Source organism: Pseudomonas sp. TSO6 (assembly GCF_056098905.1).
On the sequence record NZ_JBLZWV010000015.1, the window covers coordinates 1 to 113,121 of the forward strand.

The 113,121-nt window shown below is 62.8% G+C and carries 98 protein-coding genes and 1 tRNA gene (1 of these 99 only partly in view); 37 read left to right on the forward strand and 62 right to left on the reverse strand.

Features of this window, described 5'->3' with window-relative positions; translation table 11 throughout:
• Positions 1–111 precede the first annotated feature (111 nt).
• Complete coding sequence (locus ACN6NG_RS04385; protein WP_353456309.1) at positions 112–987, reverse strand: LysR substrate-binding domain-containing protein; 876 nt, start codon at positions 985–987, stop codon at positions 112–114.
• 114 nt (positions 988–1,101) lie between these two features.
• Between ACN6NG_RS04385 and ACN6NG_RS04390 the strand changes: the two genes are divergently transcribed.
• Positions 1,102–2,739 carry a 5-guanidino-2-oxopentanoate decarboxylase gene (locus ACN6NG_RS04390; RefSeq protein ID WP_063422256.1) on the forward strand — a complete coding sequence of 546 codons (1,638 nt, stop codon included), beginning with the start codon at positions 1,102–1,104 and terminating at the stop codon, positions 2,737–2,739.
• A gap of 134 nt (positions 2,740–2,873) precedes the next feature.
• Here the strand turns inward: ACN6NG_RS04390 and ACN6NG_RS04395 are convergent, their stop codons facing one another.
• Complete coding sequence (locus ACN6NG_RS04395; protein ID WP_016498139.1) at positions 2,874–3,794, reverse strand: AraC family transcriptional regulator; 921 nt, start codon at positions 3,792–3,794, stop codon at positions 2,874–2,876.
• A 202-nt stretch (positions 3,795–3,996) separates the two neighbouring features.
• Between ACN6NG_RS04395 and ACN6NG_RS04400 the strand changes: the two genes are divergently transcribed.
• Together ACN6NG_RS04400 and ACN6NG_RS04405 are read left to right on the forward strand one after the other, a co-directional pair.
• Positions 3,997–4,290, forward strand: coding sequence for a putative quinol monooxygenase (locus tag ACN6NG_RS04400; RefSeq protein WP_049278214.1), 294 nt, complete (start codon positions 3,997–3,999; stop codon positions 4,288–4,290).
• A 49-nt stretch (positions 4,291–4,339) separates the two neighbouring features.
• A complete protein-coding gene (locus tag ACN6NG_RS04405; protein WP_041167964.1) occupies positions 4,340–4,573 on the forward strand; it encodes a hypothetical protein in 234 nt (77 codons plus the stop codon).
• Here ACN6NG_RS04405 and ACN6NG_RS04410 read toward each other — a convergent pair whose 3' ends face one another.
• The 7 genes from ACN6NG_RS04410 to bglX form a co-directional block, all read right to left on the reverse strand.
• Positions 4,574–5,179, reverse strand: coding sequence for a flavin reductase family protein (locus ACN6NG_RS04410; protein WP_063422255.1), 606 nt, complete (start codon positions 5,177–5,179; stop codon positions 4,574–4,576). It abuts the gene before it with no gap.
• A gap of 118 nt (positions 5,180–5,297) precedes the next feature.
• Positions 5,298–5,585 (reverse strand): hypothetical protein, encoded by a 288-nt coding sequence (locus tag ACN6NG_RS04415; protein WP_063422254.1) that lies wholly within the window; start codon positions 5,583–5,585, stop codon positions 5,298–5,300.
• Between the two features lie 256 nt (positions 5,586–5,841).
• Entirely contained in the window at positions 5,842–6,981 is a 1,140-nt protein-coding gene (locus ACN6NG_RS04420) for a Fic family protein (protein WP_474313050.1), read from the reverse strand.
• Positions 6,982–7,171: 190 nt separating this feature from the next.
• Complete coding sequence (locus ACN6NG_RS04425; protein ID WP_063422481.1) at positions 7,172–8,491, reverse strand: MFS transporter; 1,320 nt, start codon at positions 8,489–8,491, stop codon at positions 7,172–7,174.
• A gap of 230 nt (positions 8,492–8,721) precedes the next feature.
• Positions 8,722–10,056: a sigma-54-dependent transcriptional regulator gene (locus tag ACN6NG_RS04430; RefSeq protein WP_016498147.1), complete on the reverse strand. Its 1,335-nt coding sequence runs from the start codon at positions 10,054–10,056 to the stop codon at positions 8,722–8,724.
• A complete protein-coding gene (locus tag ACN6NG_RS04435) occupies positions 10,050–11,807 on the reverse strand; it encodes an ATP-binding protein (RefSeq protein WP_063422252.1) in 1,758 nt (585 codons plus the stop codon). The genes ACN6NG_RS04430 and ACN6NG_RS04435 overlap by 7 nt, the downstream gene beginning before the upstream one ends.
• Before the next feature lie 147 nt (positions 11,808–11,954).
• Complete coding sequence (gene bglX / locus ACN6NG_RS04440) at positions 11,955–14,246, reverse strand: beta-glucosidase BglX (RefSeq protein ID WP_474313052.1); 2,292 nt, start codon at positions 14,244–14,246, stop codon at positions 11,955–11,957.
• Positions 14,247–14,432: 186 nt separating this feature from the next.
• Here bglX and ACN6NG_RS04445 point away from each other — a divergent pair, with 186 nt between their 5' ends.
• Together ACN6NG_RS04445 and ACN6NG_RS04450 are read left to right on the forward strand one after the other, a co-directional pair.
• The gene (locus tag ACN6NG_RS04445; RefSeq protein ID WP_474313054.1) at positions 14,433–15,050 is read left to right on the forward strand and encodes a TPM domain-containing protein; all 618 of its coding nucleotides are present in this window, start codon (positions 14,433–14,435) and stop codon (positions 15,048–15,050) included.
• Positions 15,051–15,194: 144 nt separating this feature from the next.
• Positions 15,195–16,409 carry a class I SAM-dependent methyltransferase gene (locus ACN6NG_RS04450; protein ID WP_474313057.1) on the forward strand — a complete coding sequence of 405 codons (1,215 nt, stop codon included), beginning with the start codon at positions 15,195–15,197 and terminating at the stop codon, positions 16,407–16,409.
• A gap of 44 nt (positions 16,410–16,453) precedes the next feature.
• Here the strand turns inward: ACN6NG_RS04450 and ACN6NG_RS04455 are convergent, their stop codons facing one another.
• The 7 genes from ACN6NG_RS04455 to ACN6NG_RS04485 form a co-directional block, all read right to left on the reverse strand.
• The gene (locus tag ACN6NG_RS04455; RefSeq protein ID WP_474313058.1) at positions 16,454–17,464 is read right to left on the reverse strand and encodes a DUF4917 family protein; all 1,011 of its coding nucleotides are present in this window, start codon (positions 17,462–17,464) and stop codon (positions 16,454–16,456) included.
• A 39-nt stretch (positions 17,465–17,503) separates the two neighbouring features.
• Positions 17,504–19,267, reverse strand: coding sequence for a SulP family inorganic anion transporter (locus ACN6NG_RS04460; RefSeq protein WP_474313059.1), 1,764 nt, complete (start codon positions 19,265–19,267; stop codon positions 17,504–17,506).
• A gap of 213 nt (positions 19,268–19,480) precedes the next feature.
• Positions 19,481–19,554: transfer RNA gene (locus tag ACN6NG_RS04465), tRNA-Gly, on the reverse strand.
• A 111-nt stretch (positions 19,555–19,665) separates the two neighbouring features.
• Entirely contained in the window at positions 19,666–20,553 is an 888-nt protein-coding gene (phaG, locus tag ACN6NG_RS04470; protein ID WP_197898586.1) for a (R)-3-hydroxydecanoyl-ACP:CoA transacylase, read from the reverse strand.
• A gap of 448 nt (positions 20,554–21,001) precedes the next feature.
• Positions 21,002–21,694, reverse strand: coding sequence for a 16S rRNA pseudouridine(516) synthase (locus ACN6NG_RS04475; protein ID WP_197898587.1), 693 nt, complete (start codon positions 21,692–21,694; stop codon positions 21,002–21,004).
• Positions 21,695–21,703: 9 nt separating this feature from the next.
• Positions 21,704–21,916: a cysteine-rich CWC family protein gene (locus ACN6NG_RS04480; RefSeq protein ID WP_080889236.1), complete on the reverse strand. Its 213-nt coding sequence runs from the start codon at positions 21,914–21,916 to the stop codon at positions 21,704–21,706.
• Positions 21,909–23,390 carry a sensor domain-containing diguanylate cyclase gene (locus ACN6NG_RS04485; protein WP_197898588.1) on the reverse strand — a complete coding sequence of 494 codons (1,482 nt, stop codon included), beginning with the start codon at positions 23,388–23,390 and terminating at the stop codon, positions 21,909–21,911. Before ACN6NG_RS04485 ends, ACN6NG_RS04480 begins: the two co-directional genes overlap by 8 nt.
• A 212-nt stretch (positions 23,391–23,602) precedes the next feature.
• On the opposite strand from ACN6NG_RS04485, the gene ACN6NG_RS04490 reads away from it, so the two are divergent.
• Positions 23,603–24,052 carry a hypothetical protein gene (locus ACN6NG_RS04490; protein WP_353456303.1) on the forward strand — a complete coding sequence of 150 codons (450 nt, stop codon included), beginning with the start codon at positions 23,603–23,605 and terminating at the stop codon, positions 24,050–24,052.
• 30 nt (positions 24,053–24,082) lie between these two features.
• Here ACN6NG_RS04490 and ACN6NG_RS04495 read toward each other — a convergent pair whose 3' ends face one another.
• Positions 24,083–25,189 (reverse strand): enoyl-CoA hydratase/isomerase family protein, encoded by a 1,107-nt coding sequence (locus tag ACN6NG_RS04495; RefSeq protein WP_197898590.1) that lies wholly within the window; start codon positions 25,187–25,189, stop codon positions 24,083–24,085.
• A 125-nt stretch (positions 25,190–25,314) separates the two neighbouring features.
• Here ACN6NG_RS04495 and ung point away from each other — a divergent pair, with 125 nt between their 5' ends.
• On the forward strand, positions 25,315–26,007 hold the full coding sequence (gene ung / locus ACN6NG_RS04500; protein ID WP_049275302.1) for a uracil-DNA glycosylase: 693 nt from the start codon (positions 25,315–25,317) through the stop codon (positions 26,005–26,007).
• A 120-nt stretch (positions 26,008–26,127) separates the two neighbouring features.
• Here the strand turns inward: ung and ACN6NG_RS04505 are convergent, their stop codons facing one another.
• The 5 genes from ACN6NG_RS04505 to ACN6NG_RS04525 form a co-directional block, all read right to left on the reverse strand.
• Entirely contained in the window at positions 26,128–27,159 is a 1,032-nt protein-coding gene (locus tag ACN6NG_RS04505) for an AbrB family transcriptional regulator (RefSeq protein WP_041167583.1), read from the reverse strand.
• On the reverse strand, positions 27,152–28,666 hold the full coding sequence (locus ACN6NG_RS04510; RefSeq protein WP_063422240.1) for a tripartite tricarboxylate transporter permease: 1,515 nt from the start codon (positions 28,664–28,666) through the stop codon (positions 27,152–27,154). Before ACN6NG_RS04510 ends, ACN6NG_RS04505 begins: the two co-directional genes overlap by 8 nt.
• 3 nt (positions 28,667–28,669) lie before the next feature.
• Complete coding sequence (locus tag ACN6NG_RS04515) at positions 28,670–29,128, reverse strand: tripartite tricarboxylate transporter TctB family protein (protein ID WP_016498162.1); 459 nt, start codon at positions 29,126–29,128, stop codon at positions 28,670–28,672.
• A 199-nt stretch (positions 29,129–29,327) separates the two neighbouring features.
• Positions 29,328–30,308 carry a Bug family tripartite tricarboxylate transporter substrate binding protein gene (locus ACN6NG_RS04520; RefSeq protein WP_063422239.1) on the reverse strand — a complete coding sequence of 327 codons (981 nt, stop codon included), beginning with the start codon at positions 30,306–30,308 and terminating at the stop codon, positions 29,328–29,330.
• A 46-nt stretch (positions 30,309–30,354) separates the two neighbouring features.
• Positions 30,355–31,644 (reverse strand): OprD family porin, encoded by a 1,290-nt coding sequence (locus ACN6NG_RS04525; protein WP_474313068.1) that lies wholly within the window; start codon positions 31,642–31,644, stop codon positions 30,355–30,357.
• Positions 31,645–31,844: 200 nt separating this feature from the next.
• Here ACN6NG_RS04525 and ACN6NG_RS04530 point away from each other — a divergent pair, with 200 nt between their 5' ends.
• Positions 31,845–32,516 (forward strand): response regulator, encoded by a 672-nt coding sequence (locus ACN6NG_RS04530; protein ID WP_016498165.1) that lies wholly within the window; start codon positions 31,845–31,847, stop codon positions 32,514–32,516.
• Complete coding sequence (locus tag ACN6NG_RS04535; protein ID WP_474313070.1) at positions 32,509–33,888, forward strand: sensor histidine kinase; 1,380 nt, start codon at positions 32,509–32,511, stop codon at positions 33,886–33,888. The genes ACN6NG_RS04530 and ACN6NG_RS04535 overlap by 8 nt, the downstream gene beginning before the upstream one ends.
• Positions 33,889–34,014: 126 nt before the next feature.
• Here the strand turns inward: ACN6NG_RS04535 and ACN6NG_RS04540 are convergent, their stop codons facing one another.
• The gene (locus tag ACN6NG_RS04540; protein WP_016498166.1) at positions 34,015–34,821 is read right to left on the reverse strand and encodes an HDOD domain-containing protein; all 807 of its coding nucleotides are present in this window, start codon (positions 34,819–34,821) and stop codon (positions 34,015–34,017) included.
• A 55-nt stretch (positions 34,822–34,876) separates the two neighbouring features.
• A complete protein-coding gene (gene ygfZ, locus ACN6NG_RS04545) occupies positions 34,877–35,818 on the reverse strand; it encodes a CAF17-like 4Fe-4S cluster assembly/insertion protein YgfZ (protein ID WP_474313073.1) in 942 nt (313 codons plus the stop codon).
• Between the two features lie 133 nt (positions 35,819–35,951).
• On the opposite strand from ygfZ, the gene ACN6NG_RS04550 reads away from it, so the two are divergent.
• A complete protein-coding gene (locus ACN6NG_RS04550) occupies positions 35,952–36,206 on the forward strand; it encodes an FAD assembly factor SdhE (RefSeq protein ID WP_016498168.1) in 255 nt (84 codons plus the stop codon).
• Positions 36,190–36,654 carry a protein YgfX gene (locus ACN6NG_RS04555; protein WP_353456301.1) on the forward strand — a complete coding sequence of 155 codons (465 nt, stop codon included), beginning with the start codon at positions 36,190–36,192 and terminating at the stop codon, positions 36,652–36,654. Before ACN6NG_RS04550 ends, ACN6NG_RS04555 begins: the two co-directional genes overlap by 17 nt.
• 82 nt (positions 36,655–36,736) lie before the next feature.
• Here the strand turns inward: ACN6NG_RS04555 and nadB are convergent, their stop codons facing one another.
• A complete protein-coding gene (nadB, locus tag ACN6NG_RS04560; RefSeq protein WP_059395466.1) occupies positions 36,737–38,341 on the reverse strand; it encodes an L-aspartate oxidase in 1,605 nt (534 codons plus the stop codon).
• 444 nt (positions 38,342–38,785) lie between these two features.
• Between nadB and rpoE the strand changes: the two genes are divergently transcribed.
• The 10 genes from rpoE to pdxJ all read left to right on the forward strand — a co-directional run bounded on the left by rpoE (position 38,786) and on the right by pdxJ (position 48,791).
• Positions 38,786–39,367 (forward strand): RNA polymerase sigma factor RpoE/AlgU, encoded by a 582-nt coding sequence (gene rpoE / locus ACN6NG_RS04565; protein ID WP_003252049.1) that lies wholly within the window; start codon positions 38,786–38,788, stop codon positions 39,365–39,367.
• 31 nt (positions 39,368–39,398) lie between these two features.
• Positions 39,399–39,995 (forward strand): sigma-E factor negative regulatory protein, encoded by a 597-nt coding sequence (locus tag ACN6NG_RS04570; protein WP_474313079.1) that lies wholly within the window; start codon positions 39,399–39,401, stop codon positions 39,993–39,995.
• 8 nt (positions 39,996–40,003) lie between these two features.
• On the forward strand, positions 40,004–40,969 hold the full coding sequence (locus tag ACN6NG_RS04575; RefSeq protein ID WP_232861318.1) for a MucB/RseB C-terminal domain-containing protein: 966 nt from the start codon (positions 40,004–40,006) through the stop codon (positions 40,967–40,969).
• 209 nt (positions 40,970–41,178) lie between these two features.
• A complete protein-coding gene (locus ACN6NG_RS04580; protein ID WP_373873688.1) occupies positions 41,179–42,579 on the forward strand; it encodes a DegQ family serine endoprotease in 1,401 nt (466 codons plus the stop codon).
• A 182-nt stretch (positions 42,580–42,761) separates the two neighbouring features.
• The gene (gene lepA / locus ACN6NG_RS04585; RefSeq protein ID WP_016498174.1) at positions 42,762–44,561 is read left to right on the forward strand and encodes a translation elongation factor 4; all 1,800 of its coding nucleotides are present in this window, start codon (positions 42,762–42,764) and stop codon (positions 44,559–44,561) included.
• Positions 44,562–44,566: 5 nt separating this feature from the next.
• Positions 44,567–45,421, forward strand: coding sequence for a signal peptidase I (lepB, locus tag ACN6NG_RS04590; RefSeq protein WP_049276347.1), 855 nt, complete (start codon positions 44,567–44,569; stop codon positions 45,419–45,421).
• Positions 45,422–45,582: 161 nt separating this feature from the next.
• Entirely contained in the window at positions 45,583–46,272 is a 690-nt protein-coding gene (gene rnc, locus ACN6NG_RS04595) for a ribonuclease III (RefSeq protein ID WP_016488825.1), read from the forward strand.
• Entirely contained in the window at positions 46,265–47,167 is a 903-nt protein-coding gene (gene era, locus ACN6NG_RS04600) for a GTPase Era (protein ID WP_016498176.1), read from the forward strand. The genes rnc and era overlap by 8 nt, the downstream gene beginning before the upstream one ends.
• A gap of 156 nt (positions 47,168–47,323) precedes the next feature.
• Entirely contained in the window at positions 47,324–48,007 is a 684-nt protein-coding gene (recO, locus tag ACN6NG_RS04605) for a DNA repair protein RecO (RefSeq protein ID WP_016498177.1), read from the forward strand.
• Between the two features lie 61 nt (positions 48,008–48,068).
• Positions 48,069–48,791: a pyridoxine 5'-phosphate synthase gene (gene pdxJ, locus ACN6NG_RS04610; protein WP_217435896.1), complete on the forward strand. Its 723-nt coding sequence runs from the start codon at positions 48,069–48,071 to the stop codon at positions 48,789–48,791.
• A gap of 128 nt (positions 48,792–48,919) precedes the next feature.
• Here the strand turns inward: pdxJ and ACN6NG_RS04615 are convergent, their stop codons facing one another.
• Together ACN6NG_RS04615 and ACN6NG_RS04620 are read right to left on the reverse strand one after the other, a co-directional pair.
• Positions 48,920–50,302, reverse strand: coding sequence for a heavy metal sensor histidine kinase (locus tag ACN6NG_RS04615; RefSeq protein WP_063422232.1), 1,383 nt, complete (start codon positions 50,300–50,302; stop codon positions 48,920–48,922).
• Positions 50,299–50,973 carry a heavy metal response regulator transcription factor gene (locus ACN6NG_RS04620; protein WP_016498180.1) on the reverse strand — a complete coding sequence of 225 codons (675 nt, stop codon included), beginning with the start codon at positions 50,971–50,973 and terminating at the stop codon, positions 50,299–50,301. The genes ACN6NG_RS04615 and ACN6NG_RS04620 overlap by 4 nt, the downstream gene beginning before the upstream one ends.
• Positions 50,974–51,294: 321 nt before the next feature.
• Between ACN6NG_RS04620 and ACN6NG_RS04625 the strand changes: the two genes are divergently transcribed.
• Entirely contained in the window at positions 51,295–51,498 is a 204-nt protein-coding gene (locus tag ACN6NG_RS04625; protein ID WP_003252072.1) for a hypothetical protein, read from the forward strand.
• A gap of 69 nt (positions 51,499–51,567) precedes the next feature.
• Here the strand turns inward: ACN6NG_RS04625 and cmoB are convergent, their stop codons facing one another.
• Together cmoB and cmoA are read right to left on the reverse strand one after the other, a co-directional pair.
• Positions 51,568–52,524: a tRNA 5-methoxyuridine(34)/uridine 5-oxyacetic acid(34) synthase CmoB gene (cmoB, locus tag ACN6NG_RS04630; RefSeq protein WP_049276343.1), complete on the reverse strand. Its 957-nt coding sequence runs from the start codon at positions 52,522–52,524 to the stop codon at positions 51,568–51,570.
• Positions 52,521–53,264 carry a carboxy-S-adenosyl-L-methionine synthase CmoA gene (gene cmoA / locus ACN6NG_RS04635; RefSeq protein ID WP_063422231.1) on the reverse strand — a complete coding sequence of 248 codons (744 nt, stop codon included), beginning with the start codon at positions 53,262–53,264 and terminating at the stop codon, positions 52,521–52,523. Before cmoA ends, cmoB begins: the two co-directional genes overlap by 4 nt.
• A 201-nt stretch (positions 53,265–53,465) precedes the next feature.
• Here cmoA and ACN6NG_RS04640 point away from each other — a divergent pair, with 201 nt between their 5' ends.
• On the forward strand, positions 53,466–54,656 hold the full coding sequence (locus tag ACN6NG_RS04640) for an alpha-xenorhabdolysin family binary toxin subunit A (protein ID WP_353456298.1): 1,191 nt from the start codon (positions 53,466–53,468) through the stop codon (positions 54,654–54,656).
• Position 54,657: 1 nt separating this feature from the next.
• Entirely contained in the window at positions 54,658–55,593 is a 936-nt protein-coding gene (locus tag ACN6NG_RS04645; protein ID WP_474313084.1) for an alpha-xenorhabdolysin family binary toxin subunit B, read from the forward strand.
• Positions 55,594–55,599: 6 nt separating this feature from the next.
• Here ACN6NG_RS04645 and ACN6NG_RS04650 read toward each other — a convergent pair whose 3' ends face one another.
• The 5 genes from ACN6NG_RS04650 to ACN6NG_RS04670 form a co-directional block, all read right to left on the reverse strand.
• On the reverse strand, positions 55,600–55,992 hold the full coding sequence (locus tag ACN6NG_RS04650; RefSeq protein ID WP_063422228.1) for a protease inhibitor I42 family protein: 393 nt from the start codon (positions 55,990–55,992) through the stop codon (positions 55,600–55,602).
• A gap of 108 nt (positions 55,993–56,100) precedes the next feature.
• Entirely contained in the window at positions 56,101–58,518 is a 2,418-nt protein-coding gene (lon, locus tag ACN6NG_RS04655) for an endopeptidase La (protein ID WP_063422227.1), read from the reverse strand.
• Between the two features lie 240 nt (positions 58,519–58,758).
• Positions 58,759–61,170: a glucose/quinate/shikimate family membrane-bound PQQ-dependent dehydrogenase gene (locus ACN6NG_RS04660; RefSeq protein ID WP_063422226.1), complete on the reverse strand. Its 2,412-nt coding sequence runs from the start codon at positions 61,168–61,170 to the stop codon at positions 58,759–58,761.
• A gap of 30 nt (positions 61,171–61,200) precedes the next feature.
• Positions 61,201–62,535, reverse strand: a complete 1,335-nt coding sequence (locus ACN6NG_RS04665) for a carbohydrate porin (protein WP_197899646.1) — start codon at positions 62,533–62,535, stop codon at positions 61,201–61,203.
• Positions 62,536–62,851: 316 nt separating this feature from the next.
• Entirely contained in the window at positions 62,852–64,900 is a 2,049-nt protein-coding gene (locus ACN6NG_RS04670) for a TonB-dependent receptor (protein WP_474313088.1), read from the reverse strand.
• 164 nt (positions 64,901–65,064) lie between these two features.
• Between ACN6NG_RS04670 and ACN6NG_RS04675 the strand changes: the two genes are divergently transcribed.
• Both ACN6NG_RS04675 and ACN6NG_RS04680 read left to right on the forward strand, forming a co-directional pair.
• Positions 65,065–65,286, forward strand: coding sequence for a VF530 family protein (locus ACN6NG_RS04675; protein WP_016498188.1), 222 nt, complete (start codon positions 65,065–65,067; stop codon positions 65,284–65,286).
• 1 nt (position 65,287) lies between these two features.
• Positions 65,288–65,923 (forward strand): Pr6Pr family membrane protein, encoded by a 636-nt coding sequence (locus tag ACN6NG_RS04680; RefSeq protein WP_063422223.1) that lies wholly within the window; start codon positions 65,288–65,290, stop codon positions 65,921–65,923.
• A gap of 119 nt (positions 65,924–66,042) precedes the next feature.
• Here ACN6NG_RS04680 and ACN6NG_RS04685 read toward each other — a convergent pair whose 3' ends face one another.
• The 3 genes from ACN6NG_RS04685 to ACN6NG_RS04695 form a co-directional block, all read right to left on the reverse strand.
• Entirely contained in the window at positions 66,043–66,804 is a 762-nt protein-coding gene (locus tag ACN6NG_RS04685) for a siderophore-interacting protein (RefSeq protein WP_474313090.1), read from the reverse strand.
• Positions 66,797–67,342 carry a PadR family transcriptional regulator gene (locus tag ACN6NG_RS04690; RefSeq protein ID WP_474313091.1) on the reverse strand — a complete coding sequence of 182 codons (546 nt, stop codon included), beginning with the start codon at positions 67,340–67,342 and terminating at the stop codon, positions 66,797–66,799. Before ACN6NG_RS04690 ends, ACN6NG_RS04685 begins: the two co-directional genes overlap by 8 nt.
• Positions 67,343–67,431: 89 nt before the next feature.
• Entirely contained in the window at positions 67,432–70,581 is a 3,150-nt protein-coding gene (locus ACN6NG_RS04695; protein WP_474313093.1) for a transglycosylase domain-containing protein, read from the reverse strand.
• Between the two features lie 391 nt (positions 70,582–70,972).
• On the opposite strand from ACN6NG_RS04695, the gene ACN6NG_RS04700 reads away from it, so the two are divergent.
• Positions 70,973–72,391, forward strand: a complete 1,419-nt coding sequence (locus ACN6NG_RS04700; RefSeq protein ID WP_474313095.1) for an amino acid permease — start codon at positions 70,973–70,975, stop codon at positions 72,389–72,391.
• A 40-nt stretch (positions 72,392–72,431) separates the two neighbouring features.
• Here ACN6NG_RS04700 and ACN6NG_RS04705 read toward each other — a convergent pair whose 3' ends face one another.
• Together ACN6NG_RS04705 and ACN6NG_RS04710 are read right to left on the reverse strand one after the other, a co-directional pair.
• Positions 72,432–74,051: an FMN-binding glutamate synthase family protein gene (locus ACN6NG_RS04705; RefSeq protein ID WP_059395470.1), complete on the reverse strand. Its 1,620-nt coding sequence runs from the start codon at positions 74,049–74,051 to the stop codon at positions 72,432–72,434.
• Between the two features lie 244 nt (positions 74,052–74,295).
• Positions 74,296–78,576, reverse strand: a complete 4,281-nt coding sequence (locus ACN6NG_RS04710) for a DEAD/DEAH box helicase (RefSeq protein WP_474313097.1) — start codon at positions 78,574–78,576, stop codon at positions 74,296–74,298.
• Between the two features lie 126 nt (positions 78,577–78,702).
• On the opposite strand from ACN6NG_RS04710, the gene ACN6NG_RS04715 reads away from it, so the two are divergent.
• Positions 78,703–79,116, forward strand: coding sequence for an NUDIX hydrolase (locus tag ACN6NG_RS04715; RefSeq protein ID WP_063422217.1), 414 nt, complete (start codon positions 78,703–78,705; stop codon positions 79,114–79,116).
• Here the strand turns inward: ACN6NG_RS04715 and metR are convergent.
• Positions 79,100–80,017, reverse strand: coding sequence for a transcriptional regulator MetR (metR, locus tag ACN6NG_RS04720; RefSeq protein WP_012273904.1), 918 nt, complete (start codon positions 80,015–80,017; stop codon positions 79,100–79,102). The genes ACN6NG_RS04715 and metR overlap by 17 nt on opposite strands.
• 196 nt (positions 80,018–80,213) lie before the next feature.
• Here metR and ACN6NG_RS04725 point away from each other — a divergent pair, with 196 nt between their 5' ends.
• Positions 80,214–81,209, forward strand: a complete 996-nt coding sequence (locus ACN6NG_RS04725; RefSeq protein WP_063422216.1) for an alpha/beta fold hydrolase — start codon at positions 80,214–80,216, stop codon at positions 81,207–81,209.
• A gap of 157 nt (positions 81,210–81,366) precedes the next feature.
• On the opposite strand, the gene ACN6NG_RS04730 is transcribed toward ACN6NG_RS04725, so the two are convergent.
• The 7 genes from ACN6NG_RS04730 to ACN6NG_RS04760 all read right to left on the reverse strand — a co-directional run bounded on the left by ACN6NG_RS04730 (position 81,367) and on the right by ACN6NG_RS04760 (position 88,236).
• The gene (locus ACN6NG_RS04730; protein ID WP_474313098.1) at positions 81,367–81,702 is read right to left on the reverse strand and encodes a GlpM family protein; all 336 of its coding nucleotides are present in this window, start codon (positions 81,700–81,702) and stop codon (positions 81,367–81,369) included.
• 25 nt (positions 81,703–81,727) lie between these two features.
• Positions 81,728–83,056, reverse strand: coding sequence for a two-component response regulator AauR (gene aauR, locus ACN6NG_RS04735; RefSeq protein ID WP_063422215.1), 1,329 nt, complete (start codon positions 83,054–83,056; stop codon positions 81,728–81,730).
• Positions 83,053–84,957 carry a two-component sensor histidine kinase AauS gene (gene aauS / locus ACN6NG_RS04740; protein WP_016498200.1) on the reverse strand — a complete coding sequence of 635 codons (1,905 nt, stop codon included), beginning with the start codon at positions 84,955–84,957 and terminating at the stop codon, positions 83,053–83,055. The genes aauR and aauS overlap by 4 nt, the downstream gene beginning before the upstream one ends.
• A 69-nt stretch (positions 84,958–85,026) precedes the next feature.
• A complete protein-coding gene (locus ACN6NG_RS04745) occupies positions 85,027–85,761 on the reverse strand; it encodes an amino acid ABC transporter ATP-binding protein (RefSeq protein WP_016498201.1) in 735 nt (244 codons plus the stop codon).
• The gene (locus tag ACN6NG_RS04750; RefSeq protein ID WP_016488795.1) at positions 85,758–86,429 is read right to left on the reverse strand and encodes an amino acid ABC transporter permease; all 672 of its coding nucleotides are present in this window, start codon (positions 86,427–86,429) and stop codon (positions 85,758–85,760) included. Before ACN6NG_RS04750 ends, ACN6NG_RS04745 begins: the two co-directional genes overlap by 4 nt.
• Complete coding sequence (locus ACN6NG_RS04755) at positions 86,430–87,176, reverse strand: amino acid ABC transporter permease (RefSeq protein ID WP_016488794.1); 747 nt, start codon at positions 87,174–87,176, stop codon at positions 86,430–86,432.
• 142 nt (positions 87,177–87,318) lie between these two features.
• Positions 87,319–88,236: a glutamate/aspartate ABC transporter substrate-binding protein gene (locus ACN6NG_RS04760; protein ID WP_063422214.1), complete on the reverse strand. Its 918-nt coding sequence runs from the start codon at positions 88,234–88,236 to the stop codon at positions 87,319–87,321.
• Between the two features lie 339 nt (positions 88,237–88,575).
• Here ACN6NG_RS04760 and ACN6NG_RS04765 point away from each other — a divergent pair, with 339 nt between their 5' ends.
• Positions 88,576–92,703 (forward strand): NEL-type E3 ubiquitin ligase domain-containing protein, encoded by a 4,128-nt coding sequence (locus tag ACN6NG_RS04765; protein WP_063422213.1) that lies wholly within the window; start codon positions 88,576–88,578, stop codon positions 92,701–92,703.
• A gap of 35 nt (positions 92,704–92,738) precedes the next feature.
• Here the strand turns inward: ACN6NG_RS04765 and glpD are convergent, their stop codons facing one another.
• The 4 genes from glpD to ACN6NG_RS04785 form a co-directional block, all read right to left on the reverse strand.
• Positions 92,739–94,268 (reverse strand): glycerol-3-phosphate dehydrogenase, encoded by a 1,530-nt coding sequence (gene glpD, locus ACN6NG_RS04770; protein ID WP_169725161.1) that lies wholly within the window; start codon positions 94,266–94,268, stop codon positions 92,739–92,741.
• Positions 94,269–94,467: 199 nt separating this feature from the next.
• Positions 94,468–95,223, reverse strand: a complete 756-nt coding sequence (gene glpR, locus ACN6NG_RS04775) for a DNA-binding transcriptional repressor GlpR (protein ID WP_016498205.1) — start codon at positions 95,221–95,223, stop codon at positions 94,468–94,470.
• A gap of 101 nt (positions 95,224–95,324) precedes the next feature.
• Positions 95,325–96,824, reverse strand: a complete 1,500-nt coding sequence (gene glpK / locus ACN6NG_RS04780) for a glycerol kinase GlpK (protein ID WP_063422211.1) — start codon at positions 96,822–96,824, stop codon at positions 95,325–95,327.
• Positions 96,825–96,875: 51 nt separating this feature from the next.
• Entirely contained in the window at positions 96,876–97,727 is an 852-nt protein-coding gene (locus ACN6NG_RS04785) for an MIP/aquaporin family protein (RefSeq protein ID WP_353456290.1), read from the reverse strand.
• A 302-nt stretch (positions 97,728–98,029) separates the two neighbouring features.
• Here ACN6NG_RS04785 and ybaK point away from each other — a divergent pair, with 302 nt between their 5' ends.
• A complete protein-coding gene (gene ybaK / locus ACN6NG_RS04790) occupies positions 98,030–98,500 on the forward strand; it encodes a Cys-tRNA(Pro) deacylase (protein ID WP_012273891.1) in 471 nt (156 codons plus the stop codon).
• Positions 98,501–98,621: 121 nt separating this feature from the next.
• Here the strand turns inward: ybaK and ACN6NG_RS04795 are convergent, their stop codons facing one another.
• Together ACN6NG_RS04795 and argF are read right to left on the reverse strand one after the other, a co-directional pair.
• Positions 98,622–99,731 carry an ABC transporter ATP-binding protein gene (locus ACN6NG_RS04795; protein ID WP_016498208.1) on the reverse strand — a complete coding sequence of 370 codons (1,110 nt, stop codon included), beginning with the start codon at positions 99,729–99,731 and terminating at the stop codon, positions 98,622–98,624.
• The gene (gene argF / locus ACN6NG_RS04800) at positions 99,728–100,648 is read right to left on the reverse strand and encodes an ornithine carbamoyltransferase (RefSeq protein ID WP_016498209.1); all 921 of its coding nucleotides are present in this window, start codon (positions 100,646–100,648) and stop codon (positions 99,728–99,730) included. Before argF ends, ACN6NG_RS04795 begins: the two co-directional genes overlap by 4 nt.
• Positions 100,649–101,022: 374 nt before the next feature.
• Here argF and ACN6NG_RS04805 point away from each other — a divergent pair, with 374 nt between their 5' ends.
• A complete protein-coding gene (locus ACN6NG_RS04805; RefSeq protein WP_474313120.1) occupies positions 101,023–103,131 on the forward strand; it encodes a molybdopterin-dependent oxidoreductase in 2,109 nt (702 codons plus the stop codon).
• Positions 103,132–103,222: 91 nt separating this feature from the next.
• On the forward strand, positions 103,223–103,558 hold the full coding sequence (gene grxD, locus ACN6NG_RS04810) for a Grx4 family monothiol glutaredoxin (protein WP_016498211.1): 336 nt from the start codon (positions 103,223–103,225) through the stop codon (positions 103,556–103,558).
• 57 nt (positions 103,559–103,615) lie between these two features.
• On the opposite strand, the gene bfr is transcribed toward grxD, so the two are convergent.
• Both bfr and ACN6NG_RS04820 read right to left on the reverse strand, forming a co-directional pair.
• Positions 103,616–104,089: a bacterioferritin gene (gene bfr / locus ACN6NG_RS04815; RefSeq protein WP_063422210.1), complete on the reverse strand. Its 474-nt coding sequence runs from the start codon at positions 104,087–104,089 to the stop codon at positions 103,616–103,618.
• A gap of 201 nt (positions 104,090–104,290) precedes the next feature.
• Positions 104,291–104,509: a bacterioferritin-associated ferredoxin gene (locus ACN6NG_RS04820; RefSeq protein ID WP_063422209.1), complete on the reverse strand. Its 219-nt coding sequence runs from the start codon at positions 104,507–104,509 to the stop codon at positions 104,291–104,293.
• A gap of 224 nt (positions 104,510–104,733) precedes the next feature.
• Here ACN6NG_RS04820 and ACN6NG_RS04825 point away from each other — a divergent pair, with 224 nt between their 5' ends.
• Entirely contained in the window at positions 104,734–105,336 is a 603-nt protein-coding gene (locus ACN6NG_RS04825; RefSeq protein ID WP_012273884.1) for a peroxiredoxin, read from the forward strand.
• A gap of 159 nt (positions 105,337–105,495) precedes the next feature.
• Here the strand turns inward: ACN6NG_RS04825 and rnt are convergent, their stop codons facing one another.
• A complete protein-coding gene (rnt, locus tag ACN6NG_RS04830) occupies positions 105,496–106,143 on the reverse strand; it encodes a ribonuclease T (protein WP_217435874.1) in 648 nt (215 codons plus the stop codon).
• Between the two features lie 23 nt (positions 106,144–106,166).
• Positions 106,167–107,213, reverse strand: a complete 1,047-nt coding sequence (gene pyrC, locus ACN6NG_RS04835) for a dihydroorotase (RefSeq protein ID WP_474313102.1) — start codon at positions 107,211–107,213, stop codon at positions 106,167–106,169.
• A gap of 130 nt (positions 107,214–107,343) precedes the next feature.
• On the opposite strand from pyrC, the gene ACN6NG_RS04840 reads away from it, so the two are divergent.
• Together ACN6NG_RS04840 and ACN6NG_RS04845 are read left to right on the forward strand one after the other, a co-directional pair.
• Complete coding sequence (locus tag ACN6NG_RS04840) at positions 107,344–108,303, forward strand: flagellar protein MotY (protein ID WP_474313105.1); 960 nt, start codon at positions 107,344–107,346, stop codon at positions 108,301–108,303.
• Positions 108,304–108,807: 504 nt separating this feature from the next.
• Entirely contained in the window at positions 108,808–110,025 is a 1,218-nt protein-coding gene (locus ACN6NG_RS04845) for an argininosuccinate synthase (protein WP_016498216.1), read from the forward strand.
• 71 nt (positions 110,026–110,096) lie between these two features.
• Here the strand turns inward: ACN6NG_RS04845 and ACN6NG_RS04850 are convergent, their stop codons facing one another.
• Positions 110,097–110,579, reverse strand: coding sequence for a hypothetical protein (locus ACN6NG_RS04850; protein ID WP_353456288.1), 483 nt, complete (start codon positions 110,577–110,579; stop codon positions 110,097–110,099).
• Positions 110,580–110,950: 371 nt separating this feature from the next.
• On the opposite strand from ACN6NG_RS04850, the gene ACN6NG_RS04855 reads away from it, so the two are divergent.
• A complete protein-coding gene (locus ACN6NG_RS04855; protein WP_016488774.1) occupies positions 110,951–111,574 on the forward strand; it encodes a response regulator transcription factor in 624 nt (207 codons plus the stop codon).
• Between the two features lie 55 nt (positions 111,575–111,629).
• On the opposite strand, the gene ACN6NG_RS04860 is transcribed toward ACN6NG_RS04855, so the two are convergent.
• From ACN6NG_RS04860 to ACN6NG_RS04875, 4 genes are all read right to left on the reverse strand, one after another.
• On the reverse strand, positions 111,630–111,806 hold the full coding sequence (locus ACN6NG_RS04860; RefSeq protein WP_016498218.1) for a PA3496 family putative envelope integrity protein: 177 nt from the start codon (positions 111,804–111,806) through the stop codon (positions 111,630–111,632).
• A 104-nt stretch (positions 111,807–111,910) separates the two neighbouring features.
• Positions 111,911–112,549 carry an endonuclease III gene (gene nth, locus ACN6NG_RS04865; RefSeq protein ID WP_016498219.1) on the reverse strand — a complete coding sequence of 213 codons (639 nt, stop codon included), beginning with the start codon at positions 112,547–112,549 and terminating at the stop codon, positions 111,911–111,913.
• A 4-nt stretch (positions 112,550–112,553) separates the two neighbouring features.
• Positions 112,554–113,078 carry a hypothetical protein gene (locus ACN6NG_RS04870; protein ID WP_063422203.1) on the reverse strand — a complete coding sequence of 175 codons (525 nt, stop codon included), beginning with the start codon at positions 113,076–113,078 and terminating at the stop codon, positions 112,554–112,556.
• A protein-coding gene (locus ACN6NG_RS04875; RefSeq protein WP_474313107.1) for an RnfABCDGE type electron transport complex subunit G crosses the window boundary here: on the reverse strand, positions 113,071–113,121 show its 3' portion. Its footprint extends 552 nt past the window's final position; the window shows 51 of its 603 coding nt (coding positions 553–603); its start codon lies beyond the right edge, outside the window — the gene reads right to left on this strand; the stop codon is at positions 113,071–113,073. Before ACN6NG_RS04875 ends, ACN6NG_RS04870 begins: the two co-directional genes overlap by 8 nt.

Genomic DNA, 113,121 nt, shown 5'->3' on the forward strand with positions numbered 1-113,121 from the left:
CTTGTGTCGCGAAAGGGGCGCAAAGCGCCCCCAGGATTTCAGCGTCGCCGCACAAATTTGGGGGGCCGCTTTGCGGCCCTTTCGCGACACAAGGCCGCTCCCACAAGGCCCTCACTGGCTGGCTTGGCCCTCCAGCCAGTCCAGTAACTCCATTAATCCCGGCGTCAAGCTCTTGGCCTGGCTCACCAGGTAATACCCTTTCCCGGTCACCACCTTCTGCGCAAACGGCATGCACAGCCGCCCCCCGCGCAAGTCATCGCCAATCAGCGACCAGTCGCCGATGGCCACGCCTGTCCCCTGCGAGGCCATGGCCATCGCCATGTCCAGTGTCTCGAAATGCTGCTTCGGCCCATGAGTGGCCAACGTCACCCCTGCCGCCTGCAGCCACAACAGCCAGTCGTGTTCATCCCGCGAGGGGTGCAGCAGCATGTGCCGCGCCAGGTCTTCCACCTGCTGCAACGGTATCGGCCCCTCACGCAGCGAGGGGGCGCACACTGGCGTAAGTTGTTCATCGAACAGCTTGCGCACCTGCAGCCCGTGGTTCGGCGCATCGCCATAGACCACCGCCGCATCGAAGCCCTCGCGACGAAAATCCACCCCATGCTGCACCGTGGTGGTCAATTCCACCGGTACATCCGGGCGCAGTGCCTGCCATTCCATCAGGCGCGGTAGCAGCCAGCGCATCACGCACGTCGGGGCCTTGAGCTGCAAGGTCGTGCTGCGCCCACCCACTTCACGCACGCCTTGCTCGATCAGCGCGAACACCTGCTGCACCCGAGGCAGCCAGTCCTGGCCTTCACGGGTCAGGCTAAGCCCGCGGGCCTGGCGCTGGAACAGGGCATAACCCAGGTGTTCTTCGAGGGCAGCGATCTGGCGGCTGACGGCGCCCTGGGTGATGTGCAGCTGTTGCCCTGCACGGGTGAAGTTGCAGTGATGGGCGGTGACCAGAAAGGTGTGCAGGGCGGGCAGGGGCGGGAGGCGTTTCATCGCACTGAGCCATGATGACAGGACATGGCTAGTATGTGTTTTTTTGCATTGTGGCGATAGCCGTGGCTTGGGTCCAATAAGGGCATACTCCAACAAGATTCATGGTGAAACCCGATGGCAACCTGCGGCGAAGTACTGGTCAATCTTCTTGAAGGCTATGGCGTCGACCATGTCTTCGGCATTCCTGGTGTACATACCGTTGAGCTCTACCGTGGCCTGGCGGGCTCGTCCATTCGCCACATCACCCCGCGCCATGAGCAGGGTGCAGGGTTCATGGCTGACGGCTATGCGCGCACCCGTGGCAAACCTGGGGTTTGCTTCATCATTACCGGCCCTGGCATGACCAATATCACCACTGCCATGGGCCAGGCGTATGCCGACTCGATCCCGATGCTGGTGATTTCCAGTGTGCAGTCCCGTGATCAGCTGGGCGGTGGCCGCGGCAAGCTGCACGAACTGCCCAACCAGTCGGCGCTGGTGTCGGGAGTGGCCGCGTTTTCTCACACCTTGATGAGTGCTGCAGACCTGCCGCAGGTGCTGGCGCGGGCATTTGCCGTGTTCGAGAGCGCCCGGCCACGCCCGGTGCATATCGAAATCCCGCTGGACGTGCTGGTCGAACCGGCCGACTTCCTGCTGCCGGGCCGCCCGGTGCGTGGAAGCCGGGCAGGGGCAGCGCCGCAGGCCGTGGCACAGATGGCCGAGCGCCTGGCAGGTGCCAAGCGGCCGTTGATCCTGGCGGGCGGTGGCGCGTTGGCCGCGGGTGCTGCGCTGGCGCGCCTGGCCGAACACCTTCAGGCCCCGGTGGCGCTGACCATCAATGCCAAGGGTTTGCTGCCGGCCAGCCACCCGCTGCAGATCGGTTCGACCCAGTCACTGCCGGCTACTCGAGAGCTGGTGGCTGAAGCGGACGTGGTGCTGGCGATCGGTACCGAACTGGCTGAAACCGATTATGACGTGACCTTCAAGGGTGGCTTCGAGATCCCGGGTAGCCTGCTGCGCATCGATATCGATCCGGACCAGACCGTGCGTAACTACCTGCCGGAGCTGGCGCTGGTAGCCGATGCCGAGCTGGCCGCCGAGGCATTGCTCGCTGCCTTGCAGGCCCAGCCGCAACCTGTGCGCGAAAGCACCTGGGGTGTGGCTCGCGTGTCCAACTTGCGCCAGGCACTGGCGGCAGGTTGGGACCAGCCAACCCTGAGCCAGACCCGTCTGCTGAGCGCGATCCTGGAGCGACTGCCCAATGCCGTGCTGGTGGGCGATTCGACCCAGCCGGTGTACACCGGCAACCTGACCCTGGACATGGACCAGCCACGTCGCTGGTTCAATGCCTCAACCGGCTACGGCACCCTGGGTTATGCGCTGCCTGCGGCCATGGGCGCGTGGTTGGGTAGTGCGGAGCAAATCGGCCAGCGCGCGCCTGCAGTGTGCCTGATTGGTGACGGCGGTTTGCAGTTCACCCTGCCTGAGCTTGCCAGTGCGGTGGAGGCGCAGGTGCCGCTGATCGTGCTGCTGTGGAATAACCAGGGGTACGAGGAGATCAAGAAGTACATGGTCAACCGGGCGATCGAGCCGGTCGGGGTAGATATCCATACCCCGGACTTCATCGGCGTGGCGCGGGCGCTGGGGGCTGCGGCGGAGCATGTGACAGACGTGAAGCAGCTGCAGGCGGCGCTGGGGCAGGCGGTGGAGCGCAAGGGGCCGACCTTGATCCAGGTTGACCAGAATCAGTGGCAGGAAACCGTGGCGGGTTGAATCAAGGTTATTACCTGTGCGGGCCTCTTCGCGGGTAAACCCGCTCCCACAGGATCGCCACAGTGTTCGAAAGCTGTGGTGATCCTGTGGGAGCGGGTTCACCCGCGAAGAGGCCAGTACAGGAAGAACCAGGCTCAGCCAGCAGTAGCCCGCAACCGCGCCACATCCCGAATCGGTGGTGCGCCATACAGCCGGCTGTATTCACGGCTGAACTGCGACGGGCTTTCATACCCCACCCTGTAGGCTGCCACCGCCGCCTCTAGCCCGTCGTTGAGCATCAACCGCCGCGCCTCCTGCAGGCGCAGCTGCTTCTGGTACTGCAACGGGCTCATCGACGTCACGGCCTTGAAGCGATGGTGCAAGGTCGAAGTGCTGAGGTTGACCTCCCGGGCCAGGTCCTCGATGCGCAGGGGCAACTGGTAGTTGTTGTTGAGCCAGGTAATGGCCTGGCACACCCGGTGAGTCTGGCTGTTGGCCAAGGCAATTTCATACAGCCGGCAACCCTGCGGCCCACGCAGCAGGCGATAGAGAATCTCGCGGCGGAACAGTGGCGCGAGCATGGCGATGTCGCGCGGGGTATCCAGCAGGCGTAGCAGCCGCAGCAAGGCGTCGAGCAATGCGGCATCGGTCCTTTCCACATACAAACCACGGCCTGAAGGCCGGTTGGGTACCAGCATCGGCCCGCTCTCGGCGATCAGCTGGCTGATCTCGGCCGGGTCCAGGTCCATGCGCAGGCCCAGGCTGGGGTTTTCCGGGCTGGCGTCGAGCCTCACCCCGCTCAGCGGCAAGGTCACCGACACCACCATGTAGTGCAGGGGGTCGTAGGCGTACTGCTCGTCACCGAGGAACAGGCTTTTGCTGCCTTGGGCAAGGATGCACAGCGCCGGTTGCGCCAGGGTCGGCACCGAGCGCACGTTCTCGGTGTAGCGCACCAGATACAGGTCATCGATGGCCGATGCGGGACCATGGGGGTCGCCGGCATGGCGGCGGATCAGCTCGGCCAGTTCCAGGCGCTGCAGTTCCAGGGTCGGGTCAATGGACGTGGCGGTGGTCATGATGGCTTTCCTCTGCTGACCGACGCAGCATAGGTTTGGGCAAAGAGGGGCGCTAGTCGAAAGCTGCACGTCGCTTGCCTGATCCTGCCGCGCAGCAGGATCAGGCAATCGGCGAGCAGTAATGGCCTAACGCGGCGCGCGGGTGAGCCCCTAACCTTGGCAGCCTGGCTTTTTCGTCCGCCTGCTTCAAGGAGATTGTGCAATGACCCTAAAACAACCGGTCACCCATCTTGCTTTCATCCGTGCCAGCAGCGGGCGCTCGGCAGAGCTGGGCGCGCGCCTGCGCGACCTGCTCGAGCCCTCGCTGCGTGCGCCGGGTTGCCTGAGTTTCACGGTGCAGCGCTCCCAGGCCGATGCCGACCTGTGGTTGCTCAGTGGCAGCTGGCAGGATCAGCAGGCGATGAGTGGCTACTTTGCTTCGCCGACCCTGGACGTGTTTGGCGAGCTGGTGCAGGCGCAGGTGGTCAGCAGCCTGGACTTGCATACCTTCGACTGAGGGTGGATGAGGTAAAGTAGCGCCCTTGTTCAACCACGCGGATAGCAACATGGCACGTAGGGAATTCACTCATTTCGAAGCGGTATCGGCGATGGTGCCGGTGGAAGGCGGCGGCTACAACGCGGCCATTGCGGTCAAGGCCCTGGCCATGGGCGGCGCACCGCGCTTTCACAAGGTCCTCGACGGGCAGGTGTTCAAGGGCGCCGTGGCCGCCGACGAAGCGGCCACGGCCGAGCTGCAGCGCCTGCAAGGCGTCAGCGAAGAGGGTGAACTGATCTGGTGATCAGGCCGGCGGGCGGCCCATCTTGAACAGGTTGCCCAGCTCGAAATAGTCCGCCGGGCCACCGCCACGCAGGATCGGTTCGGCGGCCGCGGTATCGTAGATGCCGTTTTTAAGCAGGTGCTCGGCAATGTGCACCGCAACCACTTCTCCGAGGATCAGCCAGCTGGGCACCAGTGCCTGGTCGGCCCGCTTGAGCTGGACGATCTGGCTGACCTTGCACTCGAACGCCACCGGGGTTTCGCCTACGCGGGGCACGCTGACGATGCTCGACGGCGTGGCGGTAAGGCCGCTCAATTCGAACTCGCTCACTTCGGCAGCAACCGGCGCGCAGCTCTGGTTCATCTGCTCGGCCAGTGGGCGGGTGGCCAGGTTCCAGACGAATTCGCCGGTCTGCTCGATGTTGTTCAGGCTGTCTTTGCGCCCGACGCTGCAGAAACCGATGATCGGCGGGATGTAGTTGAAGGCGTTGAAGAAGCTGTAGGGCGCCAGGTTCAGCCGGCCTTCGCGGTCATGCGAGGAAATCCAGCCGATAGGGCGGGGGCCGACGATGGCGTTGAACGGGTCGTGGGGCAGGCCGTGGCCTTTGGCAGGTTCGTAGTAATACATCTGTGCTGGGCTTGTTGGCCCTACCTCCTGGTGGACAAGGTGCCTAGTGTGCCAAGCCTGTGCTCGCCTGCAAATGATCAAGCCCGGCCGAAGCCGGGCTGGGTGCTCGCATCAGGTATCAGCTGATGCGGTGGGCGTTGGTACGGTCGAAGCCGTCTTCAGCGAAGCGCTGGCCGCCAGTGCGGTCGAAACCGTCTTCAGCGAAACGTTGACCGCCAGTGCGGTCGAAACCGTCTTCAGCGAAACGTTGGCCACCGGTGCGGTCAAAACCGTCTTCAGCGTAGCTGGCGGACTGGGATTGAGCCGCGGCAAAGGTGTGAGCGCTGGTACGGTCGAAGCCATCTTCGGCGAAGGCGCCTGCTGCGAAAACGGAGAGGGCCAGGGTAAGGATCAGTTTGTTTTTCATGGTCGTTGCTCCAGGTTGCGAGAGGTTGTTTGTTTCTATGGGTTTAATCCTACGCTGATTAATTTGATTAAAAAGCGCAAATAATAGCGTTTAGAAATCGAATAAATCGATGTTTCAATGCAGGCTTCGCGTGGGTCAGGCAGCGGTGTCAGTCAGTAGCCGCAAACCCTCGCGTTGTCGTTTCGTCAGCCATCGCAGCTTGAAGGTCGGGAATTAAAGGGGTGTTAAGAACGGAACATCTTGTTTCAACGTGTCGTCAGGCGTTGGAGATGTCCTGAGTGTTGATGCGGTAGCGGGTACTGCGGCCCCCGCCAGGCAGGCGAACCAGGCAAGCCTTGTCGAGCAGGTCGGTAAGGTGGCGGGTCGCAGTGGCCTTGGAAACCTTCGCTACTGCCTGGTACTGCGTGGCGCTGATGCCCTCCTCGAAACCGCGGGGGCCGCCATCAAGCAACCTGTTGAGCACCTTGACCTGTTCGGGCAGCAAACCATCTGCGCGATGCGCCTGCCAGAACCTGGCCTTGGCCAGTATCCGGTCGATGTTTGCCAGTGCCTGTTCGAAGCTGCGCAGCAATGTGGCAAGGAACCAGCACAACCAGCGGGTGATATCCAGGTCGCCTTTCTGGCTGCGCTCCAGGACCTGGTAATAGCCGGCCCTGTCCTCGAGGATGCTGGCGGACATGGCATAGAAGCGAATGGCCTGGCGCTCAGCTTGGGCCAGCGCCAGGTCGGTGATCGCCCGGGTCAGCCGACCATTGCCATCATCGAACGGGTGCAGCGTGACAAACCAGAAGTGCGCAATACCGGCGCGTAACAGCGGATCCAGACCAGCGTTATCGAGGCTGTTGGCAAACCAGTCGAGAAACGCCGCGAGCTGTGTTTCAAGACCCTCGCGCGGTGGTGCCTGGAAATGCACGGTGGGCTTGTCGAGACGGCCGGAGATCACCTGCATGGGCACTTCATCACGTAACCGGCCGACCAGTACCGCCTTGCTCAAGGCCCCTTGTACTTCCGGGAATAGCCACTGGTGCCAAGTGAACAGGCGTTGCAGGGTCAGTGGTCGGTCATACCCTTGAGTTGCATCCAGCATCAGTTCCGCCAGCCCTTCACTGCGGGCACTGGTAGCTCCCGGTTCATCCATGCCCAGCCGACGGGCAAGAGAAGAGCGCACCGAGCCCACATTCAGCTGTTCACCTTCGATTGCCGAGGAGGTGACGATGTTCTGCAGCAGCGTATCCAGCATGTTCTGGCACTCGCTGAGCCCATCGATGCTGCCGATCTTGCCCAGCAGACGACCTTGCATGCTGATGCAGTTGCGCAGGAGCGGGGCAATGGCTTCGTTTTGCCAGGTAAATTGGGGCCAGGCTGGTTGCTGCCAGATCCACAAAGGGCTGTTCATGATTGTGCCGATCCATCCTGTGAGCCGAATAAGCCGGCTATTCGGCTCATTGGGTGAGCCGAATAATAGCGCTATTCGGCTCAAACTGTGAGCCGAATAATGCCGCTAATCGGCTCACAGGTTGTCGTGCATCATGAAAAAGGGGGCGCCCATGTAATGGAGCGCCCCCTTTCAGTGTTGCCAACCAGCGTCAGTCAGTAGTAATCCGCGAGTGTTGCTTGGTGTCCTTCATGGTCGCGTAAACCAGCAGCGAACAGGCGATGCAGGCGGTGACGTACCAGTAGTAGCCGCTCTCCATGCCCGCGCTCTTGAACCACAGGGCCACGTACTCGGCGGTGCCGCCGAAGATCGACACGGTCAGGGCGTACGGCAGGCCCACACCCAGGGCGCGGATTTCCGTTGGAAACAGCTCTGCCTTGACCACGGCGTTGATCGAGGTGTAGCCGCTGACGATGATCAGCGCCGCCATGATCAGGAAGAATGCGCCCCACCAGGTCTCGATGGTGTGCAGCGTGCTGAGGATCGGTACGGTGAACAGGGTGCCGAGCACACCGAAGGCGATCAGGATTGGGCGTCGGCCGATCTTGTCGGACAGGCCACCGATCACCGGCTGCAGGCACATGAACAGGAACAGCGTAGCGGCCGAGATGGTAGTCGAGTCGCTGATGCTCATGCCCACGGTGTTGACCAGGTACTTCTGCATGTAGGTGGTGTAGGTGTAGAAGGCCAGGGTGCCGCCCATGGTCAGGCCGACCACGGTCATCAGCTCCTTGGGGTGGCGCAGCAGGGTGCGCATCAGGCTTTCCTTGGCTTTTTCCTTCTTGGTGAACGAGGCGGTTTCTTCCATGCCGCGACGCAGGTACAGGGCCACCACGGCGCACAGTGCACCGATCACGAACGGCACGCGCCAGCCCCAGGCATACAGCTGCTCTGTGGTCAGGGTCTGCTGCAGGACAATCAGTACCGCCAGGGCGATGAGCTGGCCGGAGATCAGGGTCACGTACTGGAAGCTGGAGAAGAAGCCACGGCGTTCCTTGCTGGCCATTTCGCTGAGGTAGGTGGCCGAGGTGCCGTACTCGCCACCCACCGACAGGCCTTGCAGCAGGCGTGCGATGACCAGCAGGACCGGTGCGGCGACGCCGATGGTTTCGTAGCCCGGGGTCAGGGCAATGACCAGCGAGCCGGCGCACATCAACAGTACCGAGGCCATCAGCGCGGCCTTGCGGCCTTTGCGGTCGGCGTACAGGCCCATCAGCCAGCCACCGATCGGGCGCATGAGGAAGCCCACGGCGAAGATCGCGGCGGTATTGAGCAATTGTGCGGTGGAGTCACCGGCCGGGAAAAAGGCCTTGGCGAAGTACAGCGAGAATGCGGCGTAGACGTACCAGTCGTACCATTCGACCATGTTGCCGATGGACCCGCTGAAGATCGACTTCAAACGGCTGGCGGTGGTTTTTTCTGCGGCGGGCGCAGTGGCCGCCCCAGCGGGCAGGGAGGTGGCGTTATCCATCAGGGATACCTTCTCGTTGTTTTTGTGGAGCGCGCCGTAGCGCAGCTTGCCAAGGCAATTGCAGAAGGTGTGCCAAATGGGTGCAGGCTGATTCATTTGAGGGCACAACCGCGTGATAGCTGGCCTGTAGGAGCGGCCTTGCGTCGCGACGGGCCGCAAAGCAGCCCCAGGATCGTTCAGAAATAAGCGGATTTTTGCCTATCAACGATTACAGGTAAGCGGAAATCCGCTCATTCGCGCCCGACAAAGTCCTCGCGCACCAGCCCATGCCGCTGCATCTTTTCGTTAAGCGTACGCCGCGGCAACTGCAACGCCTCCATCACCGACTTGATCTCGCCCCCATGCTGGCGCAGGGCTGCGCGCAGGCATTGCGCCTCGAACGCTTCCATCTGTTCGCCCAGCGACTGCCCGGCAGGTGTCGCTTCGATGTTCGGCGAACTCAGCCCCAGCGCATGGCGCTCCGCCGCATTGGCCAGCTCACGTACGTTGCCCGGCCAGTCATGGGACAGCAGCTGAGCCAGTTGTACACCCGACAGCAGCGGGGCGGCACGGCCCAGCTTTTCGCCTGCAGCGCGAGCAAAGTGCTCGAACAGCAGAGGAATGTCTTCACGCCGCTCACGCAGCGGCGCCAGGCGCAGCTCGGCCACATTCAGGCGATAGGCAAGGTCTTCGCGAAAGCGGCCGGCGCGGGCCTCTTCGAGCAGGTCGGGCTTGGTCGCGGCAATGACACGCAGGTCGACGCTTATGCTCTGGTTGGCACCCAGACGTTCCAGCTTCTGCTCCTGGATCACGCGCAACAGCTTGGCCTGCTGCGCCAGCGGCATGCTCTCGATTTCGTCGAGAAACACCGTGCCACCGTTGGCGTACTCCAGCTTGCCGATGCGCTTGCCCTGGGCGCCGGTGAAGGCGCCGCTTTCGTGACCAAACAGCTCGGCCTCGAACAGCGACTCGGGAATGGCCGCGCAGTTGAGTGCGACGAAGGGTTTACCGGCGCGAGGGCCAAAATCGTGCAGGCAGCGGGCCACGCGCTCCTTGCCGCTGCCGGTTTCGCCACGGATCAGCACATTGACCGGCAGGCTGGCCAGCTCCAGCACTTGTCGGCGCAGCTGTTGCAGGCCCTGAGACATGCCCAGTAACGTGCCTTCCAAGCGTGACTTGAGGTCGGCCTGTTCATGCAGCCGGCGGTTTTCCAGCACCAGCTGGCGCTTTTCCAGGGCCCGGCGCAGGCTGCCCAGCAAGTGCTGCGGGGTGAAGGGCTTTTCGAGAAAGTCGTAGGCACCGCTGCGCATGGCTTCCACTGCCATGGGCACGTCGCCGTGGCCAGTCAGCAAGATGACGGGCAAGTCGGGGTCGTCCGCCTGCAGGCGTTCGAGCAATTGCAGGCCATCCATGCCCGGCATGCGCACATCGCTGATGATGACCCCGGGAAAGTGCTGCGGCAGGTGGGCCAGGCACTCTTCGGCGCGCGCGAACAGTTGCACGCTGAAGCCGGACAGGCTCAGCCATTGCTCGACTGCACTGCGGATACTGGCTTCATCATCGACGACGATCACTGAATTCAACATACAGGCTCCAGGTCACGGGGCAGGGTAAGGCTCAGGCGTGCACCACCGGGCAGGTTTTCGACCTGCAGCTGGCCACCGGCCTCGTGGACGATGCCGTAGGAAATGGCCAGCCCCAGGCCCAGGCCTTCGCCCACCGGCTTGGTGGTGAAGAACGGGTCGAAGACCTTGGCCAGGTTGGCCTCGGCGATGCCGCCCCCCGAGTCCAGTACGCTCAGGCGCCACCGCTCGCCCTCGGGTTCGATGCGCACCTCCAGGCGTTTGTAGCGCTTGTCGGCCATGGCGTCGAGGGCATTGCGCAACAGGTTGATCAGCACCTGTTCCAGGCGAATGGCATCGCCGCGTACCCAGGCCGGGCGCGCCAGGTACAGGGCCACCTCTACCTCTTCGCTGCGAATGCGGGTTTCCAGCAGGTGCAGGGCCTGGTCGACCACGGTGGCCAGGTCGAGGCGCTCGCGCAGGCCGACCGGGCTGTTGCGGGCAAAGGTTTTCAGGTGGCTGGTGAGCGCGGCCATGCGCGTCAGCATCTGCTCCAGTGGCTCCAGGGCCTGGCGTGCTTCGTCATGGCGGCCATGGTCGAGCAGCAGGCGCAGGGTTTCCAGTTGCATGCGCTGGGTGGTCAGCGGCTGGTTGATTTCGTGAGCCATGGCTGCCGACATCTGCCCGAGCGCCGCCAGTTTGGCTGATTGCACCAAGCCTTCTTGAGCCGTGCGCAGTTCGCGAGTGCGTTCCTCGACCTGGCGCTTTAGCTCTTCGCGGCTGCGCTGGCGAAGGCGCGCCAGGCGCAGGCGCTGGCTGACGAACAGTGTGGCGAACACCAGGCTCAGCCACACGGCGGCGGCGCCCAAGGCGGCATTGCGGCCGTCGGCAGTGACCTGCGGTTTGCGCAGCAGGTGCAAAGTCCAGTTTTCGCCTTCCAGTGGCAGGCTTTCCCACAAGTATTCGGCGCTGCCCTCGGGGCCTTGCACGCGGCTAAGGGTGCTGTTGGCGGCAAAGCGCGTCAGCACCTGATGCTGCAACGGCACCAGCGGTTGTTTGTCGTACTGGCGGGTTTCGGCAAGCTCGGCACGGTCGGCACCACTGAGCGGCTGCAGCTCGCGGTAGCGCCAGCCGTCCTGGTTGGCGATGAAGGTGATGCCGCGGGCATCGCTCACCAGCAGGATGTCGCTGCCCTGGCGCCACTCGCGTTCAAGTTCCGGGAACTCCAGCTTCACCACCATGGCACCGAGGAAGCGGCCATGCTCGTCGTTCACCGCGCTGGCGAGGAAGTAGCCCGGCACGCCACTGGTCACGCCTACGGCGTAGAAGCGGCCACTGCCCTGGCTGCGGGTTTGCTTGAAATAGGGCCTGAAGCCGTAGTTGGAGCCGACATAGCTGCTGGGCAGCCGCCAGTTGCTGGCGGCGATGGCCAGGCCGGTGCGGTCGAGCAGTTCGAGGGTGGAGGAGTTTGCGGCGCCGTTGATGCGTTCAAGCTTGCGGTTCAGGGCGTCCTGCACCTCTTCGCTGGCCGGGTCACGCAGGGCGGCGATCAGCTCCGGGTCCAACGCCAGCACGGCGGGCAGGGCGCGGTAGCGGTCGATCAGGGTATGCAGGGTATTGGCGTACAGGCCCAACTGCTGGCTGGCACGCTGGGCGTCGTCTTCCATGGCCTGGCGCTTGGCCTGGTGCATGGCCCAACCGGCACTGAGGGCGGTACCCAGCACGATCAGCAGGGTGATCAGCCCCAGACGCAGGGCGCGAAAGGAAAAGGGCATCGGGGCGGATCCGGGTGATTGTGATATCGGGGCCTGCCTCTTCGCGGGCTTGCCCGCTCCCACAGAATACTCACAGCCCGATGGACCTGTGCAGTACCTGTGGGAGCGGGCAAGCCCGCGAAAAGGCCGGTACAGGCGACCTTTCGGTTACAGCAGTTCGAAGCTCTGCTGCTGCACCGCCTGGGAATCCAGCCCGACCTGGACATTGAATTCCCCTGGCTCGGCAACCCGCTGCAGCTGGCCATTGTAGAACTTCAGGTCTTCCTCGCTGATGCGGAAGGTCAAGGTGCGTGACTCGCCCGGCTTGAGCATCAGCTTCTGGAAGTTCTTGAGTTCCTTGACCGGGCGGCTCATCGACGCCGACACGTCCTGCAGGTACAGCTGCACCACGGTCTCGCCGGCTACCTTGCCGGTGTTCGCCACCGTCACCTTGGCCTCCAGTGTGTCGCCGCGCTTGAGGTCCTTGTTCGACAGCTTCAGGCCCGACAGCTCGAAGCTGCTGTAGGTCAGGCCATAGCCGAACGGGTACAGCGGGCCGTTGGGCTCTTCAAAATACTGCGAGGTGTAGTTTCCTGGTTTGCCAGGGGTGAACGGCCGACCGATGCGGGTGTGGTTGTAGTACATCGGGATCTGCCCGACCGAGCGCGGGAAGGTGATGGCCAGCTTGCCGGACGGGTTGTAGTCACCAAACAGCACGTCGGCGATGGCATTACCACCTTCGGTGCCGGCGAACCAGGTTTCGAGGATGGCGTCGGCCTGCTCGCGCTCCCAGCTGATCGACAGCGGCCGGCCGTTCATCAGCACCAGCACCAGCGGTTTGCCAGTGGCCTTCAGGGCCTTGATCAACTCGCGCTGGCTGGCCGGGATCTCCAGGGTGGTACGGCTCGACGACTCGTGGGACATGCCGCGGGACTCGCCGACCACTGCCACCACCACATCGGATTGCCTGGCCGCCTTGACCGCTTCATCGATCAGCACCGCAGGCGGGCGCGGGTCGTCGACGATTTCCGGGGCATCGAAGTTGAGGAAATTCAGGTAATCGAGGATCGCCTTGTCGCCCGTGACGTTGGAGCCTTTGGCGTAGACCAGCTTGGCCTTGCCTTCCACGGCGCGGCGCAGGCCTTCGCGCACGGTTACCGAGTGCACCGGTTTACCGTCGGCGGCCCAGCTGCCCATCATGTCGATGGGGGCATCCGCCAGTGGGCCGACCAGGGCGATGGTGCCGGTCTTTTTCAGCGGCAGGGTCTGGTTGCGGTTTTCCAGCAGCACCAGGCTGCGGCGTGCCACGTCACGCGCAGCTTCGCGGTGCAGGCGGTCGTTGCCGTAATAGTCCTTCAGGTCGGTTTCGGCTTTGCCGATGCGCACGTACGGGTCCTTGAAAAGGCCCATGTCGTACTTGGCGCCAAGCACTTCGCGTACCGCCTGGTCCAGTTCGCGCTGGGTCACTTCGCCGGACTTCAGCAGGCCTGGCAGCTCTTCGCCGTACAGGGTGTCGTTCATGCTCATGTCGATGCCGGCCTTGATCGCCAGCTTGGCGGCTTCACGGCCGTCGCGGGCGACGCCGTGGCGGATCAGTTCCTGGATGGCGCCGTGGTCGCTGATGGTCACGCCTTTGAAGCCCCACTCCTTGCGCAGCAGGTCGTTCATCAGCCAGGTGTTGGAGGTGGCCGGCACACCGTTGATCGAGTTCAACGCCACCATTACCCCGCCAGCACCGGCGTCGAGCGCGGCGCGGTAGGGCGGCAGGTAGTCGTTGTACATTTTCGGCAGGCTCATATCGACCGTGTTGTAGTCGCGCCCGCCTTCCACTGCACCATACAGGGCGAAGTGCTTGACGATGGCCATGATGCTGTCGGGGTTGGCCGGGCTGCTGCCCTGAAACGAGCGCACCATCACCTGGCCGATTTTCGAGGTCAGGTAGGTGTCCTCGCCGAAGCCTTCGCTGGTACGGCCCCAGCGCGGGTCGCGGGCGATATCGACCATGGGGGCGAAGGTCATGTCCAGGGCGTCGGCCGAGGCTTCGATGGCTGCAGTGCGGCCGACCTTGGCGACGGCGTCCATGTCCCAGGTGGCGGCCATGCCCAGGCCGATCGGGAAGATGGTGCGTTCGCCGTGAATGGTGTCGTAAGCGAAGAACATCGGGATCTTCAGGCGGCTGCGCATGGCCGCGTCCTGCATCGGGCGATTTTCGGGCGCGGTGCGCGAGTTGAAGGTACCACCGATGCGGCCTGCAGCGATTTCTTCGCGGATCTTTTCGTGGGGCATTTCCGGGCCGATGCTGATCAGGCGCAGCTGGCCGATTTTCTCGGCTTCGGTCATCTGGCTGATCAGGTGCTCGATGAACGCCTGCTTGTCCTGCAGGGGCGGGGCATAGGGGGCGGCAAGGGCCGCCTGACTGGCAAGGCCCATGGCCAGGCCCAGCAAAGACAGTTTCATCATCAATTCCGTTGTGGGGCCTCTGCCGTATCCAGGGTGATACGCGCGCGGCCGAAGTTTTCAGGCGGCTATTGTTGTACGATTCGCAGGCTTACTTTCCAGCAGCGGATTATGCCTGAATATGTCGTCTGCGGATGAAGCCCCGAGTGCCGGGACAACAACTATAAGAACGTTCAAGAGACCGACGGCATGACCCCCTTCGACGAGTACCATCAACGGCAGATTGCCGAAGCCATTGCGCGTGCCGAACGGCGCACCGATGCCGAACTGGTGACGGTGCTGGCTCGCCGCGCCGACGATTACGCCTATTGGCCGCTGTTGTGGGCCGCCGTGCTGGCGCTGGCGGTGCCAGGCCTGTTGCATTGGCTGCTGGGTTGGCCCAGCGTGCGTGGCTTGCTGGTGGCCAACGTGTTGCTGTTCGTCGGCTTGTGCCTGCTGCTGCGCAACCCGCGCCTGGCCGGCTGGCTGATCCCCCGTGCCCTGCGTCGCTGGCGTGCTTCACGGCTGGCCCAACAGCAGTTTCGCGAGCAGAACCTGCAGCGCACCGCAGGCGCCACGGGTGTGCTGATTTTTGTCAGCGAGGCGGAGCGGCATGTGGAGATCCTGGTCGACCGCGGTATCGAGCACTGCCTGGACGCCAAAGCCCGCGCGGCCATCGGAGCGCGCTTTGCCGAACAGGTGCGCCAGGGCCGGACCTTGCAAGGCTTTGTCGAGTGCATCGAGGCGTGTGGCGAGCTGCTTAGCCAGCACGTGCCGCCAACCCATGCCCGTAACGAGCTGCCCAACCGCTTGGTGATTCTCGATTGATCCGGATCCGCCTGGCTTGACGCGTTCCCGGTGGGGGCGGGTTCACCCGCAAATGCTGCCTGGAGGCCACCGACGCATTCGCGGGTAAACCCGCTCCCACAGGGTGTAGAATGCGCTTCCCGCTATTCGAGGCACCGTTTCTCCATGTCCGCCAGTACTTCCGCCCCCTCCGCGCCGGATGCGCGCGCTCAGTTTCTCGACCTGCTGAACGCCGCCCTGCACGGCGATACCTTGGTCAAACTGGTGCTGGCGCGCCATGTCGGTGCCGATCAGACCTTGCAACGGATCATCGCCAAGCCGCTGCAGGTCAAGGGCCAGCCGTGCCTGTCGCTGGTCTACCGCCACCAGACCCGCGACATCACCCGCAACCTGCCGCTGGACCAGGCCCGGGCGCTGGTCGCCGAGCTGCTGCCAGACAGCTTCCGCAACGCCCACCTGTTCGATGCTGACGGCGAGGTGCAACTGACCTTCAGCAAGAAGGGCAAGCCGATGCTGCAGCGTCACGGCGCACAGGCACCGCGTGAGGTCACTGCCAGCAGCGGCCATGACCGCGAGAAGAAGCGTTACCTGGAGTTGTCGCGCCCGTTTTTGCGTGACCTGGGCGTAACCGATGCACAAGGCGCGTTGATTCCGTCGATGTCGCGCAAGTGGAAGCAGATCAACAAGTTCATCGAGGTCTTCGACCACGCCCTGGCCAGCGCCCCGGTGCCGGCCGGGCAGGTACTGCGGGTGGCCGACTTTGGCTCGGGCAAGGGCTACCTGACCTTCGCCATGCATGATTACCTGCGCAACAGCCTGGGCCGCGACGCACAGGTCACGGGCGTAGAACTGCGCCAGGACATGGTCGACCTGTGCAACACCGCTGCCGCGCGCCTGGAGCACCCAGGCCTGGAATTCCAGTGCGGTGACGTGCGCAGCGTGGTGCCAGAGGCCATCGAGGTGATGATCGCCCTGCATGCCTGTGACATTGCCACCGACTACGCCATCCATACCGGCATCCGCTGCAACGCCGCGATCATCATGTGCTCGCCGTGCTGCCACAAACAGATTCGCCCGCAACTGCACAGCCCGGGGTTGCTGCAACCCATGCTGCAGTACGGCCTGCACCTGGGCCAGCAGGCCGAAATGCTGACCGACAGCCTGCGGGCGCTTTACCTTGAAGCGTGCGGTTACGAAACCAAGGTATTCGAGTTCATCTCGCTGGAGCACACCAACAAGAACAAGATGATTCTTGCGGTGAAGCGGCAGAAGGCGGGGGACAACGGGGCGTTGCTGGAGAAGATTGGCCAGCTCAAGGCGTTTTATGGGGTGCAGGAGCATTGCCTGGAGACGCTACTGCGGGCGGATGGGTTGCTCTGACGGCAACCCCCAGCAAGCCTGCGCGCGCTCCTGCTGGGAGCGTGCTAGCGTCGAGCGGCTGGTAGCTCGATCGCCAAATCTGCCAGCCCCAACGGATGCGTACTGGCATCAAAGAAATGCACCTGCGTGCCCGTGAGATCCCCGAACCGATCAATATAGTGTTGCTTCTGGTTGATCACCGAAGCCTCGCTCAAAGGCCTTATGGCAATCGACAGATGCTGTGGCCGCGCCTGTCGGATAGCGTCGAGCAGGTGCTGGTCGCTGCTGTCCAGATGCTGCCCGAACAGGCATAGCCCCTGGCTCTCCTGTGCCAACTGCCCCAAGCACCAGCCCAGGTAATCCGAGTTGCGAATGGCGCGCAGTTTTTCGTCGCTGCGGTCTTCGTTGACGAACAGCGGCACCTCGCCGGGGATGTTCACCGCAAAGCCATCGAGCAGCTCGGCGTTGTCGGCGCTGCGTTGGCGGGTGGTGCCGTCGGGCAGCTTGAGCAGGTGCAGCCCGCCATGCAAGTGCAGCACCCGGGTACCTTCGCTGCGGGTGCGGCGCACATCGAAGAAGCCTTGCTCGTCGAACAGCTCGGCAAAGCCCTGCGGAGCGTGTTGTACAGCCCATGGCAGCAGCAGGTCGTAGTTGCTGGTGTAGACGCTGCGGTAGCCGCGCAAGCCCTGGTTGAAGGCTGCCAGCGTGGTGGCTGGCATCAGTGACCACGGCAGGTGCACCGTGCGCACGGCGTGAATCAACGCTTCCTTGATTGAGTAGTAGCGGTTCAGCGGCGCGGTGGAGTTGATGGCCAGCGCGGCGTTGGCGCGCACGGTGGTGTTCAGGGTGCTGAGCACAGGCTCGAACAGCTCTGTGCCCAAGGATTTGAACAGCGCCTGGTCGCTGACCGCCAGGCCTTTCTTGCGGCCGGCGCGTTGCGCTTCCTCGAACAGCGAGAAGTAGCCGAACGGCTTCCACACTGCGCGGCTGGCACCGTTGCCCAGCAGCAGGGCGTCGCATGGGTGGCGGGCAGCCAGTTCTGGCCAGGGGGTGAGGGTGGCGTCAAGTGCGGGCATGCTGGGGTCCGTTGGATGGAGCGGAGAACGGGGGCGACTTTAGCATGTCATGCAGCGTGAGCGAGGGTTGGTGTCCTGCCAACAGCCTTGTGTTACCTGGACTGGCCCTATCGCCGGCACACTGCGGCTCCGGTTACGCCAAACCCGGTACGCCCTAATCCCGGCCCGTACCGAACCAAACAGCAGCTTTTCTTCCATTTCCCGCGCCATCCCCGAGCGCACCAGCAGGCGCAGGAACGTACCCCGGGCGCGTGCGATGGCAAAGAAGATGCCTTGCGCTGCCAGGGTGTCGCGTACTTCACGCAGGGCAGCGATGCCGCTGACGTCGATGTTGGTGACTGCTTCGGCATCGAACAGCACGGCCTTGGGCTGGTGCTGGCTCTGTACCGCCTCGAGCAGGCGCATCTTGAAGTAGTCGGCGTTGAAGAACAGGATCGCGTCGTCGAAGCGGTACACCACCAGCCCTGGCACGGTGCGCGCGTCCTTGAATTTGCGGATGTCGACCTGGCCTTCGGTGCCCGGCAGCCAGCCCAGCACGGCATCGGTGGGCTGGTAGATGCTGTACAGCAGGCGCAGGATCGCCAGGGTGACGGCAAACACGATACCGGGCAGCACGCCCAGGCCCAGCACCCCCGCCGTCGTCAGCAGGCACAGCCAGAACTCGAAGCGGCTGAGACGCCGGATGCTACCCAGCGACTTGATGTCGATCAGCCCCCAACCGGCCATCAACAGCACGGCGCCCAGTGCAGCCTGCGGGATCCACGCCATGGGCGCGGTGAAGAACAGCAGAATCAGGGCGATGACCAGGGCCGCGATGATACCCACCAGCTGGCTTTTGCCACCGACCATGTCATTGACCGCCGTACGCGAGTCGGCGCCACTGATGGCAAAGCCCTGGGAAACCCCGGCGGCCAGGTTGCTGACGCCCAGGGCTACAAACTCGTGGTTGGCGTTGATCGCATAGCCATGCCGGGCGGCGAAGCTGCGCGCAGTGAGCATGGCACTGCAGAAACTGACGGTGGCAATACCCAGGGCGTCGCGCAGCAGGCTTTTCATTTCCTCCAGGTTGCTGTGCGGCCAGGCCAGCTGCGGGATGCCGGCAGGTACCGGGCCGAGGACGGCAACGCCGAAGCGGTCAAGGCCGAACAGCCCGGCCAGCAGCATGAACAGCGCCACTCCCGTGAGGGCTGCAGGCAGGCGCGGGTAGCGCCGCGGCAGCCAGACCAGCAAGCCCAGGGCGGCCAGGCCGATGAGCAACGTGACCCAGTGAATCTCGCCCAGGCGCTGGAAGAAGTTGATCAGGCTGAGGATGAAACCGTCGCCTTCGATCTTGAAGCCCACCACCTTGGACAGCTGCCCGGCGATCAGGCTAAGGCCGATGCCGTTGAGGTAGCCGATCAGGATCGGCCGCGAAAAGAAGCTGGCGATGAAGCCGGCGCGGGCCAGGCCGGCGGCAATCAGCATTATGCCAACCAGCACGGTGACGATCACCGACAGTTCGACAATGCGCTGCGGGTCGCCCATGGCCAGCGGTGCCACGGCGCCGGCGATCATCGCGCAGGTGGCAGCGTCGGGGCCGACCATCAGTTGGCGCGAGCTGCCGATCAGGGCGTAGACCATCATCGGCAGGACGCAGGCATACAGGCCGTATTGTGGCGGCAGGCCGACGATTTGCGCGTAGGCGATGGCAATGGGGATCTGGATCGCCGCGACTGAGAGCCCGGCCTGCAGGTCGGCATGCAGCCACTCGCGCCGATAGTGCAGGAGGTTGGCAAGGCCTGGTAGCCAGCGGGATAGAAACATGCGTCATCCTTTCGAAATGTTTCAAGAATCCAGTGAACATATCCGCCACAAGCCGTTTCGCTTGCAGGCGTATGCACCCGCTGCGCATTGAAGCGGATCGGCAGGCAAATGGCCATGGGCCAGGTCAACGTGGGGGGGGCAGAAACGAAAAAAGGAGCCAAGGCTCCTTTTGACTGCGATGACGTTGCTGGAACGTCATGCTGGAATGCGATGTGGAGCGGGTAGAGGGAATCGAACCCTCAACTAAAGCTTGGGAAGCTTTCGTTTTGCCACTAAACTATACCCGCGTCTGCGCAGCACTTTTTACCAGAACCCTTCACGAATTAGAAGCCCAAGTTATAAAAAAGCTTGTCGGCACCCCATAGCCTGCGGGTATCAGTTACAGAGTGCCGAGGCGCTCAGATAGCCAATGCATGCTGCCCCTGTTGAACGTGCTGGTAGCGGTGACGAGGTTCACGCACGGTCGGCTTGAGGAAGCCAAGCAAGACGCTGCGGGTGTTTTCACAGGCGGTCTTGTTTTCCATGTCGAGGAAATGGCCCGCGTCGCGGATCACGCTGAAGTGGCTTCTGCCCACATGCTTGCCAAACTGCCGGGCATCTTCGGCCGTGGTGTACTCGTCGCGGTCACCGTTGACGAACAGTACCGGGATGTCGATATTTCGCGCACCATCCAGCGCTCGCTCCAGGTCGTGCTGCAGCACCTGGTTGATGTGGAAGTGCATCTGCGCGTACTCGTGGCTGTCCAGGCTGCTGACGTGCCGGTAGTTGAAGCGCTTGAACAGTGACGGCAGGTGCTTGCCGATGGTGTCGTTGACCAGGTTGCCGACCTGATACCGGTCGCAGGCGGCCAGGTACTGGCAGCCACGGTCCAGGTAGTCGCGCATCGGCTCGTTGATCACTGGCGAGAACGAACTCACCACTGCCTTCTTCACCTTACGCGGCTGGTGCGCCAGCGCCAGCAGCGTACTTGCGCCACCCCACGAGAAAGACATCACGTGGTCTGCCTGGAAGTGCTCGATCAGTTCAAGGAGGATATGCGCCTCGGTTTCCTTGCTGATCAGACGCTCCTGACGGTTGTGCGGTTTGGACTTGCCGGCATACGGCTGGTCGAACAACACGATGTTGAACTGCGGGTGCAGGTTACGTACCGTCTGGGCGAACGAGGCGGTGGTGGCCAGCGAACCATTGATCAGGATGATCGTATTCTCGGCCGCATCCGCGCGATAGAACTCCGTGTAAACCCGATACTGACCTTGGATATCAAGTACAGCGATTTCTGGCCTCATGTCATCGACTCCTGGCGCAAAAAGGGTATTCGCGTCACCTAGGGTGCACGTTCTTTATGACAGGTAGGCATTTGCCTGAAGAGAAACCGGGGGGCCCTGTGTCGATCCTTGGCACTTGCGTCGACGGTATTGTTTTTGGCGGGCAATTCGCCGTGCCCCAAGGCATCGAGGCCTTGGGTGGCCAGCAAAAAGTGTCTTCGACTGCGGGCGTGACTTGCTAGTCACATGCAGACTGACGATTTGGATTCAAGCAGTGGCTCGCGGATCGCGCAAGTGCCGTTCGGGGAGAAATGTGACTTTTGTCGCTGAGCGGTCGTATGGCAGACCCCGTAATGTCTGCCCCGGCCTTTTCGCGGGCGCGCCCGCTCCCACAGGAAAAACACAAGCCCGGGGCATTTCGGGTATGGGTGGGAGCGGGCATGCCCGCGAAGAGGCCTGGGCAGGCGGCCTAGACAGTGGCTATTTCTTCCGCTGTGAGTTCACGAAACGCCCCAGGTGCCAACCCAGGGTCCAGCCGGATCGCCCCCATGCTCTCCCGATGCAGCCCCACCACCTTGTTGTCGAAGAACCCGAACATGCGTTTTACCTGGTGGTAGCGCCCTTCGACGATCGCCAATCGGGCGCGTCGCGGCCCGAGGATGTCTAGCTGGGCAGGTTGGGTGGTGAGGTCTTCGAAGGCGAAGTAGAAACCCTCACGGAACTTGGCCACATAGTGTTCGGCAATGTCGTCTTCGGTTTCCACCAGATAATGCTTGGGGAGCTTGGTGGCAGGCTGGGTCAGGCGCCGTGACCACTGGCCATCGTTGGTCAGGATCATCAGCCCGGTGGTGTTGAAATCCAGGCGCCCGGCAATGTGCAGGTCATCGCGGAGCGCTGTTGGCAGCAGGTCGAGCACGGTGGGGTGCTGCGGGTCCTGGGTGGCGCTGACGCAACCCTGTGGCTTGTGCAGCATCAGGTAACGCGCGGGGCGGCCCGCCTGGAGCAACTGGTCGTCCAACTCGACACGGCTGAATTCACGTATCTCGGTCAGCGGGTCGCTGACCACCACGCCCTCCACCCGCACACGGCGTTGCGCCAGCATCAGGCGAACTTGCTGGCGGTTGTGGCTGGGGAGGTTGGCGAGGAAACGGTCGAGGCGCATTGGAACAGGTCAGTGGGGAGTGGTTGATCGGAGTTGCTCTTCAACGGCAGCGCAACGCGGGCACAGGCAGGCTTTGTTCCGCAACTCGGCGGGCAGGGCCTGCAGCACGGCCGGGTCGATGGTCACGCTGTAGCACCAGCAGGCCTGGGTAGCGCGGCGCGGGTCGGCCAGGCTGCATTGGTTGAGGGCACCGCAAGCGGGGCAGTGTTGGCTGTCATTCATGGCGGGTTTCACTGCAGACGCGGTTGCGGCCGGCCTGCTTGGCACGATAGAGCGCACGGTCGGCGCGGGTCAGCAGGGCGTGTAGGGTATCCCCTGGCTGCAGGCTGCTCAGGCCGATGCTGGTGGTGAGGCGCAGCGGCTGTTCTTCGTAGCTGAAGGTCAACTGTTCGGTGCGGCGGCGGATCTTTTCCGCCACCTCGATGGCCTGCCGGCCTTCGGCTTCACGCAGCAGCACGATGAATTCCTCACCGCCCCAGCGGCACAGTATATCCGACTGGCGCAGGCTGCCTTGCAGTACATTGGCAAATTGGCGCAGCACTTCGTCGCCTGCCAGGTGGCCGTGGGTGTCGTTCAGTGCCTTGAAGTGGTCCAGGTCGATCAGCAACGCCACCAGCGGCCCACTGTCGCGCTGGGCTTCGTGCAAAGCCTGGGCGGCGAGCAGGTCGAAGCTGCGCCGGTTGGGCAGGCCGGTGAGGCTGTCGAGGGTGGCCAGGGCTTCGGTGCTGGCCTGGTGACGGCGGACCATGGCATGCACCAGCGCCAGCACCACCAGGGTGATCATCGCGCAGATGGCCAGGTTCAGGTACAGGGAGTGGCGGATGCGGTCGAGGGCGCCGGTTTCGCGCTTTTCCACCAACAGGTACCAGTCCAGTTCGGGCAGGTGGCGCACGTTGAGGAAGTGGCTGTGGTTGTCGCTGTCGCGGTATTCGTGGCTGCCTTCACCGGGCACCAGCTGCTCGGCCAGTACGTCGTTCAGTTCGGGGTTGTCGCTGAGCGGCTGGCCGACCCGCAGACCATGCGGGCCACCTTCCGAGCCGGTCATCAGCACCTTGCCCTTGGCGTCGGTGAACAGCACCGAACGCTGGTAGCGCCGCTGATACTGGTCGATCAGCTTGACCACCGACGATACGCTCAGCCCGACGCCGGTGGCACCGATGAAGCGGTGCTGGTAGTCATGTACCTGGTAGTTGATGAACACGGTCAGGCTGTCCTGGTTGGCCATGTCCAGATCGACGTTGATCTCATAGGGCGCCTTGAGGTCGCGCAGGCGGAAATACCAGGCATCGCGCCAGGTGCCGGGCTCTACCTTCTTGAGCACGCCTTTGGCCTGGTAGTAGGTGAGGGTGCGGTCAGACACGAAAAACGACGTGAAGGTGTCCTGCTTGCCCATGACTTCGCCAAGGTAGCGGGTCATGCGCTCGGTATCCTGCTCGCCGGACAGCACCCAGTCCCGCAGGAAGGTGTCCTGGGCCATCATCGAGGCGATCAGCACCGGGCGAATCAGGTCCTTCTGGATTTCCGAGTAGACCGTGTCGGAGGTCAGCGGCAGTTCCGTATTGATGATGCCGTCGCGGATGGCGCTGCGTGAGGAGAAGTAGCTGAGTAGCGAAGTGGCGAGGAAGCCGCAGGCCAGTAGCACCAGCAGGGTAAGGATCAGCGAGCGCTGCGAGAACAGAGCGGAACGTAGCGGCATGATCTTCCCGTGATGTGTGCCAGGGTGCCCATTCTAGTGAGATGACCGGCAAATGACTGCAAGTTTTTCAGGGTTATCGCACCTGTATCAAATTATTGCAGAAATGGCACTGCACCTCGGCTTCACGGTCTTATTCAGTGTCGATGAACGCATTCCGCATCGATGCTCGGCAGCGCCGCTGTTCGGGCACGCCAGCGGTCCAGGAGGCCGCCATGTCCTATCGAATCCTGTTGATCGCCCTGCTAGGGCTGATGACTTCCGCCTGCGCCCCGTACTACGAGCGCGGGGGCTATTACCGTTCGGATTACTACTCCACCGACCGCTACGTGTCGCCAGGGTATTACCGCTATGACCGTTACTACGTGACGCCGCAACCGCGCTATTACTACCAGCCGGCACCGCGTTATTACCATCGGTCGGCGCCCGCGCCGTACTACCGGCCGTATCCGCAGCCTGGGGTAAATCAGTGGCACGGCAACCCGCGCAATGACTACGGTAACCGCCAGCGCCAGGACTACAGGCAGGACCGGGACCGGCATGATTATCGTGATGGTAGCCAGCGCTACCAGCATGGCAACTGGAACTCCAATGGGCAGCGCAATGACGGCGGACGCTGGGACGGCCGACGTGGGCAAGGGCGCGGGGGTAATTGGCAGCGGTAGGTGATTGAACCCAGCCCCAGGTTGTTGAAGTCAACTCAGGTCCGCCAATGGATGCCGCCCCTCCCATGCCTTGGAAAAATGCGCCTCGACCACCGCCGCCGGTACCTGAGCTACATCCGGCCAGTGCCAGCGGGGGTGGTTGTCCTTGTCCAGCAAGCGGGCTCGCACGCCTTCGCTGAATTCCGGGTGGCGGCAGCAATTCAGGCTCATGCAGTATTCCATCTGGAACACCTGCGCCAATGAGAGGTGACGCGCCCGGCGAATCTGCTCCCATACCAGATGGGCGGTCAGCGGGCAGCCTTCGTGCAGCCGCTGGCCTGCTTCTGCAAGCAGTGGGTCGTCATGGTGCTTGAGCCCCTCCAGTGCACGCCAGGCCGCCGCCGCATCGGCCACGTCGAGCAATGCATCGATCACCTGCCGCCGCGGCAACCACTGGGCTTCGGGCAACTCGGCGCAGGCGCGGTGCTGTTCGGCCTTGAGCAGGCTGTTCAGTTGCAGGGCGGTCTGCTCCTGCCAGTTCAGTTGCAGCAGCTCTTCGACCAGCGCCTCTTGCTGGTGCTCGCCAAAAAAACGGTCGGCCAGGCCTAGGTCAAGGGCGTCGCGTGCGTTGATTGGCGCGCCCGTCAGCCCCAGGAACAACCCCAGTTTGCCCGGCAGCCGGGCGAGGAACCAGCTGGCACCCACGTCGGGGTACAGGCCGATACTGATTTCCGGCATGGCCAGACGGCTGCTAGGTGTGACGATGCGTACACTGGCGCCCTGCAGCAGCCCCATGCCACCCCCCAGCACATGCCCGTGGCCCCAGCACAGCAGCGGTTTGGGGTAGGTGTGCAGGGCGTAGTCCAGGCGGTACTCTGCGGCAAAGAAAGAGGCGGCCAGGGGCGGTACGCTCCCGGGGTGGTCACGGCAGGCCTGCACCAGCGCCCGCACATCGCCTCCGGCGCAGAAGGCTTTGGCGCCGTTGCCGCGCAGCAGCACGCAGACAACCCCCGGGTCGCGGGCCCAGGTGTGCAATTGCTCGCCCAGCACCTCGATCATCGGCAGGCTCAGGGCATTGAGCGCCTTGGGCGCATCCAGGGTGGCGATGCCGATGCGGGCGCCGTCGGCGCCGGTGAGTACCTCACAATGAATGGCCATGGACTACCTCGCTCAGTCATCGCACAAGTATGGCCTGCCTGACCGAACATGCCGGTCGTCGGTCGGATCGTTTGACAAGCGGGAAGGGCTTACCTAGTGTCGCGCCATTGATTACGGATGGCCCCATGACTGACGACGATCGCATCAAACTCGAACCCAGCTGGAAAGCCGCATTGCGCGCTGAATTCGACCAGCCCTACATGCATCAACTGCGCGAGTTCCTGCGCAGCGAGCGTGCCGCCGGCAAGGAAATCTACCCGCCAGGGCCGCTGATCTTCAATGCGCTGAACTCGACGCCGCTGGACCAGGTGAAGGTGGTGATACTCGGGCAGGACCCCTACCACGGGCCAGGCCAGGCGCACGGCCTGTGCTTTTCGGTACAGCCGGGCGTGGCCACGCCGCCGTCGCTGGTCAATATCTACAAGGAAATGCAGCGCGACCTGAACATCCCGATCGCCAGCCACGGCTACCTGCAAAGCTGGGCCGAGCAGGGCGTGCTGCTGCTCAACACCACCATGACCGTGGAGCGGGCCAATGCGGCGTCGCATGCCAAGAAGGGTTGGGAGTTCTTTACCGATCGAGTGATCCAGGTGGTCAGCGAGCAGTGCCCGAACGTGGTGTTCCTGTTGTGGGGGGCACATGCGCAAAGCAAGCAGAAGCTGATCGACGGGACCAAGCACCTGGTGCTGAAGTCGGTGCATCCGTCGCCGTTGTCGGCTTACCGCGGGTTCCTGGGGTGTGGGCATTTCAGCCGGACCAACAGCTTCCTCGAACAACGTGGGCTGGCGCCGATCAACTGGGCGGTGCCACCGCTCTAATCACCTGAAACACCGCGTCGCCTTCTTCGCGGGCTTGCCCGCTCCCACAAGACCTGCACCAGCCTCAAGGCAGGTGCCATCCCTGTGGGAGCGGGCAAGCCCGCGAAGCAGGCGACGCGATTATTCCTGGTTTGCATTCCACAGCCGGAATAACGGCTCCGCCAGAAACAGCACGAACAGCAAGCGCATCACCTGCAGCGCCGTCACCAAAGGCACGGACAGTTGCAGGGTCTCTGCTGTCAGGCTCATTTCGGCAATGCCCCCCGGCATCATCCCCAGCGTCAGCGAACGCAGGTCCAGCGCTGTCATCACGCTCAACACCCACGCGGCACTGCCGGCGATGGCCATGCACAGCGCCGTGGCCAGAAGCGTGCGCCCCAGGAACGACGGGGCCCGGCGGAAGAAGGCGCGGTTGAAGTGGCAGGCCAGGCCACTGCCGATCAGCCACTGGCCGATCTGGCTGGCGCCATTGGGCAGGGCGATCTGCAGGTTGCCGGCCAGGCTGACCGTGGCCGCCACCAGCAATGGCCCGAACAGCCAGGGGTTGGGCTGGCGCAACCGTTGCCAGAGCAGCGCAACGGCAACGCCGAGCGGGCTGATCAGGGCCAGCCAGCCCCAGCTGACGCTGCCGGCATGATTGAGCGGCACCCCGTCACCCAGCAGAAACTTGAACAGCGCGGGCACGCACAGCACCACTGCCAGCACCCGCAGGCTCTGCGCTGCCGCCACCTGGCTGAGCACTGCACCGTTCCGGGCACCCAGGTTGACCATCTCCCCCGAGCCGCCAGGCATGCTGGCGAAGAAAGCCGTGGCGCGGTCTTCACCGGTGCGCCGCAGCAGCCACACGCCGATCACGCTGGACAGGGTGGTGAACAGGGCACCGAAGAAGATCAGCGCAAAATGGCTACCCACCTGCTCGATCACTGCCGGCGTAAAGTGCAGGCCAATGCCGATGCCGATGATGCACTGCCCGCATTTTCGGCCGTTGGGAATTTCCGACAACTGCCAGGGCGTCAGGCAGCGCACCAGGATGATGGCCAGCAGCGAACCCACCATCCACGGCAAAGGCCAGCCGACCTTGCTGGCGAGGTAACCGCCAGCAAGGCCGACCAGCCCGGTTGCGACAAACAAAGGCAACGGTCGATCAGGCATCGGCCAGGGCCCGACGCTGCAGGCTGCGTTTACGCCAGATGCGCAGCAGCGGCAGGGCGAGCATCAACGCCACCAGCGCCCAGACGCCCATGCTGATCGGGCTCGACCAGAGGATGCCCAGTTCACCGTTGGAGATCGACAGTGCACGGCGCAGGTTCTGCTCCATCAGCCCGCCCAGGATGAAACCGAGCAGGATCGGCGACAGTGGGAAGTCCAGCTTGCGCAGGATGTAACCCATGATGCCGATGCCGACCATCAGGAACAGGTCGAAGGTGGTGGCATGCACGGCGTATACGCCAATAGCGGTGATGATGGCGATCACTGGCACCAGCGCCCAGTTTGGCACGGCGAGGATGCGGGTGAAGATGCGGATCATCGGGATGTTGAGGATCACCAGCATGATGTTGGCGACGAACAGCGAAGCGATCAGGCCCCAGACGATGTCCGGCTGCTGTTCGAACAGCAGTGGGCCAGGGGTGATGTTGTACAGGGTCAGGGCGCCGATCATCACGGCCGTGGTGCCAGAGCCCGGTACGCCCAGGGTCAGCATCGGGACCAAGGCGCCACAGCAGGACGCACCAATGGCAGTTTCCGGCGCTGCCAGGCCACGGGCATCGCCTTTGCCGAACTTGCCGCTTTCCCCGGCCAGGCGTTTCTCGGTCATGTAGGCCACGGCACTGGCCAGCGTCGCGCCGGCGCCGGGCAGAACGCCCATGATGAAACCAAGCAGGCCGCAACGGATGTTGACCACGAATACCGAAGCCGCTTCCTTGAAGTTGAACAGCATGCGGCCGGTAGCTTTTACCGCCTGATGACCATGGTGGGTCTTTTCCAGCAGCAGCAGGATTTCACTGATGGAGAACAGGCCTAGCACCAGCACCACGAACTGGATGCCGTCGGCCAGGTGCACGCTGTCACCGGTGAAGCGGTACACGCCGCTGTTGGCATCAATGCCGACCGCCGACAGGAACAGGCCGATCAGTGCGGCAATGAAGGTTTTTAGCGGTTTGTCACCTGCCATGCCACCCAGGGCGACGATGGCAAACACCATCAGTACGAAGTATTCCGCCGGGCCGAAGGCGATGGCCCATTTCGCCAGCAGCGGGGCGAACAGCACCATGCCGCAGGTGGCGATGAAGGCGCCGATGAACGAACTCCAGGCCGACAGCGACAGTGCGACGCCCGCCAGGCCTTGGCGAGCCATCGGGTAGCCGTCCAGGGTGGTCATCACGGTCGAGGCTTCTCCCGGGATGTTCAGCAGGATCGAGCTGATACGCCCGCCGTATTCGCAGCCCAGGTACACCGCGGCCAGCAGGATCAGCGCCGACTCTGGCGGCAGGCCCAGGGCGAAGGCGATGGGGATCAGCAGGGCCACGCCATTGATCGGGCCCAGGCCCGGCAGCAGGCCGACCACCGTGCCGATCAGGGTACCGGAGAGGGCGGTGACCAGGTTGTAAGGGGTCAGGGCAACGCCGAAGCCCTGGCCCAGGTAGCTCAAGGTATCCATGTGTCAGTTCTCCAGTACGCTCAGCAGGCCAAGGGGCAGGGGCACGTCCATCACGCGGTCGAACAGCCAGTAGAGCAGCAGGCTCATGCCGACGACCACGAGGGCGCTGTGCAGCCAGCGGCCGCCATACAGGCGGGCCATGGGCAGGCCGACAAGGATGGCGCTGAGGATGAAGCCCAAGGCTTCGAAGGTGGCCGCGAAGACGATCAGCAGGCCGACGCAGGCGGTGATCTTGGTCAGGGTTTCGCGGTCCAGTTCCGGTTCGTCGTCCTTGCGCACGATGGGCGTGGGGCGGAACACCAGGTACAACAGGCCCAGGCCCATCAGGCCGAGCATCAGCAGCGGATAGGCGCGTGGGCCCACCGGTTCATAGGAAAACGCCGCCTGGTAGGGCCAGGCCATCACGGCCAGGGCGGCGCACACCGCCAGCAGGACCAGGGCGAAGATGCGTTGCAGGATCATTGGGGAATCCTCGTCGGGATTGCTCAAGTGAGATGCAAATCCTGTGGGAGCGGCCTTGCGTCGCGATCGGGCGCGAAGCGGCCGCTAAACCTGCCGATGCGATCTGTCCGAAGCGTCGTATCGGCTGTGCCAGGGGCCGCTGTGCGGCCCATCGCGGCTCAAGGCCGCTCCTACAGGGGTGGTGGTGAGTCCGACAGGCTTACTGGATCAGGCCAAATTCCTTGGCCAGTGCCTTGTAGTCGGCCACTTGCTTCTTCACATAGCCGTCCAGCTCTTTGCCGGTCATGGCGAACGGGAACAGCTCGCGCTGGTCACGCAGCTCGGCGAAGTCTTGCGAGGCCAGCATCTTGTCGAACGATGCCTTCCACCATGCGTAGTCCTCGTCGCTCACCTTTGGCCCCAGGTAGAAGCCGCGCACTACCGGCCAGACGATGTCGTAGCCCTGCTCCTTGGCGGTAGGGATGTCTTTCATCTCGGGCTCGTCCAGGCGGTTTTCCGAGAACACCGCAAGGATGCGCATGTTGCCGCTCTGGATGTGCGGCATCGAGTCGGAGATGTCGGTAGAGCCGACCTGGATATGGCCGCCCAGCAGCGCCGTGGCAATTTCGCCACCGCCTTCCAGGGCCACATAGCGCAGGTCACGCGGGTTGATGCCGGCGGCCTTGGCGATCAATGCGGTTTGCATCCAGTCCTGGCTGCCGACGGTGCCGCCAGAGCCGATCACCACCTTGCTGGGGTCTTTCTTCAAGGCCGCGACCAGGTCGTCGAGGGTCTTGTAGGGCGAGTCGCTTTTCACCGCGATGGCGCCGTAGCTGGTGCCGACAGCTGCCAGCCACTTCACGGCGTTCTCGTCGAAGCGGCCGAACTTGCCTTGAGCCAGGTTCAGCAGGGAGCCACTGGACCAGGCCACCAGGGTGCCGGCATCGGCCGGGCGTTGAGCGACCACGGCGTTGTAGGCCACCGCGCCGACACCGCCGGGCATGTAGGTGACGCGCATCGGCTTGCTGAGGATCTTTTCCTGCACCAGGGCGCTTTGCACCAGCTTGCAGGTCAGGTCGAAGCCACCGCCGGGCGAGGCGGGTGCGATGCATTCAGGGCGTTTCGGTTCGGCGGCAAGGGCGTTGCCGGCCAGCAGCAGGCAGCCGGTAGCGAGGACGAGGCGGCGCAGTGAAAAGGTCATCGTCTATCTCCGTGAGCGTTGTTGTTTTTGGATTACCGCTATGGGGTTACCACAGCGCTACGCTGTAGCTCACCAGCAGCCTCACTTCGTCCGCGTCGCGGGCGAAGTTGGAGCGGAAGGTGGCATTGCGCAGGCGCACGGCGACGTTCTTCAACGGGCCGCTTTGTACCACGTACTTCAGTTCGGTGTTGCGTTCCCACTCTTTGCCTTCGCCACCGGCGGCACGGCTGACATTGTCACCGCTGATATAGCGGGTCATGAAGGTCAGGCCGGGTACGCCGAGCGCGGCAAAGTTGTAGTCGTAACGCGCCTGCCAGGAACGCTCGTCGGCACCGGCGAAGTCGTTGATCTGGACGAAGTTGACCAGGTACGGGTCGGCGCCATCGACATACGGGAAGGCGCTGTCGCCGGACAGCTGCTGCCAGGCGGCGCTGACCTTGTGCCCGCCCAGGGCGTAGCTGAGCATGCCGTTGACGGTGGTGTTGTCGATGTTGCCGGCTTTGGCGGCACCGGCGTCGTCGCTCACTGCCAGGCGCAGGTCGGCGCCCAGGGTGCCCGGCCCCCAGGGTTGGGTGGCGACCATGCCGATGAAGTGCTGGCGGTAGATGTCGTCGAGCTGGGCGAAGTGGTAGCTGCCGGTGATGCGGTCGGTGAACTGGTAGTCCAGGCCGGCCAGGGCCAGGTTGTCGGCGCTGAACGTGCCACCAAAGCGGCCGTTCTTGTTGTTCAGCGCCAGGTCTTCCCAATTGGTGTCGTTGCGGTCCTTGGCCTTGTCCAGGCGCCCGCCCGTGAAGGTCAGGCCCTTGATCTCTTTCGAAGTGAGCAGGCCGCCCTCGAAGGTTTGCGGCAGGATTCGCCCATCGTTGGGCTGCAGCGTCGGCAGCTCGGGGATCAGGGTGCCGATCTTGAGTTCGGTCTGGGAAATCTTCACCTTGCCGGTGAGGCCCAGCTTGGAGTATTCATCGGCGGCCTTGCCGTCATCATGGGTCGGCAGCAGGCCGGTATCGGTGCGGTCGGGGCTGGAGTCGAGCTTGATGCCGAGCATGCCCAGCACGTCGAGGCCAAAGCCTACGGTGCCATCGGTGTAGCCGGACTCGAAGTTGAGGATGAAGCCCTGGGCCCACTCGTCGCGCTTGGATTGTTGCGCGCTGGTGCCATCGCGAAAGTCGCGGTTGAAGTACATGTTGCGGGTTTCGAAGGTGGCCGTGCTGTCTTCGAAGAAGGCGGCCTGGCTCATCGGGGCGACACCGGCAAGCGCGAGGGCGCTGGCGATGGCAGAGGGGCGTGCGGCAAAGGAACGGGTAGGCGCGAACGCCTGCGGCTGCAATGACAGCATCGTCGATGACTCCGTTTATTGTTCTTATTCGTTGCACCTTGCTGGTGCTTTTTTCGGCGCGAGGAGCGACCGTGGTGCGATGCTAGGCAACGAACCTTTCGCTAACCTTTCAACGAGAAAGGTTTGTCAGAAGGGGCTTCACAGGCCTGGCGACAGCGGTACACTCCGCGCCACCGCCCCACCCGAGCAGGGAGAAACCGATGCGTGTGCTGCTGGTCGAAGACCACCTGCAACTGGCCGAAAGCGTGGCCCAGGCCTTGAAAAGCCACGGCCTGACTGTGGATGTGCTGCATGACGGCGTGGCCGCCGACCTGGCCCTGGCCAGCGAGGAATACGCCGTGGTCGTGCTTGATGTCGGCTTGCCACGCATGGACGGCTTCGAGGTACTGGCGCGCCTGCGCGGCCGTGGCAAGACGGTGCCGGTGCTGATGCTGACTGCCCGCAGTGACGTCAAGGACCGTGTCCATGGCCTGAACCTGGGGGCCGACGACTACCTGGCCAAACCGTTCGAGCTGACCGAGCTCGAAGCACGGGTCAAAGCCTTGCTGCGCCGCAGTGTGCTAGGTGGTGAGCGCCAGCAACGTTGCGGGCCTCTGGTCTACGACCTGGATACCCGGCGCTTCGCCCTGGGCGACGACAACCTGACCCTGACCTCGCGCGAGCAAAGCGTGCTGGAAGCGCTGATCGCCCGCCCAGGCCGGGTGATGAGCAAGGAGCAACTGGCTGCCCAGGTATTCGGCCTGGACGAAGAAGCCAGCCCCGACGCCATCGAGATCTACATCCACCGCCTGCGCAAGAAGCTCGACGGCCACCCGGTGGCCATCGTCACCTTCCGCGGCCTGGGCTACCTGCTAGAGCACCGCGATGCGTGACAACGGCAGCCTGCGCGGGCGACTGCTGGGCAACCTGGCCTTGCTGCTGGTGGTGCTGATGCTGGCCAGCGGCCTGAGTGCTTACTGGAACGGCCGCGAAGCCGCCGACACGGCCTACGACCGCACCCTGCTGGCCTCGGCGCGAACCATCGCCGCCGGGCTTTCGCAGCGTGACGGCTCGCTGAGCGCGGATGTGCCCTACGTGGCGCTGGACACCTTCGCCTACGACAGTGCCGGGCGTATCTACTACCAGGTGCTGGACATCAAGCAGCGGCTGATTTCCGGCTACGAGAACCTGCCACCGCCGCCCCCCGGCACGCCACGTACTGATGACTACCCGGCCCTGGCGCGGTTCTACAACGCCACCTACCTGGGCCAGGACGTGCGCGTGGTCAGCCTGCTGAAGGCAGTGAGCGAGCCGAACATGAACGGCATGGCAGAAATCCGTGTGGCCGAGACCGAGGAGGCGCGGGTGCGCATGGCCCGTGGGTTGATGGCCGACACCCTGCTGCGCCTTGGCATGCTGGCGCTGGGCGCGCTGGTGATGGTGTGGTTTGCGGTGAGCGCCGCGTTGCGGCCGCTGGAGCGCCTGCGCACCGCGGTAGAGGAGCGCCAACCGGATGATCTGCGGGCGCTGCCGGTGGTGCAGGTGCAGCGTGAGCTCAGCCCGCTGGTGCGGGCCTTGAACCACTTTACCGAGCGTTTGCGCGGCCAGTTCGAGCGCCAGGCACAGTTCATTGCCGATGCCGCCCATGAACTGCGTACGCCGCTGGCGGCCTTGAAGGCTCGGGTCGAGCTGGGGTTGCGCTCTTCCGAGCCGCAGGAGTGGCGGCAGACCTTGGAATCTGCGGCCCAGGGCACGGACAAGCTGACCCATCTGGCCAACCAGTTGTTGTCGCTGGCGCGGGTTGAAAACGGTGCACGGGCGATTGCCGAAGGCGGTGCGCAGCGCCTGGACCTGAGTCAGCTGGCCCGTGAGCTGGGCATGGCCATGGCGCCTTTGGCGCACAAGCGCGGGGTGGCGCTGGCCCTGGAGGCCGAGGCCCCTGTATGGCTCAAGGGTGAACCGACGCTGCTCAACGAACTGTTGAGCAACCTGGTGGACAACGCCCTGGCGCATACGCCAGCGGGGGGCAATGTGATCTTGCGGGTAGTGGCGCCGGCTGTGCTGGAGGTGGAGGATGACGGCCCGGGCATTCCCGAGACTGAACGCGAGCGGGTGTTCGAGCGGTTCTACCGGCGCAGTGCGCAGGGTAGCGGGCTTGGCCTGGCGATTGTCGGCGAGATCTGCCGGGCGCACCTGGCGCAGGTGAGCCTGCATGATGGCGAGAAGGGTGGGTTGCGGGTGCGAGTGAGTTTCATAGCCGATTGATGTGTTGATTCCGCTGGCCCTATCGCCGGCAAGCCAGCTCCCACAGGACACCGCATGGCTTGAGGCCAAGGCAGTCGAAGTGGGAGCTGGCTTGCCGGCGATAGGGCCCGGGCAGGCTGACACAGCTCAGCGCAACATGCTTCGCGCCTCGAGCAGTTCATCCACTTCCAGCTCTGTACCGAACGGCAGCCCAAGATGGCGGTACGCCGGCAGTGCCGCCAGCGGCCGATGGCGGCCACGCTGGCTGATGCAGCGGGCGATCTGCACGATGTCGATGTAGTCGACCTTGTCGGTCTGCCGGTCCAGGTCCTGAACCTGGCTCGGCAAGTTGATCAACTGCTCCGGAAACTCCCAGGCCTTGAGGATCTTGTCCCCCAGCACCGGCTGGATCTGCTCGATCACGTAATGCAGGCAAACCGGGTCGGACAACAGCTCGTTGTGCTCTTCGGCATAGATCAGCACCGGCAACGCGCCGATCTGGTTGACCAACCCGCCCAAGGTGGCCTGTTCAGGCTTGAGCTGGGTATAGCGCCGGCAGATTTCGTAGCTGATGCCTGCCACTTCCAGGCTGTTGGTCCAGATATCGCGAAGCTTCTGTTCAACCGCCGGTGAGCGGGCATGGAAAATCTGCTCGATCACCAGGCCGATGGCCAAATTGCAGCTGTAGTTGATACCCAGTCGCGTGATGGCGGTATGCAGGTCGGTGACCTCGACCGCCGCGCGCAGCAGTGGGCTGTTGACCACCTTGATCAGGCGCGCTGAAAGGGCCGCGTCGCGACCGATCACCTTGCTCAGGGCCGCTACGCTGATCTCGCTGTCTTCCGCCGCCTCACGGATGCTCAAGGCAACCTCGGGCAGGGTCGGCAAGACCAGGTCATCCTTTTCGATGGCATCGAGCAACTGTGCTTGAACCATCTCGGCCAGCTTGTTCATGGGCGTGTCTACCGCAGTGGTGGTGCGGCCCCGCCACGGTGGCGGGGCAGGCTGGTCAGCGCTGGATTTCCCGGTCGCGGTCCAGTTCGTAGGGCAGGGTCAGCACCTGTAGGCGCGGGCCTTCGAGGCTGCCCAGGTGCAGGTTGTCGTCTGCCACCGCGTCGGCGCTGAGCACCGCGAGCAGTTCACAGCCGGCGCCGCTGCCGGCAGCAATGACCACTTCACCGACCGACGAACCATGGGTGGGCGAGAAGATCTCGGCACCTGGGGCCGGAATGGCCTGCTGGTCCAGTGCCAGGCGGTACTGGCGGCGTTTGAGCTTGCCCAGGTACTGCATGCGGGCAACGATTTCCTGGCCGGTGTAGCAACCTTTCTTGAAGCTGACGCCGTCGACGGCCTGCAGGTTGATCATCTGCGGGATGAACAGCTCACGGGTCGGCCCCATGACCTGGCCGATACCGGCACGCACCTGCCCCAGCAGCCAGTCGTTCAGGCTGCCTTCAGGCAGGGCGCTGGCGAGGGCCTGGCGTACCGTGTCGGCGTGTTCCGCCGGTGCCCACAGCTCCACACGCCCCTCGGACACGGCAATGGCGATCAGGCCTTCATGGCGCACGGTACTGCCGGCGCCTTCGGGCACGTCGAGCCCCAGTGCCAGCAGCGCAGCGTCACCGCCTTGCAGGCCAAAGCGTGCCCAGGCGGCGCTTTCATCGGTCAGCGTGGCCTTGGAAAATACAGCGTATTTCTTCAGGTCGGCCAGTTGCGCCTCAAGCAGTTCGCTGGCCATGGCCAGCAGGTAGCCGTTGCCTTCGGGCAAGATGCGGAAGCTCGATTGCATGCGCCCCTTGACCATGCAGCGGGCGCCCAGGCTGGCGTGTTCCTGGCTGAGGTAGTTGATGTTGCAGGTCAGCTGGCCTTGCAGGAACTTGCCTGCATCGGAGCCGCGGACGGCGAGGATGCCCTCGTGGGACAGGGGGCAGAAGAAAGCGGAATCGGCCATGGGTCATCGCGGTGGCTAAAGACTGGCGGCCATCATAGAACGCCGGTAACAAAATAGGTAGGTGACTAGACCAACGCCCGGTGTCGCTGCGCTCGCCGGGCTGTATACTGGCGGGCCATTCGAGGAGGGCCCCATGGTCGAACAAACTGAACTCAACCGGCTTTTCTGGCATAGCCGCCGCGGCATGCTGGAACTGGACGTACTGCTGGTGCCTTTCACCCAGGAAGTCTACTCCACCCTCAACGAGACCGACCGCGAACTGTACGTGCGTCTGTTGAGCTGCGAGGACCAGGACATGTTCGGCTGGTTCATGGAGCGCACCGAGTCCGAAGACCCGGAGCTGCAGCGCATGGTCCGCATCATCCTGGACCGTGTCCAGCCCAAGTGAGTGTTTCGAGTGCCGCTGGCAAGGCTCGCGCCTGCTGCTAGCGGCCTACCTGGGCTGCCAGGTGCTGGCGTGGCTTGCCGTGTGGGCGAGCCCGTTGCCTCATTGGCTTTCCTTTTCTGTTGTCGCCGCCTGTGTCGCCCACGCTGGCTGGGCCATTCCCCGACGTATCCTGTTGACCCATGAGCATGCCGTTGTTGGCCTGCGCCGTGATGTGCGCGGCTGGCATGTGTTCTGCCGTGCCCGTGGCTGGCAACCGGTGCGTTTGTGCCGGGACAGCGTGGCGTTACCGGTGCTGGTGGTGCTGCGCTTTGAGCGGGCGGGGCGATGGATGGGGCAGAGCCAGTGCATACCGCAGGATGCGCTGGGGGCGGATGAACATCGGCGCTTGCGGGTACGGTTGAAGTTCAGCCGGCGCAGGTGGGCTGAGGTGGGGGCGAGTCGGGGCTGACAGGTGTTCGCCGTAGCAGGTTCAGCGCCTGTGATATCGAGCGCCGCCCGCGCGGCGCTCGATCTCACAGACGCTGCACTTTTCAGAGCGGACTGAGGATGGTGTCCTTGGCCTCGTCCAGCATCCCCGGGTAATCCAGTGTGTAATGCAACCCACGGCTTTCCTTGCGCTGCATGGCCGACAGGATCATCAGTTCGGCCACCTGCGCCAGGTTGCGCAGTTCGATCAGGTCGCGGCTGACTTTGTAGTTGCTGTAGAACTCGTCGATTTCGTCCAGCAGCAGGCGAATGCGGTGCTGGGCGCGCTGCAGGCGCTTGCTGGTACGCACGATACCCACGTAGTCCCACATGAAGCGCCGCAGCTCGTCCCAGTTGTGCGCGATGATCACGTCCTCGTCCGAGTCGGTGACCTGGCTGGCATCCCACCCTGGCAGCGCCGTGGGCATGGACACGTGTTCCAGATGCGCCTCGATGTCGGCAGCGGCGGCACGGCCATAGACAAAGCATTCCAGCAGCGAGTTGCTGGCCATGCGGTTGGCACCGTGCAGGCCGGTGAAGCTGGTTTCGCCGATGGCGTACAAGCCTGGCACATCGGTGTGGCCGCGATCATCGACCATCACCCCGCCACAGGTGTAGTGCGCCGCCGGTACGACCGGGATCGGCTGGCGGGTGATATCGATGCCAAAGGCCAGGCAGCGCTCGTACACGGTGGGGAAGTGGGCCATGATGAAATCGGCCGGCTTGTGGGTGATGTCCAGGTACACGCAGTCCACGCCCAGGCGCTTCATCTCGTGGTCGATGGCGCGGGCGACGATGTCGCGCGGGGCCAGCTCTTCGCGCGGGTCGAAGCGTGGCATGAAGCGCTCGCCATTGGGCAGGCGCAGCAGCGCACCTTCACCGCGCAGTGCTTCGGTAACCAGGAAGCTCTTGGCCTGCGGGTGGTACAGGCAGGTCGGATGGAACTGGTTGAATTCCAGGTTCGCCACCCGGCAGCCCGCCCGCCAGGCCATGGCGATGCCGTCACCGCAGGCGCCATCGGGGTTGCTGGTGTAGAGGTAGACCTTGGCTGCACCGCCGGTGGCCAGCACGGTGAAGCGCGCGCCGAAGGTGTCCACCTCACCGGTGTTGCGGTCGAGCACGTAGGCGCCCAGGCAACGCTCGCCCGGCAGGCCCAGGCGGCGTTCGGTGATCAGGTCGACCGCCACGCGCTGCTCCAGCAGCTGGATGTTCGGGCGCCGGCGCGCCTGTTCCAGCAGCGTGGTGAATATGGCTGCGCCGGTGGCGTCGGCGGCGTGGATGATGCGTCGGTGGCTATGGCCGCCCTCACGGGTGAGGTGGAATTCGAAGCCGCCATCGTCAACGCTGGAATGCTCGTCGCGGGTAAAGGGCACACCTTGCTCGATCAGCCACTGGATGGCTTCGCGGCTGTGTTCGACGGTGAAACGCACTGCATCTTCATGGCACAGGCCGCCGCCGGCATTGAGGGTGTCCTCGACATGCGACTGCACGGTATCGGTATTGTCCAGCACCGCCGCGACGCCACCCTGGGCCCAGAAGGTCGAGCCGTTGGCCAGATCGCCCTTGCTGAGCACGGCAACACGCAGGTGGCTGGGGAGGTTCAGTGCCAGGCTGAGACCGGCGGCACCGCTGCCGATCACCAGGACATCATGTTGGAATTGTTGGCTCATGTCGGGACACTAGTAATCTTGAGAGGGGGCGCGGCACAATAGTCACGCGCAGATGGCATTGTGAAACTATCGTTAAACTTGGCCAGGCTGCCTTTATAGCAGCCCGAGGTGGCCAATTTCCATGCCACTTGGCCACTTACCGAGGCGCGCGGCAACCTTTGTGGGAACTTTCCGACATGGCCGGAAATCCTATGAAGGTTGCCCGCACGTCACAATTTGCCGCGGCGACGCAGGGTTGCAGGCCTGTCCGGGCTGTCCCTGCGTATTCGAAACCTGATTATCGACGTAGCCGGCCGTGACCGCGCCGCGTCTTCCGTGCTAGCCGACCAAGGGCTGCAGGAAACTTGCTTGGAGGGGAGAACTTTTGCGTAAAGCCCGAGTCTATGGTTGCAAGCCTGATCGATGGGTGTTGCACCGCTCCTTCGAGTTCACTGAGGAGTGTTCATGCTAACCCAGGAAGAGGATCAGCAGCTTGTCGAGCGCGTGCAGCGCGGTGACAGGCGAGCGTTCGATCTGTTGGTGCTGAAGTATCAGCACAAGATTCTCGGGTTGATCGTGCGGTTCGTTCACGATACCCACGAGGCCCAGGATGTAGCACAGGAAGCCTTTATCAAGGCCTACCGTGCGCTTGGCAATTTCCGCGGTGACAGTGCGTTTTATACCTGGCTGTACCGCATCGCCATCAACACGGCGAAGAACTACCTGGTGTCCCGTGGAAGACGGCCGCCAGACAGCGATGTGAGCTCCGAGGATGCGGAGTTTTATGACGGCGATCATGGCCTCAAGGATCTCGAGTCCCCAGAGCGCTCGTTGTTGCGGGATGAAATCGAAGGCACTGTCCATCGCACCATCCAGCAACTGCCTGAAGACCTGCGTACGGCGTTGACCCTGCGCGAGTTCGACGGGCTGAGTTACGAAGACATTGCCAGTGTCATGCAATGTCCGGTGGGTACCGTGCGCTCTCGAATCTTCCGCGCTCGGGAGGCCATAGATAAAGCCCTGCAGCCGTTGTTGCAGGAAACCTGAGACAGCGGCGACAGCCAAGAGAGGAACCGCCATGAGTCGTGAAGCTTTGCAGGAATCGCTGTCCGCGGTGATGGATAACGAAGCGGACGAACTGGAACTGCGTCGGGTGCTGAGCGCCGTTGACGACGCCGAAACCCGTGCCACCTGGTCGCGTTACCAGGTAGCCCGTGCAGCCATGCACAAGGAGCTGCTGCTGCCTAACCTGGATATCGCCTCGGCGGTGTCTGCGGCGCTGGCGGACGAAGCCGTGCCGACCAAGATCAACAAGGGCCCATGGCGTAGCGTCGCTCGCCTGGCGGTCGCCGCCTCGGTCACCGTTGCGGTGCTGGCAGGCGTGCGGATGTACAACCAGGACGAAATCACCGGCGCCGAGCTGGCTTCGCAGCAGCCTGCACAACAGGGCCTGAGCATGCCACAAACTCAGGGTCCGGCCGTGTTGGCAGGCTACAGTGAAAGCAGTGAGCAGCCGACTGGGCCGATGGCCAACGGTGTGCTGCAAAACCAGGCTGGCTGGGATCAGCGTCTGCCGGGCTATCTGCGTCAGCATGCCCAGGAGTCCGCACTCCAAGGCACTGAGACTGCCCTGCCTTACGCCCGTGCCGCCAGCATGGGAAACCCCGCTAAGTAAGGAGGATCATGCGCGCGCTACCTCTTCTGTCGCTGCTGATTGGCAGCTGCATGACTGTGCCGGTATTGGCAGCCAACTCCTCGCCCCAGGCGAGCGAGTGGCTTAACAAGCTGGCACAAGCCGAGCAAAAGCAGAGTTATCAGGGCTCGTTCGTCTACGAACGCAACGGTAGCTTCTCTTCCCACGATATCTGGCACAGGGTCGAGGACGGCAAGGTCAGCGAGCGGCTGCTGCAGCTTGATGGCGCCGCCCAGGAAATCCTGCGCGTGGATGGCAAGGTGGAGTGCGTCAGTGGGGCGTTGGTCAGCGGTGTGACTACCCCTGCGGATGCTGCTCAGCGTGTGCTTGATCCGCTGAAACTGATGGGCTGGTACGATTTGAGCGTGGCCGGCAAGTCACGGGTCGCCGGGCGCGACGCCGTGATCGTGACGCTCACTCCCCGCGACCAGCACCGCTATGCCTTCGAACTGCACCTAGATCGCAACACTGGCCTGCCGCTTCGCTCGTTGATGCTCAACGACAAAGGGCAGTTGCTCGAGCGCTTCCAGATGACCCGCCTCGATACCACCAAGCCGCCCAGCGACGATGACCTGCGCCCCAGTGCTTCCTGCAAGCCGGTGCAGCGTGTTGCCCCTGCCAGCAATGACAGTGTCGCCGGCTGGCGCTCGGACTGGCTCCCGCCAGGGTTCGAGCTGGTCAACAGCTCGGTACGGCGTGACCCCAAGCGTGACAGCACAGTCAGTAGCCTGATGTACGACGATGGCCTGGCGCGCTTCTCGGTGTTCCTTGAGCCCGTGAAGGACGATGCCGGGACCGATGTGCGTACCCAGCTTGGCCCGACCTCGGCGGTTTCGCGACGCCTCAACACGCCCAAGGGCAAAGTAATGGTCACCGTGGTCGGCGAAATTCCGCTGGGTACGGCAGAACGCGTCGCATTGTCGATGCGCCCTCAGGATGCCCAGGCGCGCCAGTAATGGTGCGCTTTTGCGGGCCATGCCAAGGCGAACGGATATGCGCCTGAAATGAAATTAAAGCATTGTCATTTGCAATCTACTGGCAAATTTTCTATAGGTCAGGCTTCTTGGAGCCTGGCCTTTCCTGCGTTGTGCAGGGGCCTTTCTAAACTACCGCTCGTTGTGACGGGAGTCGTATGTCAACACCACGCTTGAAATCCTACCTATCGATGTTCGCCGCCGTGCTCATGCTCGGCCAGGTGCTCACCGCCCAGGCCGAGGAAGCCCTGCCCGACTTCACCACGCTGGTAGAGCAGGCCTCGCCGGCAGTGGTCAACATCAGTACCAAGCAGAAGCTGCCGGACCGTCGGGTTGCCGCTGGGCAGATGCCGGACCTGGAAGGCCTGCCGCCGATGTTCCGCGAATTCTTCGAGCGCAACATGCCGCAGCAGCCGCGCTCGCCGCGTGGCGACCGTCAGCGTGAGGCGCAATCGCTCGGTTCGGGCTTCATCATTTCCAGCGATGGTTATGTGCTGACCAACAACCACGTGGTGGCCGACGCCGACGAAATCATTGTCCGCCTGTCGGACCGCAGCGAGCTGCAGGCCAAGCTGGTCGGCACCGACCCGCGCACCGACGTGGCCCTGCTCAAGGTCGAAGGCAAGAACCTGCCGATCGTGAAGCTGGGTGATTCCGAGAAGCTCAAGGTGGGCGAGTGGGTGCTGGCCATCGGTTCGCCGTTCGGCTTCGACCATTCGGTGACCAAAGGTATCGTCAGCGCCAAGGGCCGCACGCTGCCCAACGAGACCTATGTGCCGTTCATCCAGACCGACGTGGCCATCAACCCGGGTAACTCGGGCGGCCCGCTGTTCAACATGAAGGGCGAAGTGGTGGGTATCAACTCGCAGATCTTCACCCGTTCTGGCGGCTTCATGGGCCTGTCGTTCGCCATCCCGATCGATGTGGCGATCGATGTGTCAAACCAGTTGAAGAAAGACGGCAAGGTCAGCCGCGGCTGGCTGGGCGTGGTGATTCAGGAGGTCAACAAGGACCTGGCCGAATCCTTCGGCCTGGACAAGCCGGCGGGTGCGCTGGTGGCCCAGGTGCTGGAAGACGGCCCGGCAGCCAAAGGTGGCCTGCAGGTGGGTGACGTGATCCTGAGCATGAACGGCCAGCCGATCGTCATGTCGGCGGACCTGCCGCACCTGGTCGGTAGCCTCAAGGACGGCGAAAAGGCCAAGCTGGAGATCATCCGCAACGGCAAGCGCCAGACCCTGGATGTGGGTGTCGGCGCGATGCCGGATGACGATGCCGACATCGGTGCCGGTGCCGAAGGCAGCGCCGAGCGTAGCAGCAACCGCCTGGGCGTTTCAGTGGCCGACCTGACCGCCGAGCAGAAAAAGTCCCTCGAACTCAAAGGCGGCGTGGTTATCAAGGAAGTGCAGGATGGCCCGGCAGCGATGATCGGCCTGCGGCCGGGTGACGTCATCAGCCACCTGAACAACCAGGCCATCGGTTCGGCCAAGGAATTCACCGAAATCGCCAAGGAACTGCCGAAGAACCGCTCGGTGTCCATGCGCGTGCTGCGTCAGGGGCGTGCCAGCTTCATCACCTTCAAGCTCGCTGAATAAGCGGTTTTGCAGGGAGGAAAGGGCAGCTACGGCTGCCCTTTTTCATGAAAATTCACAATTGCGGGCGCCAAAGCGCGGTACAGCCCGATAGAGGAATCTCCCATATCCCTGCTGCTTGAGGTACAATTCCCGGCTATTTTTCGGCGGGCGTCCCGGCTCGCAGCCTTTTCGAGTGTTGACCCGTGAGTGATTTGAGTCATATCCGCAATTTCTCCATCATCGCCCACATCGACCATGGCAAGTCGACGCTGGCCGACCGTTTCATCCAGATGTGCGGTGGCCTGTCGGCGCGCGAAATGGAAGCCCAGGTGCTTGATTCGATGGACCTGGAGCGCGAACGCGGGATTACCATCAAAGCCCACAGCGTCACGCTTCACTACAAGGCGCAAGACGGCAAGACCTACCAGCTGAACTTCATCGACACCCCCGGCCACGTCGACTTCACCTACGAAGTCTCGCGCTCGCTGGCGGCCTGTGAAGGCGCACTGCTGGTGGTGGACGCTGGCCAAGGCGTTGAAGCCCAGTCCGTTGCCAACTGCTACACCGCCATCGAGCAGGGCCTGGAAGTCATGCCTGTCCTGAACAAGATGGACCTGCCCCAGGCCGACCCGGACCGCGTCAAGGACGAGATCGAGAAGATCATCGGCATCGACGCCACCGACGCCGTGGCCTGTAGTGCCAAGAGCGGCATGGGCGTAGACGAGGTGCTCGAGCGCCTGGTGCACACCATCCCCGCGCCTGTAGGCGAAATCGACGCGCCCCTGCAGGCGCTGATCATCGACTCCTGGTTCGACAACTACCTGGGCGTGGTCTCGCTGGTGCGTGTGCGTCAGGGCCGCGTCAAGAAGGGCGACAAGATTCTGGTCAAGTCCACCGGCAAGGTGCACCTGGTCGACAGCGTGGGTGTGTTCACCCCGAAACATACCCAGACCGCTGATCTGAAAGCCGGCGAAGTAGGCTTCATCATCGCCAGCATCAAAGACATTCACGGTGCGCCGGTGGGTGACACCCTGACCTTGTCCTCGACCCCCGAGGTCGAAGTGCTGGCGGGCTTCAAGAAAATCCAGCCGCAGGTCTACGCCGGCCTGTTCCCGGTCAGCTCCGACGACTTCGAAGACTTCCGCGACGCATTGCAGAAGCTCACCCTCAACGACTCGTCGCTGCAGTACATGCCGGAAAGCTCCGACGCCCTGGGCTTCGGCTTCCGTTGCGGTTTCCTCGGCATGCTGCACATGGAGATCATCCAGGAGCGCCTGGAGCGCGAATACGACCTGGACCTGATTACCACCGCACCGAGCGTGATCTACGAGCTCGAGCTGAAGACCGGCGAAACCATCATCGTCGATAACCCGTCAAAACTGCCGGATGTCTCGGCTGTGACCGATTTCCGCGAGCCGATCGTCACCGCGACCATCCTGGTGCCGCAGGAACACCTGGGTAACGTCATCACCCTGTGCATCGAGAAGCGTGGCGTGCAGCGCGACATGCAGTTCCTCGGCAGCCAGGTGCAGGTGCGTTACGACATGCCGATGAACGAAGTGGTCCTGGACTTCTTCGACCGTCTCAAGTCCACCAGCCGCGGCTATGCTTCGCTGGATTATCATTTTGATCGCTACCAGTCGGCCAACCTGGTCAAACTGGACGTACTGATCAACGGCGACAAGGTCGATGCCCTGGCATTGATCGTGCACCGCGATAACGCGGCCTACAAAGGCCGTGCGTTGACCGAGAAGATGAAGGAACTGATCCCTCGGCAGATGTTCGACGTGGCGATCCAGGCAGCCATTGGCGGCCAGATCATCGCGCGGACAACCGTCAAGGCGCTCAGAAAGAACGTACTGGCCAAGTGCTACGGTGGTGACGTCAGCCGTAAGAAGAAACTGCTGGAGAAGCAGAAGGCCGGTAAGAAACGCATGAAACAGGTCGGCAACGTGGAAATTCCACAAGAAGCCTTCCTCGCCGTGCTCAGGTTGGATAGCTAGGTCCTATGTCGCTAAATTTCCCGCTGTTGCTAGTCATCGCCGTCTTTGTCTGCGGTCTGCTGGGCTTGATCGACCTGCTGTTCCTGGCCCCGCGCCGGCGTGCGGCAATCGCCAACTATCAGGGCAGCGTCAGCCAGCCCGAGATGGCCGTTGTCGAGCGCCTGAACAAGGAACCGTTGCTGGTCGAGTACGGCAAATCGTTCTTTCCGGTGCTGTTCATCGTGCTGGTGCTGCGTTCATTCCTGGTCGAGCCGTTCCAGATCCCTTCGGGGTCGATGAAACCGACCCTGGAAGTGGGCGACTTCATCCTGGTGAACAAGTTCTCGTACGGTATTCGCCTGCCGGTGATCGACAAGAAGGTCATCGAGGTGGGTGACCCGCAACGCGGTGATGTAATGGTGTTCCGCTATCCGAGCGACCCGAACGTCAATTACATCAAGCGAGTGGTCGGCCTGCCGGGCGACCAGATCCGCTACACCAACGACAAGCGGCTGTTCGTCAACGGCCAGCCGATTGCCGAACAACTGGTGGGCACCGAACCGGGCACCTTGGGCAGCGCCGAGCTGTACAAGGAAAAGCTCGGCGAGGCCGAACACCTGATCCGCAAGGAAATGAGCCGTTATCGCATGCCGCCGGACCAGCAGTGGACCGTGCCGGCAGGCCATTACTTCATGATGGGCGACAACCGCGACAACTCCAACGACAGCCGTTACTGGGATGATCCGAACATTCCCAAGGAACTGCACGGCATGGTTCCGGACCGGAACATCGTCGGCAAGGCCTTTGCGGTGTGGATGAGCTGGCCAGAGCCCAAGCTCAGCCACCTGCCCAACCTGTCGCGGGTCGGCCTGATCCATTGATACCCATCGGCGCTGTCCAGCAGACAGCGCCGAATGCATTTCTGACATAGGCTGTGTTCTCAGGGATCGGGAGATTCGTCGCATACGGCGGCGGGCCACAGCCAAACAGTCTTTCAGGATGTTGATTTGAACAACGCGTTGAACAACAAACGGGTGGTTGCATGAGTGCTTCCCTTGCCCATCTGGAGCGAAAGCTCGGTTATACCTTCAAGAATCAGGACCAGATGCTTCTGGCACTGACCCATCGCAGCTATGCCGGGCGCAATAACGAGCGCCTGGAGTTTCTCGGTGACGCCATTCTCAACTTCGTCGCCGGCGAAGCGCTGTTCGAGCGCTTCCCGCAGGCCCGCGAAGGCCAGCTGTCGCGCCTGCGCGCGCGCTTGGTCAAGGGCGAGACCCTGGCCCGCCTGGCCCGTGGTTTCGACTTGGGCGAATACCTGCGCCTGGGTTCGGGTGAGCTCAAAAGTGGCGGTTTCCGTCGTGAGTCGATCCTGGCCGACGCCCTGGAGGCACTGATCGGTGCCATCTACCTGGACGCCGACATGGACACGGCCCGGGAACGCGTCCTGGCCTGGCTGGCGGACGAGTTCGAAGGCCTGACCCTGGTCGACACCAACAAGGACCCGAAAACCCGCCTGCAAGAATTCCTGCAATCGCGCAGCTGTGAGCTGCCGCGTTACGAAGTAGTGGATATCCAGGGTGAACCGCACTGCCGTACTTTCTTCGTCGAATGCGAAGTTGTGCTGCTGAACAACAAAAGTCGTGGTCAGGGCGTTAGCCGGCGTATTGCCGAGCAAGTCGCTGCCGCGTCCGCACTGATCGCCCTGGGCGTGGAGAATGGCAATGACTGATAACAACCCGACGCGCTGCGGCTACGTGGCCATTGTCGGCCGCCCCAACGTGGGCAAGTCGACCTTGCTCAACCACATCCTGGGCCAGAAGCTGGCGATCACTTCGCGCAAGCCGCAGACCACCCGCCACAACATGCTCGGCATCAAGACCGAAGGGGATGTGCAGGCGATCTACGTCGACACCCCCGGTATGCACAAGGCCAACGACAAAGCCTTGAACCGCTACATGAACCGCAACGCCTCGGCGGCACTGAAGGACGTCGACGTGGTGATCTTCGTAGTCGACCGCACCAAGTGGACCGACGAGGACCAACTGGTGCTGGAGCGCGTGCAGTACGTGACCGGCCCGCTGATCATCGCGGTCAACAAGACCGACCGCATGGAAGAGAAGGCCGAGCTGATCCCGCACCTGCAGTGGCTGCAGGAGCAACTGCCAAACGCCGAAGTCATGCCGATTTCTGCGCAGCAGGGGCACAACCTCGAAGCGCTGGAAGCACAGATCGCCAAGCACCTGCCCGAGAACGATCACTTCTTCCCGGAAGACCAGATCACCGACCGCAGCAGCCGCTTCCTGGCCGCCGAACTGGTGCGCGAGAAGATCATGCGCCAGTTGGGTGCCGAGCTTCCGTACCAGATCACCGTGGAAATTGAAGAATTCAAGCAGCAGGGCCATGTGCTGCATATTCACGCGCTGATTCTGGTCGAGCGCGACGGCCAGAAAAAAATCATCATTGGCGACAAGGGCGAGCGCATCAAGCGCATCGGCTCCGAGGCGCGCAAGGACATGGAAGTGCTGTTCGACTCCAAGGTCATGCTCAACCTGTGGGTCAAGGTGAAGGGCGGCTGGTCCGACGACGAGCGCGCCCTGCGCTCGCTGGGCTACGGCGACCTCTAAGGCTCAAGGCGGCCCTTGTGGGAGCGGCCTTGCGTCGCGAAAGGGCTGCGAAGCAGCCCCAGCCATTTTGGCGGCAATGCTGAAATCCGGGGGGCCGCGTTGCGGCCCTTTCGCGACACGAAGCCGCTCCCACAACCACGGGCTGGGTAAACGCTAATGGAACAACCTGTCGGCCAGCCAGCCTACGTGCTGCACAGCCGTGCCTACAAGGAAACCAGCGCGCTGGTGGACTTCCTCACGCCGCAGGGCCGCATGCGCGCTGTACTGCGGCGTGCGCGTGGCAAGGGCGGCAGCCTGGTGCGGCCGTTCGTGCCGCTTGAGGTGGAGCTGCGCGGGCGTGGCGAGCTGAAGAATGTCGGGCGGATGGACAGCGCCGGCATCGCCGCCTGGCTGCACGGCGATGCCCTGTTCAGCGGGTTGTACCTCAATGAACTGCTCATGCGGCTGCTGCCTGCCGAAGCGCCGTTCCCGGCCCTGTTCGAGCACTACGCCCTGACCTTGCAGGCCTTGGCCGCCGGGCGCCCGCTGGAGCCGCTGCTGCGTTCGTTCGAATGGCGGCTGCTAGACGAACTCGGTTATGCGTTCTCCTTGAATCATGACGTCAACGACCAACCCATCGCCGCAGACGGGCTGTATCGCTTGCGTGTGGATGCCGGCCTGGAGCGGGTCGAACTGGTGCAACCCGGCCTGTTTCGCGGCATCGAGCTGATGGCCCTGGCCGACGCCGACTGGGACACCCCAGGCGCTTTGCTCGCGGCCAAGCGCCTGATGCGCCAGGCACTGGCGGTTCACCTGGGCGCAAAACCGTTGGTCAGCCGGGAACTGTTTCGCAAGCGCTGATCACGACGTATGCTGTGGGGCTCAACCTTCAGGAGAGCCTTTCGTGACTCACAGCAACCGCATGCTTCTTGGCGTAAACATCGACCACGTGGCGACCCTGCGCCAAGCCCGGGGCACGCGTTACCCTGACCCTGTCAAGGCTGCCCTGGACGCCGAGGAAGCGGGCGCCGATGGCATCACCGTGCACCTGCGTGAAGACCGTCGGCACATCCAGGAACGCGACGTGGTGCTGCTCAAGGATGTGCTGCAGACGCGCATGAACTTCGAAATGGGCGTCACCGAAGAGATGATGGCTTTTGCCGAGAAGATCCGCCCGGCGCACATCTGCCTGGTGCCTGAAACCCGTCAGGAACTGACTACCGAAGGTGGCCTGGACGTGGCGGGGCAGGAGGCACGGATCAAGGCGGCCGTGGAGCGCCTTGCCCGCACCGGTGCCGAAGTGTCGCTGTTCATCGATGCTGACGAGCGCCAGATCGAGGCCTCACGCCGGGTGGGTGCGCCGGCCATCGAGCTGCATACCGGGCGTTACGCCGACGCCGAAACCCCGACCGAAGTGGCCGAGGAGTTGCAGCGTATTGTTGATGGCGTGGCGTTTGGTGTGGGGCAGGGGCTGATCGTCAATGCTGGCCACGGGCTGCATTACCACAACGTCGAAGCGGTGGCGGCGATCAAGGGCATCAATGAGCTGAACATTGGCCACGCGCTGGTGGCGCATGCCTTGTTTGTAGGCTTCAAAGCCGCAGTGGCCGAGATGAAGGCACTGATCGTGGCGGCTTCGCGCTGATGTGATGGGTGCCTGTGGCGGCCTCTTCGCGGGCTTGCCCGCTCCCACAGGTACCTCACAAGTTTCAGCATTTGTGACGCTCCTGTGGGAGCGGGCGAGCCCGCGAAAGGGCCGGTGCTGGCAGCCAATTACTCTGCAGCAAACACCAAAGTGAAGCGGGTAGGCCCCAAGGGGCTGCTGTTCACTTCGACCCGCCCGCCATGCAGCTGCATGATCGACTTCACGATCGCCAACCCCAACCCGGTTCCGCCCTCCAGCCGCGAACGCCCCGGGCCCACCCGGTAAAACCGCTCGAACAAGCGCGACTGGTGTTCTGTAGCAATGCCGGGCCCCTGGTTCTCTACCGAAAGCCATACTTCGCTGCCTGAACGTTCAATCCGCAACTCGACGCGCTCACCCTCAGGGCTGTGGCGGATGGCATTGCTCAACAGGTTCGACAACGCCCGCTGAAACATCAGCCTATCCCCCAGCGCCGTTCCCCACCCCAGCACACGCAGCTCGGCTGCTTTCCCCTCGGCACTGAAGGCAAATAGCTCGACAACTCGCGCTGCCTCATCAGCCAAGGCCAAGGGTTTCAATGCAACCTGCGTTTGCGGCTGGCTGACCTGGGCAAGAAACAGCATGTCATTGATGATGCGGTTGAGCCGGGTCAGCTCCTCGATACTGTCTTCCAGCACTTCCCGGTAGTTGGCGTTGTCCCGTTCGCGGGCCAGGGTCACTTGCGCCTTGCCCATCAGGTTGCTCAACGGGGTGCGCAACTCATGGGCCAGATCGTCGGAGAACTGCGACAACTGGCTCACGCCCTGATCGAGGCGGTCGAGCATCACGTTGATGCTGCTGGCCAGTTGCGCCAGTTCTTGCGGCAGGCCGGTAGCCGGCAGGCGATGTTGCAGGTCCTGGGCCGACACTTGCCCGGCAATGCGCCGGAAGCGCCGCAGCGGTTTCAGGCCGCGCTGCATCAGCCACCAGGCGCCTGCACCGATCAATAGCAGCAGCAGTGGCAACGCGAGCAAGGTCGAATGCAGGTAGGCCTGCAGCAGGGCGTTGTCGTCGGCGCGGTTGAGCGACATCATCACCTTCACCGGCGTGTTGTCGCGCAGGCGCATCAGCCGGGTCACGGTGAGGAGCTGGTTGCCGCTGCTGTCGCGCCATGCGTGAAAGGCCAGGCGGGCATCGGTGTGCAACTCGCTCACCCGCGACTCCAGGGCCGGGCCGAGGCTGAGCAGGTGCGGGTGGCGGCCGTCAAGGGCCAGTACGCTGAGGCTGAGGTTGTCATGCCCCATCACCAGGTCGAGCAGTGGATGGGCGCGGGTGCCCAGGTCCTCGCTGCGCAGATCGACGCGCAGGTTGTGTTCAACCTGCAGCATCTTGCGCGCCAGGTCCTTGCGGGCGCGGCTGTCCAGTTCGTGGTCCAGGGCGAACACGGCCAGGCAGGCCAGCAGCAGCACCAGTGCGGCGCCCATCAGTGTCACGCTCAGGCCCAGGCGCAGTGACAGGCTGGCGTTTCTCAAGCGCGCGCCTCCAGTACATAGCCTACGCCGCGCAGGGTATGGATCAGCTTGTTGTCGAACGGGTCGTCGATCTTCGCCCGCAGGCGACGGATCGAAACCTCGACCACGTTGGTGTCGCAGTCGAAATTCATGTCCCATACCAACGAGATGATCTGGGTGCGCGAAAGCACTTCACCACTTTGGCGCATCAGCAGGTGCAGCAGGGCGAACTCCTTGGCGGTCAGGTCAATGCGCTGCCCGGCGCGGTAGGCGCGGTGGCGGCCGGGGTCCAGTTCCAGGTCGGCCACGCGCAGGGTGCTGGGCTGCAGCTGCTGATCGTTACGGCGCAGCAGGCTGCGGATACGCGCCAGAAGTTCAGGGAATTCGAAGGGCTTGAGCAGGTAGTCATCGGCGCCCAGGTCCAGGCCTTTGACCCGGTCGGCCAGGCGACCATGGGCGGTCAGCATCATGATGCGCGTGGCCGATTCGGCACGCAGCCGCTGCAGCACGGTCCAGCCATCGATTTCAGGCAGGTTGACGTCGAGGATGACCAGGTCGTAGGGCTGTTGGCGGGCCAGGTGCAGGCCGTCGGTGCCGGTGTGGGCGCAGTCGACCACGTAGCCGTTTTCGCGCAGGCCCTGTTGCAGGTAATCGGCGGTACGCAGTTCGTCCTCGATGATCAGTAGGCGCATGGGAGGCTCGATTTGATGAAAGGGGGGCGATTTTCGACCCTGTAGTGACATCAGGGTCAAGGAGCAGGATGTTACGGCATGCATATGGCGCTGCGGCGCAGATAACGGATTTGTAATCCTGCTGTTATCTGGCTGTCTGTCAGGGCCCTTTCGCGGGTAAACCCGCTCCCACAGATCCTGTAGGAGCAGCCTTGTGCTGCGAAGAGGCCCCGACAGGCAACACAAGGCCACATTGCAGGACTGTAATCCCCGCCTCACCTTGCTGTTAGCCGCCCCTCGCTAGGATGGCCGCATCTGATCGGTTATCACGAGGCAAACACGATGAACCTGACCAAATACCTGCTGCTGGCCACACTGGCCCTGGGCAGTGCCAGTGTCTATGCCGAGGGCGGTGCAGAGCGCTCGAAGCAGTTCTGGCAAGCGTTCCGCGAAGACCAGCAGCGCCTGCACGGCGACAAGCAACAGGCCGTCGCCGAGCGCGAGCGCAAGGCGCAAGAGAAGGCCCGTGAGGTGGCCAAGGACTGAGGTAACAACACCTGCACCGCGACAGCTCCTCGCCGCAGGTGTATTCAGGCGCCCAACCGGGCGCCTTTTTTATTTGCGCGCCAGCAGGGTGGCGCGGCGTGGGGCAGGCAGGCCTTCGATGGTCTTGCTGTGGTCGTTCGGGTCGAGGAAGTCGCCCAGCGACTGGTAGCGCATCCACTCGGTGCTGCGCTGCTCCTCGACGCTGGTCACGCTCACATCGACGCAACGCACATCGCTGAAGCCGGCACGGCGCAACCAGCGCGCCAGGGCGGGTACTGACGGCAGGTACCAGACGTTGCGCATCTGCGCGTACCGGTCCTCAGGGACTAACACCTGGTTTTCATCGCCCTCGATCACCAGGGTTTCCAGAACCAGCTCGCCCCCTTTGACCAGGCAGTCCTTGAGCGCCAGCAGGTGCTCGATGGGGGAGCGGCGGTGATAGAACACGCCCATGGAAAACACGGTGTCGAAGCCTTCCAGATTGGCAGGCAGCTCTTCAAGGGCGAAGGGCAGGTGCCAGGCCGGCAGCTCCGGCAGGTACTGCTGCACGGCCTGGAACTGGCAGAAGAACAACCAGTTGGGGTCGACACCGATCACCATCTCGGCGCCGGCACCGAGCATGCGCCACTGGTAGTAGCCGTTGCCACAGCCGACGTCGAGCACGCGTTTGCCCTTGAGGTCCAGGTGCGGGCCTACCCGCGACCATTTCCAGTCCGAATGCCATTCGGTGTCTACGTGCACGCCAAACAGATCGAACGGCCCTTTTCGCCACGGTGACAGGCCCATCAGTGCCTGACGCATCTGCGCGCGGGTAGCGTCGTCGCAGTCGCAGTCCAGGCGCAGCCCGTTGACCAGGTCGATTTCACTGGGTTTCAGGGCAGGCAGGGCGTCGAGCGCACCGCGCCAGCGGTCGAGGTCGCCGTGGCCTTTCTCCAGCTTGGCTTCAAGTTGCGCTTGCAGGCCTTGTGACCAGGAAGCCAGGGGCGTGCCCGCCAGGCGGCGGACGAGGGGGGACAGATCGATCATGGCAAGGCTATCAACGAGGCGAAGTTAAGGCATTGGAACCAGGGCACCACTTTGGAGAAGCCGGCGGCGCGCAGGCGTTCTTGATGGGCTTCGAGCGTGTCGGGGCGCATCACGTTTTCGATGGCGCTGCGCTTCTGGGCGATTTCCAGTTCGCTGTAGCCATTGGCCCGCTTGAAATCCAGGTGCAGTTCATTGAGCAGGTCCTGCGCTTGCTCATCGGCGAAGCGCAGTTTCTCCGAAAGGATCAGCGCACCACCCGGTAGCAGTGCCTGGCGGATGCGCCCGAGCAGTTCCAGGCGCTGGTCGGGGGCAATGAACTGCAGGGTGAAGTTCATCGCCACTACCGAAGCGGGCTCGAAGGGCAGGGCAAGGATATCGGCTTCCAGCACTTGCACCGGCAGCAACTCCTGGAACATCGAGTCCTGGGCGGTGAGGTACTGGCGGCAGCGCTCCACCATGGCGGCGGAATTGTCCACCGCGATCACCCGGCAGCCGTCGCTGCGCACGTGGCGGCGTAACGACTGCGTGACTGCACCCAGCGAGGCGCCCAGGTCGTACAGCGCGGTGTGCGGCTGGGCGAAGCGGGCGGCCAGCACGCCGAGGTTTTCGACGATGGTTGGGTAGCCGGGCACCGAGCGCTTGATCATGTCCGGGAACACGCGCACCACGTCTTCGTTGAAGACGAAGTCGGGCACCTGCTCCAGGGGTTGCGAGAAAAGGCGGTCGGGTTGTTTGCTCACGGTGGGCTCGATACAGGGTGAAACGGGGGCGCATTTTATCCAATGGCCACGCATCTTGCCATGGCAATGCTTCAGGGTCGGAGCGTTCACGCCGGTAGCGGTGAACTTTCCCACAGCGTTTAGTTACCCAGGCCAATGTAATCGGTGTGCCGCGAGTGGAAACTTCCACTCTCTCTAATTTATTGGGTCCATGGTTGAAAGATGAGTATCGCAACTAGGCAGGAAGAACTACCGGTAGAGGAACTGGACCTGGTGTCCAAAGTGAAAATGTTGCCGGAACGGTATTTTTCATTCATTGAAAGCCGGCTGGACGGCGGCCAGCAAATTGGCAGTTTGATGACGGCCGATAATTTGAAAGCCATCAAACGGTACGTCAGTACCGTCAATCAGTTACCCCGAACGCAGGTGGAAATCGAAAGGGAAGTTGATTATGCCGCCCTCGGTATCGAGGCATCGATGGTCAGCGACCTTTATGTGGCGCTGCACCGGCATGCCTACGAATGGGACATACTGGAACGTAGCGTAAAGCAGCTGGGGCCGGAAATTGAACTGTTCGCCGAAAGCCTGGTGCAGCGTGGCGGTAGCCTGTTGGAGAACCTTGAAAGCAGTGACGTTTTCATGGCGATCCAAAAACGCAAAGCCGAGCAGGGCGACGATGTTTACACCGCGCAGTTGAGCGAAGAAGAGCAAGCACAGCTCGCCAGTGTGATGACACTCGGCATTTCCGAACTGGTCAGGGGGATTGAAGGTACCCGGCGGCGTATCGATGAAGTCGACGCCCGTGCGAACTGGTTCAACAATGAAATCAAGCGTGAGCTAAAACCGCGCATGGGACGCTTGCTGAAGCACTTTGAAGAACGGGTTTCCCATGAGGACACACTGGAAAAACGCAGGCAGCTCGATCAGTGGGACGAGCAGATCGACCAGTTGAAATCCGAGTACGATGCCAATGTGGGTTACGCGTTCACCGGTATCTTGCTGGGGCCGATCGGCCTGGTGATAACCGGCGGTGTGTTCGGTCAAAAGGCAGAAAGCATCAGGGCCGCGAAGAATGTGCTGATTGAAAGGCGCGACGAGTTGGCGCATGCGTTGGGCAAGTTGGCGCCAGCCTTGAACGACTTCGAGCGTGTGTCGACCTTGGTCAGGGACTTGCAGTTCAGGTGCAAGGACCTCTCAGCGGCGACCAAACGGCTGGCCGATGTGTGGTTATTCCTTGCCTCGTATGCCAACAACTCTGTGAATGAAGCCAAAGAGCTGAGCACCCTCTCCCAGCTTGAATCCTTTGTGCATGACTTTTCCGAGGTTATCAAACCTTGGACAAAGATAGGCAGTATTTGCCACGTGCTGTCCGAATTGTTCAATGAGTTGATTGATGAGTATGAGGAAGCCTGAGATGGACATTGCCAATGCTCAAACCGTCACCCCCGATTTTGTCCAGATGCAAAAAGTGCAGGAGCACATATTCCAGCTCATGGAAAGTTGGGAGATGAAAGTGCTTCCAGCCGCGCGCGAGCAACTTGATGAACTGCGCACACTGTTGCTGGCTGTCGAGCGCGCGTTCAAGGAAAGCCTGATAGGCGGTATCGCGTTGCTGGACGAGCGGGACTTCATCCCGGGCAAGGAAGGGGCTCATACGCACCACAGATTGGCCAGTGTCCTGGAGCGCTTGAGCCAGCACCATGCGCATCTGGCCCGCAAAAACTTGCGGCTGGAGCTGTTCTCACTGTCGGCCCTTGTCGATTCATTGGCAGCGTTGGAAGCACGAACGGCTGAGCTGCAGGAACAGGCGGTTGCGTTCGATCAACGGCTGGTGCAGCTGCAACAACAGCGGGCAGATATCGTGCAGGCTATCGAGTTGTTCGAGCGGCCTTCGGTTGCCAGTGCACTAAAAGGCCTCATCCCGAGCGATGACGAAATTGATCAGATGATGGGATTGATCACCGACCCGAAACTCGACGCCGGCCTGCTCAAGGCTGTGACGCAAAAGCTCGGCAAGCACGCTGATGCGCTGGAAGGGGCCAAGACATTCAGCGACCTGGGCAAAGCCCGTGCCCGCCTTGATACAAAAATCAAGGAAGCATTGGGCGACCAGCTGCAAGTGCAACGAACCTTGAGAACGGCGCGCAATGAACAGGAGGCGGTGAAGGAGTTGTCGGGCGTTGTGCCACTCAAGGACGCGTGGTTACACGAGCTTCGCAAGGTGGAGGCAGAGTGGCAGGCCCAGGCCGAAAGCCTTAGCGCGACGATGGACCTGGAGGCTGCCACCGTCGCGCTGAAAGGTCTGGGTGAGTACCTGAAGGTAGTACAACTGATGTATGACCGCAGTTGATGGTCTTCAGCGGACGATAACCTTGCAGTCGAAGGTTTGCACCGGGGCGACGTCTGCGGCCCATGGCTGCTGGTAGACCAGTACCAGTTGGGCATCCCCGGTGCTGTTGGCCAGGAACCGCCAGGTAGAGACACCGGCACTGCCAACAACCTCTTCCTCTTCGGGGGCGCTATAGACCTCGGGGCTAAGGATACGCAGCACGCTCGACGCGGAATTTTCGACACGCCAGCGATAGCCGGTGGACGGGTTGCTGGGCAAGCTCAGGGTCAGTGCCTGGCCTACCTGCAGCCGCGTTGGGCATTCACTTTCGGCGTCCAGTTCGACGGGCTGTGTGGGTTGTTGCGCGCAGGCGCAAAGCAGGGCAAAGCTCAGGGGAACGAGCAGACGAGGGGCGGTCATGTTGGCTCCGGGGGCTGACGATGACCTGAGGATAACCGATGATCGACGAGTTTTGTGTTGCCAGTGCCGGCCACTTCGACGCCAAAGCCGCGAAGTGGCCGGTGCAGGTTAGAACAGGACTTTGGCCACGTCGGCAAAGCGCTTGGCAAAATGCACTGTCAGGCCTTCGCGCAGGTAGTCCGGCAGTTCTTCGAAGTCGCCACGGTTAGGCTCCGGCAGGATCAGTTCGAAGATCTTCTGCCGGCGCGCCGCAATCACCTTCTCGCGCACCCCGCCAATCGGCAGCACCTGGCCGGTGAGCGTCAGCTCGCCCGTCATGGCCACGCCCTTCTTCGGTGCCTGGTCGCGGGCGAGCGACAACAGGGCACTTGCCATGGTGACCCCGGCACTCGGGCCGTCCTTGGGCGTCGCGCCTTCAGGAACGTGCAAGTGGATGAACGCTTCGTTGAAGAAGCCAGGGTCACCGCCAAACTGCTTGAGGTTGGAACTGACGTAGCTGTAGGCAATTTCGGCCGACTCTTTCATCACGTCACCCAGTTTGCCGGTCAGTTTGAAGCCGCGGTTGAGGGTGTGGATGCGGGTTGCCTCGATCGGCAACGTGGCGCCGCCCATGCTGGTCCAGGCCAGGCCGGTGATCACGCCTTTGCCCGCCAGTACCTGCTCACTGCGGAACACCGGTATGCCGAGTGCGGCTTCCAGGTCCTTGGTGCCGATCTTCAGCTTGGCTTCGGGGTTTTCCAGCAGCTTGACCACGGCCTTGCGCACCAGCTTGCCCAGTTGCTTCTCCAACTGGCGCACGCCCGCCTCGCGGGCATAGCCTTCGATCACCAGGCGCAGGGCGCTGTCGCTGATGCTCAGGCTGGTCTTTGAAACGCCAGCTTTTTCCAGTTGTTTGGGCCACAGGTGGCGCTTGGCAATGGCCAGTTTTTCTTCGGTGATGTAGCCGGACAGGCGGATCACTTCCATGCGGTCGAGCAACGGCCCGGGGATCGAGTCGAGGGTGTTGGCGGTGCACACGAACAGCACTTTGGACAGGTCAAGGCGCAAGTCGAGGTAGTGGTCGAGGAAGTCGACGTTCTGCTCCGGGTCGAGGGTTTCCAGCAAGGCGGAAGCCGGGTCACCCTGGTAGCTCTGGCCCATCTTGTCGATCTCGTCGAGCATGATCACCGGGTTCATCACTTCGACGTCTTTCAAGGCCTGTACCAACTTGCCAGGCTGGGCGCCGATGTAGGTGCGGCGGTGGCCCTTGATTTCGGCTTCGTCACGCATGCCGCCAACGCTGAAGCGATAGAACGGCCGGCCAAGCGACTCGGCGATGGACTTGCCGATGCTGGTCTTGCCCACCCCGGGCGGGCCCACCAGCAGCACGATCGAGCCACTGATTTCGCCTTTCCAGGCCCCCACGGCGAGGAATTCGATAATGCGTTCCTTGATGTCGTCGAGGCCGGCATGGTGCTGGTCGAGGACTTTGCGCGCATGCTTGAGGTCGAGCTTGTCCTTGCCGTACATGCCCCACGGCAGGGCGGTGGCCCATTCGAGGTAGTTGCGGGTGACGGCGTACTCGGGCGAACCGGTTTCGAGAATGGCCAGTTTGCCCATCTCTTCATCCAGGCGCTTGCGTGCCTGGGGCGGCAGGGTCTTGCCTTCCAGGCGCTGTTCGAACTGTTCAAGGTCGGCGCTGCGGTCGTCCTTGGTCAGGCCCAGCTCCTGCTGGATGACCTTGAGTTGCTCCTTGAGGAAGAACTCGCGCTGGTGTTCGCCGATCTGCCGGTTCACCTCGGCCGAGATCTCGTTCTGCAGGCGCGCGACTTCCACCTCTTTGCGCAGCATCGGCAGGACCTTTTCCATGCGCTTGAGCATGGGCACGCAGTCGAGTACTTCCTGCAACTGGTTGCCGGTGGCCGAAGTCAGCGCGGCAGCGAAGTCGGTGAGCGGTGAGGGGTCGTTGGGGCTGAAGCGGTTGAGGTAGTTCTTCAGCTCTTCGCTGTACAGCGGGTTGAGCGGCAGCAGTTCCTTGATCGCGTTGATCAGGGCCATGCCGTAGGCCTTGACCTCGTCAGTCGGCTCGGCGGGCTGGCGCGGGTATTCAACTTCGACCAGGTAGGGTGGGCGGTGGTGCTTGAGCCAGTTGCGGATGCGTACCCGGGTCAGGCCCTGGGCGACGAACTGCAGTTTGCCGTTTTCGCGGCTGGCATGGTGCACCTTGACCAGCGTGCCGTACTGCGGCAGGGCCGAGGTGTCGAAATGGCGATGGTCTTCTGGCGGGGTGTCCATGAAGAACAATGCCAGGCAGTGGTCGGGTGACTTGGCCACCAGGTCGAGGGTTTCTGCCCAAGGTTCTTCATTGACGATGACCGGGAGTACCTGGGCCGGGAAGAACGGGCGGTTGTGGATCGGGATCACGTAGACCTTGTCCGGCAGCTGCTGGCCGGGCAGGGCGAGGGCGTGGCCGGTTTCGGCCTGGGTGGTGTGCTCGACTTCGCTGTGTTCGTCGGGGTGTTCCGGGAAATCCTGCTGGTCGCTCATGGGGCACCTGCGTGAATGACTATGGTGCTTAGATGGGGCGCAGGGGAATCGGTTTCAATGGTAGACGAAGGGAGCAGGGGAGGGTTTCATCTGTAATTGGCTGCACCGGCCTCATCGCCGGCAAGCCAGCTCCCACAGGTAACCCACCATTTTCAAGGTCGGTGGAATACCTGTGGGAGCTGGCTTGCCGGCGATGAGGCCGGTACAGGGGAATGAGCCCTGCAAGCAGGGCTCGGTAACTTAGTCAGCGAGTTTGTAAGCGATGATGTAATCGCCCATTCTGGTGCCCAGCGAGCCATGGCCGCCAGCAGTCACCAGCACATACTGCTTGCCATCCTTGCCGGTGTAAGTCATCGGCGTGGCCTGGCCACCCGCTGGCAGGCGGGCACTCCACAGTTCCTTGCCGTTGTTCACGTCATAAGCACGCAGGTACTGGTCGAGGGTGCCGCTGAGGAAGCCGACGCCGCCTGCGGTAACGATCGAACCGCCCATGCTCGGCACGCCAACCGGCAGGCCGATCGGTACCGGGGTGCTGTCGCGGGTGGTGCCGTTCTTGTGCTTCCACACCACCTTGTTGGTGAACAGGTCGATGGCGGCGACATAGCCCCAGGCCGGGGCCTGGCACGGTACGCCCAGCGGCGACATGAACGGGTGCATGGTCACCGCGTACGGCGCGCCAGTATTGGGCTGCACGCCGCTGGTCTCGCTTTCGCGCTTGCTGCCTTCGGCGACCTGCTCGCGCGGCACCATCTTCGACACGAAGGCCATGTAGTTGGGCGAGGTGAACAGCAGTTGGCGCACCGGGTCGACCGACACGCTGCCCCAGTTGAAGACCCCCACGTTACCCGGATAGATCAGCGAGCCCTGCTCGGATGGCGGGGTGTACTGGCCTTCGTAGCGCAGTTCGCGGAACTGGATGCGGCACAGCATCTGGTCGAACGGCGTGGCGCCCCACATGGCCTGTTCGGTCAGCTCAGGGCCGAGCAGATTGAGGTCGGAGCGGGCCTGGGTCGGCGAGGTGTGGTCGCCCTTCACTGCGCCTTGCGGGGTGGGGATTTCGCGGATCGGCACGATCGGCGTACCGTCGCGGCGGTCGAGCACGTACAGGCTACCTTGCTTGGTCGGCACGATGATCGCAGGTTTCACGCCATCGTCAGTCTTCAGGTGGACCAGCGTCGGCTGGCTGCCGACGTCCATGTCCCACAGGTCGTGGTGGGTGAACTGGTAGTTCCAGCGGGCCTTGCCGGTGGCCAGGTCCAGGGCGACCACGCCGGCGCTGTACTTCTCGGCGCCCGGGGTACGGTCGGCGCCCCACTGGTCCGGGGTCTGGTTGCCCAGCGGCAGGTAGACCATGCCCAGGTCTTCGTCGACGCTGGCGATCGACCACATGTTGGCCGAGTTGCGGCTGTACATCTTGCCTGGGGCCAACGGCTTGGTGTCTTCCGGGTTGTTGCTGTCCCAGTTCCACACCAGGTGGCCGTCGTGCACATCGTAAGCGCGGATCACGCCCGACGGCTCGTTGGTCGACTCGTTGTCGGTGACGTGGCCACCAATGATCACCAGGTCACGGGTGATCGCGGCAGGCGAGGTGGAGTAGTAGCCGCCGGCAGTGAACGGGCCGATGCCGGTGGTGAGGTCGATCACGCCTTGGTTGGCGAAGCCTTCGCACACTTTGCCGTTGTCGGCGTTGATGGCGATCAGGCGAGCATCTGCGGTAGGCAGGTACAGGCGGCGCGGGCAGGCCTGTGCCACGGCTTGGCCTGCGTCGGTAATTTTCGGTACCGGGCTGCCGTCGCGGCTGACGTAGCGGTTTTCGTCATAGTACGAAACGCCACGGCAGGTCATGTGGGCAAAGCCTTTGAAGGTGCCGGTCGGGCTCTTGACCTGCGGGTCATAGCGCCAGATTTCCGCGCCGGTGTCCGGGTCCAGGGCCAGCAGGCGGCTGTGTGCGGTACAGGCGTAGAGCATGCCGTTGACCTTCAGCGGGGTGTTCTGGTTGGTCAGCTCCACCGGGTCGTTTTCAGTCGGCAGGTCGCCGGTGCGGATACGCCAGGCTTCTTCCAGGCGGTAGGCATTCTGCGGGGTGATCTGGCGCAGCGGCGAATAGCGGTCGCCATGCTCGGTGCGGCCATAGGCCTGCCATTCGCCGTCGGGCATGGCCGGGGCGGCGCTGGCCATTTCGCTGCTTTCGCGGCCCAGTTCGCCGAACACTTCGCCGGGGTGGGTGAACTGGCTGCCCAGGGCACATGCGCCCGAAGCAACCACGGCAACGCCCAGCAGTGCAGTGTTGGCCTTGCTGGCCGGGCCGATCAACGGGCGACGTGCCCACGGCAGCAGCAACACCACGCCGATGGCAAACCAGATGGCCAGGCGTGGCACCAGTTGCCACCAGTCCAGGCCCACTTCGAGCAGGGCCCACACGGTGCTGCCCAGCAACACCAGGCCATACAGGCCCAAGGCAATGCGGCGCTGGGCCAGCAGCAGGATGCCCGAAAGGGCAAAGCCGATACCGGCGATCAGGTAGTACAGCGATCCGCCCAGCTGGCTCAGTTTGATACCGCCGGCCAGCAGGGCCAGGCCCATCAGCAACAGCAGCGCGCCGATCAGGCGAGGTAGCCAGCGGCTTCCTTGGTTGGCACCTTCAGTGCTCATCGTAGGTTCTCCGTCAGGTCAAAAAGGGGGTTAGAAACTGCTCTGGATTTTCAGGCCGCCGACCAGGGCGCCATCCACCTGCGACACCCCGCCCGGGTGGCGGATGTACTGCAGGTTGGGGCGCACCGTGAGCCAATCGGCCAAATGGATGCCGTAGTACAGCTCGGCGCTGTACTCGGTGTCCTGCACAGGCAGGAAACCGGGGTTGTCGTAGTCGTAGAGCCCGGCGGCCTGGTTGGCCAGGCGGGCGTTCTTGCGGTAGGCAGGGTTGACGTGCACGCGGGCGAGGGCGAAACCGATGTCGTCCTTGGCGCGGGCGTCGAAAGGCCCTTTGTATACCAGTCCTGCCTGCACATAGTTGTCGATGGCATTGGTCTTCTTGTCATGCACCGTGGCGTTGGCGAACAGGCTCAGGCCACGCGACTGGTCGGAGGCCAGCGAAGTTACCTGCTGCTGGGCGCCGAGCCACATGCCGTGCTTGCTCGAACTGCTGCGGTAGGCGGCGCCGCTGACGGCGGCCGGCTGGCCGTTGCTGTCCTTGAGAACATCCTGTGCCTTGGCATTACTGTAGTAGTAGCCGGCGCGATATTCCCCTTTCAGGCCTTGGATGCGTGGGGTCCATACCAGTTCGATCGGCATTACCGCGCCCTGCGTGCCGCTGCCGCTGAGCTTGAAGCCATTGCCCGATTCCAGGTTGGAGGGGTTCTGCTCGAACACGCCGACCTGGGTGTAAAGCTCGTCGCTGAGGTTGTAGCGCACGCGCAGGGCCCACTGGCTGACCGGCCAGTTGTACCAGATGCCACCCACCCAGTTGCCCACCTGCGAGCCGCAGAAGGCCAGGTTCTGGAAGTCGCAAGGGAAGCTGTTGAAGTCCTCGCCTTCGCCGAAGCGGCCGAATTTCACGTCCAGCGCACCATCGAAGTACTTCTGCTTGATCCACATCTGCGTCAGCCGCCAGGTTTCGCCACGACCCCAGACTTCCTGGGCCGAGGTGAAGCCGCCAACGCGGGGGTCGTTGATGCGGTCGTTGCTGATGTTGTCGCCGTGGCGCTCGGTGATGGTCAGCTGGAATTCGGCGTCTTGCCAGCCAAGGATCTTGTCCAGGTCCAGGTGGCTGCCAAAGGTGAACTGGTCGCTGTAGCGCGCGGTACGGTCGTGGTCGTAGCCACCGTGCAGGTTGCTGCCCATCTCCCCGGTGTAGCCGAGGGTGAAGTCGTAGCCTTTTTCCAGCAATTCGCTGCGGGTGCCGCCCCAGTCGCCGAGCATCCATGGGGAGTCGCTGGCAAACATTTCGCTGGCGGCGGCGGGTGTCGCCAAGGCGCTGAGGGCAAGGCCGATGTAACAGGTTTTGGGCAGTTGGAGCATGAGATAGCGCTATCTTTTGATTATTGAAAAAACGGCAAGCGCATCGAAGGGCATGCCCTTCAATGGATATGGCGACAAGATGGTTTCAGTGAAGCGATTCAGCTTCAGGCGGGGAGGATATAGCGGAAGTTGTAAGAAAAAAAGACAAATTGTCGCAGGGAATTGTTGTTCAGCGGGTAACAATGGTGTGAAGGGGCTGCTTTGCAGCCCATCGCCGGCAAGCCAGCTCCCACAGAATTGCGCTAGCACTGAGGACAGTGCAGTACCTGTGGGAGCTGGCTTGCCGACGATTGGGGCGCAAAGCGCTCCCGCGATTTCAGAAGGTGGTACGCAACCCCACTTCCACACTGCGCCCCGGTGCCGGTGCGATATCGCGCAGGATCGAGCTGGCGTAACGCACGGTCTGGTCGGTCAGGTTTTCGCCGCGTACAAACGCCAGCCACTGGCTCTGGCCAATGTCAAAGCGGTAACCCACGCTTGCACCCAATGTGGTGTAGCCATCGGTGCTGGTTTCGTTGGCCGGCTTGCGGTGCTGCGATGCCGCATGTTGCACATCTACCCGCGCCTGCCAGCGGTCCAGTTCCCACACCAGGCCGCTGTTCAAGCGCAGCGGGGCGATGCGTGGCAAAGGTTCGCCACTGTCGAGGTTCTTGGCCCGGGTGTAGTCACCGGACAACTCCAGCGCGAAGCTGCCGTAGCGGTTCTCGACCAGCTGCCAGCGGTCCTGGGCCTCGATGCCGTAGAAGCGCGCCCGCACGCCCTGGTACTGGTATTCCGGGAAGCCCTCGTGGTCATGATCGTGGTCGTGGTCATCCTCGCCATGGTCGTGGTCATGCCCGCCCTCGCGCAGATTGCCGGTGCCGATCAGCCCGATGTAGTTGCGGAAGTGGCTGTAGAACACCCCGACACTGCCTTTGTGGGTGCCATTGTCGAAGCGCAGCGCCAGGTCGGCGGAAATGGCCTTTTCCTTGTTCAGGCTGGCGTCACCCACTTCAAAGGCACCGGTGGCCACATGCGCACCATTGGCGTACAGCTCGTAGAAAGTCGGGGCGCGCTCGGTGTAGCCAAGGTTGGCGGCCAGCGACCAGATCGGGTCGAGCTGGTACACCGCACCGGAGGATAGGCTGAAGGCGTTGAAGCTGCTGGCGCTGTCGGCATCGACGAAGTTTTCGTTGCCTTTGGCGTCCGGGTCTACCCGGGTGTGCTCCAGGCGTGCGCCCAGGCTCAGGTTCAGCCGCTCTGTGGCCTGCCATTGCTCCAGCATGAACAGCGCCAGGCTGTCGGTGTTGGTGTGCGGGACAAAGGCTTCCTCGCCGAGGGCAGAGAATTCGTTGCGACTGACCTGGGCACCGATCACCCCCTCCATCGGCCCGAGCGGTTGATGGCGGGCTTCGATACGCGCTTCGTAGCCCTTGTTCTTGAAGGTGGTGTGCACCTCGCCTTCTTCGATCTCGCTGTGTTCGTAATCTGTATAGCCAGCATCGACCTTGACCGAGCTGAACGGGCCGTCCAGGTCGCGCAGCTCGGAGGCGAAGGCGTAGTGGTCCTGTTTCATGTCCAGGCGCACACCGGACTCTGCCACCGAGCCGTAATTGCTGTCGTAGCCGCTGTACGACAGGCCGGCGTAACCATGATCCCAGTGATAGGCACCACCGACTGCACCGCCGTCCTGGCGGCCGTCGCTGTTTTCCAGGCGGTGTTTGCTGCCAGGCTCATCGGCGTCACGCACCTTGGAACTGCGGGCGTAGCCGGGGATGCGCAGGTTGTTGAACTGACGGCTGTTGGCATCCAGGTGCAGGGCGAAGGCACCGTTACCCGCCTCCAGCTTGCCAGCGCTGCTGCGCGTGGTGTCGGCGCCACCGTAGCGCAACTCACCGGCACCGTGGATGCCTTCGATCGGTGCATCCGGGATGCGGTTGTCGAAGGTGTTGACCACGCCACCGATGGCGTTGCCGCCGTAGAGCAGGGCGGCCGGGCCGCGGACGATCTCGACGCGGTCGACAGTGACCGGGTCCAGCGGCACGGCGTGGTCATAGGACAGCGACGAGGCATCCAGCGCGCCGACGCCATTGCGCAGGATGCGAATGCGGTCGCCGTCCAGGCCGCGGATTACCGGGCGGCTGGCGCCAGGGCCGAACCAGGTCGAGGCGACACCGGGCTGCTTGTTGAGGGTTTCACCGAGGCTACCGTGCTGTTGCTGCAGCAGGTTGTCGCCTTCGAGCACGGTGCTGGGGGCGGCCAACTGGCGGTTGCCCAATGGGTTGGCGGTGATGACCTGGGGTTCGAGTTCCATGGCCTGGCTGGGCGACGCAGCCAGCCAGAGCGCGACGGCAAGGGGGGAGAGGCGAAGCGTTGAGTACAGCATGGGGATGGGGCGTTCCTTGGCAGATGCTTTTATAGTGTTACAACATAACATAACTATTTCAGCACAGAGGTTTTGCCCCTGGCCAGCATTTTTTCTGTGGGCTTGACGCATCCCACCCGCCACTACACTCGTGTAAGGTGCGCATCTTTCCTACGGAGCACAGCATGAGCACGGCCCAACACAACGCGCTGCACGGCAAGACCCTTGAACAGATCCTCACCGAGCTGGTGGCGCACTACCAATGGCAGGGCCTGGCCGAGCGCATCGATGTGCGTTGCTTCAAGAGCAACCCCAGCATCAAGTCGAGCCTGGCCTTTTTGCGCAAGACGCCGTGGGCGCGAGAAAAGGTCGAGCAGTTGTACGTGAAGCTGCAGCGCAAGGCCTGATATGCCGCGCCGCCCCTGGCTGACCGGCATGGCCGTGCTGGGCTGGTTCGGCCTGACCGTGCAGGTATACCTGGTGCTGCTGGCGCGCTGGGAGGAACAGGCCAGCCTGATTGGCGGCCTGATCAATGTGTTCGGCTATTTCACCGTGCTGACCAACACCTTGGTGGCGACGGTGCTCAGTTATGCAGCGTTCGGTCGTGAAGGCCGCGCCAGGCGCTTCTTCCTGTCGCCGTCGGTGAGTGCTGCAGTGGCAGCCAGCATCGTGCTGGTGGCGCTGGCCTACAGCGTGTTGCTGCGCCACTTGTGGCAACCGCAGGGTTGGCAGTGGCTGGCGGACGAGTTGCTACACGACGTGATGCCTTTGCTGTATGCCTTGTACTGGTGGTGCGAGGTGCCCAAGGGCAGCCTGCGGCTATGGCACCTGGCAGTGTGGGCGATGTACCCGGCGGTGTACTTCGCCTATGCGCTGTGGCGGGGGAGCGAGATTGGCATGTATGCCTACCCGTTCATCGATGTGGCTAGCCTGGGGTATGGGCAGGTGATGCTCAATGCCCTGGGGGTGCTGGCGGGGTTCTGGGGGATTGGGTTGGTGTTGCTTGGGCTGGATCGGTGGCGCGGGTTGGACAGATTTGCTTAGCCTGCACTGGCGCTATCGCCGGCAAGCCAGCTCCTACAGGTACCTCACAGCCTTCAAGGGCTGTGCAATAACTGTAGGAGCTGGCTTGCCGGCGATAGGGCCAGTGCATGTAACCAAGATCACTCGTCGTCCGCAGTCCCGTCAGCACGCCAGTAGGCCGCAGCCTTCAGCGCATCCTCAGGCACGCCTTTCTCCAGCAGCAGTGCTTTGGCCTGGCGGGTCAGGGCTTTTTCCAGCGCCACCCAGCCATACAACCGGCCTTGCGGCAAGGTCAGGTTCTTCACCAGTTCCAGCAAATCTTCTTGCTGGCGACGCACCCAGATGACTTCGACCTGTGCCTTGCTCGGCAACGGCTGGCGCTCCTGCTCGTCTTCGATCTGGATCACCGCCAGCACCTGGCGGCCAGCCGGCAGTTCGTCCAGGCGCCGACCAATCGCCGGAATGGCGGTTTCGTCACCGATCAGCAGGTAGCTGTCGAACATATCCGGCACCACCAGCGAGGCCCGTGGCCCGGCGATGTCCAGGGTTTGCCCCGGGGTGGCCTGGGCGGCCCAGGTGGAGGCTGGGCCGTCACCGTGCAGCACGAAGTCGATGTCCAGTTCATTGGCCACCAAGTCGATGCGCCGTGGCGTGTACTCGCGCATGGTGGGCCGTGCGCCACCGTCCCGGCCCATATTACGGGCCTCGATGGCCTGTTGTTGCTCCGGCGTTTCGGCGAACAGCAGCTTGATATGGTCGTCACTGCCGACGCTGCTGAAACCTTGCAGTTCGGCACCGCCGAGGGTGATGCGGCGCATGCGTGGGGTCAGCTCGGTGACGCGCATTACCAGCAGACGGCGTTGGCGGATCTCGTGGTTGACGCGGTGGATGGTGTCACTCATGGGAAGTCTCCCCGACAGTGTCGGCCGGCCCGGAGGCGATGGCCTTGGCGGTATGGTTGAGCAAGTCGCGGACCCGTTGGATTTCTTCCGGAGTCCAGCGGCCGCTGTGCATGTGCAGTGCGTGGCGCAGGTTGCCGACCGCTTCATGGATTTCAGGCGGGCGGTCGTGGCCGCGCAGGGCGCGTTTGCTGACTTCGATGCGCATGCGCACGCCGTCCAGCGCGACAGCTTGCTCGGCCAGGGCGCTGCGCCCGGCGTCGGTGATGGCATAGAGGCGTTTGCTGCCCTGCAACTGGCCGCTGATCAGCTCGGCCTCTTCAAGAAAATTCAGCGTGGGGTAGATCACCCCTGGGCTTGGGCTGTAGCTGCCGTCGAACAGGTTTTCGATCTGGCGGATCAGGTCGTAACCGTGGCCGGGCTGCTCGGCCAGCAGGTCCAGCATCAGCAGCTTGAGGTCACCGGGGGCGAAGACGCGTGGGCCGCGCTCGCCGCGGCCGGGGCGCCGCTCGAAGGGGTCATGGGGGGTGTGTTCACGCATGGGGGCAGGGCTCCGTCGTTTGCGATATATCGTAAGATATTACTCAAGATATATCTAAAGACAAGCCCTTTAATGCAGATGATTATCATCTATTGCTTCGATGCATTCCCCGCTGCGGGTGGTGTATGCAGCGCAACCTGCGGCGGTTTGCATTCATTCGGATTGCCCGGCTGCAGGTATGGCATCAGGATCGGGGCCATGCCCTTGAGCACTTGCACCGGCAGCGCCGAGGTGAATTTGAACGCTTCTGCCGAGCGCCCCGGCACGAAGGCAGTGAGGGTGCCGAAGTGGTTGTCGCCCAGGAAGAATACGAAGGTGGCGGTACGGTTCAGCGAGCGCGAGCCAATCAGCCGACCGCCGGCGCCGAAGCTTTCGATGCGGTTGTCACCGGTACCGGTCTTGCCCCCCATCACCAGTGGCGTGCCGTCCTGCAGCTTGAAGCTGCCGGAAATACGCCGCGCGGTGCCTGCATCGACCACCTGCGACATGGCGCCTTTGAGTGCGCGTGCCACTTCCACCGGCAGAATCCGCACGCCGCGGTCTGGGTCGGTGATCAACTTGGTTTCATAAGGGGTGTTGGCTGCAAAGTGCAGGGTGTCGATGCGCAGGGTGGGCAGTCGGATGCCGTCGTTCTGGATGATGCCGACAAGTTCGGAGAGGGCGGCGGGGCGGTCGCCCGAACTGCCGATGGCGGTGGCCAGCGAGGGCACCAGGTGGTCGAATGGATAGCCCACGCGTTTCCAGCGCTGGTGGATGTCGAGGAAGGCTTCGATCTCGACCATGGTGCGGATGCGGCTGTCGCGTGCCCCTTGGTGGCGGCTCTTGAACAGCCAGCTGTACACCTCCTGGCGCTCGAAGCGGCTGGCGTTGACCATTTCGGTCAAGGTCGAGCTCGGGTTTTTCAGCAAGTAGCCGAGCAGCCAAAGGTCCAGCGGGTGGACCTTGGCAATGTAGCCCTGGTCGGGCAGGTCGTACTTGCCCGGGCCATAGGCGTCATACATCTCTGACAGGCGGCCGTCGGTCAGCTTGCCGAGGGTAATCTTGTCGCCCTTGAGGTGGGCGCGTACGAAGGCATTGAAGGTTTCCTGCCCTGCTTCGGGGAACAGGTAGCGATGTACCGCCGCCAGCCGTTGCGGGGTCACACGCATGCTGTCCAGGAAGGTGTCCAGGCGCTGTTGCGAGGTCTTGCGCTGGTATTTCTTCCAGAAGCGCATCAGGTAGTTGGTGCCTTCCTTGTCGGCGAAGCGGGCCAGGTATTCCTGGCGGCGAGGGTCGGCGTCGTCCTTGAGCAGCGGCACGCGGTTGTACGGCTGCTGGTAGGTCACATAGCGCACCAGGTCGCGCATCAGGCGAATGAACGGCAGGTTGATCGATTCGCGCAGCGCATCCTTGAGCGTCGGGTTGCGGCTGTTGTCTTCCTTGCGGAAGTTGTTGAACACGTGCATGCCGCCGCCTGTGAAGAAGGCTTCACCGGTATTGGCGGAGTACTTGCGCTCCAGCGCGGCGTCGAGCATGGCGTCCAGGCTCTGGTTCTTGCTGTTCTGCGTCAGCCATTCCAGCGACCACTGGGTGATGCGGTCGAGTTCGGCGACTTCTACCTTCTTCAGCTCGGCAGCGGGTTTGCCGGCGTACTTGTCGTGCAGTTCGGCGATGATCTCCAGGTACGTGGTCAGCACCCGCAACTTGGCGGTGGAGCCGAGTTCCAGCTTGCTGCCTTCGTTGATGTCGAAGGGCTGATTGGTGCTGTCGGTCTGCACCCGTACCCGCGAGCCGTCGGCGGTGCGCTCGAACAGGGTGAAGCTGTAGCTGACCTGGTCGGTGGTCTTGGTGGTGAGCAGGCGTTCGCCGATCAGCCCCATCTGCGCGGCAAACTCCGGGTCGGCAAGGTTTTTCAGGTACTGGCTGACCTGCAACTGCAGGTCGGCCTGCAGGGTACTGGTGGCCGACACATCGAGGCGGTCGAGGTCGTACAGCGGGCGGTTGAGCATGGCGGCCAGGCGGTTGCGCGCCAGGCTGATGCCCTTGTTGGTAACGATCGGCACGATGGTTGGCTGCGCTACCCAGTCGCGGTAGACCGCCTTGCTGGCCAGCGCGGCATCGGCCAGTGGCTGCTCGATCACCTTGTTGGCGGCAAGCACGCGGATGTGCGAATCGGTGAGTTCGGCCAACTCGACCCGGCCCTTGGACAAGTAGTGGGACGGGCGGCGCTGGGCAATCATCAGCGACAGCACCTGGCGCAGGGCAAGGCCGCGTGCAGCCATGCTTTCGGCGTCGGTGGCGGTGGAAGTCAGAGCCTGGTTGACCTGGTCGAAGTCGGCGCCGTACCACACCCGCAGGCCTTCGGCCATGCCATGCACTTCGCCGTGCCCGGGCACGGCCGACAGCGGCACACTGTTGAGGTAGTCGCGCACGATGCGCTGGCGTGCTTCGGTGGTATCCGGGCCGCCCTGGTAGGCACGCACGCTGGCAGAAATCATCTGGCGGATTTTCTCGGCACCCGACACGGTCAGGCCGTCCGGTGAGTGGCGGTACTTTTCCAGCTGGGTCGCCAACGTGCTACCGCCCGCAGACTGACCGGGCAAAGCCAGGTACTTGGCCACCTGGCTGTAGGCGGCCTTGGCAAAGCGGGGCCAGTCCACGGCCGGGTTGTTGCGCGGGTCCTGGGTATCGAGCAGGTCGCGGTTCTCGATGAACAGCAGGCTGTTGACCATCACCGCCGGGATCGCGGCAAAGTCCGGGTACAGGTGCTGTGGGTAGTTGTACTGGTACAGCGTGTCGCCGCGGCAGTCGGTGATCGACAGGCCGGCCTGGATCTTCTCGATATAGGGGGCGAACAGCCCATGATCGACGTAGTTCATCAGCGCGGGTGAGAACTTGACCTGCTCAGTGATCAGGTAGTCGCGCTTGAGCAGGCGTGGCAAGAATTCGCCCAGGGCGCTGTAGCCAAGGCGCCTGTCGAACGGCCCGTCACCGGGGTAGATGATTGCATCACTAGGGCCGGGCTCCAGCGAGTAGGTCAGGGTACCGGCCAGTTTGCTGAACTCGCGTGATTGCAGTTCGGAGGTGCGGAATTCGTCATACGCAGCGAAGCCGATGGCCACCAGCGCCACCAGCAGGATGAGGATGATCAGCCGCCACCATAGCCGACGCTGACGGGGGGACTTCGGTTGTGGCGTCTCGGCCGGAGGTATCTCGGGTGCTTCCGTTCTGCTTGGTTCCGATTGCCACAGTGCGCCCATAGTCTTCAATCCGGCCAGGTGTTTTCGTCTTGCTTGACTGAAGCTTAGACGTTGAGCGGGTCAGGTGAAAATTTTGTAGGAGGTGGAGAAAAGCGGGGTAGGGCTATGCGGCTTTGGTGTGGGTTTCTTGATACGGCGATGTTGCTATGGTGCCGGGGTAGCTTTCAGGGCCGCTGCGCCCGCCAGAAAACTTGCTGATTATTCCTGTATATACAGCGAAAATCCCTGCAACGGTGTTCCTATACTGCTCGGCCCCTTCGCCCTGCCGGGCGCTCTACCCCGGCACACGGGCCGGCCCACGAGGCCAGCCTGGCAAGCCAACGTCACGCCTATCGGCATGACCGTTGCTGCACGAAGGTCAAATCCAATAACAAAATGAGGTTGTATTGCTATGCCAGTCGGCAACCACTCTGCCCATGGCCAGGCCAATGAAGGCGGCCCGCTCAAGCGTGAACTGGGCGAACGGCACATCCGCCTGATGGCGCTGGGCGCCTGTATCGGCGTCGGTCTTTTCCTCGGTTCGGCCAAAGCCATCGAAATGGCCGGCCCTGCCATCATGCTGTCCTACATCATCGGTGGCCTGGCCATCCTGGTGATCATGCGCGCCCTTGGCGAAATGGCCGTGCATAACCCGGTCGCCGGCTCGTTCAGCCGCTATGCCCAGGACTACCTCGGCCCGCTGGCGGGCTTTCTCACCGGCTGGAACTACTGGTTCCTGTGGCTGGTGACCTGCGTTGCCGAAATCACCGCGGTGGCCATCTACATGGGCATCTGGTTCCCCGATGTACCGCGCTGGATCTGGGCCCTGGCGGCCTTGGGCAGCATGGGCGCGGTCAACCTGGTGGCGGTGAAGGCCTTTGGCGAATTCGAGTTCTGGTTCGCTCTGATCAAGATCGTCACCATCATCGCCATGGTCCTTGGCGGCATCGGCGTCATTGCCTTCGGCTTCGGCAATGACGGTGTGGCGTTGGGTATCTCCAACCTGTGGAGCAACGGCGGTTTCATGCCCAATGGCGTGACCGGCGTGCTGATGTCGCTGCAGATGGTGATGTTCGCCTACCTGGGTGTGGAAATGATCGGCCTCACCGCCGGCGAAGCACGCAACCCGCAAAAGACCATCCCGCAGGCCATCGGCTCGGTGTTCTGGCGCATCCTGCTGTTCTACGTTGGTGCGTTGTTCGTGATCCTGTCGATCTACCCGTGGAACGAAATCGGCAGCCAGGGCAGCCCGTTCGTCATGACCTTCGAGCGCCTCGGCATCAAGACCGCCGCCGGCATCATCAACTTCGTGGTCATCACCGCGGCGCTGTCTTCGTGCAACGGCGGCATTTTCAGCACCGGGCGCATGCTCTACAGCCTGGCGCAGAACGGCCAGGCCCCGGCGGCCTTCGCCTGCACCTCGAAAAACGGCGTACCGCGCAATGCGCTGCTGCTGTCGATTGGCGCGCTGCTGCTGGGCGTGCTGGCCAACTACCTGGTGCCGGAAAAGGTGTTTGTGTGGGTCACGTCGATTGCCACCTTCGGTGCGATCTGGACCTGGGTGATGATCCTGCTGGCGCAGCTCAAGTTCCGCGCCGGCCTGACTACCGCCGAGCGCAAGGCGCTGAAGTACCGCATGTGGTTGTGGCCGCTGAGCTCATACCTGGCGCTGGGTTTCCTGGTGCTGGTGGTTGGCTTGATGGCGTACTTCGAGGATACCCGTGTGGCCCTGTACATTGGCCCGGCGTTCCTGGTGCTGCTGACGGTGCTGTACTACGCGTTTCGTCTGGCGCCGAAAGACGTGCAAGGTGTAGCCAGTACTGCTTCCTGATCTGAAACCTCTGGGGCCGCTTTGCGGCCCCAGGGCTCTATCAGGCCGCCACTTCGCTGTGCGGCTCAAAGCTGTCGGCCCGGGCGAGCTGCCACATGCGCGAATAGAATTGCCCATCCACCTCGCCGGTCAGCAACTCCCCCGGCTTCAAGAACACATGCATCTGCGAGAACAGCTTGATCTCGGTGGCCGAGACGCGCCGCACCAGGTGCTTGGCCTCCAGCTGCGCCGGGTGCTCCAGGCCCGCCGCCGCGAGCATTTCGGCCAGGGCACGCAAGGTGTTGTGGTGGAAGTTCAGCACCCGTTGGGCCTTGTCCGGCACCACCAGGGCGCGCTGGCGCAGCGGGTCTTGCGTGGCCACGCCAGTCGGGCACTTGTTGGTGTGGCAGCTTTGCGACTGGATGCAGCCAATGGCGAACATGAAGCCGCGCGCCGAGTTGGCCCAGTCGGCACCGATGGCCAGCACGCTGGCGATGTCGAAGGCGCTGACGATCTTGCCGCTGGCCCCTAGCTTGATCTTGTCACGCAGGTTCAGGCCAACCAGCGTGTTGTGCACAAACAGCAGGCCTTCGCGCAGCGGTACGCCGATATGGTCGGTGAACTCCACCGGTGCGGCGCCGGTACCGCCTTCCTTGCCATCGACGACGATAAAGTCCGGCAGGATGCCGGTTTCCAGCATGGCCTTGGCGATGCCCATGAACTCCCACGGGTGGCCCAGGCAGAATTTGAAGCCGACCGGTTTGCCGCCGGACAGCTCACGCAGCTGGGCAATGAACTGCATCATCTCGATTGGCGTGGAGAAAGCGCTGTGGCGCGACGGTGAAATGCAGTCTTCGCCCATCAGCACGCCGCGCGTTTCGGCGATTTCCTGGGTGACCTTGTGTTTGGGCAGGATGCCGCCGTGGCCAGGCTTGGCGCCCTGGCTCATCTTGATTTCGATCATGCGCACCTGCGGGCTGCGCGCCTGGGCGGCGAAACGTTCGGGGTCGAAGCGCCCGTCCGGCGTGCGGCAACCGAAGTAGCCGCTGCCCAGCTCCCAGACCAGGTCGCCACCATGCTCGCGGTGATAGGGGCTGATGCTGCCTTCGCCGGTGTCATGGTGGAAGTTGCCCAGCTTGGCGCCCTGGTTGAGGGCGCGGATGGCATTGGCGCTGAGCGAGCCGAAGCTCATGGCCGAAATGTTGAAGATCGAGGCCGAGTATGGCTGGCTGCACTGCGGCCCGCCGACAATGATGCGGAAGCTGGCCGGGTCGGCCAGCGGCGCCGGGCGCATGGAATGGCCGATGAACTCGAAGCCGGACTCGTACACGTCGATCAGGGTGCCGAACGGTTTGTCCGAGGCTTCGTTCTTCGCCCGGGCATACACCAGCGAACGCTGGGCGCGGGAGAATGGCAGGGCGTCGCTGTCGGACTCCAGCAGGTACTGGCGGATTTCCGGGCGAATGGCCTCGACCAGATAGCGGATATTGCCCAGGATCGGGTAGTTGCGACGTACGGCATGGCGTTGCTGCAGCAGGTCGAACAGGCCGATCAGGCTGAGGAGGCCCGTGGTCAGGGTGAACGGCCACAACCATTCGTGGTGGATGAAGGGCAGGCTCGCCAAGGTGAACAGCACACAGGCTGCGAAGAAGGCATAGCGACTGAGTAGTGACAGGCTCATACAGGGTCCTTGCGATGGCGCGGTCAGGCTCAGGGCCTGGGGGCAAACCCCGACCATAGCCAAGTTGCAGGGCCCTGCAAATTAAAATCGGGGTAGCGAAAATCATTCTCGCCAAGTTATGTACTGGCTGTACCGGCCCTATCGCCGGCAAGCCAGCTCCTACAGGTCATCACCACCGTCAAGCGAAGTGACATCTCTGTGGGAGCTGGCTTGCCGGCGATAGGGCCGGTAAACCCAATAATGCTCAGTGCTTGTCACGCAGCAGTTTCTGCCGCCAGATTTCCTGCTCTTGTGCGGGCGCCTCGACCAGATACGTGTAACGCCCGGCCACCCGTACCGCCACCGGTACCCCGTCGCGATACAACAAGCGGTTCCCACTCACCGCTGGCACTTTCGCCCCGGGCAGCAACGCGCCGATCAGGTTCAGCGGGTCACTGGCACTCACTACCAGCAATGTCCCGTCCGGGTCGCGGCGGCGGACCTGGCGCAGCAACCCCACCGCCTCCGGCAAGGCGAACTGTTCACCCGCCAGCCCGGCAATGAAGCGCCCGCCACGGATCTCGCCACGCGCCTCCAGCCGGTGATAGCAGCGCAGCAGTTCACGCCAGGGCGGCAGCACATCACTCTCGCGCTCAAGCAGCCGCCAGCAGATCACCCCATAGCGGCGCAGCAGGGTGCGAGCGACGTCCTCCAGGCGCTGGTCGTGATCCGGCGGCGTATCGCTGCGACGCAGCAGTGCCCAGCGCCCGGCATGCACCATGCTGCTGGAAAGCGGCGGGTGACCTCGGCGGCTATTACGTGAACTGCGCTTGGCCGCAGGCGTGATCAGGCTGCGCAAGCCGGTGAAACTGTCAGCGCCGACCAGGCCCGAGCCCACCAGTTCCTGCAGCGCGGTTTCCAGTTCGCTGGGCAGCAGGTGCGCCTCCTGCGCCAGTTCATCAAAGAACAGCGCCCCCTGGGTTTTCAGCGCTTCGTACACACGTTGCGCACGCAGGCCAAGGGCATCCACCGTTGGTGCGGGCGCCAGGCTGCGCCATGTGTTCAGCTGGTCGCGCGGCAGCAGCACCACTGGGGTACTCGATAGGGTGCTGCTCGCCACCGTTGCCGCCAGCCGGCTCCAGGCGAACTGGCCGCTGCGGCAGGCATCGTCCAGCCAGTGCGGGCTGTAGTCTTTGATGCGCGAAGGCAGCAGTTCCGCCTCCCACGCCCCGGCGGCGCTGGGGAACCCCTGCAACTGACCCAGTACTTCGGCCACCGCCTGCGGGCCACGCAGGCGCTCGTCGGGCGCCAGGCGCTGCCAGTCGAATAGAAAGCGCATGAAGTCCTGCAGGCTGACCGGTTCGATCTCGCGGCGCAGGCGCTTGACCGTGTAGCGGTGAATGCGCGCCAGCAAATGGCGTTCGCACCATTGCAGGTCGGTGGCACCAGGGCTGAAGTGCCCGCGCAGCACATAGCCTTCGGCTTCCAGGCGGGCCAGCGCCTGTTCGATTGCTTGCAACGGCTTGCCAAGCGGTGCCGCAATCTGCGTCGCGGTCCTGGGGCCATGGCCACTCAGGCGGGCACGTAACAGTTCACTCAGGGCAAGGTCCGGGTCGATGGCCTGATCAAACCCTGGCAACACCTGCAACGCAGGCTCCAGTAGAGCATCCGAATACAGCACCCTCAGCAGGCCCAGTCGCTCACGCGCCAACCACAGTTTCTCGTCCGCCAGGCGCAAGGCCCGACCGTTCTTGGCCAGTTGCCTGAGCAGCAGGTCCCAGCTGGCATTGCCTTGCACTTCAGCTTGGCTGATCGCGCCCAGGCCCATCAGCGCTTCGTGCATTTCGTCGGCATTGCCCGGTTGCGGCCAGGCTTCGGCCGCGACGGCGGCAATGGCATCAGCGTCCAGGGCGCCCAGGTCGTCGCCACTGCGCACCTCGCTCCAGCGTCGGTTGAGCACAGCCTGGGTGCGCCGTTCTTCCAGCGGGGCATCGTCCAGAAAAGCGTACGGCCTGGCGTTGAGAATGGCCGACGCCAGTGGCGAAGGGGCGGGCAGGTCGCGGCACAGCAGGCGTACCGCCCCGCTTTCCATGCGTCGCAACAGGGCCAGCCAACCTTCACTGTCCATCGCCTCGTGCAGGCAGTCGTCGAGTGTTTGTTCGACCAACGGGTGATCGGGTATCTGCCGCTCGCCGGCGATGTTCTCCAGGCAGGCGATCTGGTCTGGGAACACGGCGGCCACCAGGTCTTCGCTCTTCATGCGCTGGATCTGCGGCGCTACCTTGCGCCCGCCCACGAAGCGTGGCAGCGCCATGGCCACGCCAGCGTTCCAGCGCCAGCGCACGCCAAACAGCGGTGCATCCAGCAGGGCCTGGACGAGGATCGGCTCGGCGCTGCGGCTGTTCAGGTAACCCCACACCTCGTCCAGCTCGAAGCTGTGGCTGGTCGACAGTGAAAGTACGATGGCATCTTCGCTGGCGGCAGCCTGCAGCTCGAAGTTGAAGGTGCGGCAGAAGCGCTTGCGCAAGGCCAGGCCCCACGCGCGGTTGATGCGGCTGCCGTAGGGTGAATGGATGATCAGTTGGGTCCCGCCCGACTCATCGAAAAAGCGCTCCATCACCAGCGTGTCCTGCGAAGGGAGGGCGCCAAGTACCTCGCGGGTGCGGGCCAGATAGTCGAGCAACTGGCTGGCGCTGTCTTCGCCCAGCTCAAAGGTAGCCTGCACCCAGGCCAGTACTTTCAGCATGTCGCCGTCAGCTCGATCCAGTTGCTGGTCGATTCGCGCCTGCAGCCGGGCTACGGCGGCAGACAGCTCATCACTGCGCCCCGGCGCTTCACCCAGCCAGAACGGAATGGTCGGCGGCAGGCCATGGGCATCTTCCACCCTTACGCGGCCTGGCTCGACGCGCAGGATGCGATAAGAGGCGTTGCCCAGCTGGAAGATATCGCCGGCAATGCTCTCCACGGCAAAGTCTTCATTGACGCTGCCGATGTTCAGCGCCTGCGGTTCCAGCAGCACGGTGTAGTCGGCGTTGTCAGGGATGGTGCCGCCGCTGGTCAGCGCCGTCAGTTGGCTGCCGCGACGGCCGCGCAATGTGCCGCTGACCGCATCGCGGTGCAAATAGGCGCTGCGGATGCCCTGGCGGCCGTTATAGCCCTCGGCGAGCATGGTGAGCAGCGCCTGGTAGTGGCGCTGGTCGAGCTCGGCGTAGGGGGTGGCCTGGCGCAGGCAGTCGAACAGGGCTTGTTCGTGCCAGTCCTGGTTGCTGGCTTCGGCGACAATCTGCTGGGCCAGTACGTCCAGCGGTGCCCGGGGTATGTGCAGCTCGTCCAGTTCGCCTTGGCGCACGCAGTCCAGCAGGGCCACGCATTCGATCAGGTCATCGCGTGAGGTGGGGAACAGGCGCCCCTTGGGCACACCGTCAACCTGGTGGCCGGCGCGGCCAACCCGTTGCAGGAAGGCGGCAATCGAACCCGGTGAGGCGATCTGGCACACCAGGTCGATATCGCCGATATCAATGCCCAGCTCCAGCGAAGCGGTGGCTACCAGCACCTGCAAATGGCCGCTCTTGAGCCGCTGCTCTGCATTCAGGCGCAACTCCTTGGACAGGCTGCCATGGTGCGCGGCGACCGCCTCCTTGGCCAGCCGGTCGCTGAGGTGACGGGTGATGCGCTCGGCAAGGCGCCGGGTGTTGACGAATACCAGCGTGGTGCGGTGTTCGCGCGCCAGGGTGGCCAGGCGGTCGTAGACCAGGCCCCAGACATCGTTGGCCATCACCGCGCCCAGTGGCACCGGCGGCACTTCGATAGCCAGATCGCGTTGGCGGGCATGGCCTACATCGACGATGGCGCAGGGGCGCCCGCTACCGGCCAGAAACTCAGCCACCCGCTCGACCGGGCGTTGTGTGGCGGACAGCCCGATGCGCCGCAGTGGCCGTTTGCACAAGGCTTGCAGGCGTTCCAGGGTCAGCGCCAGATGGGCGCCCCGCTTGTTGCCGGCCAGGGCGTGGATTTCGTCGACGATTACCGTATGCACAGTACCCAGGCCTTCACGGCCTGAAGCAGAGCCCATCAACACGTACAGCGATTCTGGGGTTGTCACCAGAATGTGTGGGGCCAGCTTGCGCATGGCGGCACGTTCCTTTTGTGGCGTGTCGCCCGTGCGTACGGCCGTGGTGATGCGTGGGGCTTTCAGGCCCCGGTCTGCGAGGGCCTGGCTGATGCCTTCGAGCGGGGCTTGCAGGTTGAGGCGGATGTCGTTGGACAGGGCCTTCAGCGGCGAAACGTAGATCACCTGGGTTTGCGCGGGCAGTTCGCCTTGGTGCTCCAGGCCTTCACGAAACAGTTCGTCGAGCACCGCCAGGAAAGCACTGAGGGTTTTGCCCGAGCCCGTCGGCGCGGCGAGCAGCATCGACTGGCCGGCGTGGATCAGCGGCCAGGCTTGTGCCTGGGCTTCAGTGACCGTGGCGAAATGGCGACGGAACCAGGTGCGCACGGCAGGGTGGAACAGCTCGAGCACCGGGTGGTGTTTGGCGGGCAGGTTCATGTGTTGGTTATGGAGGGTATGCCGCGGGTTGGCAAGGGGCCGTTCGTCGCGGATGCTATGTTGCCTGCGCCGGCGATAGGGCCAGCGCAGGCGATATCTTTTTTGATTTCTTGAGTGAGCTGATCCATGCCGAACATAATCCGCATCGCCGCCGCCCTGCTGATCGACCCCCAAGGCCGCACCCTGCTGGTGCGCAAGCGCGGCACCGGCGCTTTCATGCAGCCAGGCGGCAAGATCGATGCCGGTGAAACGCCGGTGCAGGCACTGGTGCGCGAGTTGCACGAGGAGCTGGGCTTGCACATCGACCCGGCCCAGGCCGTGCACCTGGGCCAGTTCAGTGCCCCAGCCGCCAACGAGCCAGGCTTCGAAGTGCAGGCCGAACTGTTCCGTGTCGACAGCGCCGCAGCCGTGGTCCCGGCTGCGGAGATCGAAGAGGTTGTCTGGCTGGCCGCTGACCAAGCGCCCGCCATGCAACTGGCGCCGCTGACCCGCGACCTGATCCTGCCGCTGTACCGCCAGGCACTCAACGCACCGCGCTGACCCCATCGAGGGTGGCGAACGAGGTGTCTTTGGCGGTCAGCAAAAAGTCGCGCATGTATGGCGCATCGAGCATGTCGGTGCGCACGGCGGCATAAAGGGTGGCGAACAGGCCTTTCTCACCCAGGCGTTTGCCCTTCACATAGCCGCGCGAGCTGTACTCGTGCAGTGCCCAGTGCGGCATGCCGCATACCCCGCGGCCGCTGGCCACCAGCTGCATCATCATTACCGTCAGCTCCGAGGTGCGTACGGCGGCCGGCTCGATGTCGGCCGGCTCCAGGAAGCGGGTGAAGATGTCCAGGCGGTCGCGCTCCACCGGGTAGGTGATCAGCGTCTGGTCGAGCAGGTCTTGCGGCACCATGTAAGGCTTGCTGGCCAGCGGGTGCTGGTTGGCCACCGCCAGCATTGCCTCGTAGGTGAACAGCGGCACGTACGTGATGCCTGCCAGGTCCACCGGGTCGGAGGTCACCACCAGGTCCAGGTCACCGCGGGCCAGTGCTGGCAGGGGGGCGAAGGCAAAGCCGGAGGCCAGGTCCAGCTCCACTTCCGGCCAGGCATCGCGGAACTGGTCGATGGTCGGCATCAGCCACTGGAAGCAGCTGTGGCATTCGATGGCCATGTGCAGGCGCCCGGCAGTGCCACCGGCCAGGCGTGCGATGTCACGCTCGGCGCCGCGCAGCAGTGGCAGGGTGGCATCGGCCAGTTGCAGCAGGCGCAGCCCGGCGCTGGTGAAGCGGATCGGCTTGGTCTTGCGCACGAAAATGGGCAGGCCCAGGCGCTCTTCAAGCTCCTTGAACTGGTGCGACAGCGCCGACTGGGTCAGGTGCAGGCGCTCGGCGGCCTCCACCAGGCTGTCGGCTTCGCGCAGGGCATGAAGGGTTTTCAGGTGACGGATCTCCAGCACTGCTGACTCCGGGGTGTAGGTTTGAAGAAACAGGGAATGAGTTGAGTTTCTCTCATGTTGGCGCGGCTGTCGACTGGGCGTTCGGCCGCACCGCCTGGCGGGAGTCATGAAACTGTCACCGAACTGTGGCAGCGCGCTCGAACAGAATTCATCAGACTCGCGCTCTACTGGGGATCTGCATTCTGGTGTTTCTTCCATGCGGGCTTTTTGGCTTTTTCTTTTTTTGATATTCAGCGTACCTGCGAGTTTCGCCGAACAGCGTTGTGACGCCCAGGTGCCGGTGCAGCGTGCCGAACTGGGTGCGGTCAGCCTGGTGTACCAGAGCGTCGGGGCGCCTGGTGACCCGGCCTTGCTGCTGGTCATGGGCCTGGGCGGGCAACTGATCCATTGGCCGGACGATGTGGTCGAGGCCTTGTGCCGCCAGGGCTTTCGGGTGATCCGTTATGACAACCGCGATGTTGGTCTGTCGCGCTGGAACCAGATGCCACCGTCGGCCCACCTGACGGTCGAGCTGTTACGCTACAAACTGGGCCTGCCGGTGGCAGCGCCCTACACGCTGACGGACATGGCCGATGACGGCTTGCACCTGATGGACGCGCTGGGCGTGCGCCAGTTTCATGTACTGGGCGTGAGCATGGGCGGCATGATCGCCCAGCATCTGGCGGCCATGGCACCCGAGCGCGTGCGCAGCCTGACGTTGGTCATGTCCAGTTCAGGGGCGGCTGGGCTGCCGGCGCCGGATCCGGCATTGGTGCAGTTGCTGGCCCGGCGCAGCGCGCCAAACCGCGAAGTGGCCATCGAGCAGCAGGCCGACCTGCTGGCGGCCCTGGGCAGCCCCGAGGTGCGGGACGACCGCAGTGTGTTGCTGCACCAGGCGGCAGTCGCCTACGACCGGGCGTTCAACCCTGATGGGGCCAAGCGCCAGATCATGGCGATACTGGCCGAGCCGAGCCGTGTCGAGCTTTTGAACCAGCTTCGTGTGCCGACCCTGGTGGTGCATGGCACCGCCGACCCGTTGTTGCCGGTTATGCACGGCGTGCACCTGGCGGCGCACATTCAAGGCAGCCAGCTGCAGCTGATACCGGGGCTGGCGCACCGCTTTCAGGAGCCGTTCAAGGCGCCGCTGTTGGGGGCCGTGTTGCCTTATTTGCAGGCGCACAGGCAAGAGGTCAAGCACATCGCAGGGCTGTAATCAGAAGGCTGGCGCGGTTCATTGTGGGAGCGGCCTTGCGTCGCGAAAGGGGCGCGTAGCGGCCCCAGGAATCAAGCCACCCTGCAAAAATGCCGGGGCCGCTTTGCGGCCCTTTCGCGACGCAAGGCCGCTCCCACAGGGTTAGCGCGAATTTTGATCAGTGCATCCGCACCCACAAGGTCACCAGCACGGTCGCGGCTATCAGCCACGCTACCGTGGCCAGCGCCATCGACGCCTCCAGGCGCAGGCGGTCGACCAGCACGTACAGGGTCGCCAGGTACACGAAATACGGAATGATCAACCACATGCCGAACAGGATGGTGGTCTTCAGGTCGGCAATGCTGCGCCCCTTGCCAACGATGTAGTGGGCAATCAGGGCAAAGGTGGGAAACAGCGGCACCAGCCCGGCGATGTAGTAGTTGCGCGTCTTCGACAGCACCGCCAGCAGCAGCACCACGCCAGCGCCCAAGGCAGCTTTGAATACCAGATCCACGTTTTCTTTCCAGTTCAGGTTGAGGTCAGCCGAGGCCGTACTTTTTCACTTTGTCGAACAGCGTGGTCTTGGCCATGCCCAGCTCCTGGCTGGCCTGGCTCAGGTTGCCGCCCGTGCGCTGCAGGGCATCGCTGAGCAGGTTGCGCTCGAACGCCTCCACCGCTTCGGCAAAGCCCAGGCCCTGGCTGGTGCCGCCGCTGGGGCCTTTCTTGAAGGCTGGCAGGCCAAGGGCATGGCGTTCGGCCACGTTGCGCAACTCGCGCACGTTGCCCGGCCAGTCGTGGGCCATCAGGCGTGAGAGGATCTGGCTGTCCAGCGCCGGTGCTTCACGGTCGAAGCGCAGTGCGGACTGCTGGAGGAAGTGCTCGAACAGCTGCGTGATGTCTTCACGGCGCTCGCGCAGGGGTGGCAGCTCCAGGGTCACCACGTTCAGGCGGTAGTACAGGTCGCTGCGGAACTGGCCGCTCTGGCCCATGCTGTCGAGGTCGGCCTTGGTCGCGGCGATTACCCGGCAGTCCACCGGGATGCTCTGGTTCGAACCTAGCCTCTCCAGCGTGCGTTCCTGCAGTACGCGCAGCAGCTTGATCTGCAGGTTGATCGGCATGCTCTCCACTTCATCGAGGAACAGCGTGCCACCGTTGGCGTGTTCGATCTTGCCGATACGGCGTTTGCCGGCGCCGGTGAAGGCGTTGGCCTCGTGGCCGAAAATTTCGCTTTCGAACAGGTTCTCCGGCAGGCCGCCACAGTTCAGCGCCACAAAGGGCTGGCCCTGGCGCCGGCTGAAATCGTGCAGGCAGCGGGCGACCAGTTCCTTGCCGGTGCCGGTCTCGCCCTCGATCAGCACGTTGGCCGACGTATCGGCGACGTTGGCAATCAGTTCGCGCAAGTGTTCCATGGCCGACGAACGCCCGATGATGCGCCCCTCCAGGCTGCTCTGCTCGGCCAGTTGGCGGCGCAGGGCCACCACTTCGCGCGACAGCCCGCGATGTTCGAGGGCGCGGCGCACCACGTCGACCAGGCGTTCGGGGGAGAACGGTTTTTCCATGAAGTCGTAGGCGCCGTTGCGCATGGCGCCGACCGCCATGTCGATATCACCGTGGCCGGTGATCAACACCACCGGCAGGCTGCGGTCACGGGCCTTCAGGCGGTTGAGCAGCTCCAGGCCATCGATGCCCGGCAGGCGGATATCGCTGACGACGATGCCGGCGAAATCGTCGCCGATGCGTTCCAGCGCTTGTTCGGCGCTGCCCACGCCTTCACAGGCGATATCCTCCAGGGCCAGGGCCTGCTGGCAGCCGAGCAGCACATGCGGGTCGTCTTCGACGATCAGGACGGTAAGAGGCGCTTGGTTCATGGGTGCTCTGCCGATTCGCTAGGGGGGGAGACCAGGGGCAGGGCCAGGACGAAGGCCGTGCCGCCGGTGACGGGGTGCTCGACGTTGAGGCTGCCCTTGGCGGCGGCGGCAAGGCTCGCCGACAGGGTCAGGCCCAGGCCCAGGCCATGTTCGCCCGGTTTGGTGGTGAAGAACGGTTCGAACAGGTGCTTGCGCGCCTCGGCGTCGATGCCGTGGCCATTGTCGCGCACCTGCAGGCGGTACTTGTCGCCTTGCAGCTCGCCTTCCAGCCACAGTTCGGGCAACGGTTGCGCGGCCATGGCATCGAGGGCGTTGCCGATCAGGTTGACCAGGATCTGTTCCAGGCGGGTTTGGTCGATGGCCAGTTGCTGGTCCTCGAACTGGTGGTGCAACTGCAAATGGCAGGCGCTGATGCGGTTGGCCAGCACCTGCAAGGTAGCTTCAACCGCCTTGGCCAGCGAGGCCTGGCCGCTGTCGTCACCACGCCGGGCGAACGAGCGCAGGCTGGCGGTGATACGCCCCATGCGGTCGATCAGGTCGTTCATGGTGCGCAGGTTGGTGCTGGCGGTTTCCAGTGCCCCGCGTTCGAGGAAGCGCACGGTGTTGCCAGACAACGTGCGCAGCGCGGCCAGCGGCTGGTTCAGCTCATGGGCAATGCTGGTGGACATCTGCCCGATGGCGGCCAGCTTGCCAGCCTGCACCAGCTCATCCTGGGCGTGGCGCAAGGTTTGCTCGGCATGTCGGCGCTCGCGAATCTGGCCTTTCAGGCGTTCGTTGCTGGCGCGCAGGTCTGCCGTGCGTTCGGCAATGCGCCGTTCCAGCTGGCTGTTGGCTTCCTCGAGGGCCTCGCGGGCCGCCAAGCGGGTGGCGATGACCTTGCGTCGCTCGTTCCAGGCAATGCCGAGGATTGCCAGCAAGGCAAATGCCACGCCCACCAGGATGCCCTGCACCATGGATTCGCGGCGCAGGTCCTGCAGCGGGGTCAGCAGGGTAAAGTGCCAAGGCGTGTCGGCCAGGCGCCGGGTCTGGGCCAAGTAGGCGACTTCGTGCGGCTTGCCCTGGGCAGTCTCGCTGTTGGCCGGGAAGGTCAGTTTTTCCACGCCATCGGCCAGGGTTTCCCGGGCCAGTGGCTGCAGTTCGTTGAGCGGCCACCAGTAGTATTGCAGGCTGCGCGCCAGGCGCTCCTTGATTTGCGGGGTCAGCGGCCGCACCGATTTCAGGCGCCGGGCCGGGTCACTGGAAAGGATGATGATGCCGTTTTCGTCGCTGACGAACGCCTCCAGGCGGGCACGCTGCCAGCGCTCTTCGAGGGTGTCCAGGCGCACCTTGATCACTGCCACGCCAATGATCTTGCCGTGCTCTTCAAGCCCATGGGCCAGGTAATAGCCGGCCTCGCCCGTGGTGCTGCCGATGCCGTAGAAACGCCCGGGCTCGCCGCGCACGGCGGTCTGGAAGTAGGCGCGGAACGACAGGTCTTCACCGAGGAACGAGTCGGCGTCGCGCCAGTTGCTGGTGGCCTGTACCCGGCCATTGGTATCGAGGACGAAAATGGCGCGGCTGCGGCTGCGCCTGTTCAGGCCTTCGAGGTATTCGTTGACCGCCTGGCGGGAGCCGCCGTCCGGGTCGGTGAGCAGGTGCGAGACGCTGTCTTCCAGCTCCAGCAGGCTCGGCAGGTAGGTGTATTTGCTGATTTCGCTTTCGACCGTGCGCGCATGCAGCTCCAGCTGGCGTTCGCCGTTTTCGCTGAGGGTGCGGATGCCGTTGCTCTCGCTGATCAGGTAGCCAGCCAGCCCTAAGCCGACCATCAGCAGGATGATCAGTGGCGGTAACAGCAATTGGCGGATCAGACGGGATTTCACGGCAGGCTTGGCAGGGCGAAGTAGCGAGGGGTCGCATTTCATCACAGTGGCCTTGTCACCACCAGCATCCGCTGCCCGGTGGGTCCCGTGGCAGCGGATGCTGTGGCCGGATCAGTGCTGCAGGATCTTGCTGAGGAAGTGCTGGGTGCGCTGGTCGCGGGCACTCTGATCGCCGAAGAACTCTTCCTTGGTGCAGTCTTCGATGATGCTGCCCTTGTCCATGAAGATGACCCGGTTGGCGACCTTGCGGGCAAAGCCCATTTCGTGGGTCACGCACATCATGGTCATGCCTTCGTGGGCCAGTTGCACCATTACGTCCAGCACCTCGCTGACCATCTCCGGGTCCAGTGCCGAGGTGGGTTCGTCGAATAGCATGACGATCGGGTCCATTGACAGCGCACGGGCGATGGCCACTCGCTGCTGCTGGCCGCCGGAAAGTTGGCCAGGGTGCTTGTGCGCATGCGCTGACAAGCCCACCCGCTCAAGCAGGGCGAGGCCCTTCTTGGTGGCTTCTTCCTTGCTCCGGCCCAGTACCTTGATCTGCGCGATGGTCAGGTTCTCGGTGATGGTCAGGTGCGGGAAGAGTTCGAAGTGCTGGAACACCATACCCACCCGCGAACGCAGCTTTGGCAGGTTGGTTTTCGGGTCGGAGATCGACGTGCCGTCGACCACGATGTCGCCCTTCTGGAACGGCTCCAGCGCGTTGACACACTTGATCAGGGTGGACTTGCCCGAGCCCGAAGGGCCGCAGACTACCACCACCTCACCTTTCTTGACCTCGGTGTTGCAATCGGTCAGTACCTGGAAGTCGCCGTACCACTTGTTGACGTTCTTGATGGAAATCATACGGTGATCCTTTTTTGCAGGCGCTTGACCAGCCACGAAGCGGAGAAGCTGATGATGAAGTAGACGACGCCGGCGAAGATCAGGAACTCATGGGAGCGCCCGATGATATCGCCGTTGGAACGTGCCGAGTTGAGGAAGTCCACCAGACCCACGGTGTACACCAGCGAGGTATCCTGGAACAGGATGATGCTCTGCTGCAGCAGCAGCGGGGTCATCTTGCGGAAGGCCTGGGGCAGGATGATCAGGCGCATGGTTTGCGCGTAGTTCATGCCCAGCGCCTGCGCGGCGCCCATCTGGCCTTTGGAAATCGACTGCACGCCGGCACGCACGATTTCGCAGAAGTACGCGGCCTCGAACATCATGAAGGCCACCACGCAAGAGGTGAACGCACCCACTGGCGTGTCTTCGCCGGTAATCCAGCGCAGTACGAACGGCACCGCCAGGTAGAACCAGGTAATTACAAGCAGCAGCGGGATCGAGCGGAAGTAGTTGACGTAGGCACCTGCCACACGTGACAGCAGCTTGCTCGACGACAGGCGCATCAGGGCCAGGATGGTGCCCAGTGCAATACCACCGACAACGCCCATGACCATCAGCTGCAGGGTCATGACCATGCCTTCCCACAGGGCAGGCAGGGCCGGGATGATTTCGCTGAAATCCATGTCCATTTACTTGCCCCCCACGGAAATCAGGCCAGGCACGGCGACTTTCTTCTCGACCATGCGCATCAGCAGCATCAGGCCCATGTTCAGGGTGAAGTAGATCAGCGTGGCCAGGGTGAACGCCTCGAACAGGTTGGCGGAGAACTCGGCGGTCTGCTTGGTCTGCGCCAGCAGCTCCATCAGGCCGATCAGCGACGCCACCGAGGAGTTCTTGAAGACGTTTAGGAACTCGGAGGTGAGCGGCGGAATGATGATCCGGTAAGCCTGCGGCAGCAGCACGTTGTTATAGATTTGCGGGAGGCTGAAGCCCATGGCGCGGGCAGCGGCTTCCTGGCCCTTGGGCAGCGCCTGGATACCGGTACGCACCTGTTCGCAGACGCGGGCGGCGGTGAACAGGCCCAGGCATACGACAACGCTGATCAGCGCCGAGGTGGTCGGGTTGAGGTCCTGCTTGAACCATTCCTGCAAGCCTTCCGGCAGCAGGTCCGGTACCAGGAAGTACCAGATGAAAAGCTGCACCAGCAGCGGCACGTTGCGGAACAGTTCCACGTAGGCGGTAGCGATGCCCGATACCAGGCGGTTCGGCACGGTACGCATGACACCGAGGAGTGACCCCAGCAGCAGCGCAATGATCCAGGCGGTGATGGCGATGGCGATGGTCCAGCCCAGGCCGGTGATGTACCAGTCCAGATAGGTTTCGCTGCCCACGCCGGTGGACTTGAAGAACACGCCCCAGTCCCAGTTGTAATTCATCGGGATTTCCCCTCAGACGGTTGTTTCACGGGCACCTTCGAGCATCCGGGGGCGCTTGGCGCCCTCGGATGAAAGGTTAGACACTAATGAGTGGCCTGCAGAATTGATTCGTGCTGTTGAGCACCAGGCCACTATCTGAGGATCAGGACTTCTTCTCGTCCGCAGCCTTGTCGGTCGGCTCGGCGATCAGCTTTTTCAGCTCGTCGCTCATCGGGAACTGCAGGTTCAGGCCTTTTGGCGGGATCGGCTGATTGAACCACTTGTCGTAGCTCTTGTTGACTTCGCCCGACTTGAAGTAGCCCACGATGGCGTCGTCGACCGCTTTCTTGAACGCAGCATCTTCCTTGCGCACCATGCAGCCGTAGATTTCGTACGATTGCGGGGTACCGGTGATGACCCAGTCGGATGGCTTGCGCGCCTTGGCCATTTCACCGGCCAGCAGCGCGTCGTCCATCATGAAGGCCACTGCGCGGCCGCTTTCGAGCATGTTGAAGGCTTCACCGTGGTCCTTGGCGGAAATCACGTTCATCTTCATCTGCTTGTCGGCGTTCATCGCCTTGAGGATGCGCTCGGAGGTGGTACCGGCGGTGGTCACCACGTTCTTGCCGGCCAGGTCCGGGAAGTCTTTGTATGCAGGCGCACCGTCCTTGACCTTGGTCAACAGGCGGGTACCGACTTCGAAGATGCCGACCGAGAAACCGACTTGCTGCTGGCGCTCGACGTTGTTGGTGGTGGAGCCGCACTCAAGGTCGACGGTGCCGTTCTGCACCAGCGGGATGCGGGTCTGGGAGGTGACGAGGTTGTACCTGACCTTGATGTCGGTGCCCAGTTGCTTCTTCAGGGCGTCGACCACGGCCAGCTGGATGTCGTGGGAGTAGCCCACGGGTTCCGGCTTGCCTGCCAAGTAGGAAAACGGAATGGAGGAGTCGCGGTGGCCCAGGGTGATGGTGCCCGAATCCTTGATCTTCTTCAGGGTGCCGGTCAGCTCTTCGGCCATGGCGGGCGAAGCAATGACTGCAGCCGCGATGGCGGCGCCCAGCAATTGACGAACGATACGCATCAAATTTTCCTCGACGTGTTTGTTTTTTTTATGGAGCCGTTGGCGGACTCTTTCGTTCAACGAATACAGCATGAAGCGGTGTGCATTCGGCTTCCAAGTGTAGAGCATGACTCGTGCCAAGCTCTGCCAATGATCATAACCCCCCGCAAAGCCTGGGCATGAACCCTATATGAAGGTTTTTGAGATTTGATACGTGGTCGGAACACCGAATGCGTGGGTTTCTTTTGTTCGGCAATCCGAATGAGGTCTGCCCGGTAGCCCTGTGCGTCAGCTTTAAGTAACACCTCGGCATGAACGGCAAATGTTGAGCTTGCTGCCTTATCATCAGGAGCTCATATCGTGTCCGTCATTCCCATCCCTTCCGATTCCGTCGATGCCTTCATTGCCCGCCAGCTTGCAGATTGGTTGAAAGGCGCCAATGTCGACCTTCTTCTGACATTGCACAGGGCGCTGCGTCATCAGCAGGCTGCTGCGGAAAATGTAAGAAACGCCTTGGCAGGGATTCCCAGCCTGGAGGCATTTGCCACGCCGCTGCTGGAGCAGGCATTGCGTGACCGGGGCCTGGCCGATGTCAATGTACGCACCATGCAGGTGTGCATCGAGCAAGATGTGCCGATGCCCAGCGCCGCGCCGCGCCTGCATACGCCCTGGAGAACCCTGCACAGCGTGCAACCCTTGCTGACAGCAGCACTGCACAACTTTCACGAGAGTGAGACCTCGCCGTCACTGCATCGGCGAGCATATCTGCAAGACGCTGACAAGGTGCGACTGCCAATGGCGTTCGAGGCGTTTGCCCGGTGCTGCAGAACGCTGGATATCGGTGGGCAGTATCAGCAGCTGATGCGTGCGCAACTGTTTCCGAAGAGCAGGCCTACGGCGCCGAAGGATTTCGCTCGTGTGGCGGTGGAGCGCATGCTGGAAGAGAGTCAGCGTGCCAAGCTGGACGTCGCGGTGCGCATGGCAAGGATCAAGTCCGAGTTGGACGAAGGCGACTACCTGCGCTTGTTGTCTGTCATTGCAAGCAAACCCATCGTGCCGGCGGTGCCCGGTATCGTCACACCTCGCCAGTTGTTCCTGTTGGGCAAGCGTATCCATGGGCTCGTCACCCTGGAGCTGCGCGAGAGCGCCGAGGGGCCGCTGGAGGGGATCATCTGCTGGGTACCGCAGGACCCGCATCGCCCGGTGGCCAAACACGCCTCGTGGGACGCCCTCTATCAGTCGTTGGCCAAAAAGCTCCGCGCGCCTCACTACCGATCCTTTTTCAGTCGTTTCATCAGTGAGCGTGATCGGGCGACCTTCACCGCCACCCTGGAGCGCCTGATCGAAGCCAGCAGCGTGCGAGCACCCGCTGTTCTGGATGGGCGCAACTTCGCCATCGAAACGCCGCTGTTCGCCTATTTGCGTAGCTTGCAGGTGGACAAGATGCTTGATGATGCAAGAATTCTTGCGGTACCCACTGCTGACGAAACCGCCATCGAACGCCATCAGCGGCTGGAAGCGCTCAAGAGCGCGGGGCTCGATGCGCTCAACCTGGCTGCACTGTTCATTCCGGTTTTAGGGGAGGTGATGTTCGCCGTGGCTGCGGTGGACGTGGTCAGCGAAGTCTACAAAGGCTATGCCGATTGGCAGATTGGCGACCGCCAAGGGGCGCTGGACCACCTGTTTGGTGTGGCCGAGAACGTTGCTGTCGGAGCCCTGGTGGGCGTCGGGGTCGCGGGGGTGGGCCGGGTGCTCGAGCGGGTGCCGTTTGTCGATGCGCTCACGCCCTTGCACGAGGGCGAGGGCCGCTCCAGGTTGGCGGCCTGGCAGGTCTCGGCCCATCACCTCGATGGCGGCGGCCCGCTGCTGCGCAGATTTGGCGGGGACTTCGCGCAAGCTACCGACCAGACCGCCGAAACGCTTCTTCGCATTACCGGGCTCGAACATGATCAACTGCGCCATCTGCATCTGCAAGAGCTGCCAGCCCCTGCACGGCTGTTCGATGCCCACGCACGCTATGAATGCCATGCAGTTAATCCTCTGCTGCGTGGCGACGCGTTCGAACGAGAGCTGGCGACTTGGCAAGGTACGCCCTCTGCGGCCGGGGCCGTATTGCTCAGGGCATTCCCAGGCTTGTCCGTGCGTGGCACCGAAGAAATCCTCGAACATGCAAGCGGTGAGCAAATCGAGGCGCTGCTGGCCAGTGGCCGTGTGCCATTGGCCATGGCCGAGCGTGCCCGCTGGTTCTTGCGCGAGAGTCGGCTGGACCGCGCACTGATCGGGTTCGAGCACGAAGGTGCGGTCAATACCGATACCCAGCGCCTGGCTTTGGAACTGATCGATGAACTGGCGCCATGGCCGCCGTCGGTGCGGATTGAGTTGCGCCTTGGGGAGTCGGGCGGTCGTCTGCTGGCGTCGAAGGGCGCCGACGACGCGTCGCAAATCACAAGCATCATCCAGACTCAGCAGGGGTATCACTTGGGTGAGCCCACCCCAGCAGGCCCGGCCACGGGCTTGTTGACCTGTTTGCTGCTCACCGTTGAAGACGCTCAGAAGGTGGCGCTTGGCGGTCCGCAACTGACGGCCACTGAACTTGGCCAAAGGCTCTCTCGACACGCCAGCGTCGATCGTGAAAAAACCGCGAGATCAATGGGCTTGCAGCCTATCGCAGAGCGCTATCGACCGCCGCAGCGAATGGCCGACGGCCGCAGCGGCTACGCATTGAGTGGCGGCGGCGAGAGCAGTCGCCAGGCAATTCGCCGCGGTATCCATGACATCTTTCCGACCTTGACCGACGCACAGCTGGACGCCTACCTGCGCGAACTGACGCGTCGTCGTATCGGGCTCTGGGAGCACTTGAGCAGTCTCCAGCAGCAGCTGGAAAACCTGCGCGGGGCGCTGGATACCTGGCAGGGGCAGCGTGTGAGCTTCGTGGATGGGCTCAGGCGGCGCCGCGTGGCCAGCCAGATCCGTCGCGCCTGGCGGCGCAAGACTGCTGGCATTGCCGGGGACGACTTCGTGGTGCATATCGACGGTGAACAGGTGGGCAGTTTGCCGACCTTGCCGGCCGGCATCGAGTTCGGCCATGTTCGGCGCTTGACCTTGCGCAACATGAGCCTTGAGCAGATTGATGAAGACTTTCTGCGTAGGTTCTCCCACCTGCGCGAGCTGGACTTGCGGGACAATCAGTTGACCACCTTGCCGGTAGGCCTGGAGCATTTGACCGAGCTGCGTTCGCTGCGACTGGCGGGTAACCGGATTACCGTTGATGCCGCAGGCAACCAAAGGTTGGCAAGCCTTTCGATGCTTCAGCGACTGGATATGAACTATAACCCGCTGGGCCAGGTTCCCGAGCTGGCTGGGTTGCCTCATTTACGCGAGGTGTCGCTGCGCGCAACTGGCCTGCAGGCCTTGCCAGAGGAGGCGCAGATGCCCTGGAGAGGCTTGGTGGATGTTCGCGAGAACCAGATACGCCAGCTGAACGGGGATTTGCGCAGCCTGCGCAATCGCCTGCAGCGGCTCTCAGTACATGACAACCCCTTGGACGAAGCCAGTGAAGCACTGGTGGCCCGCAGTAGCACTGTTGCGGCCACCCACCGCAACGACTCCTACCGTCACGCTGTTGCCGACAGCACCTTGCTGGAACGATGGATGGGCGCCGCCGACGATGCCATGCGCTCCCAGCGCACGCAGATCTGGACGCAGTTGTCCCAAGAGTCGCAGTCGACAGACCTGTTTCGCTTTCTATCGGATTTTGCACAATCAGATGACTTCCTCGATCACCCGCGCTACTACCGCGCCAGGGTATGGCGCATCCTCGAACTGTGCGCAGATAACACCGATGTGCGCGAAGCGGTGTTCTGGCAGACGCAGGGCCGCAGAACCTGTGAGGACCGCCTTTTGCTGATCCTCAGCCAACTGGAAGTCAGAGCCCATATTGCCTTGCATGCGGCAGGGGAAGGGGGCAGGCAGGCCGAAGCGACCTTGCTGAGGCTGGGGCGCTCGCTTTATCGCCTGGATGAGGTGGACAGCATCGCCGCTCGGCATATCCAGGAAATGCGCCAGAACCCCTATGCCGCCGTGGATGACATCGAGGTTTACCTGGCCTACCGGGTGTATCTGGCTGACAGGCTCGGCCTGCCGGCCCAACCGCGGCACATGAATTACATCGAGCACAGCGGTGTGAGTTCCACGCAGATCAGGCGTGCGGGCACAACAGTCCTCGCCGGCGAGAACACTGACGTGCTGAGCCAGGCACTGGCGCAACGAGAGTTCTGGCAAGGCTATGTGCGCAATCGCTACCATGAGCGCTTCGAAGCCCTTGCTGCGCCGTTTCATGAACAGCTGGAGGCCTATGAGCGCCAGGCCGGGGAGTCGGGCGAACAGCAGTACATCGAGCACGCCGCAGCCCTGATGGAAGCGCTCAATGGCGAAGAACGCGCTCTTTACCTGGAGTTGGCAAAGGAGGCATACGAGCGGGAGGGTTGAGCGCGGGCGACCGCCAGGCGGTCGCCGCGCAAGGTTCAGGCAGCGTTGCTGCAGGCGTCACGCTGAGCCAGGTAATCCGCCAGCGCGCGCTGTTCGGTTGCACTGGTAAACAGCCCCAGTTTGGTCCTGCGCCAGAGGATATCCTGGGTGCTGACGGCCCATTCGGTTTCGCGCAGGTAATCGACTTCCCGGGTGAACAGGCCACCGCCAATCGCCTGGCCCAGATCGTCCGGGCCGGTTACCCCTTCGAGCAGCTGCCAGGTGCGGCTGCCGTAGGTCACGGCCCAGCGCTTGGCGATGTCCGGGACCAGCCACTGATGCCGTGAGAGCAGTTCATCGACCAGTGCCTGGGGCGTGCTCATGCCTTCACCGCCGGGCAACGCTGCGTGGGCTGTCCAGCTCTGGCCCATCTGGCTGAAGAACGGCTTGAGCTCTGCCATGGCCGACTCGGCAAGCTTGCGGTACGTGGTCAGTTTGCCGCCAAACACCGACAGCAACGGCGCCTCGCCATGTGCGGCGGAAAGCGCAAGGGTGTAGTCACGCGTGACCGCGGACGGGTTGTCCGACTCATCGTTGCACAGCGGCCGCACGCCGGAGTAGGTGTGCAGGATATCGCCGCGGCTCAGCTGATGATTGAAGTGCGCGTTGACCACCTTCAGCAGGTAGTCGGTTTCTTGCTCGGTAATCGCCACCTTGGCCGGGTCGCCGCTGTACTCGCGGTCAGTGGTGCCGATCAGGGTGAAACGGTCCAGATACGGGATGCAGAAGACGATGCGTTGGTCTTCGTTCTGCAGGATATAGGCGTGGTCGCCTTCGTACAGGCGCGGCACGATCAGGTGGCTGCCCTGGATCAGGCGGATGCCGTACGGCGCATCCAGCTTGAGGTCGTCCTTGATGAAACTGGCGACCCACGGGCCGGCGGCGTTGACCAGGGCGCGCGCACGGATGTTTTGCAGGCTTCCATCGGCGTGCTGCAAGTCTACCTGCCACAGGCCGTCGACTCGTTCGGCACGCAAGCAGCGGGTGCGGGTGAGAATATCGGCACCGTGTTCGCGCGCGGCCATGGCGTTGAGCACTACCAGGCGGGCGTCATCGACGGCGCAGTCGGCATATTCGAAACCGCGCGTAATGGCCGGTTTGAGCGGGTAACCCGGGCCAAAGCGCAGGCTGCGCGAGGCGCCCAGGCGCTTGCGCTTGCCCAGGTGGTCATAGAGGAACAGGCCGGCACGGATCATCCAGGCCGGGCGCAGGTGCGGCCGATGCGGCAGCACGAAGCGCATTGGTTTGACGATATGCGGCGCCTTGGCCAGCAGTACTTCGCGTTCGGCCAGCGCCTCGCGTACCAGGCGGAATTCATAGTGCTCCAGGTAGCGCAGGCCACCGTGGATCAGCTTGCTGCTGGCCGACGAGGTGTGTTGCGCAAGGTCGTCCTTTTCACACAGGAACACTTTCAGGCCACGCCCGGCGGCGTCGGCAGCAATGCCCACGCCATTGATGCCACCGCCGATCACGGCGAGGTCATAGCAGTCGGCGAGTGATGGCTGGGACGAAACGGGCTGGGACACGGGCAAGGCCTCCTGGGAGCTGTTCACATCGAAAGTGAACATTAATGTTCGTTTGCGAAAATACTAGCGCAACAGAACGCCTGTCGCCAGCCAGTCTTTATAGAAAAAACTGATCAAATGACAATAAAGTGAACATTTTCGAAAATTTCGGCTGGGCGGTCTGCATCCCACACAGGTTGCGGCAAGCCCCCGCCACCCTTTAAACGACGTCGAGGCGGATCTTGTACTGGTTCAGCAGCTGAGTGAGGGTGGGGGTCGGCGCCTGATCGGTCACCAGGCAGTCGACCAGGCTGATCGAGCCCAGGCGCACCATGGCGTTGCGCCCGAACTTGCTGGAGTCCGCGGCAAGGATCACCTGCCGGGCATTGGCGATGATCGCCTGGGATACCCGTACTTCCTGGTAGTCGAAGTCGAGCAGGCTGCCGTCCTCGTCGATGCCGCTGATACCCACCAGGGCGAAATCGACCTTGAACTGGTTGATGAAGTCGACACTGGCCTGGCCGACCACTCCACCATCCCGGCGCACCGTGCCACCGGCCACCAGCACTTCGAAATCGTCCTTGGCAGCCAGGATCGCCGCCACGTGCAAGTTGTTGGTGATGACCTTCAGGTGGTTGTGGTTGAGCAGTGCGCGGGCGATGGACTCGGTGGTGGTGCCGATGTTGATGAACACCGAGGCATGGTCGGGAATCTGCCGGGCCACGGCGTCGGCGATACGCTGCTTTTCATCGCGCATCTGGTCGGCACGCATGGCGTAGGCCGTGTTTTCGATGCTCGAGTCATAGGCCGCGCCACCGTGGTAGCGCCGAAGCAGGTTGAGCTCGGCAAGCTGGTTGATATCTCGACGGATGGTCTGCGGCGTCACGACGAACAGCTGCGCCATTTCTTCGATACTGACGTAACCGCGCTCGCGCACCAGTTCGAGGATTTGTTGTTGGCGGGGGGGCAGATTCATGGGCGGTCCTTTGGGGCAGCCGGACAAATTCTGCAATGATGCCGTAGGAAGGGGATGACGGCCAGTGGACGATTGGGGCCGCGTGGCGGCCCCAATGTGTTTTACGCCTCGTGATCTTCCCAGTCACGGGTACGTTCGACGGCTTTCTTCCAGCCGGCATACAGCTTCTCTTTCTGCGTTTCATCCAGCTGCGGGCTGAACTCGCGCTCGATGATTGCCTTGTCGCGCAGTTCGTCCAGGCCGCTCCAGAAGCCGCAGGCCAGGCCGGCCAGGTAGGCGGCGCCCAAGGCTGTGGTTTCGCGCATTTGCGGGCGCTCCACGCACGTGCCGAGGATGTCGGCCTGGAACTGCATGAGGAAGTTGTTGGCCACTGCACCGCCGTCCACACGCAGCTCCGACAGGCGCTGGCCGCAGTCCTGCTGCATGGCATCGAGCACGTCGCGGGTCTGGTAGGCGATCGACTCCAGCGCGGCGCGGATGATGTGGTCCACCTTCACGCCACGGGTCAGGCCGAACAGCGCGCCACGGGCGTACGGGTCCCAGTACGGGGCACCCAGGCCGGTGAATGCCGGCACCAGATAGACGCCGTTGCTGTCCTTGACCTTGCTGGCGAAGTATTCGGTATCCAGGGCGTCGTTGACGATCTTCAGCTCGTCACGCAGCCATTGCACGGTGGAACCACCGTTGAACACCGCACCTTCCAGCGCATAGGCCACCTCGCCACGCGGGCCGCAGGCGATGGTGGTGAGCAGGCCATGGGACGATTTTACTGCCTGCTCGCCGGTGTTCATCAGCAGGAAGCAGCCGGTACCGTAGGTGTTCTTGGCCTGGCCGGGCTCTACGCACATCTGGCCGAACAGTGCCGACTGTTGGTCACCTGCGATGCCAGCAATGGCAATGCCGCTTTTTGTCTGGCCGTACACTTCTGAAGAAGAACGAACCTCTGGCAGCATCTGCCGAGGGATGCCGAGGATTTCCAGCAGCTTGTCGTCCCACTCCAGGCTATGGATGTTGAACATCAGCGTGCGCGAGGCATTGGTGTAGTCGGTGACGTGCACCTTGCCGCCCGAGAACTTCCAGATCAGCCAGGTATCGATGGTGCCGAACAACAGTTCGCCACGCTCGGCGCGTTCGCGGGCGCCGTCGACGTTGTCGAGGATCCACTTCAGCTTGGTGCCGGAGAAGTACGGGTCGGTGACCAGGCCGGTGGTGTCGCGAATGTAGTCTTCATGGCCGTCGCGCTTGAGCTGGGCGCAGATCTCGGTGCTGCGGCGGCACTGCCAGACGATGGCATTGTAAACCGGGCGCCCGGTTTCCTTGTCCCACACCACGGTGGTTTCGCGTTGGTTGGTGATGCCGATTGCGGCTACCTGGGCATGGCTGATGCCTGCCTGTGCCAAGGCCTCGACCATGGTCGCGCTCTGCGTGGCGAAGATTTCCATCGGGTCGTGCTCGACCCAGCCCGCCTGCGGATAGTGCTGGGCGAACTCGCGCTGGGAGGTGCCCACCACATTGGCGTCGCGGTCGAAAATGATGGCACGCGAACTGGTGGTGCCCTGGTCCAGGGCGATGATGTAGTTCTTGTCCTGGGTGTCTGTCATGGTCGTAGGCCTTGCGAGAATAGGAGGTCAGGGCTGGGCATGTAGCCGGCATCAATTGGCTTGAGTATCGCCCTGGCGATTGTCATTTGTCTCAGGGTTCGCGGCAGCTGCCATTGGCAAGTTGCGGGCAATCAGGCCGCGATAGGTCGCGGCACCCAGGCAAGCGCCAAGGATCGGTGCAAACACCGGAACCAGGAAATACGGTATGTCCCGTCCGCCAGTGAAGGCGATTTCGCCCCAACCGGCCAGGAAAGTCATGAGTTTTGGCCCGAAATCGCGAGCAGGGTTCATGGCAAAGCCGGTCAGCGGGCCCATGGCGCTGCCGATCACCGCGATCAGCAGGCCGATCAGCAGCGGGGCCATGGCGCCGCGCGGCAGGCCGTTGTTGTCGTCGGTCAGGGCCATGATCACCGCCATCAGGATAGCCGTGATGACGACTTCAACCAGGAACGCCTGGCCGGTGGACAGCGAGGGGTGTGGGTAGGTGGAGAACACCGAGGCCAGCTCCAGGCTGGCTTCGCTACCGCGCAACATGGCGTGGGCCTGTTCGAAATCGAAGAACAGGTTGCTGTACAGGGTGTAGACCAGCGCCGCGCCGCAGAACGCGCCGCATACCTGGGCCAGAATGTAGAAGGGGAGCTTGCGCTTGTCGAAACCGGCGAACAGGGTGAGAGCGATGCTCACTGCCGGGTTCAGGTGCGCGCCGGAAATGCCGGCGGTGAGGTAGATCGCCATGCTCACGCCGACGCCCCAGATGATGCTGATTTCCCACAGGCCAAAGCTGGCGCCGGCGACCTTGAGCGCGGCAACACAGCCGGTACCGAAGAATATGAGCAGGGCTGTGCCGAGAAACTCGGCCAGGCATTGGCTGGACAGCGTGGGTTGGCGTAGAGCAGTCGTCATGTATGACCTCGTTTTTTTTGTTGTGAGGCGCGTGGCGCTCGACAGCAAAGCCCGGTGTCGATCCCCATTGACCCGGGCAAATACAGGAAACGCACCTTAAAAGTGCGCCATTTGTTCAGAAGCGAAAAAATATAGACAAGAAACGCTGATGTCAAAGGTCGAAAGTGAACGACCAGTCACGAAATGGTCGTTAAAATTGGCTGCGAATCCGCGTACTAGAGGTGCGCGATTGCGGTGCGCTGGCTGCGCTGTGGGAATTGTCCTAAAGTAGCCGCCGAGCCGTCCCAGACCGGAGCCCTTGCATGACCCCCGCCCTAGACCTGTTGAAGAAGCATCGCGCCGAGCACCGTGTGCACAGTTATGAGCATGACCCCAAGTCGGCGTCCTACGGTCTGGAGGCGGCGGAAAAGCTCGGGCTCGACCCACAGCAGGTGTTCAAGACCTTGCTGGCGAGCAGCGAGAAAGGGGAGTTGCTGGTGGCGGTGGTGCCGGTGGTGGGCACCCTGGACCTCAAGGCCCTGGCCCATGCTGCCGGGGTAAAGAAATGCGAAATGGCAGACCCGGCGGCGGCGCAGCGGGCTACGGGTTATCTGGTGGGGGGGATCAGCCCCTTGGGGCAGAAGAAGCGCTTGCGAACCTTCATTGACGAATCAGCGCAGAATTTTGCAACCATCCATGTCAGCGCTGGACGGCGTGGGCTGGAAGTGGAGTTGGCGGCGGCGGTGCTGGCCGAGCATACCCAAGGCAAGTTTGCCGGAATCGGCAGAGGCTGAGATCTGGGGCTGCTTTGCAGCCCAATCGCGACACAAGGCCGCTCCCACAGGAGTTCTCGATTTCCTGTGGGAGCGGCCTTGTGTCGCGATTGGGCCGCAGCGCGGCCCCAGGGATCTGCAATCAGGTCGCGGAACTGTACCGACGCACGCCATTCTCCTGGCGCGGCAACTGCGCCGCAACGCTACCCGGCACCGGGAACAGCACCAGGTGATCGGCTTTCACCGCAATCCCCACATCTTCACCGACCTGAAGGTCGTTATGGCTAGGGAAGATCGCTTCCAGCTGGCTGCCAGTCGGCAGTTGCAGGCGGTACAGGGTCGATGCCCCCAGGAAGCTCTTGCCAACGATGTTCGCCTGTAGCGCGCTGCCCGGTGCATACACGATATCGTCGGGCCGCAGCAGCACGTCCACCGAACTGCCCGGTGCCATGATGTAGGCACGGTTGCCGCGCAGTTCTCCCAGCTCGGTATTGACGGCTTCGTGGCTGCTCATCTGCCCACGGATGAAGTACCCCTGGCCAATAAAGCTGGCCACGAACGGCGTCTGTGGTTCGTGGTAAAGGTTGTAGGGCGTGTCCCACTGCTCCAGGCGGCCTTCCTTGAACACACCAACCTGATCGCTGACAGCAAAGGCTTCTTCCTGGTCATGGGTAACCAGGATGGCGCTGGTGCCACGGCTCTTGAGAATATCGCGAACCTCATGGCTCAGGCGCCGGCGCAACTCCACGTCAAGGTTGGAGAATGGCTCGTCGAGCAGCAGCAACTGCGGTTCCGGCGCCAGCGCGCGGGCCAGGGCGACCCGTTGTTGCTGGCCGCCAGACAATTCGTGCGGGTAACGCCCGCCCAGGCCGCCAAGCTTGACCAGTTCGAGCATCTCTTCGATGACGGCGGCCTGGCGTGGGTGCTTGGCGATGCCAAAGGCAATGTTCTGCGCCACGGTCAGGTGCGGGAACAGCGCATAGTCCTGGAACACCATGCCGATGCGGCGCTTTTCCGGGGCCAGGGTGAAGCCGGCGCGGGAAATGACCTCGCCGGCCAGCTGGATCTCGCCTTCGTGCACCGGTTCGAAACCGGCAATGGCGCGCAGCGTGGTGGTTTTCCCGCAACCGGATGAACCCAGCAGGCAACCGATGTCGCCTGCGTTCAGGTGCAGGTTGAGGTTCTGGACGATGCGCTGGTCGCCGTAGCCGCAGGCGAGGTTGCGCAGGTTGAGCAGTAGGGGTTGACTCATGCGTGGTGGTAAGCCGGTTCTACAAGGAATTCGAGAAGCGCCTTCTGTGCATGCAGGCGGTTTTCAGCCTCGTCCCAGGCGACCGAACGTGGGTCGTCGAGCAGGTCCTGGCTGATTTCCTCGCCACGGTGGGCGGGCAGGCAGTGCATGAAGAGGACATCGGGTGCCGCCAGGTCGAGCAGTTCGCGGGTGACCTGGTAAGGCGCGAAATGCGCCAGGCGCCGTGCAGTTTCCTCCTCCTGACCCATGGAAGTCCAGACATCGGTGACCACCAGGTGTGCATCACGCACGGCTTCCTTGGCATCGCGGATGATCTGCACGCGGTCACCGCCCAGCGCCATGAAGCGCTGATCCGGCTCGTAGCCTTCGGGGCAGGCGATGCGCAGCTGGAAATCGAACTGCCTGGCGGCCTCGATATAGGAGTTGCACATGTTGAAACCGTCGCCGATCCAGGTCACGGTCTTGCCCTGGATCGAGCCGCGGTGCTCGAGGAAGGTCTGCATGTCGGCCAGCAGTTGGCATGGGTGCGACTCGTCGGACAGGCCGTTGATCACCGGCACACGCGACTTGGCGGCGAATTCGGTCAGGGTGCTGTGGGCGTGGGTACGAATCATCACCACATCGACCATGCTCGACAGCACGATGGCGCTGTCACCGATCGGCTCGCCACGGCCCAGCTGGGTGTCGCGTGGCGACAGGAAGATGGCCTGGCCGCCCAGCTGGATCATGCCAGCCTCGAACGACACGCGGGTACGGGTCGAGGATTTCTCGAAGATCATGCCAAGCACGCGGTTCTTCAGGGGCTCGAACAGCACGCCTCGTTTGCGCAGGTCCTTCAGCTCGATGCCGCGGCGGATCACCCCGAGCAATTCGTCGGTGGTGAAGTCCAGCAGGGAGAGAAAGTGCCTAGCGCTCATGATTGACTACCTTATCTGCAACGGTATGCAGGTCGACCGTATGGTTTTTTTTGACAACGGGATTGACCTGCGGCGTAAGCCGCACGGGGCGGACGAAAATAGGGAAAGGCGCAATACTATAAGTAAATGTCGCCTGAAGCCAAGGGGGAACAGCGGCCTGATTGCAAAGGGTGTTGCAAAGGGTGTCTTCACCCGTCGGCCTGTGCTGTTTTTTATTTACTACACGAGGTTGTACAGGGCTTGCTGGCAATTTGGCAAATGGCTGTCGCAAATCGTGTGCCTGATGTCGGTGGATTCACGCGGCGAAGGGCGCTGGCCGGGGGCAGGGGGCGGGCGCATAGTCAATGTTCGACAACAACAAGGCAGAGGCGGCCATGACCAAGACCCTGCATCACCGTGCCTGTCACCTGTGCGAAGCAATCTGCGGGCTGAATATCGAAGTCAGCCATGAAGACGACGGGCGGGCGCTAATCAGCTCGATCAAGGGCGACCCCCAGGACCCGTTCAGCCGTGGCCACGTCTGCCCCAAGGCCGTGGCGTTGCAGGACATCCAGAACGACCCTGACCGCCTGCGCCAGCCGCACAAGCGGGTAGGGGAGCGTTGGCAGGCCATCGGCTGGGAAGAGGCCTTTGCCCTGGCCGCGGAAAAGTTGTGGGCGGTCCAGCAGGCTCACGGGCGCAATGCCGTGGCGGTCTACCAGGGCAACCCAAGCGTGCACAACTACGGTCTGATGACCCACAGCAACTACTTCCTCGGCCTGCTCAAGACACGCAACCGTTTCTCGGCCACCTCGGTAGACCAGCTGCCACAACACCTGGTCAGCCACCTGATGTATGGCCATGGCCTGCTGCTGCCGATTCCGGATATCGACCACGCCGACTTCATGCTGATTCTTGGCGGCAACCCGCTGGCCTCCAACGGCAGCATCATGACCGTTCCCGATGTGGAAAAGCGCCTCAAGGCCCTGCTTGGCCGGGGCGGGCGCCTGGTGGTGGTGGACCCTCGGCGCAGCGAAACGGCGGCCATGGCCGATACCCACCTGTTTATCCGTCCGGGTGGGGACGCAGCCTTGTTGTGCGGCGTGCTCAACACCCTGTTCGAGGAGGGCCTGGCGCAAGGTTCGCACTTACCCATCAACGGCCTGCAGCAGGTGCGTGAGGCGCTTGCCCCCCTCAGCGCCGAAGCCATGAGCCCGCATTGCGGCATTGCTGCTACGCAGATCCGCCAGCTGGCACGGGACTTCGCTGCGGCAGAAAAGGCCGTGTGCTATGGCCGCATGGGCGTTTCCACCCAAACCTTCGGGACCCTCTGCCACTGGCTGGTGCAACTGATCAACCTGGTTACCGGCAACCTCGACCGTGAAGGCGGCGCTTTGTGCACCGAGCCCGCCGTCGACCTGGTGGCCACCACCTCGGGCGGCCATTTCAACGCCTGGCAGAGCCGGGTCTCGGGTTTGCCCGAGTACGGTGGCGAGCTACCCGTGGCGGCCCTGGCCGAAGAGATGCTGACACCTGGCGAAGGGCAGGTACGCGCCTTGGTGACAGTGGCCGGCAACCCGGTGCTGTCCACGCCTAACGGTCGCCAGCTGGATGCGGCCCTGGAAGGCCTGGAGTTCATGCTCAGCATCGACCTCTACATCAATGAAACCACTCGGCATGCCGACCTGATCCTGCCTTCCACCTCCTCGCTGGAAAACGACCACTACGACAGCACCTTCAACTTGCTGGCCGTGCGCAACGTCACCCGCTTCAACCGGGCGATCCTGGCCAAGCCGGACGGGGCGCTGCACGACTGGGAAATTTTCGTCGGCCTGGCCCAGGCGTTTGCCAGGCGTGCCGAGCTTGAGTTGAAACCGACCTGGGCACCTGCGCAGATGATCGATCTGGCCTTGCGCAAGGGGCGCTATGGTGAAGCAACGCCTTGGCGGCTTTCACTGGCAACGCTGGACGAGCACCCACACGGCCTTGACCTCGGGCCGTTACGCAGCAACCTCGCTGAGCGCCTGGCGACTACCAGCAAGGCTGTCGAAGCGGCACCCCAGGTGTTGCTGGACGACCTTCACCGCCTGACGCAACTGGCACCGCCCGTACCGGGTGAGCTGCTGCTGATCGGCCGCCGCCACGTGCGCAGCAACAACTCATGGATGCACAATTTCCACCGCCTGGTGAAAGGCAAGCCTCGCCATCATCTGTTGATGCACCCGCAAGACCTGCAACAGCGACAGTTGCAGGACGGCCAGCGGGTGCGTGTCCGCTCCCGCACGGGTGATCTCGAAGTCGAGGTGCAAGCCTGCGAGGACATGATGCCCGGTGTGGTCAGCCTGCCCCATGGCTTCGGTCACGGTCGTCAGGGCGTGCACATGCAGATCGCCCAGGCGCAGCCCGGGGTGAGCGCCAATGACCTGACCGACGAGCGCTTGCGGGACCAGGTTTCCGGCAACGCTGCGCTCAATGGCGTACCCGTGCAGGTGGAGGCCGCGTAAGGAACAGCAAGGCCGAGCACGCTGCTCGGCTTTCCGTTACAATGCGCCACCGTGCCGACAACAGCGTCGCAAAGTTAAGCCGAGGTGCTACATGGATATCATCGAAACGATCAAAGAGCAGATTGCCAACAACACCATTCTGCTTTACATGAAAGGCTCGCCGAATGCCCCGCAATGCGGGTTCTCGGCCAAGGCATCGCAAGCAGTGATGGGTTGTGGCGAGAAGTTCGCCTACGTCGACATCCTGCAGAACCCGGAAATCCGTGCCAACCTGCCAAAATATGCCAACTGGCCGACCTTCCCGCAGCTGTGGGTAGCCGGTGAGCTGGTTGGCGGTAGCGACATCATGCTGGAAATGTTCGAGAAGGGTGAGCTGCAAACCCTGATCAAGGACGCTGCTGCCAAAGCCAAGGCTTCCGAAGCCTGAGCTTCCGGCAAGCATAAAAAAACCCGCTGATAGCGGGTTTTTTTATGCGGCGAATAATTATTCTTCGCCCATCTGCGACTGCAGGTAGTTTTCGATAGTGATCTTTTCGATCAGCCCCAGTTGGGTTTCCAGCCAGTCGATGTGCTCTTCCTCGGATTCGAGGATCTCTTCAAGCATGTCACGCGAGCCGAAGTCGCCAGCGGTTTCGCAATGGGCGATGGCTGCCTTCAGGTCGGCCAGGCCTTTCTTTTCAAGCTTCAGGTCGCACTCGAGCATTTCCTTGGTGTGCTCGCCGATCAGCAGCTTGCCCAGGTCCTGAACGTTAGGGATGCCTTCGAGGAAGAGAATACGCTTGATCAGTTTGTCAGCGTGCTTCATCTCGTCGATGGATTCCTTGTACTCGTGCTTGCCGAGCTTGTTCAGGCCCCAATCTTCGTACATGCGTGCGTGCAGGAAGTACTGGTTGATCGCGACCAGCTCGTTTCCGAGGATCTTGTTGAGATGCTGGATGACGCTTACGTCGCCTTTCATTACGGGTTCCTGCCCTGTAGAAGTGTGCCAATACAGTGAAGTTTGAGCCCGATACTTAGTAGTGTCAAACCTAAGTTGTTGAATAATAAGTGAAAATTAATAGGAATAAGAATGTTTGTGAACCGCGTTGGAGCGCTAACTTATTGAATTTAAGGCATAAAAAAACCGGACACAGGGTCCGGTTCTTTGAATTCTGGGTTTTCAGGCCCCGGTAAATTCCACGGGATAGGGCAGGGCGGCCTGGCTGACCTGAAGCTCGGTCAGGGTCTCACGGACCACTTCCTTGGCCAGGCAGGCACATTTGCCACACTGGCTTGCGACATTGGTCGCGGCTCGCACTTCCTTGTAACTGCAGCATCCTTCATAGATCGCATCGCGGATCTGTCCGTCGGTGACGCCGACACAAAGACACACATACATAAGGGCTGACCATCGCGGGTTGAGTCGATGGATTGGAGCTTAATGTGAATGAGAATGCTTGTCAAAGTGCTTTCTGAAAAGGCTGTGCTTGAGCGACCGGTGGTTGCCTGCCTGATGGATTCGGCCTGTCATCAGAAGCCGTGTATGATGGTCGGCCTTTGTTGGATGTCGGGCAAGCCCGTCTGGCCCGGCAAACGGTTTTTCACCCTCATCAGGAGATTACAATGAGCGTACTCGTTGGTAAGAAAGCCCCCGATTTCACCGTTCCAGCCGTGCTGGGCAATGGCGAGATCGTCGACAGCTTCAACCTGGCTTCGGCCATCAAGGGCAAGTACGGCCTGGTGTTCTTCTACCCGCTGGACTTCACCTTCGTCTGCCCGTCCGAGCTGATCGCCCTGGACAACCGCATCCCGGACTTCCAGGCGCGCAACGTCGAAGTGATCGGCGTGTCGATCGACTCGCACTTCACCCACAACGCCTGGCGTAACACCCCGGTCAACAACGGCGGCATCGGTCAGGTGAAGTACACCCTGGCTGCCGACATGACCCACGAAATCTGCAAAGCCTACGACGTAGAGTCCGAAGGCGGCGTGGCCTTCCGTGGCGCCTTCCTGATCGACACCAACGGTGTTGTCCGCTCGCAGATCATCAACGACCTGCCACTGGGCCGTAACATGGACGAGCTGCTGCGCCTGGTTGACGCCCTGCAGTTCCACGAAGAGCACGGCGAAGTCTGCCCTGCCAACTGGAAAAAAGGCGACAAAGGCATGAACGCTTCGCCAGAAGGCGTTGCTGCCTACCTGAGCGAGAACGCTGGCAAGCTGTAATTGCCGCTCGCATAAAAAAACCGGCCCTCGTTGGCCGGTTTTTTTATGCCGTTCTGTGCCGGCCGCTTCGCGGGCGCGCCCGCTCCCACCGATTCTCTGCATGCCTGACGGCAAAGGTGAACCTGTGGGAGCGGGCATGCCCGCGAATGCTTTTGCAGCTCAATCGTTGAAGTCGCGCCAGCCGCCCATCTCTTTCCAGCGGTTGACGATGCCGCAGAACAGCTCGGCCGTCTTCTCGGTGTCATAACGCGCCGAGTGCGCCTCACGCCCGTCGAAGTCGATGTCCGCGCTCTGGCAGGCACGCGCCAGCACGGTCTGGCCATACGCCAGGCCCGCGAGGGTAGCGGTGTCGAAGCTCGAAAACGGGTGGAACGGGTTGCGCTTCAGGTCGTTGCGCGCCACCGCCGCATTGAGGAAGCCCAGGTCGAAGCTGCTGTTGTGGCCGACCAGGATCGCCCGCTTGCAGCCATTGGCCTTGAGTGCCTTGCGTACGCCGCGGAAGATGTCGGTCAGCGCGCTTTCCTCGCTGACGGCCATGCGCAGCGGGTGGTCCAGCTTGATGCCGGTAAACTCCAGCGCGGCGGCTTCGATGTTGGCGCCCTCGAACGGCTCTACCCGGTGGAAGTAGGTGTGCTCGGGGAACAGGAAGCCTTTCTCGTCCATGCCGATAGTGACGGCGGCAATTTCCAGCAGGGCATCGGTCGCGCTGTTGAAACCACCTGTCTCCACATCCACCACTACCGGCAGGTAGCCGCGGAAGCGCTCGGCCATCGGGTGGCGCGAACCGCTGCTACCTTGGGTGTCCATGTCGTCTTCGTAGAGTTCTTCGCTCACGCGTTTTCCTCCAGCAGGCGCCAGCGCAGTTTTTCACCGGCGCGCAGCGGGATTACGGTCTGCTCGCCAAACGGCAGGGTGTCCGGGGCGGTCCATTCTTCACGCACCAGGGTAATGGTGTCGGTGTTCGCCGGCAGGCCGTAGAAGGCCGGGCCGTGCAGGCTGGCAAAGCCTTCCAGCTTGTCCAGCGCGTTACGCTGCTCGAACGCTTCGGCGTACATTTCGATGGCCGCGTAGGCGGTGTAGCAACCGGCGCACCCGCAGGCGGCTTCCTTGGCGTGACGAGCGTGCGGTGCCGAGTCGGTGCCCAGGAAGAACTTCGGGTTACCGCTGGTGGCCGCGTCCAGCAGCGCCACCTGGTGGGTGTTGCGCTTGAGGATCGGCAGGCAGTAGAAATGCGGGCGAATGCCGCCAACCAGCATGTGGTTGCGGTTGTACAGCAGGTGCTGGGCGGTGATGGTCGCGCCGACGTTGGCCGGGGCCTCGGTGACGAACTGCGCGGCGTCGCTGGTGGTGATGTGTTCGAACACCACCTTCAGCGTCGGGAAGCGCTCGACCAGGCGGCGCATGTGCTCGTCGATGAAGCGCTTTTCGCGGTCGAACACGTCGATCTCGCTGCGGGTAACTTCGCCATGCACCAGTAGCGGCATGCCCACTTCCGCCAGTGCCTCTATGGCCGGGAAGATGTTGTCGATGCTGGTCACGCCGGAATCGGAGTTGGTGGTGGCGCCGGCCGGGTACAACTTGGCGGCGTACACGAAACCGCTGGCCTTGGCCGCGCGGATGTCCTCGGGGCTGGTGAGGTCGGTGAGGTACAGCACCATCAGCGGCTCGAAGCGGCTGCCGGCCGGGCGGGCAGCCAGAATGCGCTCGCGGTAGGCACCAGCCTGCTCGGCATTACGCACCGGAGGAACCAGGTTGGGCATGATGATGGCACGGGCGAAGGTACGCGCCACGTCGCCAACGGTGTGGGGCAGGACGGCACCATCGCGCAGATGGATGTGCCAGTCGTCGGGGCGCAGGAGGGTCAGGCGATCGGACATTGGGGATTCCAGGCGGGTCGAACTCAAGCCCCAATGCTACCGGAAAACCCTGGGGCGAGCACGGCTATCAAGTTTTCCGGCAGGCGTCCGATAGCCTGCAGGTAAGCCGTCAGAATTTGTGGAGCCGCCCGTGCGCCAGCGTTACCTAACCCTGTTGACCCTGTTCGCCAGCCTGCCGGCCGGCGCACTGACTTTCCAGACGCGCATGGAGAACATTGCCTGGAAGGTCGAGGGTGACCAGTTCGAGTGCCGTCTGATCCAGCCAATAGAAGGTTTTGGCAGCGGCGAGTTCGTGCGCCGGGCAGGTGAACAGCCGGTGTTCCAGCTGCGTTCGGACAGCAACGTACTGGGTGCAGGTACAGCCAGCCTGCTGGCGGCGGCGGCGCCGTGGCAGCCTGGGCGGGGTGATATCAACCTGGGCAGCGTGCGCATGGCCCGTACCGGGGTGCTGTTCAGTTCTTCCCAAGGCCAGGCCAGCCGCCTGATAAACGGCCTGCTCGACGGGCGCAGCACCGTGGTACGCAACTACACCGGTGAGGCCGGCAGGCCGATGGAAGTGCGCGTGCTGCCGGTCAGCTTCGCCAAGGCCTACAGCGACTACCAGGTTTGTGCCAGCAAGCTGCTGCCAATGAATTACGATCAGGTGCGCCAGACCCAGGTGGGCTTCCCAGGGGGCGGCACCGACCTGGACGCGTCGGCGCGTGCACGGCTGGATGTGATTCTGGATTACATGAAAGCCGACCCGACGGTAAACCACATCGAGCTGAACGGCCACTCCGACAACAGTGGCAACCGCCTGACCAATCGTGACCTGTCGCGTCGTCGCGCGCTGGCGGTGGCTGACTACTTCAAGGCCCACGGTTTGACTGAAGAACAGATCACGGTGCGCTTCCATGGCGAGCAGTACCCGTTGGTGAAGAACAACAGCGCTGCCAACCGGGCGCGCAATCGCCGGGTGAATATTGAGCTGGATCGGGTGGCAGTGGTTGAGAAACCCGCGGAAAAACCGGCTGAACGAGTGGCGCCTGCCGCGCCGGCGCCAGCACCAGCCAGCCCGGCGGCTGCCGCGCCGGGGGCGAAGGCGCCCTGAGATCGGGGTGCCTTCAGGTGTATGGAAAGAGATTGCATCAGGGCTACCAGGCGTTCGCCACAACGTTTTCAGCGCCTATCAGATCGAGCGCCGCCCGCGCGGCGCATCGCCGGCAAGCCAGCTCCTACATTTGTTTCGGGCCAGTCACTTCTGTGGGCTCACCGCTGTTCGCCTTGTTTGTTCCCATCGATAGTGAAGGTGATGCGCCAAGGGGGCGCGCGCCTGAGGTGCAGGCATGACTGGCCCGAAACAAATGTAGGAGCTGGCTTGCCGGCGATGCGCCGCGCGGGCGGCGCTCGATCTCATAGGCGCTAGAGATGCTGAGGCATGCACTTTGATGCCCCGATACGATCCTGAGCCCCGCCCCCTGGATAGCCCTGCCCCCCCCGTCGCCCTTCCGACAGTTCCTGTCGCTTTGTCGTCAGAAGCTGTCGCCCCACTGTAAATTTATCCGCAAGGCCGTTAGAATCGATCCCTTTCCGTACAACCCCGTGGAGTGATGGCATGGCGGACGTAAAAAAGGTCGTACTGGCGTATTCCGGCGGCCTTGATACTTCGGTGATTCTCAAGTGGCTGCAGGATACCTACAACTGCGAAGTGGTGACCTTCACCGCTGACCTGGGTCAGGGCGAAGAGGTCGAACCGGCCCGTGCCAAGGCCCAGGCAATGGGTGTTAAAGAGATCTACATCGACGACCTGCGCGAAGAGTTCGTGCGTGATTTCGTGTTCCCGATGTTCCGCGCCAACACCGTCTACGAAGGCGAGTACCTGCTGGGTACTTCCATCGCCCGCCCGCTGATCGCCAAGCGCCTGATCGAAATCGCCAACGAAACCGGCGCTGACGCCATTTCCCATGGCGCCACCGGCAAAGGCAACGACCAGGTGCGTTTCGAGCTGGGTGCCTACGCCCTGAAACCAGGCGTCAAGGTCATCGCCCCGTGGCGTGAGTGGGACCTGCTGTCCCGCGAAAAACTGATGGACTACGCCGAAAAGCACGGCATCCCGATCGAGCGCCACGGCAAGAAGAAGTCGCCGTACTCGATGGACGCCAACCTGCTGCACATCTCCTACGAAGGCGGTGTCCTGGAAGATACCTGGACCGAGCACGAAGAAGACATGTGGCGCTGGAGCGTCTCGCCTGAGAACGCCCCGGACCAGGCGACCTACATCGAGCTCACCTACCGTAACGGTGACATCGTTGCGATCGATGGCGTCGAGAAGACCCCGGCCACCGTCCTGGCCGACCTGAACCGTATCGGCGGTGCCAACGGCATCGGCCGCCTGGACATCGTCGAGAACCGTTACGTCGGCATGAAGTCGCGTGGCTGCTACGAGACCCCAGGCGGCACCATCATGCTCAAGGCCCACCGTGCCATCGAGTCGATCACCCTGGACCGCGAAGTCGCTCACCTGAAAGATGAGCTGATGCCGAAGTACGCCAGCCTGATCTACACCGGCTACTGGTGGAGCCCGGAGCGTCTGATGCTGCAACAGATGATCGACGCTTCGCAGGTCAACGTGAATGGCGTGGTACGCCTGAAGCTGTACAAAGGCAACGTGACCGTGGTCGGCCGCCAGTCGGATGACTCGCTGTTCGATGCCAACATCGCGACCTTCGAGGAAGATGGCGGCGCCTACAACCAGGCAGACGCGGCCGGCTTCATCAAGCTGAACGCACTGCGCATGCGCATTGCTGCCAACAAAGGCCGTTCGCTGCTCTGATTGCTGGCACGTGTCGTAGAAACCCCGGCTCAGGCCGGGGTTTTTTTTGGGGGGCAGAAAAGTCCGGGGGTTTAGCGCTCTTCGTTCACGACGTTGCCCTCGAGTGCGCTGATCGACAGCTGCGCACATTGACGTCTGTCCAGATTGCAAAAGCGCCAGGTGCGCGCTGGTACGGGGGGGTGGGCAAGTGCAGACAGAAGTTGCTGTTCCATCATGCGGTCGGCATCGGGGCCGGAAAACATGAACGTGACTGGCTCGCCCTTGGTCGCTTGGTGGGGACCGTTGGTCATGGCAGGAGTGGCCACGTTGTTGAGGATCGGCATGTTGTCATTCGTCGTTCTGCCGGGTGACGGGCTGTAGAACGACTTGTAGTTGAAATTGAGCGTCAGGAAGAACAGTGCTGTGAGAAAAAACGGGAAGCCCACCAGAAACCAGGTGTAGAGTTTTTGGCTGGACTCGCTGAGAAACGGCAGTGTCGCGAGCGCGGAGGCTTCGATGATCCCCGCGAAGATGGCAATGATCGTCAGCGGGGCGACAGGTTGTGCTTGGGTCATTTGGGCCGTCTCCAGCGGTTTTGCCCATCTATACCTGACCGTTGAGCTCAGCTAAAGACTGGACTGGTTTCCGGGTGAGAACTAATCGCCGGATAGCCTGGTCGCCTTGATTTTTCACCTTGTTTGAATTGGATCTTTCTTCAAGTGGACGTCAGCTTTTCAACTGGTGCGAACTTACGGGCGGGTGATACCGTAAGTTTGGTAATAAAGAATTTAGTTGTTACAACAGCAGTAGTTATTTGTAGGAAATTTCTGTAAGTGCTGTAGGTTTCATCTGCTCATCAGTTTCGCTGGGAATTCGCCGCGCCATCGGACGCCCTGTCGGTTATCGTGGCGTGCCAAAGCAAAAACAATGAATCAATGGATATCGCATGAATAAAGTGCTTATCGTGGATGATCATCCGGTCATACGCCTGGCCGTGCGCATGCTGATGGAGCGGCATGGGTATGACGTGGTGGCGGAGACCGACAACGGGGTGGCTGCACTGCAACTCACACGGCAACACCTGCCGGATATCGTGGTACTGGATATTGGCATCCCCAGGCTGGATGGCCTGGAGGTGATCGCGCGCATGGCAACGTTCAGCCCGGGCAGCAAAGTCCTGGTACTGACGTCGCAGGCCCCCGGCAACTTCTCGATGCGCTGCATGCAGGCGGGGGCATCTGGTTACGTGTGCAAGCAGCAGGAGCTCACCGAGTTGCTCAGCGCCATCAAGGCCGTGTTGTCGGGTTACAGTTACTTCCCCAACCAGGCCCTGCATGCGTCGCGTGGCAGGGGAGGGGGGAGCGAGACGGACATGGTCAACCGTCTTTCGGCGCGCGAGATGACCGTGTTGCAGCAGCTGGCGCGGGGGCGCTCGAACAAGGAAATTGCCGACAGCATGTTCCTCAGCAACAAGACGGTCAGTACCTACAAGTCCCGGCTATTGCTCAAGCTCAATGCGCGGTCGCTGGTTGACCTGATCGAACTGGCGCAGCGGCAAGGTCTTAACTGACTGCCAGGCCGCAAAGCCTCCCTTCAGGAGGCTTTGCCAGGGCTCCCGAGCAGCGCTACAGGTCGTAGTCGAAATCGGCCAGCTGCTTTTGCAGGCGCCGTTCTTCCAGCATGTTGTCGATGGTGCGGCGTTTGCTCAGGTTGGTCTTTGCGCTTTCCACCTGGGGTTCCGCTTCATCCTCTGTGGCAACAAAATCATCTTCGATCGACAGGTCGTCTTTATCGGTGCTCATGAGTCGCTCCAAGCCAAGGGGCCATTGGCCGTCCTTATAACCAGAAAGCAGACGCTGGTAAAAAAGATTTTTTCAATCGCCGCGAGTGGTTTTGAGCTATCGGCTCAATCGTCGCTGGTCTTGTGCTTGTATTCGCACAAGTCTTCGATCCGGCAACTGCCACACCTTGGCTTGCGGGCCTGGCACACATAGCGCCCATGCAGGATCAACCAGTGATGGGCGTCGAGCAGGTAATCCTTTGGCACGAATTTGACCAGTTTTTTCTCCACCTCCAGCACCGTCTTGCCTGGCGCGATGCCCGTGCGGTTGCTGACCCGGAAGATATGGGTATCCACCGCCATGGTCGGTTGGCGAAATGCAGTGTTAAGCACCACGTTGGCGGTCTTGCGGCCCACGCCGGGCAGTGCCTCCAACGCTTCGCGGGTTTGCGGCACCTCGCTGCCGTGCTGCTCTATCAGCATCCGGCAGGCTTCGATGACGTTTTTGGCCTTGCTGTTGTAAAGCCCGATGGTCTTGATGTATTCGCTCAAGCCTTCAACGCCCAGGGCATGGATGGCCTCGGGGGTGTTGGCGACGGGGAACAGGCGGGCGGTGGCCTTGTTGACGCCGACGTCAGTGGATTGCGCAGACAACGTCACGGCGACCAGCAGTTCGAACGGGGTGGTGTAGGCCAGTTCTGTCTTGGGGTCGGGGTTGTCTTCGTGCAGCCTGCGAAAGATCTCCAGGCGTTTGGCGGCATTCATGAAATCAGAGCTTTCCTTGACGACGTGGGTGGGCGGGGCCCGGACGCAGGCGATTGTACAAGGCCAGCAGCAGTCCGAGCAGTAGCAGCGCGCCGGGGGCCAGGCTGGCCAGGTGCAGGCCGGTCAGCTCAGCCAACCCTTGGCGGCTGGCGCCGAGCAGCAGGCAGATGGCAAGCACAGCGCCAAGGTGCCTGGCGAGCAGGCGCCAGCGGCCCCGACCAGGCAGTAGGTGGTCGTAGGCCAGGCATGGCAGGCAAAGCAGCGCGGGATAGTGGCCCAGGACAATGGCCAGTGGCAGCAGCCACGCACGCAAGGCCAGTTGCAGGCAGCTTGCCAGGGCGGCCAACAGCAACAGGCTTGCCAGCACGTACGCCCAGTTGGCCAGCCGCTGGCGCAAGGGTGCCAGCAACACCTGGTGCAGGCTAACCATCACGATCGCGCACACGCCGATGGCGGCGCCCTCGCGCAGCGTTCCGGTTGCACCCAGCACCGGCACAAGGCTTGCTGCCAGCCAATAGACGCTATTCATGCGGGGTGACCTCCAGCAGCATGCTGCGCTGCTCATCGAAGTA

Excerpts from the sequence above, each read along its gene's own strand:
- ACN6NG_RS04640 (WP_353456298.1), top strand. The coding sequence starts at position 53,466 with ATGAGTATCGCAACTAGGCAGGAAGAACTACCGGTAGAGGAACTGGAC.
- ACN6NG_RS04625 (WP_003252072.1), top strand. The coding sequence starts at position 51,295 with ATGAACCTGACCAAATACCTGCTGCTGGCCACACTGGCCCTGGGCAGT.
- lon (WP_063422227.1), bottom strand. The coding sequence starts at position 58,518 with ATGAGCGACCAGCAGGATTTCCCGGAACACCCCGACGAACACAGCGAA.
- ACN6NG_RS04850 (WP_353456288.1), bottom strand. The coding sequence starts at position 110,579 with ATGACCCAAGCACAACCTGTCGCCCCGCTGACGATCATTGCCATCTTC.
- ACN6NG_RS04660 (WP_063422226.1), bottom strand. The coding sequence starts at position 61,170 with ATGAGCACTGAAGGTGCCAACCAAGGAAGCCGCTGGCTACCTCGCCTG.
- ACN6NG_RS04460 (WP_474313059.1), bottom strand. The coding sequence starts at position 19,267 with ATGTTTCTATCCCGCTGGCTACCAGGCCTTGCCAACCTCCTGCACTAT.
- ACN6NG_RS04695 (WP_474313093.1), bottom strand. The coding sequence starts at position 70,581 with ATGGGCGCACTGTGGCAATCGGAACCAAGCAGAACGGAAGCACCCGAG.
- ACN6NG_RS04870 (WP_063422203.1), bottom strand. The coding sequence starts at position 113,078 with ATGAATAGCGTCTATTGGCTGGCAGCAAGCCTTGTGCCGGTGCTGGGT.
- pdxJ (WP_217435896.1), top strand. The coding sequence starts at position 48,069 with ATGCTTCTTGGCGTAAACATCGACCACGTGGCGACCCTGCGCCAAGCC.
- ACN6NG_RS04450 (WP_474313057.1), top strand. The coding sequence starts at position 15,195 with ATGTCCGCCAGTACTTCCGCCCCCTCCGCGCCGGATGCGCGCGCTCAG.
- glpK (WP_063422211.1), bottom strand. The coding sequence starts at position 96,824 with ATGACAGACACCCAGGACAAGAACTACATCATCGCCCTGGACCAGGGC.
- ACN6NG_RS04580 (WP_373873688.1), top strand. The coding sequence starts at position 41,179 with ATGTTCGCCGCCGTGCTCATGCTCGGCCAGGTGCTCACCGCCCAGGCC.
- ACN6NG_RS04430 (WP_016498147.1), bottom strand. The coding sequence starts at position 10,056 with ATGTTGAATTCAGTGATCGTCGTCGATGATGAAGCCAGTATCCGCAGT.
- ACN6NG_RS04395 (WP_016498139.1), bottom strand. The coding sequence starts at position 3,794 with ATGACCACCGCCACGTCCATTGACCCGACCCTGGAACTGCAGCGCCTG.
- ACN6NG_RS04710 (WP_474313097.1), bottom strand. The coding sequence starts at position 78,576 with ATGAACCTGCCCGCCAAACACCACCCGGTGCTCGAGCTGTTCCACCCT.
- aauR (WP_063422215.1), bottom strand. The coding sequence starts at position 83,056 with ATGAACCAAGCGCCTCTTACCGTCCTGATCGTCGAAGACGACCCGCAT.
- ACN6NG_RS04675 (WP_016498188.1), top strand. The coding sequence starts at position 65,065 with ATGAGCACGGCCCAACACAACGCGCTGCACGGCAAGACCCTTGAACAG.
- bfr (WP_063422210.1), bottom strand. The coding sequence starts at position 104,089 with ATGAAAGGCGACGTAAGCGTCATCCAGCATCTCAACAAGATCCTCGGA.
- ACN6NG_RS04855 (WP_016488774.1), top strand. The coding sequence starts at position 110,951 with ATGAATAAAGTGCTTATCGTGGATGATCATCCGGTCATACGCCTGGCC.
- ACN6NG_RS04680 (WP_063422223.1), top strand. The coding sequence starts at position 65,288 with ATGCCGCGCCGCCCCTGGCTGACCGGCATGGCCGTGCTGGGCTGGTTC.
- ACN6NG_RS04425 (WP_063422481.1), bottom strand. The coding sequence starts at position 8,491 with ATGGATAACGCCACCTCCCTGCCCGCTGGGGCGGCCACTGCGCCCGCC.
- rpoE (WP_003252049.1), top strand. The coding sequence starts at position 38,786 with ATGCTAACCCAGGAAGAGGATCAGCAGCTTGTCGAGCGCGTGCAGCGC.
- ACN6NG_RS04750 (WP_016488795.1), bottom strand. The coding sequence starts at position 86,429 with ATGGACATGGATTTCAGCGAAATCATCCCGGCCCTGCCTGCCCTGTGG.
- ACN6NG_RS04540 (WP_016498166.1), bottom strand. The coding sequence starts at position 34,821 with ATGAACAAGCTGGCCGAGATGGTTCAAGCACAGTTGCTCGATGCCATC.
- ACN6NG_RS04715 (WP_063422217.1), top strand. The coding sequence starts at position 78,703 with ATGCCGAACATAATCCGCATCGCCGCCGCCCTGCTGATCGACCCCCAA.
- era (WP_016498176.1), top strand. The coding sequence starts at position 46,265 with ATGACTGATAACAACCCGACGCGCTGCGGCTACGTGGCCATTGTCGGC.
- ung (WP_049275302.1), top strand. The coding sequence starts at position 25,315 with ATGACTGACGACGATCGCATCAAACTCGAACCCAGCTGGAAAGCCGCA.
- ACN6NG_RS04755 (WP_016488794.1), bottom strand. The coding sequence starts at position 87,176 with ATGAATTACAACTGGGACTGGGGCGTGTTCTTCAAGTCCACCGGCGTG.
- ACN6NG_RS04485 (WP_197898588.1), bottom strand. The coding sequence starts at position 23,390 with ATGCCGCTACGTTCCGCTCTGTTCTCGCAGCGCTCGCTGATCCTTACC.
- nth (WP_016498219.1), bottom strand. The coding sequence starts at position 112,549 with ATGAATGCCGCCAAACGCCTGGAGATCTTTCGCAGGCTGCACGAAGAC.
- recO (WP_016498177.1), top strand. The coding sequence starts at position 47,324 with ATGGAACAACCTGTCGGCCAGCCAGCCTACGTGCTGCACAGCCGTGCC.
- ACN6NG_RS04415 (WP_063422254.1), bottom strand. The coding sequence starts at position 5,585 with ATGAAAAACAAACTGATCCTTACCCTGGCCCTCTCCGTTTTCGCAGCA.
- ACN6NG_RS04400 (WP_049278214.1), top strand. The coding sequence starts at position 3,997 with ATGACCCTAAAACAACCGGTCACCCATCTTGCTTTCATCCGTGCCAGC.
- ACN6NG_RS04505 (WP_041167583.1), bottom strand. The coding sequence starts at position 27,159 with ATGCCTGATCGACCGTTGCCTTTGTTTGTCGCAACCGGGCTGGTCGGC.
- ACN6NG_RS04805 (WP_474313120.1), top strand. The coding sequence starts at position 101,023 with ATGACCAAGACCCTGCATCACCGTGCCTGTCACCTGTGCGAAGCAATC.
- ACN6NG_RS04570 (WP_474313079.1), top strand. The coding sequence starts at position 39,399 with ATGAGTCGTGAAGCTTTGCAGGAATCGCTGTCCGCGGTGATGGATAAC.
- ACN6NG_RS04385 (WP_353456309.1), bottom strand. The coding sequence starts at position 987 with ATGAAACGCCTCCCGCCCCTGCCCGCCCTGCACACCTTTCTGGTCACC.
- argF (WP_016498209.1), bottom strand. The coding sequence starts at position 100,648 with ATGAGCGCTAGGCACTTTCTCTCCCTGCTGGACTTCACCACCGACGAA.
- nadB (WP_059395466.1), bottom strand. The coding sequence starts at position 38,341 with ATGAGCCAACAATTCCAACATGATGTCCTGGTGATCGGCAGCGGTGCC.
- ACN6NG_RS04705 (WP_059395470.1), bottom strand. The coding sequence starts at position 74,051 with ATGAGCCTGTCACTACTCAGTCGCTATGCCTTCTTCGCAGCCTGTGTG.
- ACN6NG_RS04495 (WP_197898590.1), bottom strand. The coding sequence starts at position 25,189 with ATGGCCATTCATTGTGAGGTACTCACCGGCGCCGACGGCGCCCGCATC.
- ACN6NG_RS04620 (WP_016498180.1), bottom strand. The coding sequence starts at position 50,973 with ATGCGCCTACTGATCATCGAGGACGAACTGCGTACCGCCGATTACCTG.
- lepB (WP_049276347.1), top strand. The coding sequence starts at position 44,567 with ATGTCGCTAAATTTCCCGCTGTTGCTAGTCATCGCCGTCTTTGTCTGC.
- ACN6NG_RS04435 (WP_063422252.1), bottom strand. The coding sequence starts at position 11,807 with ATGCCCTTTTCCTTTCGCGCCCTGCGTCTGGGGCTGATCACCCTGCTG.
- ACN6NG_RS04685 (WP_474313090.1), bottom strand. The coding sequence starts at position 66,804 with ATGAGTGACACCATCCACCGCGTCAACCACGAGATCCGCCAACGCCGT.
- ACN6NG_RS04725 (WP_063422216.1), top strand. The coding sequence starts at position 80,214 with ATGCGGGCTTTTTGGCTTTTTCTTTTTTTGATATTCAGCGTACCTGCG.
- bglX (WP_474313052.1), bottom strand. The coding sequence starts at position 14,246 with ATGATGAAACTGTCTTTGCTGGGCCTGGCCATGGGCCTTGCCAGTCAG.
- ACN6NG_RS04860 (WP_016498218.1), bottom strand. The coding sequence starts at position 111,806 with ATGAGCACCGATAAAGACGACCTGTCGATCGAAGATGATTTTGTTGCC.
- ACN6NG_RS04390 (WP_063422256.1), top strand. The coding sequence starts at position 1,102 with ATGGCAACCTGCGGCGAAGTACTGGTCAATCTTCTTGAAGGCTATGGC.
- ACN6NG_RS04405 (WP_041167964.1), top strand. The coding sequence starts at position 4,340 with ATGGCACGTAGGGAATTCACTCATTTCGAAGCGGTATCGGCGATGGTG.
- ACN6NG_RS04825 (WP_012273884.1), top strand. The coding sequence starts at position 104,734 with ATGAGCGTACTCGTTGGTAAGAAAGCCCCCGATTTCACCGTTCCAGCC.
- pyrC (WP_474313102.1), bottom strand. The coding sequence starts at position 107,213 with ATGTCCGATCGCCTGACCCTCCTGCGCCCCGACGACTGGCACATCCAT.
- ACN6NG_RS04670 (WP_474313088.1), bottom strand. The coding sequence starts at position 64,900 with ATGCTGTACTCAACGCTTCGCCTCTCCCCCCTTGCCGTCGCGCTCTGG.
- ACN6NG_RS04530 (WP_016498165.1), top strand. The coding sequence starts at position 31,845 with ATGCGTGTGCTGCTGGTCGAAGACCACCTGCAACTGGCCGAAAGCGTG.
- ACN6NG_RS04445 (WP_474313054.1), top strand. The coding sequence starts at position 14,433 with ATGACCCCCTTCGACGAGTACCATCAACGGCAGATTGCCGAAGCCATT.
- ACN6NG_RS04760 (WP_063422214.1), bottom strand. The coding sequence starts at position 88,236 with ATGCGTATCGTTCGTCAATTGCTGGGCGCCGCCATCGCGGCTGCAGTC.
- ACN6NG_RS04845 (WP_016498216.1), top strand. The coding sequence starts at position 108,808 with ATGGCGGACGTAAAAAAGGTCGTACTGGCGTATTCCGGCGGCCTTGAT.
- ACN6NG_RS04745 (WP_016498201.1), bottom strand. The coding sequence starts at position 85,761 with ATGATTTCCATCAAGAACGTCAACAAGTGGTACGGCGACTTCCAGGTA.
- rnt (WP_217435874.1), bottom strand. The coding sequence starts at position 106,143 with ATGGACACCCAAGGTAGCAGCGGTTCGCGCCACCCGATGGCCGAGCGC.
- ACN6NG_RS04480 (WP_080889236.1), bottom strand. The coding sequence starts at position 21,916 with ATGAATGACAGCCAACACTGCCCCGCTTGCGGTGCCCTCAACCAATGC.
- ACN6NG_RS04490 (WP_353456303.1), top strand. The coding sequence starts at position 23,603 with ATGTCCTATCGAATCCTGTTGATCGCCCTGCTAGGGCTGATGACTTCC.
- ACN6NG_RS04820 (WP_063422209.1), bottom strand. The coding sequence starts at position 104,509 with ATGTATGTGTGTCTTTGTGTCGGCGTCACCGACGGACAGATCCGCGAT.
- ACN6NG_RS04650 (WP_063422228.1), bottom strand. The coding sequence starts at position 55,992 with ATGACCGCCCCTCGTCTGCTCGTTCCCCTGAGCTTTGCCCTGCTTTGC.
- grxD (WP_016498211.1), top strand. The coding sequence starts at position 103,223 with ATGGATATCATCGAAACGATCAAAGAGCAGATTGCCAACAACACCATT.
- ACN6NG_RS04525 (WP_474313068.1), bottom strand. The coding sequence starts at position 31,644 with ATGCTGTCATTGCAGCCGCAGGCGTTCGCGCCTACCCGTTCCTTTGCC.
- ACN6NG_RS04520 (WP_063422239.1), bottom strand. The coding sequence starts at position 30,308 with ATGACCTTTTCACTGCGCCGCCTCGTCCTCGCTACCGGCTGCCTGCTG.
- cmoB (WP_049276343.1), bottom strand. The coding sequence starts at position 52,524 with ATGATCGATCTGTCCCCCCTCGTCCGCCGCCTGGCGGGCACGCCCCTG.
- ACN6NG_RS04510 (WP_063422240.1), bottom strand. The coding sequence starts at position 28,666 with ATGGATACCTTGAGCTACCTGGGCCAGGGCTTCGGCGTTGCCCTGACC.
- ACN6NG_RS04535 (WP_474313070.1), top strand. The coding sequence starts at position 32,509 with ATGCGTGACAACGGCAGCCTGCGCGGGCGACTGCTGGGCAACCTGGCC.
- ACN6NG_RS04515 (WP_016498162.1), bottom strand. The coding sequence starts at position 29,128 with ATGATCCTGCAACGCATCTTCGCCCTGGTCCTGCTGGCGGTGTGCGCC.
- phaG (WP_197898586.1), bottom strand. The coding sequence starts at position 20,553 with ATGAGGCCAGAAATCGCTGTACTTGATATCCAAGGTCAGTATCGGGTT.
- ygfZ (WP_474313073.1), bottom strand. The coding sequence starts at position 35,818 with ATGGCCGATTCCGCTTTCTTCTGCCCCCTGTCCCACGAGGGCATCCTC.
- ACN6NG_RS04420 (WP_474313050.1), bottom strand. The coding sequence starts at position 6,981 with ATGAACAGCCCTTTGTGGATCTGGCAGCAACCAGCCTGGCCCCAATTT.
- ACN6NG_RS04550 (WP_016498168.1), top strand. The coding sequence starts at position 35,952 with ATGGTCGAACAAACTGAACTCAACCGGCTTTTCTGGCATAGCCGCCGC.
- ACN6NG_RS04575 (WP_232861318.1), top strand. The coding sequence starts at position 40,004 with ATGCGCGCGCTACCTCTTCTGTCGCTGCTGATTGGCAGCTGCATGACT.
- ACN6NG_RS04690 (WP_474313091.1), bottom strand. The coding sequence starts at position 67,342 with ATGCGTGAACACACCCCCCATGACCCCTTCGAGCGGCGCCCCGGCCGC.
- ACN6NG_RS04700 (WP_474313095.1), top strand. The coding sequence starts at position 70,973 with ATGCCAGTCGGCAACCACTCTGCCCATGGCCAGGCCAATGAAGGCGGC.
- ACN6NG_RS04665 (WP_197899646.1), bottom strand. The coding sequence starts at position 62,535 with ATGCTCCAACTGCCCAAAACCTGTTACATCGGCCTTGCCCTCAGCGCC.
- glpR (WP_016498205.1), bottom strand. The coding sequence starts at position 95,223 with ATGAATCTGCCCCCCCGCCAACAACAAATCCTCGAACTGGTGCGCGAG.
- ACN6NG_RS04795 (WP_016498208.1), bottom strand. The coding sequence starts at position 99,731 with ATGAGTCAACCCCTACTGCTCAACCTGCGCAACCTCGCCTGCGGCTAC.
- rnc (WP_016488825.1), top strand. The coding sequence starts at position 45,583 with ATGAGTGCTTCCCTTGCCCATCTGGAGCGAAAGCTCGGTTATACCTTC.
- ACN6NG_RS04455 (WP_474313058.1), bottom strand. The coding sequence starts at position 17,464 with ATGCCCGCACTTGACGCCACCCTCACCCCCTGGCCAGAACTGGCTGCC.
- ybaK (WP_012273891.1), top strand. The coding sequence starts at position 98,030 with ATGACCCCCGCCCTAGACCTGTTGAAGAAGCATCGCGCCGAGCACCGT.
- ACN6NG_RS04645 (WP_474313084.1), top strand. The coding sequence starts at position 54,658 with ATGGACATTGCCAATGCTCAAACCGTCACCCCCGATTTTGTCCAGATG.
- ACN6NG_RS04475 (WP_197898587.1), bottom strand. The coding sequence starts at position 21,694 with ATGCGCCTCGACCGTTTCCTCGCCAACCTCCCCAGCCACAACCGCCAG.
- ACN6NG_RS04410 (WP_063422255.1), bottom strand. The coding sequence starts at position 5,179 with ATGTATTACTACGAACCTGCCAAAGGCCACGGCCTGCCCCACGACCCG.
- ACN6NG_RS04785 (WP_353456290.1), bottom strand. The coding sequence starts at position 97,727 with ATGACGACTGCTCTACGCCAACCCACGCTGTCCAGCCAATGCCTGGCC.
- aauS (WP_016498200.1), bottom strand. The coding sequence starts at position 84,957 with ATGAAATGCGACCCCTCGCTACTTCGCCCTGCCAAGCCTGCCGTGAAA.